Here is a 101,233-nt window from a genome sequence, read left to right as displayed (position 1 = left end):
CCAAATTATTCTTTAGGAAGTGCTCAGGCCGAGAAGTATAAGTATAACGGTAAGGGGCTTCAAGACGAGCTGGGGCTTAATAAATATGCTTATGGATGGATAGATTATGATGCATCACTTGGCAGGTGGCAAAATATTGATGCTTTATCTGAAAAATATTACTCAACTTCCCCTTATACTTTCGTAAAAAATAACGCTATTTTAAATATAGAGATTGATGGTCGTTGGTTTGACGAAAAAAACGAAAAGAGAGCACAGAAATATGAAAAAAAGTTAGATGCAAAAATTAATCAATTAAATAAACAAATTCAGAAATTTCAAAGAAGTGAAAAAAGTATTGGAGATTTAGCCGATAGAGTTACTGAATTGACTAAATCTAAAAGTGATATAATGGATATGAGAAATGCTACTCAAGCTTCAGGAGGTAACGAGTATCGATTTGAAAAAGCAACTTCTAGGAATGGACATGGAGATGGTACAAATAGTACTGTTAGTAAAGATGGAGTTGTTACTATGTATGTTAACAAAGATACAGCTCTAGGGAGTCACGAAATTAGACATGGTGGACAAGATGCAAGAAAAGAATATTCGATGACCACTGGTCAAAATTATGGAGTGTCTGATGAACAGAGTGCATATAAAGCTCAATATTCGTATTCGGGCATATTAAAGTTACAATTCACATAATTTTGATCAAAATCTCTCTAATACAGTAAATAGAACACTTTTAAATAATAATATTGTTTCTCAATCGGCTAGGGTAAATGTAACCAATATTACAGGCATTACTCCTGCAATGGTAAATGATATTGGTACTTTATAGAAAAGTGGTAGTGGTAATGTGGTTGTTCCTTTATATCCTCCGGATAATATTACACCAACAGATTTTAATAATAATTAATTTATGAAAAAAACAGTATGTATAATGATTTTCTATGCTCTTTTTTCCTGTAACTCTACAATAAAGTTAGAAAATAAGACCTACGAATTATCGGATAATCAGCAGTTAATCAGAATTAGTTTTATTACTAATCAAATGTGTGAAATTAAACAAAATTTCTTTTGTATTTATGTGCCTGATACCTTAAAAAGTACTGTCATAAAGGCCAAATATAAAGTTGTGAAAAGCTTATTGCCATATAAAGAAAATAATAAAAATAAAACTCTAAAGGTTAATTTTTTAAAAATAATGAATATAGATACCTTGTCTAAAAAATTACCCAAATATACATATATACCAAATTACCCGAAATTATGTGAAAGTTTTTCAACAGAAAATTCAAAGGAAATGAAAAAAAGAAATAAATTAATTTCAGGAGTAATTTTAAATTTAGTTAATGACTCGTTACTTTTGAAAAGGGATACTATTTTTTTCGGATATAAAAAAGTCCCTTTCAAAAAATAATAATTATTTGGGTAATGTAACCCTTTTAGATGGACCCTCTACGAAAAGTTCTTTATGAAAAACTCCGCGAATGTCTCAATCTTTTCGAAATTTTGCGTTATGATAATCTGAGGAGACCTAGTAACATATAAGGAACGAAAGAAGTTTCTGGTTTCAAAACAAAAAATATAAGAAATGAGAATAAATATTTTTATGATACTGTTTTTGTTATTTTATTCATGTAAGAAGCAGCCAAAAGAGGTACATTTCAAAAATGAAATTTCCTTATCAGGTTATGAAAAGTACTATAATAATAAAATAAAAGCTAAAAAATTAGCAGATAGTGCTCTGATGTATGGGAATAAAGCTTTATACACAGAAGCTTTTAAACAATATGTTTCAATAAATTGTTATGAAGATTTTCTATATTATTCAGTGAAAATGGCTGAAAAGCACGACCTTGGAGAGGCTTATTTTGATACATTTTATTTATTGACTCTTCATGAAGAAGATAGTGTAACTCAATTAGATAATTTGGCGAAATACTATTTGTTGAAGGCATATGAAAAAGGAAATGTTAATGCAAAATATGAAATTAGTAAATTGTATCCCAGTTTAAAATCAATACCTAAGTCATCTGATTTGTTTAAAAACACGGGGACAAAAAAATAAGCATAAGATTCATTTCATTAAAGAAGTGCTTTATGATTTTGGGGAATAAAAATAAGCCAGATGCGTTTTTTATGCTTCTGGCTTTCTTTTTCTCACGCACTTTTTCTCAGCTTTTCATGCGTATTGGTAATGGCTTTTTCATTCTTGTAGTCAATCCATTTCTGGCCCTTAAACTTTCGCATCAGGATATCAAAATAGCGCATTACAAAAACGTTGTATGCGGCTTTTGATAAATTACCAATGTTTTTAGGAAAGGAGCGGAGACTCATCGAAAATCCCGGTGTCAAATATTTCATATAATGCCAGTATCCTTCAGGCATGTATAACATTTCACCGTGTTTCAGATTGGTGATATAACCTTCTGCATTTTTAAGTGCCGGAAATTTATCATAATCCGGGTTATCAAAATCAATATCTTCCCTGGAAATTAAAGCATGCGGAACTTTATACATGTATTTGGACTGGTCAGGAGCAAACAGCATACATTGTTTTTCGCCATGAAAATGAAAATGCAGGATGTTGGAATAATCAATATCATAGTGCATAAAAACTCTGGCATTCTCGCCGCCAAAAAATAACATAGGTAATTGTTTTACTAATTTCAAACCAATGTCCGGCCATAAGAAGTCGTTTTTCAGCGTTGGAACTTCTTTCATTAAATTATAAAGAAAAATGCGGTAATTGGTAGGTTTCGATTCTAAAAGATTAATATAATCACTCATTTTCATTTTAGTATGAGCCTGATTAAAACCTTCTTCATGATTAACAGGCCTGTCGTCATATAAGGGTACCACTACATCTCCTGCGATTTTATTAATATAGGATAATTTCCATTTTTGATACGCTGGCCAGTCTTCGGTCAGTTCTTCGACAACAACGGGAATTTGTTTTTTTACATATTGGGCAACAAAATCAGTTTTAGAGATTTTTTGAACCCTCGCGATTTGTTTTAATTTCATTTTTATAAATAAAAAAATTGCTTATAACTCTGTTTATAAGCAATTTAAAAATATTTATTCAGATTTATGAACTCTTTCGATTAAATTTTTGCTTTGATCGAAGCTTCGAGATTTCTTTCTATAGTATGTCCCGGTCGTGACCATTTGGGTTTTTCTCCTAAGGATGTAAATTGTGAATCAGCTGCTTCGACAGTTTCGGGCTGTGAAATTTTAATAAAAGGTTTTTGCGGAATCAATCCTAACATTTCAAACATTTTCATGTCTTCGTTAACATCTGGATTTGGAGTCGTAAGCAGTTTGTCTCCGGCAAATATGGAATTTGCTCCTGCAAAAAAACACATGGCCTGTCCTTCTCTTGACATGGTAGTCCTTCCGGCAGACAAACGTACCTGAGTTTCCGGCATTACAATTCGGGTGGCGGCTACCATACGAATCATCTCCCAGATTTCAATCGGTTTTTCTTCTTCCATAGGCGTTCCTTCAACGGCAACCAGGGCATTAATGGGAACCGATTCCGGCTGCGGATTTAAAGTAGACAGTGCTACCAGCATTCCGGCCCGGTCTTCTATACTTTCTCCCATTCCGATAATTCCTCCGCTGCAGACCGTAACATTTGTTTTGCGAACATTTTCGATAGTCTGCAGACGGTCTTCAAAACCACGGGTTGAAATGACATCTTTGTAATATTCTTCAGAAGTGTCTAAATTGTGATTGTAAGCATATAAACCCGCTTCGGCCAGGCGCTGTGCCTGATTTTCGGTAAGCATTCCTAAAGTACAGCAGACTTCCATATCGAGTTTGTTAATGGTACGTACCATTTCCAGCACCTGATCAAATTCTTCGCCATCTTTTACATTTCTCCAGGCAGCTCCCATACATACACGGGATGATCCGTTTGATTTAGCTCTTAAAGCCTGTGCTTTTACCTGGCTGACACTCATTAAATCATTGCCTTCAACTCCTGTATTGTATCGGGCAGCTTGAGGGCAGTAACCGCAGTCTTCAGGACATCCGCCGGTTTTTATAGAAAGAAGTGTGGAAACCTGAACCACATTGGGGTCGTGTTTTTGTCTGTGAATAGTAGCTGCTTCATACAGCAGATCCATTAAAGGTTTGTTATAGATGGCTATTATTTCATCTTTGGTCCAGTCGTGTTTTGTAATGCTCATGGTTCAATTTGTTTTTTTGGAGCATTAAAAGTAAGTAAAATATTATAACCTGAAAGCGGCTGTAATAAAATTCCACATTTGCAGTGTTTTTTCAAAAAAGAAATATCCTAAAATCATTTAATTAAGAAAATTTATGATTTTAGGATATTGAAATGTTGATTTTATTCTGATAAGTTAATCGGCTGCATATTTATTGTTCCAATATAACATCATCATTAAAGTTACAATTACCGATGAAGCCAGTCCTTCAAAAAGAAGGCAGATACAATAAGTAGGTACTGAAGGGTTGCCTCCAAACATAAAAGCTTCAGAAAGGGTTCCTACATACGCATCACCGCCGCGGGCATAACTATAAACCAATAAGCCAAAAACACTTAATGATACACCCACAACAGAAGTTGTCATGGCAGAAACGGCATTGGATACAAAACCGGTTTCACCTTCATGAAGATTCATCTGCATAGTCCTGTTTACCCCATAAAAAATAAAAAATACATTAAGGGTGCGCAGGTAAAACAAATCTGCTAAACCTAATACATTCATCAATAAAAAATAAATGCCTATTCCGAGGAATATTAAAAAACCGTTTGTAATTTCTTTAGGTAATTTCATAGTGGTTATTTTTAAAGAAGTTAATAGTATGTGTTTGATAAACAGTGTTCTATCAAAATTACTAAAAAAACAACTACGATGATTTAAAAACGGCTAAAAGTATGTATAGAGGTTTATAGCAGCGTATTTACAAACGTCATTGCGTTTTGTTTGTCCTGATTTAGCTGGGCTTTCAGAAGATCAACTGAACCAAATTTTTGTTCTTCACGAAGGTACTGCAATAACGAAACGACGATTTTTTTACCATAAATATCGGTATTAAAATCAAAAAGGTTTACTTCTATGGTTTGCTTTTGTCCGTTTACAGTCGGGTTGAATCCGATATTCATCATTCCAAAAACCTCCAGACCGTCAATTAGCGCTTTAACAGCATAAACACCATTCTTCGGAATTAGTTTGTAGTCTTCTTCAATTTGAATGTTGGCCGTTGGAAACCCTATTGTTCTTCCCAGCTGTCTGCCTTTCACAACTTCACCGCTTAAAAAATAACGGTAGCCCAGATATTCATTGGCAAGACTCATATTTCCCTCATTGAGTGCTTTTCTGATTTTAGTGGAACTTACAGAAACATCCTGAATTTCTTCGGCAGAAATCTGTTCCACTTCAAAACCGTATTCAATTCCAAATGCAATTAAATGATCAATATTGGCCGTTCTGTTTCTTCCAAAACGATGATCATGACCAATAATTATTTTATGAATATGAAACTGATCGACTAAAATGGTACGGACAAATTCTTCGGCAGTAAGTCTTGAAAAGCTTTCATTAAAAGGGTGAATAACCAAATTTTCAATTCCGGTCGCTTCTAAAAGTTTTGTCTTTTCAGCGATAGTATTTAACAGTTTTATCTCTGATTTTTCCTGAAGGACCATTCTGGGATGCGGAAAAAATGTAAGTACTAAACTTTCATATTGTCCGTTTTCAGTGTTTTGAGTAATTCTTTCCAGAATTTTTTTATGACCAATATGCACGCCATCAAAAGTACCAAGAGTCAGAATTGTTTTCTTGGTGGAATGGAAATCGTTTATAGAATGAAAGAGCTTCAAAACAAATTATTTAAGATGCTGCAAATTTATACTATCTATTTGAAATTTTACGCTAAGCGTAATTGATTTTTTTTAAGGGATAAAGTTTCTTTTGTCGAATAAAAGATTGACTGGTCGACTAAAAAACGTTAAATGTCGTTTAAATGTAAGAATTCAATTTAATTCCCTTAAATTTGGTTCATTCTAAACAATCCCCCAGTATGAAGAAATCATTACTTTTTTTTATAATCCTGTTTTCCTATATACAAATTTACGCCCAGAAGGATGCCATGTGGCAAAAGGTCAATTCAGTTTCGGCCACGGCAAAAAGTGCTGGTGTATCAGATTCTGATAAATTGTATTACAAACTCAATACAGAATCTTTAACAGCTAAGCTTTCCGGTGCAGCAGCAAAATCTGCAGTAAGCGGAACCATAGAAATAACAATTCCAAATACAGCAGGAGTGCTGGAAAGATATCAGGTTTGGGAATCTTCGAATTTTGACCCGGAGTTACAAGCCAAATATCCCGAAATCAGAGCTTATGAAGGGAGCGGTTTAGATGATAAAACGGCAAAAATTCACTTTAGCCTTTCTCCAAGAGGAATTCAGACAATGGTTTTCAGAGCTGATAAAGCAACAGAATTTATTGAGGAAAATCCCGAAAATAAAGAAGAATATATTTTGTTTTCCTCCAAAGATGCTGCTTCAAAGTTAAAACTGGAGTGTAAAACACTGGATAAAATTGTAGACAGTCAATTGTCAAAAACAGCCAAAGCAGCTTCAAACAATAAAGTTTTCAAAACCCTGCGCCTGGCATTGTCGTGTACGGGAGAATATACAGCCTATTTTGGCGGAACAAAGGCATTGGCACTGGCAGGAATGAATGCCACCATGACAAGAGTCAATGGTGTTTTAAATAAAGACCTGGCCGTAAAGCTGGTTTTGATTGCCAATAACGATGCTGTCATTTATACCAATGCTTCCACCGATCCTTATTCTAATGCTTCAACAGGTGCTGATGGTGCCTGGAATCAGGAAGTACAGACTACACTGACAAGTGTGATAGGAAATAGTAATTATGACATCGGACATTTATTTGGTGCTTCGGGAGGAGGCGGAAACGCGGGTTGTATAGGCTGTGTCTGTACAAATCCAACCACTAATGATCCTCTGGCAAAAGGAAGTGCATATACCTCTCCGTCCAATGGAAAACCCGAAGGAGATACTTTTGATATTGATTTTGTGATTCATGAATTTGGACATCAGTTAGGAGCTAATCATACTTTTTCTTTTGATGCGGGGGAACGAACAAATGTAAATGTTGAACCGGGAAGCGGAAGTACGATAATGGGATATGCTGGTGTGACAGGCGATTACGATATTCAGGATAATTCAGATGATTATTTTGCCTATGCCAGTATTTTACAAATTCAGAATAATCTTGGCACCAAATCCTGTCCCGTTAGTACCAGTCTGGTCAATAACCCGCCAGTAATTAATGCTGGGATTGATTATACAATTCCTGTTAGTACTCCTTTCGTATTAAAAGGAAGCGGCTCCGATGCCGATGGAGATACGATAACATATAGCTGGGAAGAATATGATAATGCTGTAACCACTTCGGCAGGAAACAGTGTGGCATATCCAACAAAACCAGACGGACCTTTATTCAGGTCTGTGGCTCCCGGCAGCTCGGCAGTTCGTTATATGCCGGCATTGAGTTCTGTCCTTCAAAATCAGCTCACGACTACGTGGGAATCGGTTTCCTCAAGAACCAGAACCTTAAATTTTACCTTAACAGGAAGAGATAATGCGGCTCTGGGAACAGCACAAACCAATACCGATGCGATGATTGTTAATGTAACAGAAGCAGCAGGTCCTTTTGCCGTGACGTCGCACAATACGTCTGATTTAAGCTGGAGGCAGGGACAAAGTCAAACTGTTACCTGGAGTGTAAATAATACAAGTACTCTGCAGGGATCCTCTGCCGTAAATATTAAATTATCTACAGACGGAGGTCTGACCTTTCCTATAACCTTAGCAGGCAGTACTCCTAATGATGGTTCAGAAACCGTTACACTTCCGGCGAGTGTACCTTCATCAACCAACTGCAGAATTCTGATCGAACCAACAGCCAATATTTATTATGCAGTAAACAGTAAGGCTTTTGCTATTGGATATACTTCAGCTACAAATTGTAATTCGTATAGTTTCGGAAGCTCTTTCAGTATTCCATATTCCGCCAGTTACACAGCCAGAACGGTTAGTGTTCCCGCTTCAACCGGAACGATTTCAGATATAAATGTTTCGGTAAATGTAACTCATGCCCGAATGTCAGATCTTGAAATTCAGATTGCAAATCCGCAGGGAACCATAGTGCGTTTGTTTACTAAATCCTGTTCGGGAACTAATTCAACTCTGGCTATGCAGTTTGATGATTCAGGAAGCAGTCTGGATTGTACCCAAACTACAGAACAGATTGTAATTCCGGCTGAAGCTTTAAATGTTTTCAATGGTCAGGATCCACAGGGAACCTGGACTTTTAGAATTCGTGATGCCGTTTCGGGAATGTTCGGAACCTTAAATTCAGCTTCGGTTACGGTATGCAGCCAGACGTTTACTTTGGGTACCGGGGATTTTGATACACTTGACTTTGCGCTGTATCCAAATCCAAACAAAGGCAGTTTTACCATTCAGTTTAAAAGCGAATCCACAACAGGAGTGAAAGTATTTGTACACGATGTTTTAGGAAAAAATGTATATACTGAGACGTTTGCTGCCAGCGGCGATTTTAATCAAAATATTCAGCTTCCAAAGGTGGCTGCCGGAATATATCTGGTTACGGTAATTGACGGAAACAGAAGAACCGTTAAAAAAATAATAGTGAATTAAATTCCAGGATAAAAAAACTCGAATTCCAAATCTCAAATTCCAAATCCCAAAATCGATTCATTGGAATTTGGAATTTGGGATTTTTTTTAATTGAGAGATTACTTTGATTTATGAGTTTGCCATTGCCAGGCAGATGATGCTGATTCTGACTCCCGGAATTTTTAACAGGGCCCGGCAACAGGCTTCTAGTGTTGCGCCGGTTGTGATAACATCGTCAACAATTACAAAATGTTTGTTTTGGTTCTCTGTCGTTGAGGTAACATCAAAAATGTTTTCAATGTTTTCAGATCTTCCTAAAAGATTTTTTTTAGATTGTGTTTTGGAATATTTTTTTCGGTACAAAACAGAATCATTATAAGGTATTTTTAAACCTTCTGAGAGTGCTTTTCCAAAAGTGGCGACCTGATTATATCCGCGTTCCTTAAATTTTCGGGGATGCAGCGGAACAGGAATTATCATGTCAAACGGGATTTCCGGTTTTAATTCTTTTAAATCTTCGGCATACCAGTTTCCTAAAACAGTTCCAATTTCTTCATGGCCTTTGTATTTCAGGTTATGAATAAGTTCCTGTACAATTCCCTTTTTATTAAAATACAAAAAAGCAGAAACATGTTCGACCTGAACTTTGCCATAGAACTTTTTTACGGCCTGATTATCGGAATCCAGATGATACTGAGTAAGAGGCATTTCATGACGGCAGTGTGTACAGATCACTATTTCATTGGTCATTAAAACCGAATGACATCCGGAGCATACTTTTGGGAAAAACAGGTCAATAAGAAAATTAAACACAAATAGAAAGAATTTAGTTACAAAAATAGCAAAAAACAGCCTTCAATCTTTTTTATTTTTCTTTTTTTTATAAGTACTTTTTATATTTTTGCATTACTATGGCAAAACAAGAAGATATATTTAAGAATGTGGTTTCGCACGCAAAAGAGTACGGATTTATTTTTCCGTCAAGCGAAGTTTACGATGGTTTAAGTGCAGTATATGATTATGCACAGAACGGTGTCGAATTGAAAAAGAATATCCGTGAATATTGGTGGAAATCAATGGTCCAGATGAATGAAAATATTGTCGGCCTTGATGCAGCAATATTGATGCATCCAACGACCTGGAAAGCTTCCGGCCACGTTGATGCCTTCAACGATCCGTTAATTGATAATAAAGATTCTAAAAAAAGATACAGAGCTGACGTTTTAGTTGAAGATTACGCTGAAAAAATTCACCAAAAAGCGCAAAAAGAAATTGAAAAAGCAAAAGCCCGTTTTGGAGATGCTTTTAACGAACAGGAATTTATAACTACTAATACAAGAGTAGTTGAATATCTGGCAAAAGAAAAAGAAATCAGAGAACGTTTAGGACGTTCTTTAGGCAATGGTGATTTAGACGATGTAAAAGCTTTGATTGAAGAGCTTGAAATCGCTGATCCTGAAACCGGTTCTAAAAACTGGACCGATGTTAAACAGTTCAACCTGATGTTCGGAACAAAATTAGGAGCTTCTGCAGAAAATGCAATGGACCTGTATTTACGTCCGGAAACGGCTCAGGGGATTTTTGTGAACTTTTTAAATGTTCAGAAATCAGGTCGTATGAAAGTTCCTTTTGGAATTGCTCAAACGGGTAAGGCATTCAGAAATGAAATTGTGGCAAGACAGTTTATTTTCCGTATGCGTGAATTTGAACAAATGGAAATGCAGTTTTTTGTACGTCCGGGAGAAGAAATGAAATGGTACGAGCACTGGAAAGAAACTCGTTTGAAATGGCATTTGTCTTTAGGATTAGGAAAAGAAAATTACCGTTTTCACGATCACGAGAAATTAGCGCACTATGCAAACGCAGCAGCTGATATCGAATTTAATTTCCCATTTGGATTTAAAGAACTGGAAGGAATTCATTCCCGTACCGATTTTGACTTAAAAGCACATGAAGAATATTCAGGAAGAAAACTGCAGTATTTTGATCCTGAACTAAACGAAAACTATGTGCCATACGTAGTAGAAACATCTGTTGGTTTAGATCGTATGTTCCTGGCTGTTTTTGCTACTTCTCTGCAGGAAGAAACTCTGGAGGATGGTTCTGAAAGAACAGTATTAAAACTTCCGGCTGTATTAGCACCAACCAAAGCAGCGGTTCTGCCATTAATTAAGAGAGATGGATTACCGGAAGTTTCAAGAAAAATCATTGAAGACCTGAAATGGGATTTCAATGTTTCTTATGATGAAAAAGATGCGGTAGGACGTCGCTACAGAAGACAGGATGCATTAGGAACACCGTTTTGTATAACAGTAGATCATCAGACACTTGAAGACGAAACTGTAACTATTCGTCACAGAGACAGTATGAAACAGGATCGTGTTAAAATAACCGAATTAAGAGGTATTATTGAAAACGAGGTTTCGATGAAAAACTGGCTGATGAAAATGTAAGCATCTGCAATAAAAATAACAGAAATCCCAAATTCCAATCAGGAGTTTGGGATTTTTGGCTTTATAAAAGAGTCTCTTATTTTTATGTGTGAATATTTTGTGTAATGTATTGATAACGAAACGACTGAGAAACAATATTTTGTAATTTTAATTATGAATAGAGTATTGCTGTCAGATTTTTCAAAAATATTGATGAAATTGTTGTATACTTCGTAAGAATTAATACCTGATTTATATAAAGCAACATTAGACCCGTTTTGAAAAAGTATTCGTATATTATTATTGATGACGACACCGAAAGTATTTCTAAGACCAAAAGGATAGCGGAAGGTTTTACGGAATTGTCTTTTCTTGCTTCGGCAACGAATTATCAGGATGGTTTAGACCTTGTTTTAGAAAACCGGCCCTCGGTTATTTTTCTGGAAATTGCGCCAAAAGACCATTCAAGTAATTTGTCACTGGCATTTGTTGACGAACTGCACCGGTACCTCATTACAGTTCCTCGTATAATTATTACTACTTCAAAAAAAGACTGGGCATTTGATGCCATTAAACACGGCGTATTTGATTATGTACTGAAACCTCTGGTAACGGTTGAATTATTAAAAACGGTATTAAAACTGAATAAATTTTCGGAAGAAGTTCATCCGGTCAGTCTTAAAAAAGAAACAGCTGCTATTGGTGTTCAGGAAACAAAAGTATATCAGGTTCCCGAAAGCCCTCTTGTTATTTGTATAAAATCGTATGGAGATTACCGTTACCTGAACGCGGCGGATATTTGTTATTTTCAGGCCGATAACAATTCAACCGATATCTATTTAAACTCGGGTGAAATGATCACCGCTTTTAAAACCTTAAAACATTTTGAGCTGGTTTTAAACTTGCCGTTTGTGAGAATTCACAATAGTTATATTATCAACCGGAATTACATTGCAAGGATTCATAACGGAAACTCAGTTTGTTACATTAAGAACTCTCTTAAAAAGATTCCTTTTTCCAAAACCTATAAATCAAACATTGATTCAATTATTACTGATTTTTCTGAAGGAAATTACTTAGAGGTCTAGTAATTAGGTGGTTACATTTGATTTGGTACTCATTGACTATCAATTGGGTATGATCTACCATAAACTGATTTTTTCATATAGATTTTTTTTGATTACAGCTGTAGTTTTACACCCTGATTCGCAGATAACTGCAGTCAAAAGCCCCAAATAAAAATCAAATTAAAACATTCAAGTTATGAAAAAAACAGCTTTAACATTCGGATTATTTTCTTTAGTAGTAGTAGCAACTTCATTTGCTAATCCAGTAACCCCATCATCTAATTCAGGAAATACTATTGATATTATGGGTATAGGTGCAGATGGTAATCAAACAGGAGGTCCAACAAAAAAGAGAGATTCTTTTCACTCATCAGCTGTCAACAATCAGTCCAATTCTGCCAGAGTTAATCAATCTTTAGGAGGTAACAAGAAGTTAGACTAAAATTAAGATATAAAAGAAATATGGAAGCTGTCATTTTTTGGCAGCTTTTTTTGTATGTAAAGTTTTAGTATTTTTGGTGAAACTGAGGCAGCAATTGAAAACAAAATATCCAATACTACTACTTTTATTCTTTGTTTTAAATGCTTGTACAAAGAAAAATACTTTACAGGAAAGTATCACTTCACCCGAAGACAGTCTGCCAAGTTATCTCTCTCTGGCAAATGATGATAACCTGCCGTTAAGTTTCAAACAAAAATACAATCAGAAAGCTTTAGATATTATTTTAAATCAAAAAGACGATTCTCTTAATAAGGTCAATCTTTTTAAAGTCGCCAATCGGTATTATAATATGAGCGACTGGAAAGCTTATCGAAAAACAGCAGAATTAATTCTGGATCGTTCCAGGAAATCAAATGATTCTGTTAATACAGCCAAAGCATACTCTTATATGGGGGATTATTACATTGTAAAATCAATTTCCGACAGTGCTTTCATGAATTATTATAAAGCCGAAAAACTATACCTGAGGTTGAAAGATCAGTATAATATTGCCAGAACACTTTTAAATAAAGCCAGCCTGCAGTACAATGAGGGGGATTTGTTCGAAACAGAGATTTCTGTTTTTAAAGCTTTAAGCAGTTTAAAGAAACAAAAAAATGTGAATGATCTTTTTTATGAAAGTTATAACCTCCTGGGGATATTGTATAATGAAAGAGAAGAGTATCCTAAAGCACTTGAATTTCATGATAAGGCCCTAAAAGTTTTAGATGATAAATCGATACCTGCTGAATTTCAGTATAAAGCCACTTCACTAAATAATATTGGATATGTATATTCCAATATGCATGATTACAAACAAGCCAAGACTTTTTTTACAAGGGCCCTTTCACAAAAAAATCTGTTTTCAGATAAGGCCATTTTATATGCCATATTACTCGATAACCTGGGGTATAGTAAATTCAAATTAAATGAATCAGACCAGCTGCCGGAACTGTTTTATGAATCTTTAAAAATCAGGGACAGTCTGGGACTCAAAGCGGCTGCAGTTTCAAATAAAATTCACCTGTCTGAATATTATGCGTCAAAAAAAGACAGTTTAAGAGCCATTCAGTATGCCAAACAGGCTTTAAATTCATCCCGAAGCACTACTAAACTGGTAAGTACGCTGGAAGCTCTTCAGCAGCTGGCGGTTGTTGATCCGGTAAACGCGTCGGATTATTCAAAAGAATATATTAAACTGAATGACAAAATGCTCAAGGCTGAGCGAAAGATGGGAGAAAAATTCTCCCGTATTGAATATGAAACAAACGAGATAAAAAGTCAAAATTCCAATCTGCAGGAAAAAAACAAAACGCTGGTGTATGTTTTTAGTATCTGTACCCTGATAGGACTGTTTTTTTATGTTTATAAAACTCAGCAGGCCAGGAACAGGGAGCTGCTTTTTAAACAACAGCAGCAGATTGCCAATGAAGACATTTACAATTTAATGATCTCACAACAAAACGAAATTGAACTGACCCGTATCAAAGAAAAGAAAAAAGTAGCTCAGGAACTGCATGACGGAGTTCTGGGCCGAATGTTTGGCGTAAGGATCAGTCTGGACAGTCTTGATAAAATGGATGACGAACAGGCAGCTGTTAAACGCAAAAAATATTTGACCGAGCTAAAGAATATTGAAGAAGACATCCGCGAAATTTCTCACGACTTAAACAGAGAAAAATCGGAACTAATTAATAATTTTGTTGTAATTTTAAACAAATTGTTTGAAAACCAACGAAACACCTATTCGGCTGAATTAATAACATCCTTTGATTCTCACATAAAATGGGAACTGGTCAATAATACGGTTAAAATTAATTTATACCGGATTGTTCAGGAAGCTCTTCAGAATTGTAACAAATATGCGAACGCAGAGACAATCAGGGTTGATTTTAAAAGCGAAATAGATCACTTGATTTTATCGGTTCTGGATGATGGAAAAGGATTTAATACCCAAAAAACAAAAAACGGAATAGGACTGCATAATATTCAGTACAGAGCGGCAGAATGTAAAGGCGGCGTTATTATAAAATCAGCCAAAGGAGAAGGAACACTTCTGGTGGTAAAAGTTCCCATAGATCAAAAAATTAACCTGCAAAAAAATGACACTTAATTTCAAAGCCCCAATTTCGGAATTAATAAGACCCAACATCTTAATTGTCGATGATCATCCTTTTATTATCGAAGGATACAAAAATGCCATAACACGATATAATCCCAAAGAGTATGAATTTGTAATTGCACAGGCTCATGACTGTAAATCGGCTTATGATTTACTGCAGGATGAAAATACCCCGCCCTTTGAAATTGCTTTTTTAGACATCAGTATGCCGGCTTATGAAGAAAAAGAACTTTTTTCTGGTGAAGACGTGGCGAAATTAATACTGAAAAAAATGCCGTGCTGCAAGATTATCCTGCTCACGATGTATACAGAGCTCTTAAAAATTAAGACGATTATCCGGACTATTAATCCTAATGGTCTTATCATTAAAAATGACCTTACTTTTGACGAACTGCTTTTTGCGTTTGGGAAAGTAATGAAAAACGAAAAGTATTACAGTCAGTCTGTGGTGAAAATGCTGAACCAGTCGCCGCATAATTCAATAGAAATTGATGAGTTTGACAAGCAGATTTTATTTCACCTTTCAAAAGGGACACAAATAAACGAAATGCCGCAATATATACCTATTTCCATAAACGAGATCGAAAAGCGCAGAATAAGTCTTAAAGAGCTTTTAAAAGTGCGTTCAGGACTGGATGACGATCTGGTCAAAGAAGCCAAAAGCAAAGGGCTGTTTTAAAGATAAAATTCCAATAAAAAAAAATCCAAATTCCAAAGACAGTGTTCTTGTTGGAATTTGGATTTTTTTTTATTGGAATTTTCAAAAGTTATTCACTAAGGGCATCCCAGCCTCTTGCTTTCAAAGCTATTTTGGTATTGGCACGGGTCACCAGGTGGATACCTTCATTTTCTTCGGTCATATGGCCGATGATCGAAAAGTTTGGATTTCCTTTTATTTTATCAAAATCATTAATATCAATCGTAAACAGCAGTTCATAATCTTCGCCGCCGTTAATAGCCACCGTGGTACTGTCAATATTAAATTCTTCACAGGTCGAAATAAACTGCGGATCGAGTGGAAGCTTGTCTTCATATAAATTACAGCCCACTTTCGACTGTTTGCATAAATGAATAATCTCTGAAGAAAGACCATCCGAAATATCAATCATCGAAGTAGGTTTAATTTCGAGAGCATGCAAAAGAGTACGAACATCGGTTCTGGCTTCCGGTTTTAGTTGTCTTTCTACTAAATACGTGTACGGATCCAGATCCGGCTGGCTGTTTGGATTGACCTGAAATACCTGTTTTTCGCGTTCCAGAACCTGCAGGCCCATATAAGCGGCACCAATATCGCCGGTTACCACTAATAAATCAGTTTGTTTCGCGCCATTGCGATACGTAATTTCATTTTCATCTGCCTCGCCAATTGCCGTGATGCTGATAATCAACCCTTTTTGAGAGGAAGTAGTATCCCCGCCAATAACATCTACTTTATATTCTTTGGCAGCCAGAGCAATTCCTTCAAATAATTCTTCCAGAGCTTCTAAAGGAAAACGATTAGAAACAGCAACCGATACGGTTATCTGTGTTGGTTTGGCATTCATGGCGCAAATATCAGATACATTTACCACAACTGCTTTATAACCTAAATGTTTCAATGGCATATAGGCCAGATCAAAATGAACGCCTTCAATTAATAAATCAGTAGAAACAACGGCTTTTTTATCTTTAAAATCAAGAACAGCCGCATCATCGCCAATGCTTTTTAAAGTAGATTCCTGTTTAACGTCAAAGTTTCGGGTTAAATGGTCAATCAGGCCAAATTCGCCTAATTGTGCTATACTGGTACGCTGCGGATTTTTATCTTCGATCATTTTTTTTTGAGTTCCAAAGTTTATAAGGGGCAAAGGTACAAAGGTTTTTTTTAAAGATGCTAAGATTCTATCCCGAAGCCTCGGGACTAAGGTTCTAAGTTTTTTTTCTATCGTATTTATGTTTTTTGAGATGTATTGCAATGCTTTTTTATTGTAGGGAAAAAAATAATTCAGTTTATTTTTTTCCTGCTGACAAACTGTTGTCACCGGGCCATTTTACTTTTGAAGTGTTAAAAATATTAAACTTTAAAAATTATGAAAACACTAGCTGCACAAGTAATTACTTCAGAAGATTTATTAAAACACTGGCAGGGGCATCGTGCTCTGACACGCCGTTTAATCGAGATTTTTCCGGAAAAAGATTTCTTTGAATTTTCGATCGGCGGGATGCGCCCATTTGCTAAATTGGTAGACGAGCTTCTGGCTATCGCTGCACCGGCATTAAAGGGAATCGTAAACCGAAAAAGTGAACCTTATAATGAAGAAGGCGCAGAAAAACTAATATTTAAAGCGCAGTATCTTGAAAAATGGGATGAAGCAACAGCAGAAATCAATGCCTACTGGGAACAATTGTCAATTGAGGATTTTAGCGAAACTTTTAATCTTTTCGGACAGTATGAATTTCCTATCATTCAGAATGTTTTATATTTTATTGATAATGAAGTGCATCATCGCGGACAGGCTTATGTGTATTTAAGAGCATTAAATATCGAGCCGCCGTTTTTCTGGGAAAGATAATTCAGAAATTTCCTGTAATTTTAACTTTGTAAATCTAAAATCTACAGCTATGAGTTTAAAAAAGATAATGACTAATTATGCAGATTATAATTTATGGGTAAATCAGCAATTCGTAAACTGGCTTTCGCCAAAATCCGATGAGCTGCTTTATGCAGAAGTGCCTTCAAGTTTTTCGACGATATTAAAAACGCTGGATCATATCTGGTCTACAGAAGAATATTGGTTTTCTGTAATTTCTGAAACGCCATTATCAGAAAAGAAACCTGAAAACGAATTGTCGAAAGAAGAAATCTTTGCAGGCTTATTAAATTCATCTGCAAAATTGAAACACTTTATCAATTCATTGCCTGAAGAAGATTTGGTTAAAGAAATTAAAATTGTAAATCCGTGGTTTGAGTGTGAACTGGCCGTTTCGGATTATTTGCTTCAGGTTATCAATCACGGTACTTATCACAGAGGACAGATTGTAACCATGGGAAGAAATATCGGAATCACAGATGCTTCTAATACCGATTACAATTTTTACAATGTTATTAAACAGAAATAAAACGAAAAAACTCCTGAAGATAATCTCTCAGGAGTTTTTTTATAAAAGACGTTGTTTGTTGACTTCTAATAATTCTAAAGCTCTTGTTTTGAGTCTTTCGGGTTCCAGAATGGTGGCATAATCGCCAAACATTAAAAACCAGCGTGGAAAAGCACTTTCGATGTCACGGGACATAAAAGTCATTTCAATTTTTCCGTCGACTTCTTTTTCCGAAATAAAACCATGATATTTTCTCTCAGTAGCTAAATACCGGGCAATTTTCCTGTCGATTAAAATACGGACTTTAGTAGTAGGGCAGGTTTCCGTTTTCGTTAAATAGGTCTCCAGGGCATCATGTTCAATTGTAAAATCAAAATCAGTCTTTTTAATTCCCTGAATCCGGTCGGTTCTAAACTGACGGTAGTCTTTCCGAAGATGACAGTATCCCAGAAAATACCAGTTATTGTTATCATGAAAAACGCCTACAGGTTCAAGGTTACGCTGAGTAGTTTCGTCTTTGTCAAAAGTTTTATAAGTTAAAAGAATCTGCTTTTTTTCGGCAATTCCTTCAAAAAGTACAGCCAGTGTATTGGGCGAATTGTCATTGAACATCGGTTCAGCAGTCTGCATCACGACTCTGGATTCGATATTTGAAAGGTAATCTTTATCCGTGCTTCGTAACACCGATTTTAACTTGTACATGGCCGATGCATAGTGGGTGCCCAAAGAAGGATCGGTAAATTTCTGCATTAGTTTTTCGGCAGCAATAAAACTGCTGACTTCTTCGCGGGTAAACATAACCGGCGGAAGTCTGTACCCTTCCATCAAAGCATAACCAACTCCGGCTTCACTATAAATAGGAACTCCAGAAGCTTCCAGTGTCCTAATATCTCTGTAAATAGTTCTTAAGCTGCAGTCAAAACGATCGGCCAGTTCCTGTGCTTTTACAATTTTTTTAGATTGTAACTGAATCAGGATGGCGACAATACGGTCAAATCGTTTTGGGGTTTCGTCAAGCATATTTTTCTTTTGTGGTTCAAAGATTCAAAGATACAAAGGTTTGTTTTGGATTGTAAGAAATATTTTTCCCGTTTTTAAAATGCTTTATGCAGATGCTCTGTCGTATAAGCTGGAAAAAAACAAAACCCCGAAAACGCAAGTTATCGGGGTTTATCTATTCTCTATATTCTTTTTTCTATTCTCTAAAATAAAAATAAAAAAATTAATCGTTAAGCTTCAATACCGCCATAAACGCTTCTTGCGGAATTTCAACGTTTCCTACCTGACGCATACGTTTTTTACCTTTTTTCTGTTTTTCAAGAAGTTTACGTTTACGCGAGATATCCCCTCCGTAACATTTTGCGGTAACGTCTTTACGAAGTGCTTTAATCGTTTCACGGGCAATAATTTTTGCTCCGATTGCAGCCTGGATCGGAATGTCGAATTGCTGTCTTGGGATTAATTCACGCAGTTTTTCGGTCATTTTTTTACCAATGTTGTAAGCGTTGTCTTCGTGAATCAATGCAGAAAGTGCATCAACTGTCTGTGCATTTAAAAGTACATCCAGTTTTACTAATTTAGAAGTACGCATTCCAATTGGTGAATAATCGAAAGAAGCATACCCTTTAGAAACGGTTTTCAGGCGATCGTAAAAATCGAATACAATTTCTGCCAATGGCATATCAAAATTCAATTCAACTCTTTCTGTTGTTAAGTAGGTCTGGTTGGTAATTAAACCACGTTTTTCGATACATAAACTCATTACGTTTCCAACGAAATCGGCTTTTGTAATAATCGTAGCTTTAATAAAAGGCTCTTCAACTCTGTCTAGTTTTGAAGGCTCCGGTAAATCTGAAGGGTTATTTACCACAATGGCTTTTTCCGGCTCTTTTTTAGTGTAAGCCAGATACGAAACGTTAGGAACGGTTGTAATTACGGTCATATCGAACTCGCGCTCTAAACGTTCCTGAATAATTTCCATGTGAAGCATTCCTAAGAATCCGCAGCGGAAACCAAATCCTAATGCTGCAGAACTTTCAGGAGTAAACACTAATGAAGCATCATTCAATTGTAATTTCTCCATAGAAGAACGTAAATCTTCGTAGTCTTCCGTGTCCACAGGATAAATACCGGCAAATACCATTGGTTTTACATCCTCAAAACCCGCAACCATATTGGTTGTAGGAACTTTTGCATCTGTAATCGTATCACCCACTTTTACTTCGCGGGCTTCTTTGATTCCCGAAATCAAATAACCAACATCTCCTGCCGAAACTACATTTTTAGGAACCTGATTTAGTTTTAAAGTTCCAATTTCATCGGCAAAATATTCATTATCAGTTGCCATGAATTTAATTTTCTGGCCTTTTTTGATTTCACCATTTACGACTCTGAAGATTACTTCAATACCGCGGAATGGGTTGTAAACCGAGTCAAAAATCAAAGCCTGTAAGGGTTCTTCAGGATTTCCTTTCGGAGCCGGAATTTTTTCGATAATGGCGGACAAAATGTTCTCTACACCAAAACCAGTTTTTCCGGAAGCGTGAATAATATCTTCTAATTTACATCCTAATAAATCGATAATATCGTCGCTTACTTCTTCCGGGTTGGCACTTGGTAAATCGACTTTATTTAAAACCGGAATAATTTCCAGATCATTTTCTAAAGCTAAATATAAGTTAGAAATGGTCTGCGCCTGAATACTTTGTGCGGCATCTACAATCAAAAGCGCACCTTCACAGGCGGCAATAGATCTTGAAACTTCGTATGAAAAGTCAACGTGTCCCGGAGTATCAATCAGGTTTAAGATATATTCTTCGCCTTTGTATTTGTATTCCATTTGAATGGCGTGACTTTTTATGGTAATACCACGCTCGCGCTCCAGGTCCATGTTATCCAGCAATTGCGCTTTTTCTTCACGTGCTGTAACGGTTTGGGTGGCGCTCAGTAATCGGTCTGCCAGTGTACTTTTACCGTGGTCAATGTGTGCAATAATGCAAAAGTTACGAATCTTCTTCATTTTAGTATATCAGTTCTCTATCCAGTTTTAAGTATTTTTTTGATGTAAAATACGCTGTAGCAATTGCTTCAACGCATCTTATTAGGGGGCAAAGATAGCGCAAAGTTTTGGATTCTGGAATTTAGTTGCACGATTTTGAGTTTTAAGGTCAAAATGCTGTTTTTCAGTGTGTAACGTATTTGTTCTTTTTTGATTACTGTTTCGTATTCAATCCAAAATCTGAATAATGTTTGTGTTTACAGATTTATTTCAATTGTTCTTTACAAAAAAAATAATGAAAATGCGTTTTTATCGGGTTATTGGTAAATTTTGTGCGAATAATTGTCGGTTTGGCTAAATATGATTATACTTGTAGTCAATTTAACCATAAGATTGATCAATTTTGGTTTTTATTATTTTCTCAGGATTCATCTGTGCACAAGGTAAATCTTAGGAATAATAAAGTGAGTTTTTACTATTTACTAAATTAAATCCAGACAAATTATGGAAAAACAAACCCTTAAACTTGCTGATAAATTTGGCAGGCTTACCAAAACAGAAATGAAAAATATTACGGGAGGGGCATTAGGAACGGTCTGCGGACCCAGAAATGGTGTACCAACTTCAATTTGTCCCAGTGGAAAAGGAGTTGCCGCTAATTCAGGAACCGAGGACCCTGCTAAATTTCCGGGAATTGTAGGAGGTTATTGTAATGTCATAATCGTGTGCATTCCTTAAAGAATACTAAAAATGCCTAAAGATTTTCTTTAGGCATTTTTTAAAATTCAAAATTGAATCCTTTTTTAGTCAGTTTTTTATAGATATCAGGATCAAATTTATAAAGTTTTGCGGCCCTGTGTGATACATCCTGTTGTTTTTCGTCGAGAGCCACTAATAATTTCATGTGCAGAATTTTTCTGCGGAAGTTGGATTTATCCAGTTCAATTCCCAAAATTTCTTCATACAAATGCATCAATTGCAGCAGTGTGAATTTTTCCGGCAGCAGATTAAATCCAATAGGTGCCTGTCGCACCCGGTTTCGGAGCTGCATTAAACTGAAATTTAAAATTTCATTGTGGTCAAATATTAAATTTGGAATTTCATTAATCCTGCACCATTTTGCTTCGCGTACATCTAAACTGGCTTTTACATCATAATCTTCCTGATTCACAAGGGTGTAATAACCAATAGTTACAATACGCCGGTCCAGAACACGACCCGGATTTGTAAATGCTTTTAACTGTTCGAGATAAATATTATCAAGACTGGTAAGTTCATATAGAATTCGGTGTGCGGCCTCATCGGCACTTTCTTCCCTTTTCATCCAGCCTCCCAGCAATCCCCAGCTGCCTTCACTTTCTCCTCCGGCATGCTGTACCAGCAGTACTTCAAGACTTTCTTTTTTAAAACCAAAAATAACACAGTCAACCGAAATGCCATCAATTTCCGGAGTTATAGTATTGACGGTAATGCAGTCGTTTGCTTGTGATTTTTTCTTAGATGATAATGCCATTTTATGCCTTTATAAGCGATTTTTTAAAATTCAAAATTGAAGCCTTTTTCAGTCAGTTTTTTGTAAATATCGGGATCAAATTTATATAGTTTTGCTGCCCTGTGTGAAACATCCTGCTGTTTTTCATCTAAGGCAGCTAATAATTTCATATGCAGAATCTTTCGGCGGAAATTGGATTTGTCCATTTCGATTCCGAGGATTTCCTCATAGAGATGCATTAATTGTAATAATGTAAATTTTTCAGGCAGCAGGTTAAAGCCAATAGGTGCCTGGCGAACGCGGCTGCGGAGATGTCTGAGACTGTAAGCCAGAATTTCATTATGATCATAAATCAGATCAGGAATACTGTTGATTTTATACCATTTGGCATCCGAAGCCGTAAAACCGGCCTTAATGTTATAATCTTCTCTTTTTACAAGGGCGTAATATCCTATCGTAATTACACGTCGTAACGGGAAACGATCCGGATCTCCAAAAGCTTTTAACTGCTCCAGATAAATATTATCAAGTCCCGTAAGTTCATTTAATAAACGATGTGCGGCGTCATCAGTACTTTCTCTTTTATAAATCCATCCGCCGGGAAGTCCCCATTTTCCTTTACTGATACCTTCTGCATGCTGTACTAAAAGTACTTCCAGACTTCCTTCATCAAAACCAAATACCACACAGTCGATTGTGATGGCATTCATGGCATTTTGTTCGCTTTTTACAACAGAATCGTCATCCCCTTTTTTATCCATATGCGAAATTAATTTTGACAAATTAAACAAATAAAATGCATAACTGCCTTTTTTTGATTATTTAATATTTTTTTAACAAAGCAAAAAATTGAAAATCAGTTGTTTGAAAATTTTCAAAAAAATGATTTTGAAATTTAGAATCTTTAAACAATTGATTGTCAGTTTTATAATACGTTATTTTTCTCTAAAAAAAATACTTCTGTTTTGTCTGATAACTTATGGTATTGCTAAAAAGACCTCCTTATAAATCAGAATCAAAAAAAAATAACCTTAATATTTTGCTAAAATAGAAAAAAAGTTTTACACTTGTAGTCAAATTTACCATAAGATAAGTTCAATATGACTATAAGTTTTGAAAATACTTTTTTTAAAAGTGCTTATCCGGGCAGAAAAGCAGGCAGGAACTCTTTGTTTTTTGAACCTGCTATTTAAAAGAAAACTTACACTTTAATCAATAAAAACCGTAACTAACTTAATTTAAACCAACTCTTTTACTATGAAAAGCAAAGATTGTATTCAAACAACCGTGTTTTCGTTTTGTACGACACTGTTGTTTAGCTTATTTATGATGCAGTCGGGTTTTGCTCAGGCACAATCCAAAACTGTAAATGGAACTGTAACATCGGCTGTTGACGGAATGGGAATTCCGGGAGCTACTGTTGCCGTTGAAGGGACTAAAATTGGTGCTGCCACTGATTTTGACGGGAACTATAAAATAGAAGCCAAAACAGGAGATGTTCTTGTTTTTACTTTTATCGGATTTAAAACTCAAAAAGTAACAGTAGGAACTCAAAAAACGATCAACATTACCCTGCAGGAAGAAACAGCAGAACTGAAAGAGGTAGTGGTAATTGGATATGGTTCACAAAAGAAAACTCTGGTAACCAATGCAGTTACTCAGGTTAGTGGTGAAAGCCTTGCCAAAACCAATACTACAAATGCACTTCAGGCACTTCAGGGACAGGCGGCCGGACTTCAGATTACGTCTACTTCAGGACAGCCGGGAGAAGGTTTGAATGTAGTAATCAGAGGAGTAGGTTCTACAGCAGGAAGTAACCCGCTGTATGTAGTCGACGGAATCCTGACAGGTGATATTTCGTATCTGAACAACTCAGATATTGAATCTATTTCGGTTTTAAAAGATGCCGCTTCGGCTGCGATTTACGGTTCGCAGGCCTCAAACGGGGTAGTGCTGGTAACCACTAAAAAAGGAAAACGAGGTGCAACAGGACAGATAACATTCGATCAATATTATGGTGTACAGTCAGTGGCCAGAAAAGTGGATATGCTGGATGCCAGAGAATATGCGACTATATTAAATGAAGCGAGAGTGAACTCTGGTAATACTCCTTATTTTACCAATGACCAGATTGCTGCTATGGGATCCGGAACGAACTGGATGGACAAAATGCTGACTGAAAATGCGGCAACAAAAAATTTCTCTTTTGGAGCATCCGGAGGTTCTGAGACTTCCGTTTATTCTACTTCTTTGTCTTATTTAGGACAGGAAGGTGTAGTTGGGGGAAAAGATTTATCAAATTATGAGCGTTATAATTTCAGATTCAACTCAGAGCATAAACTATATAAAGATGTAGTGACTTTAGGAGAAAATTTAAGTTTTGCCTATGTTGATAAAAACGGAATTGGTGTTGGTAATCAGTACAACAACTCTTTAAGAAGTGCCTTTCAGGTCACTCCTTTACTGCCAATGTACGATGCAGACGGAAACTATTTTGATACTTCAGCCAGTACCGAGCCATGGTTAACAGGTATGGCAAATCCGTATGCTTTAATGGTTTACAATAACCAGAATGAAAGCAACAGTCAAAAGTTATTAGGAAATGTTTACCTGCAGATTCAGCCGGTAAAAAACCTGACTTTCAGAACCAGCTTAGGTCTTGATTATAATGTAAGTGAAGGGCATTCGTACTCTCCTGTTTACAGATTATCGATTTATGCCAACAGCGCTTTTGACAGAGTAAATCAAAACATGAATAAAAACAGAAGTATCAACTGGGATAATTTATTGACGTATAAATTTAATGTAGCTGATAACCATCATTTTGAAGCTATGGCCGGAACTTCTTACATTAATTACAACAGCACTGCGATAGAGGCTGCCAATGCAGACTCCGTTTTTAATGATTTAGAACATGCCTGGCTGGACAATACCACGAATAAAGACGGTGCGAGAATGTCGATGAAAGGAAATAAATTCGAAAATATCTTAATGTCGTATTTTGGAAGATTAAACTATAATTATAAAGAAACCTACTTATTAAACGCGACTTTAAGAGCAGATGGTTCTTCTAAATTTGCTCCGGGCAACCAATGGGGGTATTTTCCTTCTGTTTCCGGAGGATGGGTAGTGTCCAATGAAGAATTCCTGAAAGATTCAAAAGTGATAGATTTCTTCAAATTAAGAGCGAGCTGGGGTCAGGTAGGTAACCAGAGTATCCGTTCTTTTCAATATTTAGCATTGGTAAAATCAAATAATACCAACTATACTTTTGGAGATAAAGAAGGGGTTCTTACTCCGGGAAGCTACCTTCAGAATATAGCCAACCCAAGTTTAAAATGGGAAACTTCAGAGCAGATTGACCTTGGTTTTGATGCCCGATTCCTGAACAATGCCTTAAGTGTCAATTTTGATGTGTATAAAAAAACAAACAAAGACTGGCTGATTCTGGCGCCTATTTTGGCTACAGCAGGTGCTGATGCTCCTTTTATTAATGGTGGTGATGTAGTGAACAAAGGGGTAGAGTTAAGTTTAAATTACCAGAACAAAATTGGAGATTTTAATTATAGTGTAAGTGCAAATGGGGCCTATAATAAAAATACAGTAGGGAAAATACCAACATCAGACGGAATTATTCATGGTTTAAATGCAGAACTTTATGATAATTCAGGTGAGTTTTACAGAGCCGAAAACGGTCATCCGTTAGGTTATTTCTGGGGTTATAAAACCGGAGGGGTTTTCCAGAACCAGGCTCAGATCGACAACTACAAATCGGCAAACGGAGTAGTACTGCAGCCTAATGCAGCTCCCGGAGATCTTATTTATGTAAATACAAACGGAGATGATAAAATTGATGCTTCTGACAAAACAAGTATAGGAAATCCAAATCCTGATTTTACTTACGGTTTTTCTGTATCAGCCAGTTATAAAGCTTTTGACTTTTCACTTAATGCAAATGGTGTTGCCGGAAATCAAATTGTACAATCTTACAGAAATCAGTCCAATGCTTACGGAAATTACACTTCGGCCATCCTAGACCGCTGGCATGGTGAAGGTTCTTCAAACACAATGCCGAGGGTAACAATGGATAACCGAAACTTTACACAGTTTTCAGACCTGTATGTTCAGGATGGCGATTTCTTAAGAATCAATACCGTGACTTTAGGATTTGATTTAGCCAAAATGAAACAATCAAAACCATTTTTTGCAAGTCAGTTCAGAGTATATTTCTCCGTATTAAATCTTTACACTTTTACGAAATATGACGGAATGGATCCTGAAATAGGATTTGGTTCTTCAAATGATGATCAGAAATTTTCATCAGGTGTTGATGTGGGGTACTATCCAAGACCGAGAACATTCATGTTAGGTCTAAATGTTAAACTTTAATACATAAAAAAATGAAAAATACCTATTTATATATTTTCTGTTTGAGTTTATTGACTCTGGGATCCTGCAGTTTAGAAACGGAACCTTTGACACAGCAGACAGATACAAACTTTTATAAAACTACAGACGATGCTTATGCTGCCTTAGTAGGATGTTATGACGGACTGCAGGTAGCAACCGGAGCTTCAGGAATGGGAGTTCCTGTGATTAGTGAAGTAATGTCTGATGATTGTTTTGGAGGAACAGGAAATTCAGACGGTTACAATTATGCAGCTGTAGACGAATTTGATATTACCCGTTCTCCGGCTGATGTGGACATGCTTAACAACAACTGGATTGCGTATTACAAAGCATTGTACCGTTGTAATGTTTTGTTGTCTAAAATGGATCAGATTGACTGGAAAGACGATACCACTTTAAGAAAAACATACGAGTCTGAAACAAAATTTATCAGAGCCTATCTGTATTTTGAAATGGTACGTTTATGGGGAAATATTCCTTTACTGACGGCGCCTTCGACTGAAAATATACCTCAGGCGGCTCCGGAAGAAGTATATAAAGTGATTGCTCAGGATTTGGTTTTTGCAGCAGATAATTTACCTTCTACAGCTTATAATACTACCATTAGCGGACGTGTAACAAAATGGGCTGCCAAATCTTTGCTGGGACGTGTTTATTTGTATTACACAGGATACTATGGAAAAACAGATTTAGCCGGAGTAGTGACTAAAGCACAGGCTTTAGGGCATCTGGAAGATGTTATTGCATCCAGTGGACACGGATTACTAGATGATTTTTCGACACTTTGGCCGGCAGCTTCTGTAGATAACTACGCAGGAGAAAGCAACAAAGAAATCGTGTATTCTATTAAATATACTTATACCAGTGACTATAACGGAAATACAGATGGCAACCATTGGTTAGTAATGTTTGGAATGAGAGAATTCTCATCATACCCTTACGGACGCGGCTGGGGAGTAACTGTAAATGCAAAGTTATGGAATGCTTATGCTGCTAACGATACAAGACGTGTGGCGACTGTAATAGGAATTGCAGAAGAAGATATTCCATTTGATAAGTTAAGTAACCAAAGAGAATATACTGGTTACTACAACAAAAAATATTCTCCAATGGTAGACAAAGACGGAAAAGACCTTCCGCTTACTATGGGAAGCCAGTTTTGGGATATCAGTCAGTTTCAGGATTATGTGGTTTTACGATATGCTGATGTATTGTTGATGGCTGCTGAATTAGGAAGTGGCAATGCGCAGGCCTATTTTGACCAGGTAAGACAAAGAGCTTACAAAACAGGCTATACGGCTCTTCCGGTAACGCAGGAAAATATTATGACCGAAAGACATTTAGAGTTTGCTCTGGAAGGAATCAGATATTGGGATTTATTACGTCAGGGAATTGGTAAAGCTTCTTCGACTATTGCGGAGACCACTACTTTGTTAAACGGGGGTGCTGCGGCTACTAAAACAATTTCTGCAGGTAACATTGAAAAAACTAAAGGATTACAGCAAATTCCAAACACCCAGATTACCTTATCAAGCGGAGTGCTGAAACAAAATGCCGGCTGGTAATTTTAACTAAAAAACAAAAGAAATGAAAAATATAAAAATAATAATCACGTCATTTTTGATGCTGGCCATGCTGGTATCCTCTTGTTCGCCTGACAGTTATTCTCTGGACAGCGCCCTGGATAAATCGGATATACATTTTGAAATTACTCAGGACTTAGCAACTGATCCGGGAGGAAATACCGTTATCATGAAAAATACAACCCCGGGAGTAGTACTAAACTGGGATTATGGCACCGGAAAATCAGATAAAGCTGTTGAAACTGTGCGATATGCCTTTAAAGGAAGTTATACCATTAAAATCTCAGCTGTTACCGGAGGAGGAATTGTAGAACTGGACCCGGTTACTATTACGGTGAGCGAAGACAACCTCAATTATGTTAATGATCCGCTTTGGACCGCTTTGTCAGGAGGAGTTGGAAAACAAAAAGTATGGATAGCCGATAACGGTAAATACGGTATGGCTCCGGGAGCAATGTCATATGCAGATCCAAGTACAACAGTAGAATGGAATAATTTTACACCAAACTGGGAACCGGAAGGAAATGCTAATTCAAGTACAGATGCAGACATGCACTGGGGCAGAACAATGACATTTAATCTTGAAGGCGGGCCGTTCATGAAAATTAACGAAGCCGATGGTACCCTGGTAGAAAGCGGAACTTATTTCTTAGATATTAATACACATACTTTAACCACAACGGGAGCCACAATTTTAAGACCGGACAATTATATTGCAAATGCGACGAACTGGAATAGTAATATTAAGGTATTAAAACTTACTGAAAACCAGCTGAGAATTGCCATTATGAGAACGAACAGCGAAGGGCCATGGTGGTATATCTGGAATTTCGTTTCAAAAGAATATGCAGACAGCTATGTACCGCCTGTAACGGGACCAACGTATGATGAAGGTTTCAATCCGAAATTTACTTCAGGAGAATTATTAAAAATGCTTACCGGAGGCGCTGGTACAGGAAGAGTCTGGGCTTTAGACGGTGATGGAAATCCGGTGGACTGGATTGGAAAAGGAAAAGGATGGACAACCGGGGCTTCAAGTTCTTACAACTGGGGCTGGAATGATGACTGGGCAGCAGCAGCAGGTAATTCATGGATTCGTTTTGATCAGTTTGGAGGAAAACTTAATTATACCAGAAGTCAGAATGGTGTAGTTACCGCCGGATTGTTTACAATTGATGAAGAAAAGAATGAGATCAATTTAGGAACGAATACATTAATACAAAATTCAGGCAGCTGGATGAACCCGACAACCAGTGTTATTAAAGTGGTAAAAGCATTTAATAATGATTATCTTGTAAAAGGTATTTGGTTTGGAACTTCCTACGATGCCGGTAAGGACGAATGGTTTGTATTCCATTACATAATTCCTTAAAATTGAATAGATTTTTAATTACTAATAACTTGGAAGCAGTATCCAGACTGCTTCCGGGTTATTAAAATTTACAGACTATGTTTCACCTTATTTCATTCAAAAAAACAGGATTACTTTTGGCAGGTCTGCTGTTTTTAGCAGCATGTAAAACACCGACTGATCAAAAATTCAGCAGCCGTAAAGTTTCTTTTAATGCAGACTGGAGCTTTCATTTAAATGACAGTATTGCAGACAAAGATACCATTGGAACTTCTACTAAATGGAGAACACTCGATATACCGCACGACTGGAGCATTGAAGGCAAGTTTGATGAAAAAAGCCCCGCAGGATATGGGGGTGGAGCGCTTAACGGAGGCCTGGGATGGTATAAGAAAACATTTTCAATAGACTCTTCAGATATAAATAAAAGAATAGCAATTACCTTTGACGGCGTTTACAGGAACAGCGAAACCTGGGTAAACGGCCACTATTTAGGAAAACGTCCAAACGGATATATAGGTTTTCAATATGAGATTTCACCTTACTTAAATTATGGTGAAAAAACCAACGAAATTATTGTTAAGGTCGACAATTCAAAACAACCTAATTCACGCTGGTATTCAGGTTCAGGAATTTTTAGAAATGTCTGGATCGAAACTACAGATAAACTTCATGTAGAGCAATGGGGAACTTATATTACGACCCCAAAAGTTACTGCTGAAAAAGCTTCAGTACACTTAGAAACGACAATTAAAAATCAATATGCTGAAGAAAAAAAGGCAGTCGTTACAACCACTATTTTTAAAGAAGAAACTAAAGTAACCTCGGTTACCCAAAATATAACAATTGGCGCTCATACCAGTCAGATCTTAAAACAATCGGCCGAGGTTGAAAGTCCTGCTTTATGGTCAGTTGAAAACCCGGAATTATACACAGCAGTTACAGAAATTTTGGTAGATGATACAATTATTGATCAGTATAAAACCAATTTTGGAATCAGAGATTTTAAATTTGATTTGAACAAAGGATTTATTTTAAATGGAAAACAGGTTAAAATAAAAGGCGTTTGTCTGCATCATGATTTAGGTCCGCTTGGTTCAGCCATAAACACCCGTGCCATCGAACGCCAGTTAGAGATTATGAAAGAAATGGGCGTAAACGGAATTAGAACTTCCCATAATCCGCCGGCTCCGGAACTTTTGGACCTTTGCGATAAAATGGGTTTCATTGTCATGGATGAAGCTTTCGATATGTGGAAACAAACCAAAACCAAATACGATTACGGAAATGACTGGGATAAATGGCACAAACAGGATTTAATAGATCAATTGCTTCGTGACCGAAATCATCCCAGTATTTTTGTTTGGAGTATCGGAAACGAAATTCTGGAACAATGGAATGAGAAAGGAGCTGCAATCGCCAAAGAATTAGCTGCTATCACACGCCAGTACGATAAAACCCGTCCGTTAACTGCAGCGATGAATCCGCCGGTAAACATGAATATTGATGCTGTAACTTTACAGTTTGAGAAAAAAAACATTCAGTTTAATGCCATTGCCGCTTCGGGTGTTTTAGACCTAATCGGATACAATTATGCACATCAAACGTACGAACATCATCAAAAAAACTTTCCCAATACTCCTTTCATTGCAACCGAAACTACTTCAGGTCTGCAGACAAGGGGCTATTATGATGCCGTTTCAGATACCATTAAAAAATGGCCGGTAAGATGGGATGTTAAATTTACAGAAGGAAATCCGGACAATACCGTTTCCGCTTACGATCAGGTACAGACACCGTGGGGATCCACACACGAAGCCACCTGGAAAATCATTAAAAAACATGATTTTCTTTCCGGTATGTATATCTGGACAGGTTTTGATTATATCGGAGAACCAACACCTTACGAATGGCCGTCAATCAGTTCGTATTTCGGAATTGTAGATTTAGCCGGTTTCCCGAAAGACGTATATTATATGTACCAAAGCGAATGGACAGACAAAACCGTTCTTCATATTTTCCCGCATTGGAACTGGAAAGCCGGACAAATCATTGATGTTTGGGCGTATTACAATAAAGCCGATGAGGTGGAACTTTTCGTAAACGGAAAATCAGTAGGAAAAAGAAGCAAAAAAGGAGACGATTTGCATGTTATGTGGAGAATTCCTTTTGAAGCTGGAACCCTAAAAGCCGTCTCCCGTAAAGCCGGAAAAGTGGTTTTAGAAAAAGAAATCAAAACGGCTGGGAATCCTTCACAATTAAAAATGACTGCAGATAGAAGTACTATCAAAGCTGATAAAAATGATTTGTCTTTTGTAACAGTTGATATTTTGGATGCCAATGGAACTTTAGCACCAAATGCCAATAACGAAATTAATTTCTCTCTAAAAGGAAACGGAAAAATAGTAGGCGTTTGCAGTGGAGATCCTGTGAGTCACGAATCGTACAAAGGAAATAAACATACGGCTATGGCTGGAAAATGTCTGGTTGTGATACAATCCGGAGATACATCAGGAAGATTAGAATTAACAGCAAAAGCAAATGGATTAAAACAATCCACAATAGTGATTACAACAGAATAATTTTTGAAATTTTAAATATAGCTTACAGATTAAAGGATTAAAAAGATTTAAACCTGCTCAATCTGCGAGAGAAAAGAAAAATAAAAAAATCCTTTCGAATTCTTTTAATCTGTGGCAAAAAAATAAAAACTAACCCATGAAAAACTCACAATTAACCGCATTAGTTTCTGCTTTTGTTTTGGGATTTCTAGCTGTGCCAAAAGTGACAGCACAAATTCAGAATGCAGATGTGCTGAACGCCCCAATCGATATCAGTAAAGATTTTCAGAACTATCTGAATACGTTTTATTTTGCAGACGAATTGGCTTCTTTTGATCCGGCAACAGCAAAAGGAACTATCAAATACTTGAGATATAATTACAAAACGCGTCAGGCTTTCAACAACATGATGATGAAACCGGATGTAGAAAAAGCGAACGAATTCCCAACAACAGAATACGCAGAATCTCCTGTTCTGCCATTCGAAATTCAGTTTGTTTCAGACAGAACCGTTCGTATCAAAACGACTTCTGGTCCACAATTTCATCCGCAAAAAGAATCATTGATGCTGGTTGACGGTGTGGCTCCAAATCATCCTGAATTATGGAAATACGCTAAAATCGAAGGCGGCCACAGTTACACCAGTAAACATGGAAAAGTGGAAATTTTGACCAAACCCTGGCACGTAAAAATCTATGATGAAAAAGGAAAACTGCTGACCAGTACACTTCACGATACAGATTTTAAAAATACATACACGCCAACACTTCCGTTTTCTTATGTTCGCAGAAACAGTGATTATTCAAGAAGTATGGGCGCGGCGTTCAGCTTAGAGCCAGATGAAAAAATATTTGGTTGTGGTGAGTCATTTACACAATTCAACAAACGTGGTTCAAAAGTAGTTTTATGGACGGATGATGCGAACGGAATCCAAAATGAAACCATGTATAAACCAATTCCGTTTTACATGAGCAGTCGTGGTTACGGAGTTTTCATGCATCACTCAACTCCAATTACAGTGGACTTTGGAAAATATTTCTCAAGTGCCAACGAAATGTACATTGGAGATGACGAAGCTGATTTGTTTTTCTTTATCGGAGAACCAAAAGACATTTTAGATCAATATACGAATCTGACTGGAAAAGCGGCAATGCCACCACTTTGGTCTTTCGGATTCTGGATGAGCCGTATTACGTATTTCTCTGAAAAAGAAGGAAGAGACGTGGCAAGAGATTTACGTAAATACAAAATCCCAACCGATGTGATTCACTTTGACACAGGCTGGTTTGATGTAGATTGGAGAAACAACTACGAGTTTGCAAAATCTCGTTTCCCGGACGCTACAAAAATGATGGCTGATTTGAAGAAAGACGGATTCCAGGTTTGTCTTTGGCAATTGCCTTATTTTACACCAAAGAATACTTTGTTTCCTGAAATTATGGATAAAAACTTAGCCGTAAGAGACAGAAAAGGAAATCTTCCGTACGAAGATGCTGTTCTGGATTTCTCAAATCCTGAAACCATTTCCTGGTATCAGGGAAAACTGAAAAAACTATTTGATGAAGGAGTAGCGGTTTTCAAAGTAGATTTTGGAGAAGCAGCACCACCGGATGGAATTTACCATTCTGGAAGAACTGGTTTCTACGAGCATAATTTATATCCGTTACGCTACAATAAAGCAGTTGCAGAAATTACTCAGAAAGAAAAAGGATATACTTTAATCTGGGCCAGAAGTACCTGGGCAGGATCACAGCGTTATCCATTACATTGGGGAGGAGATTCTGAAACTACAAACGGCGCGATGTCGGCAGAATTACGCGGCGGACTTTCATTAGGTCTTAGCGGATTCAGTTTCTGGAGTCATGACGTTGGAGGTTTTGCAACCAAATCTCCTGAGAACATTTACAGAAGATGGACACCGTTCGGGATGTTTACTTCACACGTAAGAAGCCACGGTGAACCGCCTCGCGAACCTTGGTTGTACAGCAAAGAATTTTTGGAAGGATTTAGAAAAGCTGATAATATGCGTTACGAATTGATGCCGTATATCTACGCTCAGGCAAAAGAAAGTTCTCAAAAAGGACTGCCAATGATGCGAGCACTTTTTGTAGAATATCCAAACGATCCGGGAGCCTGGTTAGTGGATAACGAATATTTATTTGGATCCAGTATGCTGGTGGCACCACTTTTTGAAGAAGTTGAGGAAAGAGATGTTTACCTTCCGGAAGGAACCTGGATTGATTATCAAACTAAAAAAGTGTACCAATCTGGCTGGCATAAAATCAAAGCTGGCGAAGTACCAATCGTAGTTTTAGTAAAAGACGGAACTGCAATTCCACACATCGGTTTAGCGCAGTCAACAAAAGATATGGATTGGAGCAAGCTAACCTTAAAAGTATTTGCAAGCGATAAAACCACTTCGGCAGCAGCCAAAGTATTTTTACCAGAAGGTGATGTAGTTCAGGAAATAAAAGTGAACAAAAATGGAAACAATTTCGATATAACAGCAAATCCATTAAACGGAAAAACCACTTTTAAAACAGAGTGGGCTAAATAAAAAAGTTAGCCGCTAATTGCACGAATTTCCGCGAATTGAATGGATGTTAATTTGTACAATTGTTTCGCCTGTTCGCTATCGCTCGGGTTGCGGCAAAATATATAGCCACAGATTACACAGATTAAAAGGATTAAAAATCTGCTTAAATCTGTTGAATCTGCGTGAAAAAAAAATATTTAAACACATAGAAACATAGGATTTTGTTTGCGAATAAAGAAAGCAAAAAGAAACTAGTTTCTAACACATAGAAAGCTATGAGAATTTATGCAAGTGAAACGCCTTTTTTAGATTCCAATCAGCTATGATTCTATGTGTTTAAAAAATATAGCCACAGATTAAAGGATTAAAAAGATTAAAATAAATCTGCAAAATCTGCGAGAAAAAAACAGCCAAAGAATTGAAAAAAAATCATTTTAATCCTTTTAATCTGTGGCAAAAAAAAAATCCCAACTTAGGATAAAAATAAGTTTTTGTTGAGTTTTTAAATCGGGTGAAAGCTTTGCGACACCCGATTTATTAAAAAATGAATTTAAGAAAATGACCATGAAAAAACACCTGATTCTTCCCGCTTTATTACTTTCTGTTTCGATAGGGTACAGCCAGAAAAATAAAAATGCTTACGAACTGGCATCGCCAAATGGCCAGAATAAAATCAAATTTGAGCTGATCAAAAATGCTCCTAAATATGCCGTTTCCCACGGAAAGACAGAAGTCATTTCTCCGTCTGATATGGGATTTTTGCTAAAAGGTAACGAAGACTTAAGTTCCAATTTTGAAATAAAAGGAGCTAAAACTTCGACTTTTGACGAAGCCTGGGAACAAGTTTGGGGAGAAAAGAAAAACATCAGAAATCACTACAATCAATTGGTAGTCGATTTACAGCAGAAAACTGGAAACAAAAGAAAATTACAGATTCAGTTTCGTGCTTTCGACGATGGAGTAGCTTTTAGATATGTGTATCCAAAACAAAATGTAAAAGACAGTATTTTCATCATGGATGAAAAAACGACTTTCAACTTAAAAGAAGATGGAAAAGCCTGGTGGATTCCGGCAAACCGACCAGATCGTGACGAATATTTATTTAAAGAAGCGCCGGTAAGTACATTAGATACGGTTTTAACGCCACTAACAATCGAAAGCAAAAGCGGATTAGCGTTAAGTTTCCACGAAGCAAACCTGATTGATTTTGCGAGTATGACTTTGGTAAACACAAAAGGAACAGAATTAAAATCGGATTTGGTGCCTTGGGCTGACGGAATTAAAGTTCGTGTTAAAGATTCGTTTACTTCTTCCTGGAGAACGATTCAAATTGGAGAAAATGCAGGTGAATTGATTACTTCTTATTTGGTTTTAAACCTAAATGAACCAAACAAATTAAAAAACACCAACAATTATTTCAAACCGTATAAATATTTAGGAATTTGGTGGGGAATGCATATTGGAAAATATACTTTCTGGGAAAGCGACAAACAAGGAGCAACAACCAAACACGCTGAAGAATATATTGATTTTACTGCAAAAGAAGGTTTTCATCATTTATTAATCGAAGGTTGGAATAAAGGTTGGACGCCAGCTTGGTATGAAAACCGTATGCACATGTTCAGCTTTACGAAAAGTGCAGATAATTTCGACTTAGAAAAAGTGGTGGAATACGGAAAGAAAAAGAATATTGAATTAATCGGATATCACGAAACAGGCTCGAACTTAATCAATTATTTAAAGGAAGTTGACGAAGGTTTTGCTTTATACAAAAAATTGGGAATCCATACTGTAAAAATCGGTCACGTTGGTTCTAAACTGAATATGAAACAAATGCACTTCGGGCAGTTTGGAGTAAATTATTTCAGATACATTTTAGAAAAAGCAGCGCAATACGATTTAGCGGTTTTATACCATGAATCAATTAAAGATACAGGAGAAAGAAGAACTTTCCCAAACATGGTTTCGAGAGAAGCAGCGCGCGGACAGGAATATAACGCTTGGAGCGAAGGAAATCCGCCAAACCATTTGACTATTATTCCGTTTACAAGATTGCTTTCCGGTCCGATGGATTTTACGCCTGGAATTTTTGATGTTGAGGTAAAACAAGGTTATCCGGGAAAAAGAATTCAGGGAACAGTAGGTCAGCAGCTGGCATTGTATGTAACGATTTATTCTCCAATTCAAATGCTGGCCGATCTTCCGGAAAATTACGAAGGAAAACCAGCTTTGCAATTCTTAAAAGATGTTCCAACGGATTGGGAAGACACTAAAATCTTAGAAGGAAAAATTGGTGAATACATTACAACAGCAAGAAAAGACAGAAACAGCGCGGATTGGTATTTAGGAACTTTGACAAATGAAAAACCAAGAAATGTAGAAGTTTCATTATCATTCTTAGATCCAAACGCGACTTACGAAGCACAGATCTATGTTGATGCTGAAGGAACAGATCAAAAACACAATCCGGAAGCGGTAGCCATTTCTAAGAAAACGGTAAAAGCTTCAGATAAATTACAATTGAAATTAGGCGGAGCTGGAGGAGGTGCTGTGAGATTTAAAAAATTGTAATCCGTAAAGATTTCTGTAGAGACGCACTGCAGTGCGTCTAACATGTAGTTAGAAAATAAAATATTTAGCCACAGATTACGAGGATTAAAAGGATTATTACTCTCGCAGATTTGGCAGATCATGCAGATTTTTTTTAAATTTTTAAATTTTTAAATTTTTAAATCAGCAAAATCAGCAAAATCTGCGAGAGAAAAAAGAGAAAAATCCTTTAGAATCCTTTTAATCTGTGGCAAAAAAAAATAAAACCATTTTCAGATGAAAAGAATTTTAATAGCACTCGTTTTAATTCATTCAATCCAAATCATTGGACAAAACAATAATGCTGAAAATCGAATCATAAAAGTTGATTTCAAAAAAGAAGCAGGAAAATTAAACACCATGTTCAAAGAATGCATTGGTGCGGGAAGAGCAAACGAAGGTCTTCGGGCAGACTGGCAGCAGCAATTGGCATTGGTAAAAAAAGAATGCGATTTTAAATACATCCGTTTTCATGGTTTATTGACAGATGATATGGCCGTTTACCGTGAAGACGAAAAAGGAAATCCGGAATATAATTATCAATATGTAGACGTTTTGTTCGATTTTATTGTAAGTCTGAAAATGAAACCATTTGTAGAATTAGGCTTTATGCCGAATGCTTTAGCAAGCGGGAAAGAAACTATTTTTTGGTGGAAAGGAAACGTAACTCCGCCAAGAGATTATAAAAAATGGGAAGATTTAATTAGAAATCTAACACAGCATTTTAAAGAGCGTTATGGAGATGAAGAAGTAAAAACATGGTACTTTGAAGTTTGGAACGAACCGAATTTATCCCCGGGTTTTTGGACAGGAACACAAGCCGACTATTTTAAATTGTATGAATATACCGTTCGGGGCGTAAAAGCAGTGAATGCGGCATATAAAGTTGGCGGACCGGCAACAGCAGGAGCAGCCTGGGTTCCGGAAACTATTGCATTTTGTGAAGAAAACAAAGTGCCAATCGATTTTATTTCAACACATACGTATGGAGTAAAACATGGCTATCTGGATGAATTTGGAACTTCAGGAACAATTTTAAGTCAGGATGAATTCAGTGTAAGCGGAGATGTTTTGAATTCAAGAAAACAGATTGAAGCTTCGGCTAAGCCAAATCTTGAATTGCATTACACAGAATGGAGTACCTCTTATACACCGGCAGATCCTATTCACGACAGCTACCATTCCGCAGCGTATATTCTGCAGAAATTAAAGCAGGTTGGAAACGCTGCAAATTCCATGTCGTATTGGGTTTTTACGGATATCTTTGAAGAAGCCGGGCCAAGATTTACACCTTTCCATGGCGGTTTCGGATTACTGAATACACAGGGAATTAAAAAACCGGCTTATTTCTCCTATTATCTAATGAATAAATTAGGAGAAACCGAACTGCAGAACACAGATAAAAATTCGTGGATAACCAAAAATGAAAAAGGCGATGTACAGCTTTTGCTCTGGGATTTTACCAATACACATCCGGGAGATAAAGAACTGAATCAGACGTACTATATTAAGGACCTGCCATCAAAACCCAAAGGTGTTGTAAAAATTGAAATAGACCATCTGGACAAAGGAAATTACAATCTGGAGATTTATAAAGTAGGGTATAAAACACACGATGTTTATGCCGATTATCTGGCCATGAACAGACCAGCTCAGTTAAGTAAAGAACAGGCAAAACTTCTTAAAGAAAAAAACAGCGATTGTCTGACGGCATCCGAAAAAATAAAAATCGATTCAAAGGGCACCTTCAGCAGAGAAATTACCATCAGCGAAAATGATGTTTATATGTTTAGATTTGTGAAACAGTAAACTAACTATATATAAAAACTAAAAACCACAACCAATGAAAAACAAATTCATATACTTTTCGGCCGCACTGGCGCTTATGTTTTTCGTTTCATGCAAAAATGAAGCACAGAATCCGGCGGCAGAATCTGCTCAGAAAGAATATACAGGAAAAGAAATTAGTACAGATCATGACGCCGAAATCGACAAACTGATTTCGCAGATGACCCTGGAAGAAAAAGTAGGAATGCTGCACGGAAACAGTATGTTTGCCAACACAGGTGTAAAACGTTTAGGAATTCCGGAATTAAAAATGGCCGATGGTCCGTTAGGAGTTCGTGAAGAAATTTCAAGAGACAACTGGGCCCCGGCTGGCTGGACAAATGATTTTGCAACTTATTATCCGGCAGGAGGTGCTTTGGCTGCTACCTGGAATGCCGAAATGGCGCATACTTTCGGAACCAGTTTAGGAGAAGAATTACGAGCCAGAGACAAAGACATGTTACTTTCGCCGGCCATCAATATGGTAAGAACACCGCTGGGAGGAAGAACTTATGAATACATGTCTGAAGACCCGTTTTTGAACAAAAAAATCGCAGTGCCTCTGATTGTGGGTTTACAGGAAAAAGATGTAATGGCATGTGTGAAACATTACGCTGCCAACAATCAGGAAACCAATCGTGATTTTGTCGATGTACAAATTGATGAACGTACCCTTCGCGAAATTTATCTTCCGGCTTTTGAAGCTTCGGTAAAAGAAGCAAAAGCCTACAGTATCATGGGCGCTTACAATAAATTCAGAGGTGAATATTTATGTGAGAACGATTATATGCTGAATAAAATCCTTCGTGACGAATGGGGATTCAGAGGAGTTGTGGTTTCAGACTGGGCTGCGGTACATTCTACAGCAAAATCTTTAAAAAGCGGTTTAGATATTGAAATGGGAACACCAAAACCTTTCAATGAATTTTTCTTAGCCGATAAATTAATCGCAGCAGTAAAATCCGGTGAAGTTTCAGAAAAAGAAATTGATCTGCATGTAAAACGTATTTTAAGAGTTTTATTTCAGGTGAAAGCAATGGGAGGCGGAGAACGTGCCAAAGGAAGTATCGCAACCGAAGCACATTATCAGGATGCCTACAAAATTGCCGCTGAAGCCATTGTATTGTTGAAAAACGAAAATAATGCCTTGCCATTAAAACTGGACGGAGTAAAATCTATTGCCGTAATTGGTAATAACGCAACAAAGAAAAATGCTTTGGGCGGATTTGGTGCCGGAGTAAAAACCAAAAGAGAAGTTACACCTTTAGAAGGGCTTAAAAACAGACTTCCCTCATCAGTTAAAATCAATTATGCTGAGGGATATTTGGAACGTTATGACGAGAAAAATAAAGGAAACTTAGGAAATATTACTTCTACGGGACCCGTTACAATTGACAAATTAGATGATGCAAAAGTTAAAGAAGCAGTAGAAGCCGCTAAAAACTCAGATGTGGCTATCGTATTTGCAGGATCTAATCGTGATTATGAAACAGAAGCTTCAGACCGCAGGGATTTACACCTGCCTTTTGGGCAAGAAGAATTAATTAAAAAAGTCATCGAAGCGAATCCAAAAACGATTATAGTGATGGTGGCGGGTGCTCCGTTTGATATTAATGAAGTAAGTAAAAAATCGTCTGCTTTAATCTGGAGCTGGTTCAACGGTTCGGAAGGAGGAAATGCTTTAGCCGATGTGATTTTAGGAAAAGTAAATCCGTCAGGAAAATTACCATGGACCATGCCAGCTGCTTTAAAAGATTCTCCTGCCCATGCTACAAACAGTTTCCCCGGAGACAAAACCGTAAATTATGCTGAAGGACTTTTGATTGGATACCGTTGGTTTGATACTAAAAACATTGCACCGTTATATCCTTTTGGTTATGGACTTTCCTATACCACTTTTGCTTTTGGAAATGCCAAAACAGATAAAACTTCTTATACAGAAAACGAAACAATTGTAGTTTCTGTTGAAGTAAAAAACACAGGAAAAGCTGACGGAAAAGAAGTTGTACAATTATATTCTTCTAAATCAGATTCAAAAGTAAGCCGTGCAGCGCAGGAATTAAAAGGATTTGCCAAAGTACAGGTGAAAGCCGGAGGATCTGAAACCGTTACTATTAAAGTTCCGGTAAAAGAATTAGCTTATTATGATGTTACTGCCAAAAAATGGACAGTAGAACCAGGAAAATACACTTTGAACGTGGGGAATTCTTCAAGAGACTTAAAATTCAAACTTGACGTAACAATTAAATAAGATGAAAAATACAATTAAAACTTATTTTTTAAGTACCATTTTATGTTTCTCTTTTTTAAGCATCTGGGCCTGTAGTTCAGACAAAGAAGAAGAAAAAACAGCAGCAGCCAAAACACTGACCGTAGATACAAATAAAATAGATTTTACGGGAAAAGGAAATGAAGTAAATCTAAAAGTTACGACTAATGTTCAGGCCTGGACGATCAGCAGTGCCAATACAAGCTGGCTGCAGTTAAGCCAGACATCAGGTGTTTCCGGAACTGTTCTGGTAAAAATTACCGCTTTGGAAAATACTACTACTCAGGCAAGAACTGCCGTTGTAACCATAACTTCCGGTGAAGCTTCAACGGTGCAGATCGCCGTTACTCAGGCTGCCGGAACCCCCGTGCAGACAGGATTATATCCAAGTTATAACACCAATCCTATTGCGGCCGATGCCTCAGGAATGGGAAGCACAGCTGTACAGCTGGCAGCAAAAATAAAGCTGGGCTGGAATATTGGGAATACAATGGAAGCAACCGGAGGCGAAACGGCCTGGGGAAATCCTAAAGTAACCAAAGCTCTGATCGATGCCGTAAAAGCCAATGGATTTAACGCGATAAGAATTCCGTGTTCCTGGAACCAGAATATGTCAAACGCATCAACAGCGCAAATTAGCACTGTATGGCTGAACAGAGTAAAAGAAGTTGTTCAGTACTGCATTGACAATGATATGTATGTATTGGTAAATATTCATTGGGACGGCGGCTGGCTCGAAAACAATATTACCGAAGCCAAAAAAGCAGAGAACAATGCCAAACAAAAAGCCTTCTGGGAACAAATTGCAACCCATTTACGTGGTTTTGATGAACACCTGCTTTTTGCCAGCGCTAATGAACCTGCAGTAGATGAAGCCGCTCAGATGTCGGTCTTAAATTCCTATCACCAGACTTTTATTGATGCCGTACGTTCAACGGGAGGAAAAAATGCCTATCGTACTTTAGTCGTTCAGGGACCTACTACTGATATTGAAAAAACAAACAAATGGATGACTACTTTACCAACAGATACTGCCGCAAATCGTATGATGGTTGAGGTGCACTATTATTCACCATGGAATTTCGCAGGAATGACCAAAGATGAAACCTGGGGTAAAATGTTCTATTACTGGGGAGCCGGTTTCCATTCGACAACCGATACAGAAAGAAATCCAACCTGGGGTGAAGAAGCCGATTTAGAGAAATATTTCAAATTAATGAAAACCCAGTTTGTCGACAAAGGAATTCCGGTTTTATTGGGAGAGTTTGGAGCTATCCGAAGAACAACCTTAACCGGAGACGCTTTGACCTTACATTTAAATTCGAGAGCCTATTATTTAAAAACGGTGGTAAAAACAGCAAAAGCAAACGGATTATTACCTTTTTACTGGGATGAAGGAAGCACAGGAAATAATGGTTTTGGAATCTTCAACAGAAACGATAATTCTGTTTTTGATACGCAGGCTTTAACAGCTTTAAAAGAAGGATTACAGTAAAAAAACTTTCGAAACCATATAAGTGATATAAGATAATTTAAGATTAGATTTCATTCTGAATTTAGATTTGGTTATATCACTTGTGTGGTTTTAACTATTTTAAATCACGCATTATGAAAAAAAGTTTGATAGTTATCTTGTTGGTATTTAGCATGTTTTCTAATGCTAATGTCAAAATGCCTCTATTGTTTTCTGACGGAATGGTGCTGCAGCGGGACAAAAAAATCCCAATTTGGGGTTTTGCCGATGCCAATGAGAAAATAGAAGTCCATTTTAACAAACAAATTCAAAAAACAACAGCAGATAAAAACGGAAAATGGACTCTCAATTTAAATTCAGAAAAAGCCGGCGGACCATTTGAATTGATCATTATTGGAAAAAATAAAATTACGATCAAAAATGTTCTGGTAGGAGAAGTCTGGATTTGCAGCGGACAATCGAATATGGAATTTCAGGTTTTCAAAACGATGAATTCCGAAAAAGAAATTGCGGATGCTAATTATCCAATGATTCATCATTTTGGAATAGCACAGGATTTAAGCGGCACTCCAAAAGATGATTTAAAACAAGGAAAATGGGAAGAAGCCAATAAAGAAACTGTTGGTAATTTTACGGCAGTGGGATATTATTTTGCCAGAAAACTGTATGCAGAATTAAAAATTCCAATCGGGCTCATTAATACTTCCTGGGGCGGAACCAATGTGGAAACCTGGACAAGCCGTGAAGCTTTCGAAAATAGTCCGGATTTTAAGGCTATGATCGCCGATGTTCCTACCGTAGATATCAATGCCATTTTTGAAAGCTATAAAAAATCAGTTTTAGACAATCTGAAAAAAGTACAGGGTTTTAATGTTTCGATGGAAAATGAAGATCAATTTAAAAAAACTGATTTTCAGGATAAAAACTGGCCGGAAATCAAAGTCCCTTCACTTTGGGAAAACCAGCAGATTGGTAATATCGACGGAATTGTCTGGATGCGAAAAACGATTGTTTTAACCGCAGAACAAGCAAAAAAAGAAGCCGTTTTACATTTAGCAAAAGTTGATGACGAAGATCAGACCTTTGTAAACGGTGTCCCAATTGGAACAAACAATCTTTGGGATGCCAAAAGAGTTTATAAAATCCCGGCAAATGTCTTAAAAGAAGGAACAAACGTAATCGCCGTAAGAATTACAGACTACAGCGGCGGCGGCGGTATCTATGGCGATCCGGCCGATTTAAAAATAGATTTTAAAGATTCCAATCTTCCATTAGAAGGACTCTGGAAATTCAACGTTGTAAAGGTTAGAATCGAAGTTTCGCCAAACAGTTATCCGTCCTTATTGTACAATGCGATGGTAAATCCTTTAGTACCTTACGCCTTTCAGGGAGTTTTATGGTACCAGGGCGAAGCCAATGTCTGGAGAGCCAAAGAATACAAAAAATCATTTCCGCTAATGATTACCGATTGGAGAACAAAATTCAAACAAGGAAATTTTCCTTTTTACTTCGTTCAATTGTCCACTTTTGATGAATTTGGCGGCAATAGCCAAAAAGGAAGCCGCTGGGCAGAACTTCGGGAAGCACAGTCTGAAACCTTAAAACTGCCAAACACAGGAATGGCCGTTACAACTGATATCGGAAATGCCAAAGACATTCACCCAACCAACAAACAAGATATTGGATTACGCCTGGCAGCGATTGCAATGAACAATCTTTATGGTAAGAAACAAGTGCACAGCGGACCAGTGTACAAATCACAGGAGATAAAAGGGAATCAGATTATTTTAACGTTCGACCATATTGGCAGCGGACTGTCAACACTAAATAATGATGACTTAAAAGGATTTGAAATAGCAGGAGCTGATAAAGTTTTTCATCCGGCAAAAGCAGTTATAAAAGACAATAAGATAATTGTTTCAGGTGATAAAGTTCAAAATCCCGTGGCAGTTCATTACGGCTGGGCAGATGACAATACCGAAATCAATCTTTTTAACAAAGAAAAATTCCCGGCTTCACCATTCAGAACAGATAATTGGGAAATGATTACGGCTGGTGAAAAATATAAAGTGAGTAAGTAATAATTTCAGAGAACAACGATGAAAAAGATACTCTTTCTTCTATTCTGCCTGCCATTTGCCATCAATGCTCAGCAGCAGAGAGCCAAAACGATTGAAGGATTTTATCAAAACCCGGTATTCGCAGGAGATTATGCTGATCCTTCTATTATTAGGGATGGTGAAGATTATTACATTGTACATTCGTCATTTAATTATTATCCCGGTTTACTAATCTGGACTTCCAAAGATTTGGTGAACTGGAAACCCGTTACCCACGCCCTTAAAAAAAGTGTGGGTTCTGTCTGGGCACCCGATTTAGTGAAGTATAACAATAAGTTTTACATCTATTTTCCGGCAAACGAAACCAATTATGTCGTTTGGGCAGATTCCATAAACGGACCCTGGAGTGATCCCGTCGATTTAAAAATAGGGAATATCGATCCCGGACATTTTACAGATGAAAAAGGAAATCGATTCCTGTATTTCAGTAACGGAGATTATGTACCGTTGTCTAAAGACGGTCTGTCTGTTACCGGTGAAGGGAAACATGTTTATGACGGATGGAAAATCCCGTCTGAATGGTCAATCGAATGTTTTTGTATGGAAGGCCCAAAAGTGCTGAAACGGGGAAGCTATTATTACCTTACCGTTGCAGAAGGCGGAACGGCCGGCCCGGCAACCAGTCATATGGTAATTTCTGCAAGATCTAAGTCACCTTTAGGTCCATGGGAAAATTCGCCTTATAATCCCATTATAAGAACGGCATCTTCATCTGAAAAATGGTGGTCAAAAGGCCATGCAACTTTAATTGATGATAAAAACGGAAAATGGTGGATGGTTTTTCACGGTTACGAAAACGGCTATCATAACATGGGAAGGCAGACTCTTTTGGAACCTGTAGAATGGACAAAGGACGGCTGGTTTAAAAGCCCGGAGAATATCAAAACCGAAAAGCCGATAAAAAAACCGTCAGGAAAAGAAATACAAAGCGGTTTTACACTTTCAGATGATTTTTCAACAATACAGCTCAGACCGCAATGGCAGTTTTTTAATGAGTTTGATCCACAAAGAGTTCAATTGTCAGATAAAGGTTTACTACTTAAAGCAAAAGGAAAAAATATAGGAGAAAGTTCCCCTCTTTTATGCACGCCTCCCGATCATTCCTATACTGCCCAAGTTGAAGTTGAGATAGAAGGAAATACAACAGCAGGACTTATTTTGTTTTACGACAGTAAGCTTTATACCGGAATTGCAGCCGATAAAGAAAATATTTTGGCAATACTGAGATCCTGGCAGTTTCCGACTCAAAAAGGAATTAACAAAACACATTTGTTTCTTCGCTTGCAAAAGAAAGAACAGCTTGTCAATATGTTTTATAGTATTGATGGCAGGGAGTGGACAAAAATTGAAAACTCAGCCGAGGTTTCGGCATTCCATCACAATGTACTGAGTGGTTTTATGAGCCTGCGTCTGGGACTTTCCGCTGTTGGAGAAGGACAGGCCGTATTTAAGAATTTTGTTTATAAAGCTGATTGATAAGTTAGCGGGCAGTAAATTTAATTAAGTTGTTTTAAAACCTTTAGGCAGATTTGAAAAAGGATTAGGAATGAAATTTAAATATACTTTTTAAACAAAGCAGAGAATCAGACTGAAAATACCTAACAGGTTTTTTAAAACCTGTTAGGATAATATAGATAGAAATTCCAAAGGAATGATTAATATTGTAAAAACAACACTTATAAAAAATTAAAATGCAATATATGAATCCAATTTTTATCAAAAAACTATTTCCGGTTTTCGTATTTTCCTTTTTCTTTTTAAATGCATCAGCACAATCCAAACATGTTTTATGGTATGACAAACCCGCTGAATTTTTTGAAGAGACTTTGGTTTTAGGAAACGGTAAAATGGGCGCCACTGTTTTTGGAGGTGCCAATTCAGATAAAATTTATCTGAATGATATTACGCTTTGGTCGGGCGAACCCGTAAATGCCAATATGAGCCCGGAAGCCTTTAAGAACATTCCGGCAATTCGTGAAGCTTTGCAAAACGAAAACTACAAACTGGCCGAAGAACTCAATAAAAAAGTTCAGGGTAAAAACTCTGAAAAGTATGCACCACTGGGGACTTTGGAAATCAATAATTCCGAAAAAGGAAAAGCGGTGAATTACCATCGTGAACTGGATATTTCGAATGCCGTTTCAAAAGTGAGTTATGAAGTAGCTGGTATAAAATATACCCGTGAATATTTCGTATCGGCTCCGGATAAAATAATGATCATTAAATTGACAGCCGATCAGAAAGGTGCTCTAAATTTTGATATTAATCTCAAAAGCCTTTTAAAATCGAATGTAGAAGTACGAAACAATATTTTGGTCTTAACGGGATCAGCACCCATTAATGAAAACGCAGGATATAATGTGGTACCAAAATACCTCAATTTAAAAGAAAGAGGAACAAGATTTACGAGCTTAGTCCAAATTAAAAAAACTGATGGTAAGATTACGAGTTCAAGAGAAACCCTAAGTTTAAAAGATGCTACAGAAGCTGTAATTTTTGTTTCGGTGGCGACCAGTTTTAATGGTTTTGATAAAAATCCTGCAAGCGAAGGTTTAGATGACGTATCTATTGCCCTTCAAAACCTGAACAAGGCTTTTGAAAAACCATTTGCTAAACTCAAAGAATCCCATATTGCCGATTATCAGAAGTTTTTCAATCGTGTCAGTCTGGATTTAGGAAAAACAACTGCGCCGGATTTACCAACAGACGAACGTTTATTACGTTATGCTGACGGTAAGGAGGATAAAAATCTCGAAATTCTGTATTTCAATTACGGACGTTATCTGTTAATTAGTTCTTCCAGAACGTTGGGTGTTCCGGCCAATTTACAGGGACTTTGGAATCCATATGTAAACCCGCCCTGGAGTAGTAATTATACGATGAACATCAATGTAGAGGAAAATTACTGGCTGGCAGAAAACACCAATTTGTCAGAGATGCACTCGTCACTTTTGAGTTTTATAAAAAACCTTTCCGTAACCGGAAAAGTAACTGCTAAAACTTTTTACGGCGTAAACAAAGGCTGGGCGGCAGGTCATAACTCAGATATCTGGGCCATGACCAATCCGGTTGGACAGTTTGGAAAAGAAGAACCTATGTGGGCCTGCTGGCCAATGGCTGGTGCCTGGTTAAGTACCCATATCTGGGAGCATTACATCTTCACACAAGATCCTGCTTATTTAAAAAAAGAAGGTTACCCTTTAATGAAAGGCGCAGCTGAATTTTGTCTGGGCTGGTTAGTTCCTGATAAAAACGGAAACTTAATTACTTCACCGTCAACATCACCAGAAAACCAATATAAACTGGCAGACGGCTTTGTTGGGGCTACCTTATACGGAGGAACTGCTGATTTGGCTATGATCCGCGAATGTTTTGACAAAACGATAAAAGCTTCAAAAGTACTGAATACAGATGCCGATTTCAGAAAAAAACTGGAAACAGCACTTTCAAAACTGCATCCGTATCAGATTGGTAAAAAAGGAAACCTGCAGGAATGGTATTTTGACTGGGATGATAACGACCCGAAACACCGTCATCAATCCCACTTATTCGGACTTTTCCCGGGCGATCATATTACGCCTTTAAAAACACCGGATTTAGCAGAAGCATCAAGGAAAACCTTAGAAATAAAAGGTGATGAAACCACTGGCTGGTCAAAAGGCTGGAGAATCAATCTTTGGGCAAGACTCTGGGACGGGAACCGTGCTTATAAAATGTTTAGAGAACTACTTCGTTATGTAGACCCGGATGGAAAGAAAACAGAAAAACCAAGAAGAGGAGGAGGAACGTACCCGAATTTATTCGATGCGCATCCGCCCTTTCAAATTGATGGTAATTTTGGAGGCGCAGCAGCAGTTGCTGAAATGTTAGTACAGTCAGACGAAAACGAAATCCGATTATTGCCTGCTTTGCCGGATGCCTGGGAAGAAGGCTCTGTAAACGGTATCTGTGCCAGAGGCGGATTTGAAATCGAAATGAGCTGGAAGGATAAAAAAACGGAAAAAGTGATTGTTTCTTCTAAAAATGGAGGAAAAGCGACTTTGATTTTTGGTGATAAAAAACAAGAGATTGTTTTGAAAAAAGGAGAAAATAAAGAAATCAATTTTTAAAACGATATTCAATTTTATAATTAAACCGGACAGGTTTTATCCCGAGGCTTCGGGACTGTCCGGTTTGTTTTTTTAATATGCTTCGGAGAAGCAGCATATTTATAGAATTGAATTGACATCTACAATACAAAGCTCCAGCGGAGCGAAATATAATATTCGTAATCAATATGTCGCTCCGCTGGAGCTTTTTCTCTTTGTGTAATTGGATTTCTATAAATATTTAGCCTCTCTGAGGCTCTCTAACTGTCGGGTTTGTTTTTAGGAATAGTTTTAAACACATAGAAACATAGTTTGGCTTTGCGTAGAAAGGCGTTTCACTTGCATCAATTCACATAGCTATGTGTAAAAGCTAGCTTTTTATATTATCCTTCCATTAATTTGAAAAAAAAATCTATGTTTCTATGTGTTTAAAAAAAAATCAATCCAATTTATAATTATACCCCAATTGTACATAAAAGGGAATCAACGGCGTAGTTTTAAAATCCTGCGTCATCACTTTTCCAGCTCTTAAAGTAATATCACTTCGGCTGAAAGAATAACCGCCCTGAACTCCAAAATTAAAATTTCTACCTGTTGAAGGTTCGTACCAGCCATTTTTTACTTCTGGATAAACTGCTTTGTAAATATCAGAATGTTTAAAATGTGTTACAATTGCTTTATCAAAACCAAATTCGCCAGAAGCAAACCATTTTGGTTTATAATAACCGATAACAATTCCGGCATCGGCACCAAAATTCTGTAATGTTACCAGTGGATTTCCATAACGTCTGTAAATTCCGTGAAACGAGGCATTGAAATGGAAATGGTTTATTTGATAAACATTGATTTGTGCGCCAATTTTAGTTTTAAAATCATCAAAAATAACCTCGCCAGAAGCTAAAGTAAAAGAACTTTCAAGAATAATCGGCAGTTCGGTTTTTAAATGATAACCGTAACTCAATCCGTAAACAAAGCTATAATCCCAGCCGGCATTGACGTTTAAAATATGTTTTTGATCTTCCTGAAGACTTTTCCAGTTAATGGCTTGCGCTTGTGAAATGTGAGAAGTTAGAAGTGAAAGGAGAGATATGATGAGTATTACTATTGCTTTCATAGTCGAATTATTTTAGATTATTTAAATAATTCAACACCAAAGGTTCTACGTTTTCCCACTTAAAATAAATCATTTCATGTCCAGTTCCTTTTACTTCTGCGATTTCAGAAACCGGAAAATAAGCAGCTTCTTTTTGGGCAAAACTCAGTCCGTATGATTTGTTCAGTTCACCGTATAAAAACAAAACTTTCGGTTGATACTGATCCAGATTGGTAGTAAAATCAAATCCTTCATTTTCTGAAATATCCACAAAACTTTCCAGAACGGTGGTGCCAATTCTCCAAAACGGAGACGGGCCGGGAATTCCTTCATCATTTCCTTTGGCATAAGTAAAACTCGAAGAGATTCCGTATTTATAATCTAAAATAGCATGCTGATTTTCTTTTCCCGTCAAAAACTGATCGACATACAAAAGGTTACTGGTGACTTCAGAAAAAATATTGATTTTACGGCTCATTTCGCCATATTCATCAAGGAGTTGTTTATTGAGTCCGCCCGGTTCTGCAAGAATTACGCCGTTGATAGCATTGGGATACTGATTGACATAAGCGGAAGCCAGCATGGCACCCCAGGAATGCCCGAAAAGAAAAACTTTTTGATTAGCAGAAGTTCTGTAGAATTTGATGACTTCGGTTAAATCATCCAGAACCAGCTGAATGGAATAACTCTTTTTGTCATGTCTTTTCGATAATCCCGAACCACGCTGATCATAAAAAACGACATAAAAACCGTCATCTGCGAGTTGTTGTACATTTAATCCGTTTCGGTAATCAGAGCCAGGACCGCCGTGTAAAAAGAGCAACATTGGATCATTGGGGTTTCCAAAGGTTTCAGAATGAAGTTGTGTTCCATTCACAAAAATGGAAGGAAGCGACGGATCTTCATCGACCGTTTTCGGAACCAGATTTCCGGATTCGTCAATATTATTTTCATTTTCACATCCAATAAAAAAGAAAATAGAAACAGTCATTACGGCTGAGTAAAGTAAGTTGGTTTTCATGGCAGGAATTGATTAAAATTTCTGCAAAGATGCGTTCCGTCAGCATGCTGGTCGCCCCAACTTGTAAGGTGGTTCCAGTTTTATATGCTTTGAGGTTAAAATTTTAAACACATAGAAACATAGTTTTTTGTTTGAGTAGAAAAGAAAACTAAAAGAAACTAGTTTCTCACACATAGCTATGTTTTTTATTGCAAATGAAATGCCTTTCAACACAAAGAATAACTATGTTTCTATGTGTTTAAAAAAATCATTTCAAAAATTCTGAAGGAGAAAGTCCGGTTGCTTTTTTGAAGTTTCTATTAAACGCGGTTTTTGAATTGAAACCGCATTCAAAGGCAACAGAAAGTAAAGTGAATTTTTCGTTTTCGGGTAAAAGAATCCGTTTTTTAAATTCCTCTACACGCTGTAAATTGATGTAATCATAGAAGTTTTTCCCTTCGGCCGAGTTAATAACCTGAGATAAAATGTTAGGATGAACATCTAGTTTTTGAGATAATTCCGCTAAAGTCAAATCAGGACTTTTATAGAGTTTTTCAGTCTGCATGATCTCACTTAGTTTTTGATGAATAGACTGAAGTTCTTCTGAACTCAGACTGGATTTTTCGTATTTGATTTTTTCCGGACTGTTTTCAATTTCAACATTTTCATAGAAAGGAATATTTAAGATAACATTTTCGGCAGCAATCTGATTCGTGAAAATTCCAACCTGTTTGATTCCGAAATAGCCAATAAACATTAAATAAAAAACGACAACAGAAAAGATGTGTTTGTCTTCATAAAAAATAACAACGAGCCAGATGATACCTGATCCCAGAATTAAATACTGCAGCCAGCGCAGGTTAATCTTTTCAGTAAAGGAGAATTGATCTGAAATGTTTTTTCGGTGTTTCGAAAGTTTTTGAAGTGAAAGTAACGAATACGCAATTCCGGAAATTAAAATAGTGCTGTATAAAATGAGAATCAGGTTTTCGTATCCTTTTCCGTCATTCTGAAAAACGGTTAATTTTTCCTCAAAAGAAAGCGAATAAAAAGGCATCAGAATTAAAACCGCAATCAGAAAAGGCAGAAAGTGTACTACATTATATTTCTTTTTCTGATTTTGACTGGTCAGTGCAGTAGTGTACAAATACAAAAAAGGTCCTTGCAGTAAAGGCATTGGAAGCTCTAAACCCAAAAGAAAAGGAAAAGAGGAAAAATCATTTTGGTAATGCAGGTAATAGAGAAACAAATGAAAACCTGTAAAAAACAGCCAGAGCGCCAGAATTTTATCGGCATCGCTTTTGTTCTTTTTGCTTGCCAGAATAACAACCAGAAAAAAGGTGATTATAATGCCCGTTAGATACAACATGGTTTGGATTTTTGATTAAAATCGGTTGTTGGAAATTTCGGGCAAGATAAAATATTTCCTGCAAATATTTGAATTTGTGGTGTTTTGTATAGGTTATTAAAAAACAAGCTTCATAGAAGCGAAATATTTATAGAATAAAATAGACATTTACAGCATAAAGCTCCAGCGGAGCGGCATATAAATTATTTACAATTCAAATATGTCGCTCCGCTGGAGCTCTTTACATTCGTACGGTTTAATTTCTATAGATATGTAGCCTCGCTGAGGCTTTTTAATTACGATATAAATATTATTTTTCTGTCTGCTCTTTTTCTTCTTCCGGTTTTTGCGAATGTTCTTTTTTAAACGTTTCGTACCATTTTTCAATAGATGGATAAACAAAAGAAGCCACTTTTTTTACCGGATTATAAAAAATGTAATTGTCGAGCGTTTCCTTTTTTGCGAAAGTATTATTGAAATTGATTTTCTCAAACAAAGCAATAAAAATACTCAGGATTAAGATGGTTTTTAAAACCCTGAAAAATCCACCGCCTAATTTGTTCATCCATCCCAACATGGCAAAATCGGCAATTCCGGTTAAAATTTTGGCTAAGAAATAAACGCCGATGACGACCAGAATAAAAGTTAAGATAAAAGCGGTAATCTGAATGTTAGTTGGATTCCAGGAAACATGTTTTGAAATCATTCCAGTCATTAAAGACGAAAATTTAATCGCCAGATAAATTCCTAATAACAACGAAATAAAAGAAGCGACTTCTACAAAAAGTCCGTTTTTAATGCCTTTATACAAACTATAGCCTAAAAGAGCGGCCACAATAATATCAAAAAAACTCATGTTTTGCGGGTGTTTAATAAAGGCGCAAAGATAGGTTTTTTTTGAGGTTCAGAGGTTCAGAGTGGCAAAGGTTCAGAGGTTTTATAAAATGAGATAAATTTCAATACATAGAAACATAGTTTCAAAACTGTATAAAGGCGTTTCACTTGTTTTAATAAACATAGCTATGTGTTAGAAACTAGTTTCTTTTGGTTTACTTTTTTTGCAGAAATAAAAAACTATGTTTCTATGTGTTTAAAATTTTTAGGTGCAATGTATTGAACTATGTATCTTTGCAAATCAAAATTAGAAATTGGACTGCGATTCTGCCCCCTTCAGAATCAGTTTTTCAGCAATCTAACATCTAAAATCAACAATCTAAAATCACATAATGTCCAGAGATATACAATTAAAAGAGCGTTGGGAAAAGCTCGTCGATATACTTTCCAATCAGTTTTCGCAAGGCGAAGATTTAGATTTGGATGCCATAATTTACCTGATTGGTGTTCAGGAATTCGGAAAAGTGCACCGTCAGTTTAAAAAAGACGAAAAATTAAATCTAATGCATATTGCCATCTGCCGATTATTAGAGCCTTATGGCTATTACGAATTTGAATATTTTGATGCCGAAGGATGGCCCCATTATAAAATAAAAGAACAATTACCATCGTTAAAAGCAGGAGAGCAATCGGTTTTAATGAAAGAAGCGATTGTGAATTATTTTTTAGAACGACAGCTTATTGATTAGATTTTTTTTAGTGTTCAGTATTCAGCTACTTAGTGTACAGTATTTTAAACTGTGATTAAGTACGTCACTGACCACTAAAAACCCTGAACCGTGACTACTAAAAGAATGTGTAGATACGCCATGACTTCCCATAAACCTCATTACGCCTGTTTTAATTGTCGGAAGACTTTTAAAAGAAGGCTTTTTAAGGATATAAAAACAGGTGAGTCCGGTTTTGAAGCCAAATGTCCGCAATGCAGCGAATTAATGGCGAATATGGGACTGGACTTTGAATCGCCTAAAAAAGACGATCTTAAAAAATGGGAACATATTAAAAGTTTATATTCCGTTGGGATTACATTTCATTCCTGTGGCTGTAGTGGTCCCGGCTATATTCCCAATTCAAAAGAAAAACTAATCGAATATTTTGAAGGACTAAAAGAAACCTATCTTAAAAATATGGATTTTTGGCGCACAAGAATCGAACCGCAGACGAAAAGTGAAAGAGACAGGGATGCCAATAAAAACTGGTATGAACTAGGTCGGATTTCCTCTAACTACAAGAAAGAAATGGTTAAAAATCAGGAAGGCATTGATTACTGGCTGAAAAAAGTCAGGGAAATTGAAAATAAAATGGAACTGATCAGGTAATTGAAAAATTTCTCCTGAATTTTTTAATCCAGTTGTAAAATTCTTAAAACTGCGACTGTGACCACACATTTTAAACTAAAAACACTAAATTTGTATTTCAATTATTGAAGGAAAATGATAGATAAGATTAAAGAATATATTGGCGAAGCAGAAGCTTTTTCAACTGAAAATGCAGAAGAACTAGAAGTATTTCGTATAAAATTCTTAGGAAAAAAAGGAATTTTAAATGATTTTTTCGCCGAATTTAGAAATGTTCCAAACGATCAGAAAAAAGAATTTGGTCAGGTAGTAAACGCTTTAAAAGATACAGCCGAAGGTAAAGTTAAAACTATTGCCGAAGCTTTAGAAAGCAAAGAAGAATCAAAAGGAGTTTTTGGCGATTTAACTCGTGCTGCTGAACCGGTAATTATTGGTTCTCGTCATCCGATTTCTATCGTAAAAAATCAGATTATCGATATTTTTGCTAACATCGGGTTCAACGTTTCTGAAGGTCCGGAAATCGAAGATGACTGGCATAACTTTACCGCATTGAACTTACCGGAATATCATCCGGCAAGAGATATGCAGGATACTTTTTTCATTCAGACCAATCCTGATGTGCTGCTGCGTACGCACACATCATCAGTTCAGGTACGTTATATGGAAAATCATAAACCGCCAATCCGTACGATTTCTCCGGGGCGTGTTTTCCGTAACGAAGCGATTTCATCTCGTTCACACTGTATTTTCCATCAAGTGGAAGGATTGTACATTGATAAAGATGTGTCTTTCGCCGATTTGAAACAGACATTATTATATTTTACAAAAGAAATGTTCGGAAAATCTAAGATTCGTCTTCGTCCGTCTTATTTCCCATTTACAGAACCAAGTGCTGAAATTGATATTTATTGGGGACTAAAAACAGAAACCGATTACCGTATTACAAAAGGAACAGGCTGGCTGGAAATTGGAGGCTGCGGAATGGTAGATCCAAACGTTTTGAAAAACTGTGATATCAATCCAGACGAATACAACGGATTTGCTTTCGGAATGGGAGTAGAACGTATCGCAATGCTTTTATACCAAATTGGCGATATCCGAATGTTCTACGAAAATGATGTTCGTTTCTTAGAGCAGTTTAAAGCTAATATTTAGGAGCTGTTTCCTGCTGTCCGCTGTATCTTTTGTCTCGTTGAAAAAACGAGACAAAAGGATGCCGCTTCCATCAGGGCTAAGGCTTTACGTTATAAATTACCTTTACAATAAACAAACCTTTGTTGAAGTTTCAGACTTTGACAAAGGTTTTTAAAATTTAATACATGAAAAAAGATATAATAATTCCGGAAGTCGAAAACGTATTTCTTGCCGCAGTGCAGGAATGGAGCGACGATTTTATGGAGAAAGTTTGGTACGCTTATTTGGTTAATGACAGTGACTTCAATTTAGACAGCGTAATGGTAGTTTCAAAAGCATTTGGAACTATTGACGGCGAAATGAAAAAAACTTCGATTCTGCGTCATGCTTTTGTTGAGGTGCCATCGGTTTCTGTTGTAAAGATAGAGTTGGTAGAGAAAAGTCTTTTAGCCTTAAATAACGAATTCATGGTCACTTTCTTCATCGGAAATACTTTGTACGATAAGAAATTTATATTCAAAGCCAATTCGCTTGACGAAAACAAAACAGAAGAAGTGCCGATTTTGTTTGTGGAAGGGATTATGGTGAAATAGAGAATATAGAAAATAGAGTATAGAAAATAGATTGCTCTGCTTTGAGAATAAAAGAGAATCAAGAAAGTATTATAAAAACTGCTTTTTGATTCTCTTTTTTTGTCTATCCTCAATTCTCTATGCTCAATTCTCTATATTCTATTTTCTTTAAAAAAAAACTACTGCGGTAAAACAGGCTGTTTCATTCTATATCCTGTGCTTGATAAACTCATAATAAAATCTTCCAAAGCATCTAATTCTGATTTGTTTAGGTCTAATTTTTTTATCAGTTTAGAAGTCGTTGGAAACAAAGTGTCATTAAGCTGATTTTCTTTTCGTTTGGGCTGCGGCATTCCGGCGTTGTAAATATTTAAAACACCTCTTAAATTCGGAAATAAACCGTTGTGCATGTAAGGCGCATTTTGAGCCGCCCCGCGTAAAGACTGCGTTTTAAATTCACCTACATTTTCAGCTTTGCCAGTCACATTGTATCTTCCCAAATCTTCGTATTGTCTGCCGTAATAGGTTAGACCGACATTATGAAATTTATTATCGGCAAAATTGGCTGTGTTGTGGCAGTTGATGCATCTTGCTTTGGTTCGGAATAAATGTAAACCTAGAACTTGTTTGTTGGTTAATTGAGTAGAATCTCCTTCAATGAATCTGTCAAATTTACTTTTTGGACTGATTAAGGTTCTTTCAAAAGTGGCAATAGCTTTTAGAATTTCTTCCTGAGTTAGTTTTTCTTTTCCGAAAGCTTTTTTAAAATACGGTTTGTAGCCTTTTATTTTGTTTAATCGTTTGGTAGCTAAATCAATATGAAAATTCATTTCTTTAGCATCTTGTATTGGGAAACTCGCCTGATCTTCCAGAGATTTGGCTCTTCCATCCCAAAAGAAAACTTTAGAATAGGCAATGTTGAGTAAACTTGGTGCATTTCGGGTTCCCTGCTGTCTGTCTTCTCCGTAAGAAACTCTTCTGGCATCGCCCCAGTTTAGTTCAGGATCGTGGCAGTTGGCGCATGAAATCTGACCGGATTTGGATAATCTGGGATCAAAGAAGAGTACTTTGCCTAATTCGGCTTTTTCTTCGGTATACGGATTGTTTTCCGGGAATTCAGGTTTGCCCAAAATGCCGATGTCTTCAAATCCTTGAGTGTAAACTATAGAGTCTACTTCAGGCTTTGGCCATTTTTGAAAATCGCCGCTGCTGTATAGTCTTTTTAATTCGGCAATAGATAAGTTGTTTGGTTCAATCTTAGCATAAGAAAGCATGATGAGTGAAACGATCATTGCTCCTATACTAATTAATTTTGTTTTCATTCTTTAATAATTTAATTGTACACCCATTTGAACCCAATAGGTGGTATTCGTATTAAAACTGACCGGATAATCAGTTTGTTTTTTAAGTGCGATTTTCTCTTTGAAGTTGGTAAAGAAAACCACTGTTTTGTTGTTTTTTGTCGGGTAACTGTATTCTAAACGTAACGCCGGCGCAAAATAATTTGTCGTATTGACGGCATAATCATAAATAATGACTTCATTAAGAAAAGCGGCATTTGTACCGCCTGAAGTATCATAATATTCTAATTTTGAAGACAGAGGGAAATACATATTAAAGCTTACAGTTGAATTCAGTTTGCTTTTTCCCAAAGAAAAATCCTTACTTGCAAAAATTCCGGTATTCAGCGAATTTATTTCAAGATCATTGCTGGCCATGATATCGCTGTATTGATTTTGCTGATAAAGAATATCTACTCCAAGGAGGTAATCAATATGCGAACCTGTTTTTTGAGATAGAGAAGTCAGCCAGTTAGCAGCATTTAAACTGTTTTTGTAATTATACCCGTTGTTTTTTACATCATAATTCCGGCCTTCACTTTTGTCAAATTTTAAGGTTGATTTGATTTCTTTTTTATTCCATTTATGAAAAGCAAACATTTCAGCATGATGGGTAGTAGTTTCAAATGTCAGCCGCTCACGGTCTTCAGTTGGAAAAATACTCGTGTAAAAAACATTCTCTGATTTCAGATGGTAATATAAAATAGTTAAGCCGGTATTTTTGCTGTTAAAGTTGTAACCCAGTCCTGTTTTATTTTGTACGTCTTTATAGAGAAATCGTGAACCTCCGTAATAATCAGATTTGAAATAATTTAAGATTCTGCCATAACCTGAATTGAATCTTAGATACGTATCCGGATTTGCTTCGACATTAGCATGGTCATTTTTGTACAGGTATGAAAAATCTTTATCTGCCCGGGAATACTCCGTCAGGGCAAAAACTTTGTGATTTTCTTTTAACTGATATCCAAGCTGTAGTTCCCCGCCAATGTTTCTTGAAATAATTTCAGGTCTTGGATCCAGATTTCGGCTGTATTTCGCTGCATTGTAATGGAGCTTTGCAGCTACGGCCATATTTCTAGTAATATCTTTTGAAATTCCACCGCTTATTTTATATTCCTGATTGGTCCAGTTGGCTTTTCTTGGAACAAAAAAATAATGAGGCGCAATAACTTCCTGTTCTTCAGAACGATCATCAGAAAGTACCCATCCTAAATTTTTTTCATCTATTTTTTTTAATGATAAATCACCAAACAATTTCCATTTCGATTTTGTGGTATAATAACCCTGAGCCAAAAATTGATAAGTGTTTATTTCAGCTGCTGTCTGTTTTCTGGAAAACCCGTTTTTTTGATATCCATAAGATACTTCTGTAAACGTAAAATCCCTGATAAAGCGATTGGTATAATTAACAGGATATTTAAACAGCTGGTTTTTAATCTGCGAATCAATGCTGTGATTTGATACCGAAATACTGTCTTGTGCTATCGAAGAAAAAGAAAAGAAAAGAAACAAAAGTAGCAATGCCCGGTATCTCCAGGCATTACTTCTTGTGTGTAAAAATGTATTTGTTTTGATTTTCATTACTGAAAATTTAGTTGAATCCTCTTGGATTTGCTGTTATTTCTACAAAGTCATTAGTAGAATTATTGGTGTCCTGAAGAACGATTCTTCCGCCAATTGTGGTTTTGGTTTTTCTGATAACCGATTTTGAAGAATAAGATCCGCTTGTTAAATAAGTATTTCCCCCGTCGATTTCTGCCGGCAGTTTTTTAGGTACAAAACCTGAACCTAAATCTTTTGTAAGTTCTACACCATCTGTAAGTACTGAATGTGGAATTTGTAAATATAAGTTCTTGTCACCTTTAGGATTTTTATAGCTTTTCAGACTGGCAAGGTCAGCAGCATTCATGTTGAAAATTGCAATGGCCTGTCTTCCGTTTGGATCCAGGATCATATCATTGTTTCCGTTCCCCCAGTAAGCAATTTCTAAATCAGGCACTGCCGGATTTTGCATGTCAAATTGATAAAGATCGCCAAGATATGTTCCTAAAAAAGATTCAAAATCAGCCCCGCTTAAATCTACTGTTAAATCAGGTTCCACTATACTTACTGTTTTTCCTGAATTATCGGTATAGTTTGTTTTGTGGTTAATAGCATTTTGAGCGATTACAATACTTTTTCCTGGCTGTACCGGATATTCAGTACCATTTCCGGGAATTCTAAAAACATTAGAAGCATAGACATAATTGGTATTGGCATCGTCGCCTAAAGTCATATCTGCAGATTTACTCCAGTCGAATTGTCCTGTAGAAAGCGTGTAAGCATAAACAGTTGAAACATTGGAACCATATAACTGTGCAATTAGTAATCCATCGGCATACTGAACTTCATTTGAATTGTTATAAATCTCAATAAACTGGTCTCTGAAAACAGCTCCTTTTTTTGTGTCAGAACCTCCGTAGTAAATCTGTTTTATTACAAAATCCCCCACTCTTGCTGTTTTCATTGTGATTTCTTTTGAACCGGTTTCTGCATTTACAAGCAAACTGGTTTCAGCACCATTAAAATTAATTTCGGCTTCAGCTGGTGTATAACCAAATGTTTCGGTGAACTCTGCAGATAACATCACTTTAGTGGCAGAAACCGAGTAAACTCCTGGTAAAATCTGACTGAAAAGCGCATTACCTGTGGCATCTGCTTCTACAGTATACTTATTTCCGGTTTCATTATTTACAAGAACAACAGTGGCGTTTTTTACGGCCAGATTATTGAATGTTTCATCGTATTTAAGTGAGATCGTTAAATTTACAGGCGTTAAGGCTTCATCATCGCTGCTGCTGCAGGATTGTATCAGTAATCCCAGAAGGAATGTTATAGAAATAAGGAATGTTTTTTTCATAGTAATATATATTTAGTTTAAAATTTGTAGTCAAGTCGTGTTCCAAATGAAAAAGTGGCAATGTTTGATAATATTTTATTGCCGGAATCATCAATATAAAATGGTTTTAGATTTAGGAAATTAGTAGCATACAGAGACACACTAAAACCATTTAAAAAATCTTTGGAAACCCTTAGATGAAAATTGTGCAGCATGTTTTTCAGCTTATTTTCAGTTTCAGCTGATTGTTTGATAAGATGTCCGTATTTTAAGGTATTCGTCTGGTCTTCAACCGGAATTTCATGATAAACAAGATCAGCATCTAAATAACCATTTGGATAATTACTTGTAGGGTTCCTTGAATTTCGAAGTAAAATATGCTCGCTTCTCATCGATACCAGTAAACCAACAGCCGGAATATGATAATTGAAATTGAAACTTGTTGTAAAATTGTCGGTCAGACTATTACGGGGATTGAATACACCATACCTTTCTGCTGATAATAGATTGGTTGAAGCGTAGTATTCTCTGACATCCGAAAAATCTTTGGTATAGGTATAAGAAGCATTCATACTAATGTCAAGATTCAGTGATTCTATTTTTTTAAAACTGATAATTGCTTCTACACCTTTATCTTCTGAACTGTTGCTGTTGGTAAGACTGTTATTAAAATAGTAATATTTTTCAGTTCCTACGATTTGATAATAGGGCAGATCTGTTCCTGTAACAATAATTTCAGCTTTCGGAATTTCTCTGTAAACTGGGATTTTTTGACCGGAAAAACCATTGTATAATTTGTTGTAGTACCCCGTGAAATTCACGGAGGCAAAAGGTAATTTTACATCCAGTCCAATTTCAGTCCGATATGATTTACTTGGTTTTAAATTCAAATTGTCCCCGGGAGCGATGATAGTCTGAATCCAGGCTTTTTGATAAAGGCCCGGATACGTATAAATACCGCTGCCTACTATTTTATCAAAATACCGTTCACCGGTATAAATCTGGTTTAAAGAAGGTGCTTTTGACGACATTCCTAATCCGCTTCTTACCCTGAATGTTTCATTAAATGTAAAGGATGAATTGATACGGGGCTGTAATGAAATATCTCCTAACTGATTGTCAAACCGCACTCCCAGGTCGATATTTAAAACCTGATTGCGGGCAAATTTTTTAAATATTTTATCCTCAATATAAGCTGATAACTGATATTCTGTTTTGGCATTATTAAAGTTGTAATCTCTGTAGCCTATAACGCTGTTTCCTTCATTGGTAAGGGTATAAAAATTTAATAAACCTTCAGTGGCATTTTTTCGGCCTTCACCTTTATTGGTACTGGTTCGGTTTGAAACCCCAAAAACCAGACTATGAACCCAGCCCGATGTACCACTCAGTGTTTTGGTACCTTCCAGTGTCAGGAAGGTTGAAACAGGAATACCTTCTACCGTACTGACGCTTGTATATTGCGACGGAACAATAACAGCTTCATGGATTCCTTCTTCAAAACTGTCTGTTGCTGCAGAAGCAGAAGAATTTCTCCATTTTTCCCTGCGGGAGAATTGCCTGTCATAACTGAAACTGGCATTTACATTAATACCATCTACCCATAAATTTTTAGGTTTCCACATGAAATTGTCTGAAATAGAAAAACCCGTTTTTTCATTTTTTACTACCTGAACGCCAATGTCGTCAGGATCACTTTTTGAATCATCCAGATTCGTCCTGAATGAAGAAGTTACCGTGTTTTTTATAGTAGCATCATTGTTTTTATACTGCCAGGACAGGTTTCCGTTTATTCTTTCATAATTTAAAATATTATCTCTCGGATCAGCTTTGGAGTCCAGATAATTGACGGCGAAATTCATAGAATGGTTAGCGTTGAATTTAACACCTTTAGTAAGGTTCAGTTCAGACGTTGCATCTCTTATGGAAGCAGAAACACGATAAGGACTGCTGCCGACTTTGGTGGTTATTAAAACAAGCCCTGAGGTAAGATCGCCATATTTAGCAGAAGGAATTCCCTGAATAACCTTTATTTCTTCTATATTATTAGTTGAGATCTCTCTTAAATCTACTCCCGAATCGGTATTGGTAAAAATATTTTGTCCTATGCCGAACGAATCTCCAAGACCTGAATTTGGGTTAAAAGCCTGCATGTTTTCATTATTGGAAATAGGTATGTCATTCATTACGAAAGACGTACCAAATGCTTTTGCCGAATAGTTAATAGAAGTAACGCTGGCAGTCCGGAATACAATATTTTTAAACTGATTAAGATTAAAACTTGTTGTTGTCTGACCTGGAAGCTGTTTAAGAACATCATCTAATGAAAAAGCCTGAACGTTGTTAATAGCATTTTTTCCTAAAGTGAGTTCAGAATATTGTCTTTGTTTTTCTGCTGTAACAATAACTTCTTTCAAACGCAGGGTATTATCTTCCAGATAAACCGTAATTGAATTCTGGTCACTTTTTAAAGTTTCATTGATGTCTTTTTTTCCCAGTACAGAAAAATTAAGTTCAATGTTTTGATCGTAGGCAAAAGAAATTTTAAAGTTTCCGTCTTTGTCTGAAATAGTCCAGTTATCCGTTTTTGTGTCCCGAATTAGTACTCCCGATAAGGGAGAAGAAATTTCTTTGTCTATTACCTTACCCGTAATAACGCGCTGAGAAAAAACGGTACAGGAAATGAAGAGGAAAAGTAAAACAGAACGCATTGTGTTTAATTAGAATCAATAAAAATAATAATGCAAATTTATTGAGATTTCTTTGTGAAGCAATGAAAAATAAGGGATTCTATTATTTGGGATATTTTGTTTTGTGAGAAAAAAGCATTTAGTATCTATAAAAAATGAAGTTGTATCTAATTGGTAAACAGGTAAATGCTGCAGTAATTGTTTTGTAAGAGTAAACAGTCAGATTTTTTTAAGTGCGATGTAGGTATGATGTACTTATAAACAAAATATTTCTGGTTAATTGTTTTGATTTTTTTGTTTTTGATGTCAAAAAAACGAGATTTTACTAATGGTTTTTTAAGTTTTTGTTCTTAAAAAGCAGACTATAATTTGTACACATTTCAGTCTTTAAAAAAAATAGTTGTCAATTTTTCGGTTGTGTGTACAAGTATATCCGGGATATTTTTGCATGGATCAACACGATAAATTATGACAAATTTTGAAGAATTTAGGAGGCTGCATTATGGTAATGAGCCCTTATTGCTGGCGAATGTATGGAGTGTACAAAGTGCGCTTCAATATCAAAAACTCGGATTTAAAGCAATAGGTACATCAAGTGCCGCCGCCGCCGCTGAACTGGGATATGAAGACGGCGAAAAAATGCCGTTTGAGGATTATTTCTTTATGATAAAAAGAATTCTGTCAGCTATTCAAATCCCGTTAACGGTAGATTTGGAAGGAGGTTATGGAAAGAATCCCGAAGAAATCATTTCGAATATTATACAATTACATAAAATGGGTGCCGCAGGAATTAATATCGAAGATTCAATAGTACTAAAGTCCGGACGTGAAATAGTAAATGCCATTGATTTTACAGCAAAACTAAAAACAATTTCACAAGGTTTAAAATCAGCCCATATTTCTGTTTTTGTCAATATACGCTGTGATGCTTTTCTTTTAAATCTTCCGAATGCTTTGGAAGAATCAAAAGAAAGAGCGGCACTTTATCAAACGGCCGGTATAGACGGAATTTTTCTGCCCGGTATTACCCGCGAAAAAGATATAAATGAAATTACCAGATTTACAAAACTGCCCGTAAATGTAATGTGTATGCCGGATCTTCTTAATTTTGATAAATTAAAAGAATGCGGTGTTAAGCGTATCAGCATGGGGAATTTTGTACATGCTTATCTTGACCGCTGTCTGGAAAACATCACTAAAGAGATAGTCGAACAGCATAGTTTTGCTCCTGTTTTTAAATCCTGATTATGAAACTGACAGAGGATATAATGTATGAAGCGGCAGTAAAAAAAGATTCTTCTTTTGAAGGTGTTTTTTTTACGGCGGTGAAAACCACCGGAATTTTCTGCCGGCCGACCTGCACGGCCCGAAAGCCGAAACGGGAAAATGTAGAGTTTTTTACCCGATCAAAAGACGCGATATTGAAAGGGTACAGACCCTGCAAGGTTTGCTGTCCGCTTGAAAAACTCAATGAAACACCCGGTTTTATAAAAGAAATTTTAAAGGAATTATCTCAAGATCCGTCTTTAAAATTTAAAGATGATGATTTGGTAAAGCGCGGTATTGAACCCAGTAAAATGCGGCGTTGGTTTTTAAAAAATCACGGGATGACATTTCAGGCATACCAAAGAATGTTTCGTATTAACAATGCTTTTAAAAAAATTAAAGAAGGCGAAAGTATAACAGCTGCCGCTTTTGATTCGGGTTATGAATCCCTGAGCGGATTTAATGATTCTTTCAAATCCGTATTTGGAGTTTCGCCAAAAAACAGCAGGACCCATACTATAATCGATCTTAAAAGAATACAAACACCGTTGGGAACTATGTATGCCTGCGCTGTTAAAGAAGGAATCTGCCTTCTTGAATTTACGGACAGGAAAATGCTGGAAACGGAGTTTAAAACTTTGGCGAAAATACTCAATGCTTCTATCGTTCAGGGAGAAAATGAACATTTTTCAGTTTTAGAATCCCAGCTCAGTGAGTATTTCAGCGGAAAAAGAAAAGAATTCAGCATTCCCCTTTTTTCACCCGGAACCGATTTTCAAAAGCTCGTATGGAACGCTTTAACCAAAATACCGTACGGAGAAGCAAGATCCTATAAAGAACAGTCGGCTGTTATTAATAAAAACGAAGCTGTAAGAGCGGTGGCCAATGCCAATGGCATGAACAGGATTTCCATACTCATTCCGTGTCACAGAGTCATAGGATCAAATGGCGAACTCACCGGATATGGAGGCGGACTATGGCGGAAAAAGTGGCTGCTCGAACTGGAACAAACCCATAAGTAAAAACCTGTTTTTAAAAGTAATTCAGAAAACAGCTGTTACAGCACGCCTGTTTAGAATATTTTCTAAATAAAAAGGAGCCGAAAATTAATTTCTCCGGCTCTTTCCTCTATTTTCTAAAGTCTATTTTCTAAAGTCTATTTTCTAAAGTCTATTTTCTATCGTCTTTCTTCTATTTTCTATCTTCTATTCTCTAAAAAAAAACTAATCCAGTGATTCCGTAAGTTTTCTAAAAATAGATTTAGCGTCTTTTCCTTCATATAAAACGGCATAAACTGCATCGATAATTGGTGTTTTGGCTCCGTAACCCTGATTTAGTTTATAAGCACTTTTTGTGGCATAATACCCTTCGGCCACCATACTCATTTCCATCATGGCACTTTTTACGGTATATCCTTTTCCAATCATATTTCCGAACATTCTGTTTCGGGAGAAAATGGAGTAACCCGTAACTAATAAATCGCCCAGATAAGCTGAATCATTAATATTACGTTTCATTTTGTGTACTTTACGAATGAATTTTTTCATTTCGCGGATAGCATTACTCATCAAAACGGACTGGAAGTTATCGCCATATCCTAAACCATGGGCGATTCCGGCAGCAATAGAGTAAATGTTTTTCAGCATGGCTGCGTATTCTGTACCAATAATGTCATCTGAGATTTTGGCTTTGATGTAATTTCCGGAAAGTGATTTCGCTACGGTTTTAGCTTTATCCGGATCACCACAGGCAATGGTCAGATAAGAAAGTCTTTCCAGAGCGACTTCTTCAGCATGGCACGGACCGGTAATTACTCCTATGTTGTAGTAAGGAATATCATATTGTATATGAAAATGTTCGCCTACAATTAAACTCGTTTCGGGAACAATACCTTTAATAGCCGAGAAAATAATTTTATCCGATAAGGAAACCGTCATGTTCTTTAATTCGGAATCCAAAAAAGCAGACGGAATGGCAAAAATAATGTAATCAGCATATTCGATTGCTTCGTTAATATTGCTGGTTAGTTTAAGTTTATTGGTATCAAATTCAACAGAACTTAAATAATTAGGATTGTGTTTGTATTTCTGAAGATGTTCAATGGCAGATTCATTACGCATATACCATGCAATTTCTGAAAGGTTCACACACAACATTTTGGCAATTGCCGTTGCCCAGCTTCCTCCTCCAATTACTGCAAATTTTAACTTTTCGCTCATTATTTTATTAATTTGAAACAAAAGTACTTAATAAAGTAATAATAACATAAAATCTGATTTAAGAAATTTGCCAAAGCCCTTCACACCGGTTTCTTTTGAATAAAAAGCAGCTGAATTGTAATAAGATATTCAGTTTTAGAATCTGAATTTGCCCTAAAAACAGTATTTTTGAGAAATTTCGTTCCGTTATGACTTCTAAATTTTTAACTCTTGTTATTTTATTTACAACGGTATTTTCTTACTCCCAAAATATGGAACCACTTTATTTCGACGCCGATTGGAAAAATACCACTAAAGAAAACGCTTCTTTTTATAGAATGCAACCTTTAAAAAAAACAGGAAATCTGGTTTTAGTTGAAGACTTCTACATCAATAAAACGCCACAATTTCAGGGATATGCTTTTCAGGATAATGAAGACAACTATGTTGGAGATGTTGTTTGGTTTGATGAAAATGGTTTTGATGCTTCTTTTTATCAATTTTATAATTTTTCTGGAGTTTCCAGTCTAACGTATTATTATCCAAATGGTAAAAAGTTTAAAACCATTCAGTACAAAAACGGACGAAAAGATGGTGAAACCATTATTTACCATGAAGACGGTTCTGTATTAATGAAAGGAAAATATGAAGGAGGAAAACCTGTAAACGGTGATTTTGAAGACGTTTTAAATTGGGATGATTACCGATTGAACAAAGCCGATAACGAAGCACAAAGAGAAGAACCAATCCGAATGACGGAAGCAATGATCATTCGTGATGAAACAGGAAAAACCAAAAGCAGACAGATTATCAGAAAAAAGATATTCTGGGCAAATTCAAAACAGTTGGCTCAGGAAATATGGTATGATATTGCAAATGGTAATACAGAACCTTTTAAGCAGATTAATTATGAAAAATCCGGAAAAATTTTACAGACTATAAATGAAAGTGATTTTGAGAAATACGGCCGCAGCATTTCAAATGGAGATGTTTATGACTATTATTTTCAAAACAAATTGGCAGTAGAGGTAAAATCTAAGACGACTTATAAAAACGGACAAAAAAATGATATTGCCCTGGAATATTATCCGGACGGAAAAGTTTTTAAAGCAGCAAAGTATAAAGATGGAGAAATGGAAGGCAGTCAAACTGAATACAACGCCGACGGAACTTTAAAAGAAAACCATACCTATAAAAACGGAAAGCCTTACGATGGTAATTTTGACGAGAATTTTTCCGGGAGTCTGTACGTTAATCTTAATTATGTAAAGGGAATAAAAGAAGGAGAAGCCATTGCGAGAGCATCCAAAAATGATAGTATTGTTGCTAAAGGGATTTATAAAAACGATAAACCTTTTAATGGAAGTTTTATTATAGAAACAGGTGAAGACCGCCATGAATTAATTCAGGTTACAGATTTTAAGAAAAACGGACTGCAGAAAGTATTTAGTTACAGCCTTGAGAATATTCATAAAACCTATAACTGCCTGGATGATGTGCTTAATGGAGAAACTATTTTTTATAATGCCGGTGAAACAGCCGGAAAAATGGAATACAAAAATGGAGAACCCTATGAAGGAAAACTGGTTGAAGCCCGGAAAAATACAATCTATAAAAATGGTTTCATAACAGAAGAAATTTATTTTGGAAACGGATGTAATGCGAAAGAGGAGGATAATATTCTGAAAACGGTTTATTTTGAAAATGGTAAAAGAACCAAAATCGTCGACACATCTTTTTTAATTGCTTCAGAAAAGAAAGAAGCTTATATTGGAATTTATGAGGATGATAAACCTTTTTCAGGATATTTTGCCACAGATTTTAACGAACTTAATCATGTTGATTATTTTGAGAATGGAATTATCAAATATCAGTATTCCAATGATTTTCTTAAGAATGCAGATCATTACTGCCAGATTTCGGATTACAATATAAAATCGGTTTATAAAGACGGAAAAATAGTTGACGGGCCGGAATATACCAGATTTGACCGTCATTTTGTTTCCAGATACTGGAAGAACGGTGTTTTGCAGCGTATCGATCTGGATTTTTTTGCCGTGAATTATTTTAATCGTTTTCATTTTGAACTGAAGAATAAGGAGATTGAATTTTCGGATCTTCAGGGGAAAAATCGGGGAAAGATTGTTTTAGAGAAATCAGGTACTAAAAAAATGGCCAGACTGATTCTTAGAAGTAAAACCGTTTCTGTTAGTTCTTCGCTGGACATAGACATGACTATACCTGCCGAAACGGGCCGCATTTTGTATTTTGAAAACAAAAACGATATCGGAGCTAAAGTTTTTGACTGGGGAAAAGAGGATACAGATTATGGATCAGAATTCAGAATCTTTAAAGCCTTATTTGTTCTGTGTATTGATCCGGATAAAACGACAGAAGAAAATTTTAATTTACTTGCTGAGAAAATAGTTTCAGAAAAAGATCCGGAAGTTCTGTTTGGAAGCCGCGATAAAAGTACTATCATAGCCGGATTAACCTTCGACAAAAATAGAAAACCCGAAATAGGCACTCTAATTTTAAAAACAGATAAAAACAGTTACGATTTAAAATTGTATGCAGACGGAAAAATACTGGAAGAAAAGAAAAATATTGAACCCGGCAGTGTCAGAGAAGAAGCAGAATTATTAGACGCCGTCCTGACTAAAAAACTAAATGAAAGTTTTAAATAAAAGATGGTGAAGGAACTAAATAAATCAATAAAAAAAATAATTAAAAAATATTTTTAAGTCTGTACAATAAAATGCAGCAGGCCACGTTGTAAGTCTTTAGAAATTAGAATTTTAATGAATTTATCAAGATTTGAGTTAGTTAGTTTTGTTTTAGTATTTTAAAAAGGCGTTCCTATTTTTCATAAGAACGCCTTTTTTTATCAAATTCCAATTAAAAAATTCCAAATTCCAAAGAGCTTAAGATTGGAATTTGGAATTTTTTAATTTGGAATTTATCCATTAATAACTAAGTTCCACAATAGATTTCACTTTATCTAAAGTCACTAATTGATTTTCACCAAGACCTTTCCAGCCTCTTTCATCAAAACGATTTACGATAAAATCAGCTGTATTGCTGTAGTCTTCGGTGTATTGCGAAAGTTTAGTGTCCATTCCCATGGTATGGAAAAATTCAACTGTTTTATTGATGGCTTCTTTGGCCACTTCTTCATCAGAACCCGAAAGATTAAAAATACGTCTTCCGTATTGTGCCAGTTTTCCTTTTTTACTTTCGAACATTACCGTATACAAACTTGGGCCGATAATAGCCAGAGTTCTGGCGTGATCGATTTCATATAAAGCCGTTAATTCATGACCAATCATGTGGGTTGCCCAATCCTGAGGAACTCCTTTCTGAATTAATCCGTTTAAAGCCATTGTACAGCTCCACATAAAATTAGAAGCCAGTGTATAATCCGTTGGATTTTTAACTACTCCGGGACCTATTTCGATCAAAGTCTGTAAAACCCCTTCGGCAATTCGATCCTGAAGAAAAGCATCATGCGGATAGGTCAAATATTGCTCCATTACGTGCGTGTAAGCATCTACCACACCGTTTTCGATTTGTCTTTTTGGTAAAGAAGCAATTACAGTAGGATCGCAGATAGAGAATTTAGGAAACAAAGCGCTTCCGCCCGAAGATAATTTTTCCTGAGTGGCTTCAATGGTTACCACATAACCTGAATTCATTTCGCTTCCTGTTGCTGGAAGCGTTAAAACAGTTCCAAAAGGCATTGCATTTTCTTTAATCAGAATGCGTTTCTGCAGAATATCGATCGGGTTTCCTTCAAAATAAACGGCAGCCGAAATAAATTTCACACCATCAATAACAGATCCACCGCCAACAGCCAGAATAAAGTCAATTTTTTCAGCTTTAATAACAGCAACCGCTTTCATCAAAGTTTCAAATCTGGGGTTGGGTTCGATGCCGCCAAATTCCACAATTTCAAAACCTTTTAAGTTTGTGATTACCTGATCGTAAATTCCGTTTTTAAAAATACTTCCGCCGCCGTAAGCCAAAAGAATTTTAGCATTTTTTGGAACTAAAGTCGAAAGTTTTTCAATTTGTCCTTTCCCGAAAACTAAGTTTGTCGGATTGTATAATTCAAAGTTGAGCATGATTTTTTTAGGTTCTAAGATGCTAAGGGACTAAGATTCTAAGTTTTTTAGCATCGGGTTAATTTCATTATTTTAATTTTTTACAAAAGTCTAAGCTGCTAAGAAAAACCTTAGTCCCTTAGCAGCTCAGAACCTGAGTCCCTCTTAGTTCAATTTCTGTAATAATTTGCCGGCTACCAGTTTAGACGATGCCGGGTTTTGACCGGTAATTAAAAGTCCGTCTTCAACTGCGTAAGGAGCCCAGTTTGGTCCTTTAGAAAAAATACCTCCGTTTGAAGCTAATGCATCTTCCAGTAAAAACGGAACCACTTTAGTCAAACCAACCGCTTCTTCTTCGGCATTGGTAAATCCGGTTACTTTTTTACCTTTTACTAAATATTCCCCTTTTACTTTTACGTTTTTTAAAACGGCAGGAGCGTGGCAGACAAAAGCTACAGGTTTATTATGCGTATAAAAAGATTCAATTAAAGCGATGGAATTCCTGTCCTGTACCAAATCCCAAAGCGGACCGTGGCCTCCCGGGTAAAAAACAGCATCATAATCTTTTTGATTAACAGTTGATAGCTTCAGGGTGTGCTTTAATTTTTCCTGTAAAACTTTATCAGCATCAAAACGTTTGGTGTCTTCAGTTGCCGAAGCCGGATCAGCACTTTTTGGGTCAATTGGCGGCTGTCCTCCCAGCGGTGATGCAATTGAAATTTCGACACCCTGATCTAATAATTCGTAGTAAGGAGCAGCAAATTCTTCAGACCAGAATCCTGTTTTTTCTCCCGTATTGCCCAGCTTATCGTTGCTGGTAACAACAAATAATACTTTTTTCATTCCTTTTTTATTTGATTTTTGAGCTATGGCCGATGTGCCGACAGCGGTAAATGCAATTATTGCGAGTAATGCGATTTTCTTCATAAGATTAAATTTTTAACAAATTTACGTCGAATGTGATATCAGTAAAAATAAAATAAACTATGTTTGTTATAAACAAATTTATATCATGGTGAATCTAGAATGGTACCGAACCTTTAAGGCGGTGTACAAAAACGGCAATTTTTCAGTAGCCGCAAAAGAATTGTTTATGAGCCAGCCTGCAGTAAGTCAGCAGATTTCTATGCTCGAAGCCCATGTGGGAAATAAACTTTTTAACCGGAAATCGAAAGGAGTAGAACCCACCGAATATGCTAAGTTACTGAATAATTTGATTATAGATGCACTAGACAGACTGGAAAGTGTTGAAACCGGTTTCAGGGCCAAAGCCGAAGATGCTAACCGCTTAATTTCGGTTGGAATTTCGAAGCATCTTTTTGACTGCGTAGGAAATCTTCTAATCGCTAAATTTGATTTAATCGATTTTACCTTTGCCGAAAATGATGAACTTTTTGCACTTGTTGATGCTAAAAAGCTGGATTTCGCTATTACCACTAAGCGATTTGATACATTTGATACCACCTATGAAATTGTCGGGAAAATAAAACTCATTTTAGTCGCTCCGACCAGTCTGGATATAACAGAATTCCGTCAGAGATTAAAGGCAGATAATTTTACCGAAATAGAACAATGGCTCAATGCCCAGAAATGGTACAGCCATGATGCGAGAATTCCGCATATCAAATTATTCTGGCTGCATGCTTTCAATAAAAAAAGACCTTCGATGGTGCCTAATTATATTATTCCTTCAGAATCTGAAATGCTTCGCCTTTTAGCCAAAAACGAAGGAGTAGCCGCAACCTGGAATTGTAATGCCAGAAACTATATCAAAGAAAATAAGCTGCAGTTATTATGGAACAGTTTTCACGTACCGGAAGAATTTGTCTATTTATTGGCACCAAAAAACAATAATGTTAAATCGATTTTTGATGTAATTGAGAAGGAATTGAAACTGTTTTTTGGTAACAGACTGTAAATTTTTGGAATTATATAGGTGTTGAAAATCAGTTGTTTGTTTTCTTTTGTTTTCTAAAAAGTGTAATTTTAGTAAACTAATTCCTAAAACTTATACATTATGAAAAAGGCGATAACTGTTTTAAGTCTTATGACAGCATTTTTTTTGAGTAGTTCCTGTAGCAAGAGTGATGATGAAGCTGTATTGGATTGTTTTGGCGATTCAGTTTTGACAGAATTGAAGCATTCAGCAGACGGGACTAATTCTAAAATAATTAATTATTCTGTTCAATACAGCGGAAGCAATACAGTAACTTCTGTAAAGTGGACTTTTGGAGACGGAAAAACAGAGACCATCAATAGTGCAACTGGAGCTGTATCACATACTTATAGTGCTTCCGGTACTTTTGAGGTAAAGGCAGATGTAACCCTTTCCAAATCGGGAGGCACTTGTACAGTAAGTCCGAAGAAAAACGTGACAGTGAATTAAAACTAAAAGATTTTATAAAAAGAGAGCCAATTTTATAATGTATTGCCAAAGCATTAGATTATAAAATTGGCTCTCATTCGTTATATTTGTTTGATACGATTTTTGATTATGGAAAATTTACAAAATATTAGAATTGCAGTTGATGCGATTGTTTTTGGATATCAAAACAGTCAGCTGTATGTGCTTTTAATCCAGCAGAAGTTTGGTTCTGCCAATTCTTATTGGGCTTTACCCGGAGGATTAGTAAAAAATGAAGAATCTTTAAAAGACGCTGTAAAGAGAGAATTGAAAGAAGAAACCAATGTAGATGTCGATTATTTTGAACAGTTGTTTACGTTTGGAGATGACGTGACAAGGGATCCGAGAAATCGTGTTGTTTCTGTAGCTTATTTTGCTTTGGTAGATCCTTCAAAATTAGAGATTAAAGCTGATACTGATGCCGAGAGAGTGCAATGGTTTAAAATTGATGAAATACCGTCTTTGGCATTCGATCATAATATAATTCTTCAAAAAGCGATATCCAGACTTAAAGCCAAACTTACTTACGAACCAATTGGTTTTGATTTACTGCCGGAAGAATTCCTTTTTTCAGATTTGGAAAATCTGTATTGCACCATTTTGGAAAAAGAAATCGACCGCAGAAACTTCAGAAAAAAAATACTCAGTTACGGAATTTTAGAGGAGACCGAAAAATTTTCACCCGTAAAAACTGGTCGTCCGGCAAAACTTTTTAGGTTTAATAAATTGAAATACAATGAATTGATCGAAAAAGGTTTTCACTTCGAAATAAAGTTTGCGTAATTTTTACACAAAATAAATTGTTTATTTAAAAATTAATTCTACATTTGCGTATAATTAACGCAAACTGCAACACTATGATACTAAATCTCGACCCAAAATTCGCTCCGATTCAAAATCAGGAAGAAATCAAATTTCAAAGTTTTACATTTTCTGGCGGAGAACCGCACATTAAAATCAATCCCGATTTTGATGTTAATCAGAAAGTAACGATTACACACCGATTGAATTCATTCAACGATTTAGGCTTGTTGTGTATCACAGTAGATGCGTTACGCAGAATGGACGTTAAGATTATCGATCTTTTTATTCCGTACTTCCCGGCTGCGAGACAGGACCGTGTTATGATTCCGGGCGAACCGTTATCTGTAAAAGTGTATGCAGACATTATCAATGCCATGCAGTTGAATAAAGTGTTTGTTTTTGATGCACACTCAGAAGTAACTCCGGCTTTGTTGAATAATAGTACTGTAATTCCGAACTATACTTTTATCAAAGAGGTTTTAAATAAAATCGGTCAAAACGTAAAATTGATTTCTCCGGACGGAGGTGCTTTGAAGAAAATCTATAAAGTTTCTGAATATTTAGGTGGTGTTGAGGTAGTAGAATGCAGTAAAAGCCGCGATGTAAAAACAGGAAAACTGTCTGGATTTAAAGTGTACGAAGAGGATTTACAGGGAATGGATTGCTTAATTGTAGATGATATCTGCGACGGCGGCGGAACCTTTGTTGGTTTGGCCGAAGAATTGAAAAAGAAAAATGGAGGGAAACTGTACTTAGCCGTAAGCCACGGAATTTTCAATAAAGGTTTCGAAGTTTTAAATTGCTTTGACGGCATTTTTACAACGAACTCTTTTAAAGACTTTGACGGTGAAACGGTTGAGGTTGTAAAATTAAAATTATGAATAAAAATTATAGAGTAGTAATAGCCAATAAAACCTTAGAAATCATAAAAAATGGTTTCTATGAATACAAAGGAAAAAAGATTGACATAAAAAACGAACTCGAAGAGTCAATAAAAAATACGTTCACCATTGCACCAAACGATTGGGATGCAATTTTAAAGTTGCCAGTTGAAAATAAGTTTGAAACTGAAATTGTTACCAAAATCTGTTCGACAATTGAGGCCATTGTGGAAGAGAAAAACGGCAGAATCGGTGTTTTGAATTTTGCTTCTGCAAAGAATCCTGGTGGTGGATTTTTAGGCGGTGCTTCGGCTCAGGAAGAGAGTCTGGCGAGATCTTCCAGTCTTTATGAAACACAGATCAAAGACAAAACGATGTATGATTTTAACAGAAATCAGTCTTCGTTTTTATATTCAGATTACATGATTTACAGTCCGAATGTTCTGTTTTGGAATGATGATAATGGAGATTATTTTGAAAAACCATTCGCTGTAGATGTCATTACCGCACCAGCACCAAATAAAGGAGCGATGATACAGCACAATAGAAAAGAAGAAATGGCAGCGACAGAAGAGGTTTTCAAAAAAAGAATGAATAAAGTATTAGCCATCGCTGCAAAGCAAAAATGTGACACCCTAATTTTAGGAGCTTGGGGATGCGGTGTTTTCAGAAATGAAGCCAAAGACGTAGCGCATTTGTTCAAAGAAATTATGGATGAAAAATATTCAGGCGCTTTTAAAAAGATCGTTTTTGCCATTTACTCCGACAAAAATGCAAATTTCGAGCAGTTTGAAGCTGTTTTTAATTAGTTAGAAAGTTTCAGGTTTTAGGTTTCAAGTTGCTTTTTAGGAATGTGAAACTTTAAACATGGAACATGAAACAAAAAAATACTATTAACCGTTTCCGGTTTAAAACCCAAATTTTAAGTTCAGTGCACAACTTGAAACTTGAAACAAAAAAAAACTGAAACAAAAACTACCAAAGTTATTATGAGTGATGATTTAAAACCAAGATTCATTGAGTCTTTAAAAAGAAACAATGATCAGATTAGAGAAGACAGAGCCAAAGTAATTGGTGAGGATTCAGAATTAATATACAGACGAAGAGTCGAAGACATCGAATTAAAAATAAAAAGACTCGAAAGAGAACAAGAGGGATTAATCGATATTAGTCCGCTGGATAAAAACAGTTTAACCTTTGCCGATTTTCAGCCAGAAGCTTTTGTACAAAAAGATATGGAGCTTTCGCTGACCATCAGAAATTTGAATATCCAGTTTGAAGTAACAAAAAAGAGATTTGAGTATTTATTTGGTAAAACATTTTAGTCATGGGAGGTACAAGATATGATTTCGGAGCTCGTGAAGACAGAGCAAAAAAAGTAGGTTATGCAAGCAAATCTGCTAGTGAGATTTTTACACAGAATGTATTAAGAATGGCGCATGAATCTATGAATCCAAATGGAGTGATTTTTAGAGAAGCAAGAGATTCTGAGGTTCATCCAAACACAGTTCCAATTATTTTAGGACTGGACGTAACAGGAAGTATGGGACATATTCCGCACGAACTGATTAAAGAAGGACTTCCAAAATTAATGGGAGGAATTATTCAGGGAGGCGTTCCAGATCCGGCACTTTTATTCTTAGGAATCGGAGATCACGAATGCGATAGATATCCTTTGCAAGTAGGACAATTTGAATCTGGAGATGAGGAATTGGATATGTGGTTAACGAGAACTTATATTGAAGGTGGAGGCGGAGGAAATGCAGGAGAAAGCTATCTTTTAGCGTGGTATTTCGCAGCCTTTCATACCAAAACTGATGCTTTCGAAAAAAGAGGACAAAAAGGATTGTTGTTTACAGTTGGTGATGAACCAGGATTAAAAACGCTTCCGGCATCGGCAATCAAAGAAATTATGGGTCAGGGACAACAGACTTATACGCATCTTGAATTATTAGCAGAAGCGCAGAAAAGATATGATGTATATCACATTAGTGTACTGCATTCAGGACAAGCGATTAACGCCGATGTGGAATGGAAAGAATTGTTGGGACAAAATTGTTTGTCTATCGAAGATCACAGGGAAATTCCAAATGTTATCAAGAAAATCATCTGTGGTAAACATAAAAATTCAGGTTCAGATTTAGGAACAACACCAGTTTCTGGTTCAAGTGATAGCAGTTTAGATAATATAGAAATGCTTTAGAATTTTTAAAACACATAGAAACATAGATTTCTTTTTGAATTCGAAAGATTAAAGAAAGAAACTAGTTTCTAAAACATAGCTGCTATGTGAATTGATGCAAGTGAAACGCCTTTTTTAAGTTTCGAAAGCCTATGATTCTATGTGTTTAAAACAATAAAGACACTAATCTTTAGAAACTTTGTGATTTAGCGGCTTTGCGAGATTAGAATATTAAGATTTTTGATCTCAGCAAAGAGAAATTTGCTCGCAAAGGTGCAGAGTCGCAAAGATTTTTTACGCAGCTTTAAAACGATTTAAGCAGATAAACGTAGCTTTTTTATTTCTAAAATCTTAGAAGAAATCTTTTTGCATCTGCATAAAAAAAATCTTTTTAATCCTAGTAATCTGTGGCTTCAAAAAGAAAATCCTTTGCGACTTCGCGATTTTGCGAGATTAAAATAAAGAACAACAAAATGAAAACAGCACAAATAGTTATAGGTTTAGGATTTGGTGATGAAGGAAAGGGAATAACAACAGATTTTCTGGCAAAACAAAATCCTGAATCTATAGTTATTCGGTTTTCGGGAGGACAGCAGGCAGCGCACACCGTTATGATTGGCGATCAAAAACACGTTCATTCCAGCTTTGCGAGCGGCGCTTTACGCGGACTTCCGTCTTATTACAGTGAACACTGTACAATTCATCCGGTTTTTTTGTACAACGAAAGAGAAGAATTAAAAGAAAAAGGAGCTAATCTGGATTTATATATTCATCCTTTAGCAAAAGTTACTACTCCGTTTGATGTTTGGCACAACAGAGGAAACACGAGAAACATTGACCACGGAACCTGTGGAAAAGGGATTGGTGCAACCATGAAAAGAAACGAAGGGCCGTATAAATTGTTTGCCATCGATTTGATTGCGCCTCGTGAAATGCTTTTAGAGAAGCTAAATCAGATTGCTTATTATTATGGTTTTTTGAATGAAAGTGAAATCGATGAAGAAGTTCAGGCGTATCTCGATGCAATTGATAACCTAAAATGGAATATTGTCGATTATACTTTCCTTTCAAAATATGATAATCTGATTTTTGAAGGCAGTCAGGGGATTCTTTTGGATATGGATCACGGTGTTTTCCCGAATGTTACCTATGCCAATACGACTTCAAAAAATGCAGTTGAAATCTGTAATAAACTGAAGATTGAAGATATCGAAGTATATTACGCAACCAGAAGTTACACCACAAGACACGGTAACGGCTGGATGCCGAATGAAAGAGAAATACAATTAAAAAACAACGAAGAAGAAACCTGTGTTTTCAACGAATATCAAAAACAGCTCCGGTTTGGGGATCTGGATTACGATTTGTTGAATTACGCTTTAAAACTAGATGCTGCTTACAGTCCAATGGCAAAACGAAATTTGGTGGTGACGTGCATGGATCAGTTAGAAAAGGAATACGAATTTGAAAAGTTAACGACAGATTTTAATACTATTTACGGATCATTTTCACCTGATTCAAAGGATTTTAAAAACATAATACCGATTGTATATTCAATATAGACCAATTGCATTGTTCTATTTTCATATTACATCGGCATTATGCTAGAAGATTTTAATAAAAACAAATTAGGTTATCATAACTTCTTTATATCAATAAACAGAAAAAATGAAATACACTATAGAAAACACAGCTCCGGAAAGTAAGTTTTTATTTTTCTGGGGACACCAGCCAAGTAAAGACGGAACGATTACCAAAACCTGTTTCAGCCAATGGTGGTTAAGTTCGTTTAAAGTGAATGATGTTGTTTATAAAACAGCTGAACACTGGATGATGGCCAAAAAAGCTGAATTATTTAACGATCAGGAAATTTTAGAAAAAATCATAAAATGCAGTTCTCCGGCAGAAGCCAAGAAACTAGGTCGTAAAGTGAGAAATTACGATGACAAAACCTGGTTAGAAAACCGATTTGAAATTGTTAAAGAAGGAAACTACCATAAATTCAGTCAGAATCCTGATTTGAAAACCTTTTTGTTAAACACTAATGACAGGGTTATTGTAGAAGCAAGTCCTGTTGATCCCATCTGGGGAATTGGAATGGCCGGTGATCATAAAGATGCTCTAAATCCTGAAAAATGGAAAGGATTGAATTTGTTAGGTTTTGCTTTGATGGAAGTTAGGGATGAATTGAAATAAAGGATTATGGAAACAACAAGATTGTACCGTCCGGTTGGATTGAAAGAAATGGAGCTGATTGCTGAATCGGGTTATAAAATGTTTCCTCCAAGACTGGACTGGCAGCCAATTTTTTATCCTGTAACGAATCAGCAGTATGCAGAGCAGATTGCACTGGAATGGAATACAGTTGATGAATTCTCCGGTTTTATTGGAATTATTACCGCTTTTGAAGTGCAAAAATCTTTTTTAGAGAAGTATGAAATTCAAAACGTAGGCGATAAAACGCATAATGAACTCTGGATTCCGTCAGAAGAATTGATCAGTTTTAATTCTAATATTGTGGGAGAAATTGAACTGGTAAACGTTTATTTTACAAATCGTTCTATTGAAAGCGCCAATACAGAATTGATGATTCGGTTAAACAAATTCAGAAAATGATACTTGAACTTCTAAAAACAGATATAACAGAAATTAAGGCTGATGCGATTGTAAATGCGGCGAATACCTCTTTATTGGGGGGAGGCGGAGTTGATGGAGCTATTCACAGAAAAGGAGGAAAAGCAATTTTGGAGGAATGTGTCCAAATTCGGAATAAACAGGGTGGATGCAAAACGGGAGAAGCCGTTATAACAACAGCCGGAAATTTACCATCAAAATATGTTATTCATACCGTAGGCCCGGTCTGGAATGGTGATAAAGAAGAAAAGATGAAATTGTTAGCGGACTGCTACAAAAACAGTCTGAATCTTGCCGTTCAAAATGGAATTAAAACGATTGCTTTTCCAAATATCAGCACCGGAATCTATCATTTTCCAAAAGATAAAGCGGCAGAAATCGCCGTACAAACAGTAAAGGAATTTGATAAATCAGCCGAAATAGAAAAGGTAATCTTTGTCTGTTTTGATGATGAAAATTACCAAATTTATAATGACATCTTGTAATTGTTCCGTAGGAACATTTCGTTGGTAGTAGTAGTAGTAGAAAAAAATATCGATTGGTTGTTACGTTCCGTAGGGACGTTTGAATAAAAATGATTTTAAAAAAAATGAAAGACATTCAATATACAAAAGGAGATGCAACATCGCCTCAGGTATCAGGAAACAAAATAATCGTCCATGTTTGCAATGACATTGGTGGATGGGGAAAAGGATTTGTGATGGCCATTTCAAAAAGATGGAAAGAGCCTGAAAAACAATATCGCGAATGGTTTAAAACGAAAAATAATTTTGAATTAGGCCAAGTGCAGTTTGTTCAGGTTGAAGAAGATTTATGGGTAGTGAATTTAATCGGTCAGCATAAGATCAATAAAGACGAAAACGGCGGAGCTCCAATTCGATATAACGCTATTGAAGAGGGATTAAAAACGGTTTCTGATTTTGCAAAAACAAATAATTCATCTATTCATATGCCCAAAATTGGATGCGGATTAGCAGGCGGAAAATGGGAAATGATCGAACCTGTTATTCTTAAAACGCTGTCTGAGAAAGATATTGAGGTGGTGGTTTATGATTTTTAAACCATCATGAATTAATTAAAAAACAAACACAATCAGGGTATTGTGTATTTATAAAATGAAAATAGAATTAAAAAAATATAACGAGCAATTACAAGAATGGCCTAAATCAGGACATCATATAATGGCTCAGTACGATGATGAAAAAATAATAGTATATCAGTCGTACCGAAAAGAAATAGGGGAGTTTGCCGCAAAGAATCAGTTTTTTGGCGGAGCGTTCAGCCTTGACAGAATGACCTGGATTAAACCTAATTTCCTCTGGATGATGTACAGAAACGGCTGGGGAACCAAAGAAGATCAGGAAGTAGTGCTGGCCATTCATTTAAAAAGAAAAGCATTTGAGAAGTATCTGCAAAATGCCGTGTATTCTTCTTATAACGAAGATTTGAAAATAAGTTACGAAGAATGGCAGCTGCAGGTTAAATCCTCTTCCGTACGACTGCAATGGGACCCGGATCATGATCCTTATGGAAATAAACTGGAACGAAGAGCCATACAAATTGGTTTGCGAAATGAATTTACAAGATCTTTTGCCAAAGATGACATTTTGTTAATCGAAGATATTTCGGGCTTTGTAAAAGAACAATATGAATTTGTTCAGAAAAGAGAATTAGAAAATTTATTGATTCCGGCTGAGAGACCTTTTGTTTTTCAGGATGAAGAACTGAATAAAAAACTTAAAATTTCTGGAAATCATGAATGAAAAAACAGCAAAAAGCGTCAGCAAATTTTTGAGCCTGGTGCTTAGACATTCGCCTGATATTATCGGATTGCAATTAGACGAAAACGGCTGGGCAGATGTTGAAGAATTAATTATAAAATGCAATAAAAAAGGAAGCTACAATAAGATGACAGCTGAACTTTTAGATTATGTGGTAGAAAATAACGATAAAAAACGTTTTGCTTATAACGAAGATAAAACCAAAATCAGGGCAAGTCAGGGACATTCCATTTCAGTTGAATTAGATTTAGCCGAAACAGAGCCTTCAGAATATTTGTACCACGGAACGGTTGGAAAGTTTATGGAAAGCATCAGAAATGAAGGTTTGAAAAAAATGAGCCGTCAGCATGTACATCTTTCCAAAGACAAAGAAACCGCGACAAAAGTAGGAAGCAGAAGAGGAGTTCCGCAAATCCTCACAGTCAGAAGCGGTGAAATGCACAGAGATGGATTTAAATTTTATTTATCCGAAAACAATGTCTGGCTGACAGATGAAGTTCCGGCAAAATATATAGAATTTAAATGAGTACAAGAAATTTTGTGAGAGATGTTCTGCTGGGTGTTGCTGTTGGCGATGCGGTGGGAGTACCTTATGAATTTCTTTCAAGAGCCCAGCTAAAAAACGCTCCGGCTGCAGATATGACCGGATACGGCACACACAGTCAGCCGGCCGGTACCTGGTCTGATGACAGTTCCTTAACTTTTTGTCTTGCAGAAACTTTAGCTGAAGGATATGATCTGCAAAAACTGGCCGATCGTTTTGTAAATTGGAAAGAACAAAGTTACTGGACACCTCACGGTGAAGTTTTTGATATTGGAATTGCAACCTCGATCGCCATTCATGAACTGCATTGCGGAAAAGATCCTTTATTAGCAGGAGGCCACACGGAAGAAAGCAACGGAAATGGTTCGTTAATGCGCATTCTGCCCTTGCTTTTTTATACTAAGGATCTGCCAATAAAGCAGCGATTTCAATATGTAAAAGAAGTTTCATCACTTACGCATCGTCATATTCGTTCGGTAATGGCCTGCTTTATCTATCTGGAGTATGCATTGGAGTTGTACAATGGAAAAAGTAAAGAAGAAGCTTTAAAAGAAATGCAGGACAGGGTGAAACCGTTTTTTGAAAATGAGGATATCCCGCAGGAAGAGATCGATCGTTTTCACCGGATACTTTCTATTAAAGTTGGAGATTATGATATTCAGCCTCTACAGTCTCTTTCAGAGTCCGAAATATTTTCGTCGGGTTATGTATTAAATACACTGGAAGCCGCAATTTGGTGTATTCTTCGGACGAACAATTATAAAGAGGCTGTATTGAAAGCAGTTAACCTCGGAAGTGATACCGATACTACTGCGGCAGTGGCAGGCGGACTTGCCGGACTCATATACGGGGCGGAAACAATTCCGAAAGAATGGCTTGTTAAACTCGCAAAACGACACGAGATTGAAGACTTAGCCGAACGGCTTTTTAGTAAGTTATAAATTCTAAAAAAAAGAATAATGATTTTAGAAGCAGCAATAGGAGACGCATACGGTGCCGGTTTTGAATTCAGGGATCTGGATTTTATTTCGCAGCACAATGACCTCACTCAATATCATAAACACGGAATGTACACCGAGATTTATAAAAGATATACTGATGATACACAGATGGCAATTGCAATTTCAGAATTGCTTTTGGAAGAGGATAACTGGAATGAAGTTAAAGCAGCCGACAAGTTTGTTGAGGTATTTCACAGAGATAAAAGAAGAGGTTATTCAGACAGGGTTTACAATGCCTTGGATGCCAGTAAAAATGGTTCCGATTTTCTCAGAATAATTGATAACGGAAGCAGCGGAAATGGTTCTGCTATGCGGGCTTATTCAATCGGGTATTTAAGAGATATTAGACAAATTTTAGAGTTTTGCGAGATTCAGGCCAGGACTTCTCATGATACAGCAGAAGGAATAAGTTGTGCCAAACGTATTGCATTAGCGGTTCATTATTTTAAATATAATCTGGGAGACGGATCGACTCTGATTTCTTTTTTGAATGAAACTTTAAAAGAGAATGAAAACTACAGGATTACATCTCCAATCGATATGCACGGATATCCGACTACACAAGCTGTAATTAAAATGGTTTCGGAAGCCGTTTCTATGAAAGATTGTTTAAAAACCGGAATAGGCTATGGCGGCGATACCGATACCGTTGCTGCATTGTGCATGGCTATTTTAAGTCAGAAACAAAATTGTGAGAAGACATTACCGTCGTTTCTGTATGAAGAGCTGGAGAACGATACATTCGGAAAAGATTTTCTAATTCAGCTTGATACGGCACTCAACAACAAGTTTCGTTAATCATACAAAGAATTTTTTAGTAATCATAAATGTAGTTGTTATGCTGAATATTATTAATGAAGGATTGGAAATTTATACGATTGATAATTTTCTCACCGTAGAGGAATGTAATCAACTTATAAAACAAAGTGAACAAACAGGCTTTGAAGAAGCAGAAGTAAATGTTGACGGCGCACAAAAAATGATGAAAATGGTACGGAATAACGAACGTATCATGTATGAGGATCCTGAATATGCTTCTTTACTGTGGCAGAAATTAGAACCTTTTATCAAACCTGAAATAGAAAACAGTATCGCTTCAGGATTAAACGAAATGTTTCGGTTTTACAAGTACAATCCTGGCCAGCGCTTTAAAATGCATAAGGACGGAAGTTTTAAACGCAATGAATCAGAAGCTAGTTATTATACCTTTCTCATTTATCTGAATGAAGGATATGAAGGAGGTGAAACCAAATTTGCTTCGGGCGAAATTATAAATCCCAAAACAGGAACCGCCCTTATTTTTGAACATAGCCAGCGTCATGAAGGAGCCGCTTTGATTTCGGGAATCAAGTATGTTTTAAGAAGTGATGTGATGTATAAGTTTAAAGAAAGTATATAATTGATGAAACGAACCTTAGTTTTTGGAGATATTCACGGCGGATTAAAAGCGCTGATTCAGTTACTGGAAAGAATCGATTATACAGAAAAGGATCGGTTTGTTTTCCTGGGAGATTATGTAGACGGCTGGAGTGAATCCAAACAAGTAATTGATTTTCTTATTGAATTATCTCAAAAACAGGAATGTATTTTTATAAAAGGAAATCATGATGCCTGGTGTGAGGAATGGCTGGAAGAAAATATAGTAAATGATATTTGGTTTTTGCATGGAGGAAAGTCAACCATAGAAAGTTATATCGATATTGATTCTTCTAAAAAACAAACACATCGTGATTTTTTCAATTCGATGAAAGATTACTTTGTAGATGAAAATAATAATCTGTTCATTCACGCTGGTTTTTCATCGATGCACGGACCGGAAAAAGAACATTACAAAACCAACTATTCCTGGGACAGAACGTTGTGGGAAATGGCCCTGACAATGGATAAAAGAATTCAGAAGGATTCACTTTCATACCCAAAACGATTACTGCTTTTTAATGAAATTTATATCGGTCATACGCCAACATTACATTATGATGTCGGAATCCCGATGCAGGGCTGTAATGTCTGGAACATTGATACCGGAGCCGGTTTTTATGGAAAATTAAGCTGTTTAGATGTTGAAACGAAGCAATTTTGGCAAAGTGATGCTGTGCAAATGTTTTATCCAAATGAAAAAGGAAGAAATAAGTAAATTATACGTTGAGTTACTCAACGAAATTTTTGCCACAGATTACACGAATTAACACCGATTAAAACTAATAGAAGCAGATTAAAAAAATCCTTATAATCTTTTTAATCTGTGGCTCTAAAAAAATAGTCCACTAAACGGGCAGTCAGATGAAGTATTATGAAAAGAATTTTTAGATCACCCGAAGAAATACCTTTGCAGACTGATGCTAAAACCATTTTTTTAGCCGGTTCTATAGAAATGGATAAAGCGGTTAACTGGCAGTTATATTGTGAAGAACTGCTGCAGAACCAGTACATTCTTTTCAATCCCAGAAGAAAGGAATGGGATAGCAGCTGGTCGCAAACCATAGAAAATCCTAATTTTAAAGAGCAGGTCAGCTGGGAACTCAATGCATTAGAAAAATCAGATATCATTATTATGTACTTTGCTGCTAATACAATGTCGCCCATTTCTTTGCTTGAGTTCGGCCTTTATGCGCAATCTAAAAAGATGAAAGTGGTTGTTGAAGAAGATTTTTGGCGTAAAGGAAATATTGATATTGTCTGTGAAAGATATGGCGTTGAACAGTTTAAAACTTTAGAGGATTTAATAGAAGATCTGCTAGGCTAAAAGAAAAAGAAGAAACAATGAAAAATACGATAAGAGCTGGTTTACTGGGTTTAGCGGTTGGGGATGCGTTAGGCGTTCCGGTTGAATTTGAATCGAGAGCTTATTTAAAACGGAATCCGGTTGTTGATATGCTTGGTTTCGGAACCCATCATCAGCCGGCCGGAACCTGGAGTGATGATAGTTCACTTGCTTTTTGTCTCGCCGAGAGTTTATGTACCGACTACGACTTAGAGGATATAGCCAGAAATTTTGTGAAATGGTACAGTGGTAATTTATGGACACCATACGGAAAAGTTTTCGACATTGGAATTGCCACCCGGCATGCCATTTTCAATATAGCAAAAGGGTATCAGCCTGATTTGTGCGGCGGTTTTGATGAAGGAGATAATGGAAATGGTTCGTTAATGCGTATTCTGCCTTTGGTTTTTTATCTTCGTAATGAGAAAGACACTAAAACAGTTTATCAAAAAGTTAAAGAAGTTTCCTCAATTACACACGCACATTTTCGTTCAGTATTCGCCTGTTTTATTTATGTTGTGTTTTGTTTGGAGATTCTAAAAGATAAAGATAAATTCGAAGCTTATAAAAACATGCAGCAAACCGTTTCTGAGTTTGTAAAACATAAAAGTTTTAGTCCTTTCGAAATTGGTTTGTTTGACCGGATTTTGAAAAATGATATTTCAAAGTATCCGGAAGAAAATATTCATTCTTCTGGTTACGTATTAGACAGTCTTCAGGCAGCTTTATGGTGTTTTTTAAATTCAGGCTCTTTTGAAGAAACGGTTTTAAAAGCAATAAATTTAGGAGAGGATACGGATACAACCGGAGCTATTGCGGGAGGGCTCGCAGGAATTTATTACGGAATTGAGAATATCCCGGAAAAATGGATTGACAATTTAGCGAGATCCAATGATATAAAAGATTTAGCAGACCGGTTGTCAAAGAAATTAGAATAAAGTATGACTGAGAAGCGTAATAAAGAAGCTGATTGGAACCCTGTAATAAAAATACTGGGTACAATTCAAACTAAAATTACTCCGGAAACCGATTTGTTATGGACCAGTTATAACTCTGTAGAAGAATTAAGAGCAGAAATAGATAGAATTGATAATTTGCTGCACGATAAAAACAAAACGGGACTGGAGCTTTTATACTATTTATTTGCACCAACCGGAACATTACAGGAAATTGCCATGCAGAATGACTGGATTCAGGAATATTTGAATTTGTCTTCAGAATTTGATACTTTGTACGAATATTTAAAATAACACTATACCACATATGAACCCACTATTATTAACCGATGGTTACAAAGTTGACCACAGAAGACAATACCCGGACGGAACCACCTTAGTATATTCTAACTGGACACCGAGAAAATCAAGAATTGAAGAAGTTGACGAAGTGATCTTTTTTGGATTACAGTATTTCATCAAAAAATATATCATTCACGATTTTGAAGAATATTTCTTTAAAAAATCAAAAGAAGAAGTGGTGAAAAAATACGCCCGAAGAATTAATAATTATTTAGGCGAAAATCTGGTTGGTACCAAACATATCGAAGATTTACATGACTTAGGATATATTCCGATGGTTTTTAAAGCATTGCCGGAAGGAGCAAGTGTTCCGTTAAGAGTGCCAATGTTTACGATGTACAACACCATTCCGGAGTTTTTCTGGCTTACCAATTATTTTGAGACTTTGCTTTCAGCTGTAATCTGGCTGCCTTGTAACTCAGCAACCATTGCAAAAGAATACAGAAAAGTATTGGATAAATATGCTGCAGAAACTTCTTCTGTTCCGGAATTTGTAGATTGGCAGGCACACGATTTTTCTATGAGAGGAATGGGCGGAATCGAAGCTTCTTTAACTTCTGCTGCCGGACACTTATTAAGCTTTACGGGATCAGATACCATTCCGGCTATCGATTTCTTAGAAGAATATTACAAAGCCAATTCAGATCAGGAATTAGTGGCCGGTTCTGTTGCCGCTACTGAGCATTCTGTAATGTGTATGGGAACAACAGAAGGGGAGTATGAAACTTTCAAAAGATTAATTACAGAAGTGTATCCAAAAGGAATCGTTTCTATCGTTTCGGATACCTGGGATTTATGGAAAGTTTTAACCGATTATCTTCCAGGATTAAAAGATGCTATTGTGTCAAGAGAGGGAAAAGTGGTAATTCGTCCTGACAGCGGTGACCCGATTCTGATTATCTGCGGAAATCCTGATGGAAAAACAGAACAGGAGAAAAAAGGAGTTATCGAATTACTTTGGGATGTTTTTGGAGGAACTACAAACGATAAAGGATTCAAAGAACTGGTTCCGCAGATTGGTGCTATTTACGGAGACAGTATTACTGTAGCAAGAGCCACTCAAATCTGCGAAAGATTAAAAGAAAAAGGATTTGCTTCTACCAATGTGGTTTTAGGAATCGGATCTTTCACGTATCAGTATAACACCAGAGATACTTTCGGTTTTGCGATGAAAGCGACTTACGGAGAAGTAAACGGAGAGGGAAGAGCGATCTTCAAAGACCCAATTACAGACGACGGAACTAAAAAATCAGCCAAGGGATTAATGAAAATTGAATTGATTGAGGGAAAGTACCACTTAAGTGATAATGTTTCCTGGGAAGAAGAAAAACAAGGCGAATTGAAAGAAGTTTTCAGAGATGGAAAACTTTTAGTTGATCAATCGCTGAGTGAAATCAGAAACAGAGTAAAAAGTGAAGTAAGTATCGAAGCTTAATTATAAAAACGAAAGCCTGAATGTAAGTTCAGGCTTTTTTAATTGCAGTATTTTGCTTTAAATTCTTTGACTTCTTTTGATTTAAGTCCAATAAGATGGATTCCCTCATGACATTCCATTCTTTTTTCTTTAATCAATTTTCCAATGAATAATTCGAAGAGGATAAATGATCTATATTCTTTATTGATGAAATTAAGGTATTCTCTTTTATAAGGAAGTTTTTCTGTTGTGATAATATGGACTAAAGCATTTTGTAATTGATCAAGATGTCGTTCTGATATTAATTGAAAGTTTTTTTCAATTTTAGCTTCATTATAAGTAAATGAGATTAAATTCCCAACACCGTTTCCATACATTGGGCCATATCTGTAATTCTCTGTTTTTTCTCCAGAAAAGGAGTTTCCGTAAATAACCACATTTTCTAAATCTGAGTATTTGTACTCTGTACCATTTATGTATAAAGAATTTTCATCAAGTGAAATTTTTCCATCAAAATGTCCGTTAAGATTTTCAAATTCTGTTAACCTGATAAAGATTCCTGCAAGATGAGCCAGTAAAGGAATTACAATAGGGTAATAAAAATATTCAGATATTCTGTACCCGAAAAAACGTTCAATTAATAATAATATAAAACCATACAATGTAACTGCTCCAATTGATAGATACGATAATTTTTCGGAACGGGTCAGATCGAAGAATTTCGGTTTTTCAGGAATAAAAATGGAAGCGGAGAAAAGCATCTACTTCTTATAAAAATTATTATGATCAATATATTCCCAAACTTTCGGCGGCAATAAAGGCTGAATATTTTTACCTTCTTTGATGTTATTTCTAATAAAAGTTGAAGAAATCTCTACAATCGGTGCATCGATAACATGAATTTTTGGATGCGATTTTAATTTCACATTTTCAGGTTCGTCCGAGATTCTTGGGTACACGTAAATATCATGATTTTCCAAAATGACTTCATAATTTCTCCATTTATGAAGCGTTTTCAGGTTGTCTTCGCCCATAATTAAAGAAAACTCATGATTTGGATATTTCTCTTTTAAATGCTCCAGAGTAATTACAGTATAACTCGGCTGAGGTAATTTAAACTCAATATCCGATGGTTTTATCTTCGGATAATCTTCGGTTGCCAGAAAAACCATTTGAAGGCGCTGCTGATCGTCTAATAAAGTCGCCTTTTTCTTTAACGGATTATGCGGCGTAACGACCATCCAAATCTGATCCAGACCAGCATATTCTGCCATATGATTGGCAATGATCAAATGACCAACATGAATGGGGTTATATGTTCCGAAATAAAGGCCTATTTTCATTTTTTAAAGTTTCACAGAGAGTCGCTAAGATAGCACAAAGATTCGCAAAGTTTAAAATAATACTTTTGCGAATCTCTGTGTTTTTTCTTTGTTTATCTCTGCGGAATAAAAATTATTTATTTACGAAGTCCTTAACCAATTGATGTGCTTCTTCCAAAGCTACTGGCAAGTCATAGTTTTTAATAATTACATCAAATTGAGGAGCTGTGGCTAATTCCACAGAAGCTTTTGCAATACGCATATTGATTTTATCTTCACTTTCTGTAGAACGTTGTTTTAATCTGCGTTTTAGTTCGTCAACACTTGGGGGTTTAACAAAAACAGCCAGGGTTTCTTCTGGAAATTTATGTTTAATACGAAGACCGCCAACGACATCAATGTCAAAAATGACATTTTTTCCTAAAGCCCAGATTCTTTCAATTTCCGATTTTAAAGTGCCGTAGAAATTATCGCGATAAACCTCTTCCCATTCCAGGAAATCCTCTGCTTTGATGTGCTTTTTGAATTCTTCCAGTGAAATGAAATAATAATCTTTTCCGTCTACTTCTTCACCACGCGGTGCACGCGATGCTGCCGAAATTGAAAATTCAAGATTTAAATCTTCCTGACCTAATAAATGTTTTACGATAGTTGTTTTCCCTGATCCTGATGGTGCCGAAAAAACAATTAGTTTTCCTTTATTCATTATTGTTATGCTTTAGGCTTTAAGCAGTATGCTTTAAGCTTTTATATTTGTGCGGTTTTTTTTGCTGCTTATGTCCTATAGCCGAAAGCGTATAGTGCTTACAAAACATTCAAAACCTGTTCCTTGATCTTCTCCAGTTCATCCTTCATCATCACAACCAGTTTCTGCATTTGGGCATGATTCGATTTGGAACCCATTGTATTGATTTCACGCCCCATTTCCTGAGTAATAAATCCAAGTTTTCTGCCATTCGCTTCAGAACCATTCAAAGTTTCCAAAAAGTAGTCCAGATGATTGGTTAAGCGTACTTTTTCTTCCGTGATATCTAACTTCTCTAAATAATAAATTAATTCCTGCTCAAAACGGTTTTCATCTACATTAACCTGTAATTCTGAAATGGCAGTTTGCAGACGATCTTTAATGGCCTGTATGCGCTCCGGATCAAGTGCCAGCGTATCATTCATGAACTGACGGATATTTCCAATTCGTAAGTTGAATTCTTTTTCAAGAGATTCTCCTTCATCTTTACGGAAGTTTAAAATGTTCTGCAATGCCTCATCAATAATAACCTGAATCTGCTCCCAGTCGTTTTCGTCAATTTCTTCACGTTCTGTTTTTAAAGTATCCGGCATACGAACCGCCATTTTCATGAGTTCTGTTTCATCGGCATTTGCATATACTTCTCTTAACTGTGCTATGTAGCTTTTTACAACAGGTACATTTACTTTTGTGGAAGTCTGCTCGGCAGTACTTTCTACGTAGATAGCAAAATCTATTTTTCCTCTTTCAAGACGGGTTGAAATCTGAGTTCGTAAGCCTAATTCCATTTCACGGTAAACCGACGGCATTCTTACGTTCAGATCCAGACCCTTGCTGTTTAAAGATTTTACTTCAACGGTAATTTTTTTTGTAGGCAATTGCAGAGATGCTTTGCCAAACCCTGTCATAGATTGTATCATATAATTGAGTATAAAGGCGCAAAGATAATTAAAAGTTTGCTCTATTTAGTTGGAAATTAATGTTCAGTCGCAGTTTTCAGTTTAACATAAAAAATGGCTGTTTTTAACGTAAGGCTTCTGTAACTTCAGCTACATTTTTTGGGCTGTTGCCAATGTAGATTTTATCATCAATAATAAAAACCGGACGACTCAGAAAAGTATAGTGCTCCAGGATATATTTTTTGAAATCAGCTTCGGTCAGGGACTGGTCTTTTAATCCCATTGATTTGTATAATTGTGCTTTTTTGCTGAAAAGAGCTTCATAGCTTCCGGAAAGCTGGTGCATTTCTTCCAGTTCTGTTTCAGTAATTGGATTTTGTTTGATATCATGAAGAACCAGATTGTTTTCAGGAAGACTTTTCAGGATTTTGCGACAAGTGTCACAAGACGAAAGGTGATATACTTTGTTCATTATTTTGTGAATTTGTTAGAATACAAAGAAACTTCATTTAAAACTTAAAATTGTCTAATTTTAGAAAAAAATAAAACTATGAACTCTGTTTTTGACGTACAAAAAACCATTAGGGAAATCCTCCTGAAAATATTGGAAAGCCATTCATTAGAACAGCTGAATAAAATCCCGACCGGATTTAATAATAACATTATCTGGAATATAGCGCATTGTGTCGCAGCGCAGCAGACTTTGGTTTATAAATTATCGGGTCTGCCAACCATGGTTTCGGAAGAATTTATTTTAAAGTATCGAAAAGGAACAAAACCGGAAGGCGATGTTTCGCAGGCAGAAGTCGATGAAATACGGGATTTGCTCAGTGCAACACTTGTAAAAACAGAAAATGATTTTGAGAGCGGTCTTTTTACGGAGTATACAGAATATACAACAAGCATGGGATTTACTCTTAAAAACATACAGGGTGCCCTGGATTTTAATAATTATCATGAAGGCATCCATACCGGAATTATAATGAGCCTCCGAAAAATGGTCTAAAAACAGAAAATCCCGCTTAGCGGGATTTTTTTATTCTATTATTGTTTCAATAGTCACTTTCATAGCGCCGGCACCTTTGTTTTTGGTGATTTCCATAAAAGCTCTTTTGGAAAGGTCAATTTCACGGGTTTTTACAAAAGGACCGCGGTCGGTAATTTTTACAATTACAAATTTGCCGTTTGCTTCGTTGGTCACTTTAACTCTTGTGCCAAAAGGAAGCTTTTTGTGTGCTGCCGTGTATTTGCTGTTGCTGAACCGGCTTCCGTTTGCGGTTTTTCGTCCGTTAAAACGATCAGAATAATAAGAAGCGTGAGCGTTCTTTTTATAGGTCTTTAGTTTTAAGCCTTTGTCTGTGAAAACAGAGTCGGTTGGAATTGCAATAATATTGGGCCTGATATTTTTTGCAGTATCCTGAGGAAGGGGTTTGGGCTCATTTACTGGTTTGGTCTGGCTTGTAATGTAGGTAAAACAACTTAAAAAAGTCATTGTCAGGGTAGTAATAATTTTTTTACTCATGGTTTATTTTTTTTCAGACTTGGGGGAGTTTGTACAAATAATATGCCGAGATAAAAAAAGCCCTATGTTTCCAGGGCTTTAATTGGTATTTTCTAGAACCATAGGTTCCACGGAATTCTACTTAAAATAAGTATAAGGCCTAATCCGTAAAAAATGGCGAAAGTTTTAAATTTTGCTTCGCTGTTGATTAGTTTTTTATGTTTTGACCATCCAATAGTAATCAAAACGATAGCTATAAGATTGACAAGAGGGTGTTCTAATGAAGTTAGTCGTAATGCCGCATTTGACATTTGTCCTAAAGCATCTTTTCCTAACGGAGACACAAAATAAAGGACCAGTCCAATCAATAACATGGTATGTGTTCCGATTAATGCAAACAAAGAAATTTTACGGTCTCTGCCTGTGAATTCTTTTTTAGCAGTAAAACCGATGATGGCATTTATAACGGCAAAGGTTAAAAGCAGTAATGCTAAATACGCCCAGCCGGAGTGTAATTTTTGTAAAAAATAATACATAAACTGTGTTTTTTTGTTAAAAACAAATATAGCAAAAAAGGGCATAAAAAAACGGCATTGAACTTAAAAGTCAATGCCGTTAATCTTATTTATTTAGATTCTAAATTTTTTAGAAGTTGTAGCGTAAGCTAAAGTTCCATGTTCTTCCTAAACCAAAGAAACCTGTGTTTGTAACATTGATTCCTTTGTAATTTGTAGAAGTTGGTGTAGTAGCATCAGCTCTGGTTAATTCAGAAAGATAAACTTCGTCAAATACGTTGTTTACGTTAACTCTGAATCCAACAGAATCGTGTTTTCCTTTTCCGATAAACAATTTGTATGAGATACCTGCGTCAACAAGATCGTAGCTTGGTAATTCTAAATTTGTTTTTACAGCACCAACATTTGAATATAATTTATCATAGTATCTCCAGTCTGAATCTACAGATAAGTTTTTAACGATTTCATATCTGAATCCTAAACCGTAAGTTACCTGTGCAGCATCTCCAACTTTTCCACCATCAACATCTTGCTCAGTTCTGTCTAAAGTAGATAAGCTCTCGTCTCTTGTGGTTGTAACTACGTTACCTTTATATTGCCAGTTACCAATAGATAAGAATCCTGTTACGCTAAGATCTTTCATTGGTTTAGCAGCGAAATCTAACTCAACACCTGTGTGTACTTGTTCAACACCTTCATTTGTTTTGTAAATAAGGTCTCCTAATTGTAAAGATGGGTATTTTACTACGTCTGCAGCAATAGCAGTAGTAGACGTTGTTGTAACTCTGTCTTTCCAGCTGGTTCTGTAACCATTTACACTTGCAGTTATAAATTTTGAAGTAAAAGTATATCCTGCTTCTAAACCAAGGATTTTTTCGTTTTCAGTTAATGGGTTAACTGCATTAGTAAAATTCAGGTAAATATTATCATGATATGGCTGACGGTTATAGTAACCAGCGTTTACATATACATTATGGTTTTCAGCAAATTTGTAGCTAGTACCAGCTTTAACGTTGTATCCTACATTGTTAACTTTTTCTGAATCCTGATTTTGTGGTAAATAATCAAATCTGTCCACTCTTTTGTGTGATTGATTTGAAAGAGATCCTTGGAAAAAAGCTGAGAAGTTATCGTTAGAATATTCTAACTGGCTGAATACACCACCGTAAGAAATAGTTTCTCCGTAATCGTAATCAATTCTTTGGTCTTCACCTAGTGTTTTGAAAGTTGCAGGCCATGGTAAAGCTCTTCCCATTTCTGTAACATAGTTACTTGCTGAAACACCGCTTGGGTTACTGTTGCCATCTTTTAAGGTTCTAGTGTCTGTCCAGCTGGATAATCCCATAAAGTCAGAAACTTGTCTGAAATGTGTTCCTTTGTAAGTTCTTAAATCAAGACCAACATTTAAAGATAAATTATCAGTAAGCTGGTTTTTTAAGTTCGATACTAATCCATACCAGGCGTGATTGTTAACACTTGATCTGATTACGTAAGCATTGTTTGTACTTCTTCCGTCTGCATTTCCGGTACCGTTAACAATAGTTTGGTTTCTTTCATACATACCGTCGAAATCAATTTGACCGTCAACATTTGGTAGTTTAGATCCGTAATTACCGGTTCCACCACCTCTACCCCAAGATCCGTAAAGAACAGTCGAAAGTTGCGTTTTGTCGTTAATATCAAAATCCCAGTTTAAGTTAGCTACTGGTTTGTGGTAGTAGTTAGTTCTCTCAGATTTGTATTCTCCGTTCTGAGTTCCCCAGTTGTTGTTATACTTTCTTCCATACTCTAAGTATGTGCTGATAGCTTTTGTAAAGTTTTGATCGTGCCATTGAGGAGCACCAGTCAATAAGAAGTTGAAACTGTGTTTGTCGTTTGCTTTGTATCCTACAGAAATGAAGTAAGTCTGACCTTCACCTCTTGTTCCCTCGTTGTAACCGTCACCTTGCCAGTGCGATAACATTACGCTGGTTCCCCATCCGCTTTTGCTCATACCTGTGTTATAAGCAGCGGTAGTTTTGAAATAATTGTCATTGGCAACACCTAAAGATACGAAACCACCTTCTTGTTTTTCAGTAGCTTTTGTAATGAAGTTTACTGTACCTCCAACAGAAGAGATAGCTAATTTAGAAGAACCAAGACCTCTTTGAATTTGTATTGCATTTGCAATGTCAGACATACCAGACCAGTTTGACCAGTACATTTTTCCGTCTTCCATTCCATTAATTGGCTGACCATTTAATAAGAAAGCTGTATTGTCCTGAGCAAAACCACGTACAGCAATTCTTGAATCTCCGTATCCTCCGGCTTGTCCTGCAACGTATACAGATGGTGTGTTAACCATTGTTTGTGTAACGTCTGAAGTACCAATTTTAGCCTGAATATCAGCAGCTTTAATAGTAGAAACTGCAATAGGAGTTTTTCTGTCCTTAGCTAAATCGATGATTCCTTTACCCATTACTACAATTTCTTCCAGTTGGTTAGAATCTGAAGTTAGTACAATTGTACCTAAGTTTACAGTTCCTCCGTTTGTAACCGAAAATGGGACTGTTTTTGAGTCATACCCAAGATAAGAGATTACTATTTCTCCAGATGTAACTGAAGTTGTAATTGTGAAATTACCGTCAAAATCACTTGAGGAGGCATCTGATGATCCTTTTACTGCGGCATTTGCACCTGGTAAAGAATTAGTACCATCGGTAATTGTACCCGTGATTTTTCCTTGAGAAAATACGGTTGAAACTATCATAAAGAATAGTCCGGTAAGTAACCAATTTTTCATTTTCTTCATTTGTTCTTTAAGTTTATTGTTTTTGGCAAAATTATAACAATTAAATCAGATAATGTTATCAAAATGTTAAGAAAGATTAGTTTTGCCTTTAATGCTGCGCATTAAAATGAATTTTTCTTTTTTCTTTAAACAAAAAGATGATTTATTGAATTTGAATAACGAAATTTTGTTAAAATCGTAATATTTTAAACAGGTATGTAGCTTTAAACCTGCAATTTTTGTTAAAATTGCGTTCTTTTTAATCTGCTTTATACGAAAAAACGCCTTAATTTTTGTTAAATCAAGGCGTTTCAATGTTTTATAAAAGAGAACTCTCAGTTAAGTTTTATTTGTTCTTCAAAAAGTGGTTTAACAAAAATGAAGTTGAGCTGTCATGCGTTTTAACTGTTTTAGAATTTATTTCATCTAAAATAGAATTGGCTAATTGTTTTCCTAGTTCAACTCCCCATTGGTCAAAACTAAAAATATTCCAGATTACACCCTGAACAAAGATTTTGTGTTCGTATAATGCAATTAAAGAACCTAAACTTTTTGGAGTCAGTTTCTGGATTAGAATAGTATTCGTTGGTTTGTTCCCGGTAAACACTTTAAATGGTAACAGGTAAGCGGCTTTTTCTGCAGCTAGTCCCTGTTTGTCAAACTCTGCCTGTACCTGAGCCGGAGTTTTTCCGTTCATTAAAGCTTCGGTCTGAGCGAAGAAATTGGACATTAATTTGTCATGATGATCTTCATTTCCGTAAAGCGGTTTTACAAAGCCGATAAAATCTGTCGGGATTCTTTTTGTTCCCTGATGGATCAATTGGAAAAAAGCATGTTGTGAATTGGTTCCCGGTTCTCCCCAGATAATAGTTCCGGTTTGGTAGTTCACCGGTTTTCCGTCGCGTCCTACACTTTTACCGTTACTTTCCATAGTAGCCTGCTGCAGGTAAGGCGCTAATTTTGATAAATATTGTGTATAAGGAATCAAAGCTTCACTTTCGGCTCCAAAGAAATTGTTGTACCAAACGCTTAGTAAACCTAAAATCACCGGAAGGTTCTGGTCAAATTCTGCCGATTTAAAGTGATCGTCCATTTCATTTGCTCCCGTCAATAACTGATTGTAATTGTCAAAACCAATCGCCAGTGCAATACTTAAACCAACGGCACTCCATAAAGAGAATCTTCCTCCAACCCAGTCCCACATTGGAAAAATATTGTCAGGGTTGATTCCGAATTCGGTTACTTTCTGAATGTTGGTTGAAACCGCTACGAAATGTTTGGCGATATCTTCCTGAGAAGCTGATTTCAGGAACCATTCTCTAATGGTTTCGGAATTAGATAAGGTTTCCTGAGTCGTAAAAGTTTTTGAAACAATCAGGAAAAGAGTTGTCTCAGGATTTAGTTTTTTGATTATTTCGTTTACATGATCTCCATCAACGTTAGAAACAAAATGAGTGTTCAGGTGATTTTTGTAAAATTGTAAAGCTTCAACAGCCATAACAGGTCCAAGGTCTGAACCTCCAATTCCGATATTAACAATATCCGTAAATGCTTTTCCGGTAAATCCTTTTCTTTCTCCCGAAATAACTTCACTTGTAAAGTTTTTAATTTTATTTTTTACCTCATAGACTTCCGGGATTACATTTTCGCCGTCTACTTTAATTACAGCAGATTCAGGCGCACGTAAAGCGGTATGTAAAACAGCACGGTTTTCAGTCTGGTTGATTAGTTCTCCTCCAAAATATTGGGCAACCGCATCTTTTAATCCAATCGAATCGGCTAATTGTAATAACAGGGAAACAGTCTCCTGACTGATATTGTTTTTAGAATAATCAACTAAAAAATCATTCCATTGTAAATGGAATTTTTCGGCACGTGAACTGTCCTGCTGAAATAATTCCTGTATAGTAGTTTCGTGAAATGCATTATAGTGGTCCTGTAGTTTTTTCCAAGCCTCAGTCCCGGTAGGGTTTGTAGTGTTTAAAGCCATTTTGTATTTTAATATTGAAGTTGTTCTTTTTAGAAACACAAAAATACTGAAATAACTTTTAAAAGGCTCACGCTTCGTGATTATATAACAATTAGTTGCGAAAACGTTTTATGTATCTTTGTTGTATTTTTTAAGGAGCCATGGCCGCTGCTGCTTTTCTCTCTTGTGCAGTATTAGCGGCAGTACGTTTGAGTTTGTTATCCGCAGAGAGAATAACCTTTTTTGAGTTCATCGTTCCCGGTTAAGAAATTAGAAGAAAGCGACACAGAATACGTTTTATTCGATTTTAATTTTTTCCCAGTTTGCGATTATTCTGTTATTTACATCAATATCATTAATCTCATAATAGGAAAGATTGTTTTTTGATGTTTTTTTAAATAGTTTTTTAAAATCTTTCGGGATAATATATGTGTCATTTAGAACAAAAGATAATGTTGTAATCTCTTTCCATGCATTGTTTTTTAAACTATAGATTGTAATTGCTTTATATCTGCTGGCACAGGATGAGTAATATTGTGCAATTTCACAATTTCCATCTTCATCAATATCCCCGATATTAAAAATACTGTAAGGATGGCAGCAATTAGAGTCGGTTAAAATTCTTGGGATGCTATTGTCACTGAAATAATAAGAATCACCTTCTTCGCAGTAACTAAGGCTGTGTAAGACAAATACAAAATCATCTTTTTTGTCTCCGTTTAAATCTCCCAAATTATTGAATCCTTCATTGTAAAATTCTTTGATAGTACTTTTCGGAATTTTAATGGGAAAGCATTCTTTTAATTTACCTTCTGTTTCATATCTTGAAATGTCCAGTTTGAATTTTCCTTTAAGAATAGAATCATTAATATATGCAATATCGTTTGATAAAATAAAATCTCCAGGTGTGTTTTCTTTAAGCGCGGCTAATGTCAGTTCGTATTCAAAGATATTTTGAACAGGTTCTAAAAATACTTTTTTTGTTCCAACTCTTATATTGTCATTTTTGCAGGATATGATGGTGAAGGCAATTACCAGAACAATATATGTTTTCATTAGCTTTTAGAGTTACTCTTTAATTACCAAATTTTCCACCACGGTTTTTTAACCTCAGTCGCTTTTCCTGCTTTGTTGATCTCAATTCTTTTTACCGATTCGAGTTTTATTTTCGAATCATCAAAAAACAATTCGCCATTTTCATTCATTCCAACAGGAAGGCGGGTTCTTTCTTTCCAGTCTTCGGTTTGCAGTTCGGGAATTAAAGCAGTATTGATTTTTTCCTTAAAGCGTTTTTCTGCTTTTTCGATAATTTCATCTTCAATATTGGAGGTTGAATTTTTAAAAAGCGGAATGGAGTTCTCCGGAATATGAAGTAAAAAAATCTGGGTTTTGCCATTGTCCTGCTGAATGTCCAGAATTTTAAAAAAAGTATTTTCGGATAGGAGATAATGTCCTGTTTTTGAAGAGTCCGGATTAAAAACGGATAAGTCTTTGGCATCAGCGCTGGCTATGAGATACCTTAAGTTTCCGGAAAGACCTCCGCTGATCCGGGTCATATCCGTAAAGCCTTTTTCCTTAATGATCTGTCCGGTTTTGTAATTCGCAATCAGATTTTCGGGAAGGTTTGTGTCTCTGTAAAATAGTTTTAAACCAGAAAAAGTTTCATTAAATATGGATTCAATTCTCTTCATGACTTTTCTATTTTTTTAAAGTTGAAAATTTTAGAAGTTTAAAGCACTTGTATTCGAGAAAATACTAAAAATAAAAGACAGCGGGAAAATGATGATACTGATTAGGAATATTCGAAATCCGTTTTTTCTGTCTTCTGTAGTATAGGAATAGACTCTTTCTCCGTTTGGAAGTGTTTTTTTGGAACGCCAAAGCGAATACCCAATTACGATACCAATTCCACCGCCAAGAAAGGCAAACAGGTATCCCGCAATAATCCAGGGTTTTTGGTTTTCTTCGGGTTTGGCCAGAATTTTTAAACGTTCTTTCTTTAAAGAAACGAGCATGTCAGCATCGATGGTTTTTCCTCTTTCTGTTAAAAGTTTTTGAGCCAGTTTATAATCGAAGGTATTCCATTCGTCAGCATTGAGAAGAATTTCATATAACTCTTCATTTGTAAAAGTCAGCAGATAATAATCCGGATCGATAGTATCAAGAAGAGTTTCGGTTTCTTTTTCAAGAAGGGCTTCCGCCTTTTCAAAATCGGCAGCATTGATCTTTACTTCATATTGATTTTGTACTGTGTTTCCGGAAAAAGTAATGTCAACAGGAGGGATATTGTCAGCCAGAATAACGGCAATATTGTTTTTGATCAACAATGCTTCTAACTCTTTAGCCTGGTTTACTGTTGGGAAACTCCGGAAAGCAGTAAAATTTTCAATCATAATGTAAAGCAGTTTATTTTTATGCTAATGTATAATTTTCTTACAAGTTTCCGATGCTGTCTAATTCTCTTTTTAAAGGTTCAATTTGTTTAAAGAAACGGGTTTTATCATTTCCGGTCAGCGATTCTCCGGTTGGTAAGTTTAATCGGAGGGCATCTACCTGTACTCCGTTTTTCCAGAAGCGGTAGCAAACGTGCGGACCCGAAGCTAATCCGGTACTTCCCACCAGTCCAATGGTTTGTCCCTGTGTTACTCTTTGTCCTCGTTTTACTAAAATTCGGGACATATGTAAGTATTGAGTAGAATACGTTCCGTTGTGTTTTACTTTTACAAAATTCCCGTTTCCGGCGGTATATCCGGTTGCTTCTACAACTCCTGATGCCGTTGTGGATATGGGTGTTCCGGTTGGTGCTGCATAATCGGTTC

The 101,233-nt window shown here is 36.3% G+C and carries 88 protein-coding genes (1 of these 88 running past the window's edge); 54 read left to right on the top strand and 34 right to left on the bottom strand.

Translation table 11 applies throughout. The annotated features are described in order from the left end of the window. The 3 genes from ACODST_RS16200 to ACODST_RS16190 form a co-directional block, all read left to right on the top strand. Positions 1–687: RHS repeat-associated core domain-containing protein (locus tag ACODST_RS16200; RefSeq protein ID WP_488933143.1), on the top strand; the 687-nt coding region annotated here is incomplete at its 5' end. Positions 688–904: 217 nt separating this feature from the next. Then, a complete protein-coding gene (locus tag ACODST_RS16195) occupies positions 905–1,405 on the top strand; it encodes a hypothetical protein (RefSeq protein ID WP_488933142.1) in 501 nt (166 codons plus the stop codon). Between the two features lie 174 nt (positions 1,406–1,579). Further along, positions 1,580–2,056 carry a hypothetical protein gene (locus ACODST_RS16190; RefSeq protein ID WP_488933141.1) on the top strand — a complete coding sequence of 159 codons (477 nt, stop codon included), beginning with the start codon at positions 1,580–1,582 and terminating at the stop codon, positions 2,054–2,056. Between the two features lie 92 nt (positions 2,057–2,148). On the opposite strand, the gene ACODST_RS16185 is transcribed toward ACODST_RS16190, so the two are convergent. The 4 genes from ACODST_RS16185 to ACODST_RS16170 form a co-directional block, all read right to left on the bottom strand. Further along, a complete protein-coding gene (locus ACODST_RS16185) occupies positions 2,149–3,015 on the bottom strand; it encodes a cupin-like domain-containing protein (RefSeq protein ID WP_488933140.1) in 867 nt (288 codons plus the stop codon). Between the two features lie 80 nt (positions 3,016–3,095). Continuing rightward, positions 3,096–4,184, bottom strand: a complete 1,089-nt coding sequence (bioB, locus tag ACODST_RS16180) for a biotin synthase BioB (protein ID WP_488933139.1) — start codon at positions 4,182–4,184, stop codon at positions 3,096–3,098. A gap of 174 nt (positions 4,185–4,358) precedes the next feature. Further along, positions 4,359–4,796 (bottom strand): hypothetical protein, encoded by a 438-nt coding sequence (locus tag ACODST_RS16175; RefSeq protein ID WP_488933138.1) that lies wholly within the window; start codon positions 4,794–4,796, stop codon positions 4,359–4,361. Positions 4,797–4,909: 113 nt separating this feature from the next. Then, a complete protein-coding gene (locus tag ACODST_RS16170; protein WP_488933137.1) occupies positions 4,910–5,842 on the bottom strand; it encodes a bifunctional riboflavin kinase/FAD synthetase in 933 nt (310 codons plus the stop codon). Positions 5,843–6,042: 200 nt separating this feature from the next. Between ACODST_RS16170 and ACODST_RS16165 the strand changes: the two genes are divergently transcribed. Beyond that, the gene (locus ACODST_RS16165) at positions 6,043–8,715 is read left to right on the top strand and encodes a zinc-dependent metalloprotease (RefSeq protein ID WP_488933136.1); all 2,673 of its coding nucleotides are present in this window, start codon (positions 6,043–6,045) and stop codon (positions 8,713–8,715) included. Between the two features lie 108 nt (positions 8,716–8,823). Here the strand turns inward: ACODST_RS16165 and ACODST_RS16160 are convergent, their stop codons facing one another. Continuing rightward, positions 8,824–9,444: a ComF family protein gene (locus tag ACODST_RS16160; RefSeq protein ID WP_488933144.1), complete on the bottom strand. Its 621-nt coding sequence runs from the start codon at positions 9,442–9,444 to the stop codon at positions 8,824–8,826. Between the two features lie 161 nt (positions 9,445–9,605). Between ACODST_RS16160 and ACODST_RS16155 the strand changes: the two genes are divergently transcribed. The 5 genes from ACODST_RS16155 (at position 9,606) to ACODST_RS16135 (ending at position 15,475) form a co-directional block, all read left to right on the top strand. Further along, entirely contained in the window at positions 9,606–11,147 is a 1,542-nt protein-coding gene (locus ACODST_RS16155) for a glycine--tRNA ligase (RefSeq protein WP_488933135.1), read from the top strand. A gap of 257 nt (positions 11,148–11,404) precedes the next feature. Beyond that, positions 11,405–12,214, top strand: a complete 810-nt coding sequence (locus tag ACODST_RS16150; RefSeq protein WP_488933134.1) for a LytR/AlgR family response regulator transcription factor — start codon at positions 11,405–11,407, stop codon at positions 12,212–12,214. Between the two features lie 175 nt (positions 12,215–12,389). Continuing rightward, on the top strand, positions 12,390–12,635 hold the full coding sequence (locus ACODST_RS16145; RefSeq protein ID WP_488933133.1) for a hypothetical protein: 246 nt from the start codon (positions 12,390–12,392) through the stop codon (positions 12,633–12,635). A 94-nt stretch (positions 12,636–12,729) separates the two neighbouring features. After that, a complete protein-coding gene (locus tag ACODST_RS16140) occupies positions 12,730–14,787 on the top strand; it encodes an ATP-binding protein (RefSeq protein ID WP_488933132.1) in 2,058 nt (685 codons plus the stop codon). Further along, on the top strand, positions 14,777–15,475 hold the full coding sequence (locus tag ACODST_RS16135; RefSeq protein ID WP_488933131.1) for a response regulator: 699 nt from the start codon (positions 14,777–14,779) through the stop codon (positions 15,473–15,475). Before ACODST_RS16140 ends, ACODST_RS16135 begins: the two co-directional genes overlap by 11 nt. 88 nt (positions 15,476–15,563) lie before the next feature. Here the strand turns inward: ACODST_RS16135 and thiL are convergent, their stop codons facing one another. Further along, the gene (thiL, locus tag ACODST_RS16130) at positions 15,564–16,610 is read right to left on the bottom strand and encodes a thiamine-phosphate kinase (RefSeq protein ID WP_488933130.1); all 1,047 of its coding nucleotides are present in this window, start codon (positions 16,608–16,610) and stop codon (positions 15,564–15,566) included. Between the two features lie 255 nt (positions 16,611–16,865). On the opposite strand from thiL, the gene ACODST_RS16125 reads away from it, so the two are divergent. Together ACODST_RS16125 and ACODST_RS16120 are read left to right on the top strand one after the other, a co-directional pair. After that, positions 16,866–17,348 (top strand): DinB family protein, encoded by a 483-nt coding sequence (locus tag ACODST_RS16125; protein ID WP_488933129.1) that lies wholly within the window; start codon positions 16,866–16,868, stop codon positions 17,346–17,348. Positions 17,349–17,397: 49 nt separating this feature from the next. After that, positions 17,398–17,895, top strand: coding sequence for a DinB family protein (locus ACODST_RS16120; protein WP_488933128.1), 498 nt, complete (start codon positions 17,398–17,400; stop codon positions 17,893–17,895). A 39-nt stretch (positions 17,896–17,934) separates the two neighbouring features. Here the strand turns inward: ACODST_RS16120 and ACODST_RS16115 are convergent, their stop codons facing one another. Together ACODST_RS16115 and lepA are read right to left on the bottom strand one after the other, a co-directional pair. Continuing rightward, a complete protein-coding gene (locus ACODST_RS16115) occupies positions 17,935–18,894 on the bottom strand; it encodes a helix-turn-helix transcriptional regulator (protein ID WP_488933127.1) in 960 nt (319 codons plus the stop codon). A 202-nt stretch (positions 18,895–19,096) separates the two neighbouring features. Continuing rightward, a complete protein-coding gene (gene lepA, locus ACODST_RS16110) occupies positions 19,097–20,893 on the bottom strand; it encodes a translation elongation factor 4 (RefSeq protein ID WP_488933126.1) in 1,797 nt (598 codons plus the stop codon). A 483-nt stretch (positions 20,894–21,376) separates the two neighbouring features. On the opposite strand from lepA, the gene ACODST_RS16105 reads away from it, so the two are divergent. After that, positions 21,377–21,610: a hypothetical protein gene (locus tag ACODST_RS16105; protein ID WP_488933125.1), complete on the top strand. Its 234-nt coding sequence runs from the start codon at positions 21,377–21,379 to the stop codon at positions 21,608–21,610. A 40-nt stretch (positions 21,611–21,650) separates the two neighbouring features. Here the strand turns inward: ACODST_RS16105 and ACODST_RS16100 are convergent, their stop codons facing one another. Both ACODST_RS16100 and ACODST_RS16095 read right to left on the bottom strand, forming a co-directional pair. Next, positions 21,651–22,385: an NUDIX hydrolase gene (locus tag ACODST_RS16100; RefSeq protein WP_488933124.1), complete on the bottom strand. Its 735-nt coding sequence runs from the start codon at positions 22,383–22,385 to the stop codon at positions 21,651–21,653. 23 nt (positions 22,386–22,408) lie between these two features. After that, the gene (locus ACODST_RS16095) at positions 22,409–23,125 is read right to left on the bottom strand and encodes an NUDIX hydrolase (protein ID WP_488933123.1); all 717 of its coding nucleotides are present in this window, start codon (positions 23,123–23,125) and stop codon (positions 22,409–22,411) included. Between the two features lie 496 nt (positions 23,126–23,621). Here ACODST_RS16095 and ACODST_RS16090 point away from each other — a divergent pair, with 496 nt between their 5' ends. The 12 genes from ACODST_RS16090 to ACODST_RS16035 all read left to right on the top strand — a co-directional run bounded on the left by ACODST_RS16090 (position 23,622) and on the right by ACODST_RS16035 (position 49,193). Then, entirely contained in the window at positions 23,622–26,753 is a 3,132-nt protein-coding gene (locus ACODST_RS16090; protein WP_488933122.1) for a SusC/RagA family TonB-linked outer membrane protein, read from the top strand. Between the two features lie 11 nt (positions 26,754–26,764). Then, positions 26,765–28,339, top strand: coding sequence for a RagB/SusD family nutrient uptake outer membrane protein (locus ACODST_RS16085; RefSeq protein WP_488933121.1), 1,575 nt, complete (start codon positions 26,765–26,767; stop codon positions 28,337–28,339). 22 nt (positions 28,340–28,361) lie between these two features. After that, complete coding sequence (locus ACODST_RS16080) at positions 28,362–29,729, top strand: hypothetical protein (protein ID WP_488933120.1); 1,368 nt, start codon at positions 28,362–28,364, stop codon at positions 29,727–29,729. Between the two features lie 77 nt (positions 29,730–29,806). Further along, the gene (locus ACODST_RS16075) at positions 29,807–32,290 is read left to right on the top strand and encodes a glycoside hydrolase family 2 TIM barrel-domain containing protein (protein WP_488933119.1); all 2,484 of its coding nucleotides are present in this window, start codon (positions 29,807–29,809) and stop codon (positions 32,288–32,290) included. A 136-nt stretch (positions 32,291–32,426) separates the two neighbouring features. Then, the gene (locus ACODST_RS16070) at positions 32,427–34,826 is read left to right on the top strand and encodes a glycoside hydrolase family 31 protein (protein ID WP_488933118.1); all 2,400 of its coding nucleotides are present in this window, start codon (positions 32,427–32,429) and stop codon (positions 34,824–34,826) included. A 543-nt stretch (positions 34,827–35,369) separates the two neighbouring features. Further along, positions 35,370–37,376, top strand: coding sequence for a glycoside hydrolase family 97 protein (locus ACODST_RS16065; RefSeq protein WP_488933117.1), 2,007 nt, complete (start codon positions 35,370–35,372; stop codon positions 37,374–37,376). A gap of 255 nt (positions 37,377–37,631) precedes the next feature. Continuing rightward, positions 37,632–39,203 (top strand): GH39 family glycosyl hydrolase, encoded by a 1,572-nt coding sequence (locus ACODST_RS16060; protein WP_488933116.1) that lies wholly within the window; start codon positions 37,632–37,634, stop codon positions 39,201–39,203. 34 nt (positions 39,204–39,237) lie between these two features. Next, positions 39,238–41,472 carry a glycoside hydrolase family 3 C-terminal domain-containing protein gene (locus ACODST_RS16055; RefSeq protein WP_488933115.1) on the top strand — a complete coding sequence of 745 codons (2,235 nt, stop codon included), beginning with the start codon at positions 39,238–39,240 and terminating at the stop codon, positions 41,470–41,472. 1 nt (position 41,473) lies between these two features. Then, positions 41,474–42,985 carry a cellulase family glycosylhydrolase gene (locus ACODST_RS16050; protein ID WP_488933114.1) on the top strand — a complete coding sequence of 504 codons (1,512 nt, stop codon included), beginning with the start codon at positions 41,474–41,476 and terminating at the stop codon, positions 42,983–42,985. Positions 42,986–43,098: 113 nt separating this feature from the next. Beyond that, complete coding sequence (locus ACODST_RS16045) at positions 43,099–45,045, top strand: sialate O-acetylesterase (RefSeq protein WP_488933113.1); 1,947 nt, start codon at positions 43,099–43,101, stop codon at positions 45,043–45,045. 18 nt (positions 45,046–45,063) lie between these two features. After that, entirely contained in the window at positions 45,064–46,560 is a 1,497-nt protein-coding gene (locus ACODST_RS16040; protein WP_488933112.1) for a family 43 glycosylhydrolase, read from the top strand. A gap of 224 nt (positions 46,561–46,784) precedes the next feature. Then, positions 46,785–49,193: a glycoside hydrolase family 95 protein gene (locus ACODST_RS16035; RefSeq protein ID WP_488933111.1), complete on the top strand. Its 2,409-nt coding sequence runs from the start codon at positions 46,785–46,787 to the stop codon at positions 49,191–49,193. 418 nt (positions 49,194–49,611) lie between these two features. Here the strand turns inward: ACODST_RS16035 and ACODST_RS16030 are convergent, their stop codons facing one another. The 4 genes from ACODST_RS16030 to ACODST_RS16015 all read right to left on the bottom strand — a co-directional run bounded on the left by ACODST_RS16030 (position 49,612) and on the right by ACODST_RS16015 (position 53,469). Beyond that, complete coding sequence (locus ACODST_RS16030; protein ID WP_488933110.1) at positions 49,612–50,286, bottom strand: hypothetical protein; 675 nt, start codon at positions 50,284–50,286, stop codon at positions 49,612–49,614. A gap of 7 nt (positions 50,287–50,293) precedes the next feature. Further along, positions 50,294–51,286 (bottom strand): alpha/beta fold hydrolase, encoded by a 993-nt coding sequence (locus ACODST_RS16025; RefSeq protein WP_488933109.1) that lies wholly within the window; start codon positions 51,284–51,286, stop codon positions 50,294–50,296. A gap of 247 nt (positions 51,287–51,533) precedes the next feature. Beyond that, positions 51,534–52,634, bottom strand: a complete 1,101-nt coding sequence (locus ACODST_RS16020) for a helix-turn-helix domain-containing protein (RefSeq protein ID WP_488933108.1) — start codon at positions 52,632–52,634, stop codon at positions 51,534–51,536. A gap of 289 nt (positions 52,635–52,923) precedes the next feature. Then, positions 52,924–53,469, bottom strand: coding sequence for a CvpA family protein (locus tag ACODST_RS16015; RefSeq protein WP_488933107.1), 546 nt, complete (start codon positions 53,467–53,469; stop codon positions 52,924–52,926). A 370-nt stretch (positions 53,470–53,839) separates the two neighbouring features. Here ACODST_RS16015 and ACODST_RS16010 point away from each other — a divergent pair, with 370 nt between their 5' ends. The 4 genes from ACODST_RS16010 (at position 53,840) to ACODST_RS15995 (ending at position 56,532) form a co-directional block, all read left to right on the top strand. Beyond that, positions 53,840–54,196, top strand: a complete 357-nt coding sequence (locus ACODST_RS16010) for a hypothetical protein (protein ID WP_488933106.1) — start codon at positions 53,840–53,842, stop codon at positions 54,194–54,196. A 105-nt stretch (positions 54,197–54,301) separates the two neighbouring features. Continuing rightward, entirely contained in the window at positions 54,302–54,826 is a 525-nt protein-coding gene (locus tag ACODST_RS16005) for a hypothetical protein (protein WP_488933105.1), read from the top strand. Positions 54,827–54,940: 114 nt separating this feature from the next. Beyond that, a complete protein-coding gene (gene pheS, locus ACODST_RS16000) occupies positions 54,941–55,960 on the top strand; it encodes a phenylalanine--tRNA ligase subunit alpha (RefSeq protein WP_488933104.1) in 1,020 nt (339 codons plus the stop codon). 164 nt (positions 55,961–56,124) lie between these two features. Further along, positions 56,125–56,532 (top strand): hypothetical protein, encoded by a 408-nt coding sequence (locus ACODST_RS15995; RefSeq protein WP_111287353.1) that lies wholly within the window; start codon positions 56,125–56,127, stop codon positions 56,530–56,532. 158 nt (positions 56,533–56,690) lie between these two features. Here the strand turns inward: ACODST_RS15995 and ACODST_RS15990 are convergent, their stop codons facing one another. The 4 genes from ACODST_RS15990 to ACODST_RS15975 are packed head-to-tail and all read right to left on the bottom strand — an operon-like array spanning position 56,691 to position 63,443. Further along, entirely contained in the window at positions 56,691–57,833 is a 1,143-nt protein-coding gene (locus tag ACODST_RS15990; protein ID WP_488933103.1) for a cytochrome-c peroxidase, read from the bottom strand. 3 nt (positions 57,834–57,836) lie between these two features. After that, on the bottom strand, positions 57,837–59,435 hold the full coding sequence (locus tag ACODST_RS15985) for a DUF6850 family outer membrane beta-barrel protein (protein WP_488933102.1): 1,599 nt from the start codon (positions 59,433–59,435) through the stop codon (positions 57,837–57,839). Between the two features lie 10 nt (positions 59,436–59,445). Beyond that, positions 59,446–60,753 (bottom strand): DUF4876 domain-containing protein, encoded by a 1,308-nt coding sequence (locus ACODST_RS15980; RefSeq protein ID WP_488933101.1) that lies wholly within the window; start codon positions 60,751–60,753, stop codon positions 59,446–59,448. Between the two features lie 17 nt (positions 60,754–60,770). After that, positions 60,771–63,443, bottom strand: a complete 2,673-nt coding sequence (locus ACODST_RS15975) for a TonB-dependent receptor (protein ID WP_488933100.1) — start codon at positions 63,441–63,443, stop codon at positions 60,771–60,773. Between the two features lie 447 nt (positions 63,444–63,890). Between ACODST_RS15975 and ACODST_RS15970 the strand changes: the two genes are divergently transcribed. Both ACODST_RS15970 and ACODST_RS15965 read left to right on the top strand, forming a co-directional pair. After that, the gene (locus ACODST_RS15970; RefSeq protein ID WP_488933099.1) at positions 63,891–64,667 is read left to right on the top strand and encodes an isocitrate lyase/PEP mutase family protein; all 777 of its coding nucleotides are present in this window, start codon (positions 63,891–63,893) and stop codon (positions 64,665–64,667) included. Positions 64,668–64,669: 2 nt separating this feature from the next. Beyond that, positions 64,670–65,710 (top strand): bifunctional transcriptional activator/DNA repair enzyme AdaA, encoded by a 1,041-nt coding sequence (locus tag ACODST_RS15965; RefSeq protein ID WP_488933098.1) that lies wholly within the window; start codon positions 64,670–64,672, stop codon positions 65,708–65,710. Between the two features lie 201 nt (positions 65,711–65,911). Here ACODST_RS15965 and ACODST_RS15960 read toward each other — a convergent pair whose 3' ends face one another. Then, entirely contained in the window at positions 65,912–66,907 is a 996-nt protein-coding gene (locus tag ACODST_RS15960; protein WP_488933097.1) for an NAD(P)H-dependent glycerol-3-phosphate dehydrogenase, read from the bottom strand. A gap of 251 nt (positions 66,908–67,158) precedes the next feature. On the opposite strand from ACODST_RS15960, the gene ACODST_RS15955 reads away from it, so the two are divergent. Next, positions 67,159–69,573, top strand: a complete 2,415-nt coding sequence (locus ACODST_RS15955; protein ID WP_488933096.1) for a toxin-antitoxin system YwqK family antitoxin — start codon at positions 67,159–67,161, stop codon at positions 69,571–69,573. A 279-nt stretch (positions 69,574–69,852) separates the two neighbouring features. Here ACODST_RS15955 and ACODST_RS15950 read toward each other — a convergent pair whose 3' ends face one another. Then, a complete protein-coding gene (locus tag ACODST_RS15950) occupies positions 69,853–71,010 on the bottom strand; it encodes an iron-containing alcohol dehydrogenase (protein ID WP_488933095.1) in 1,158 nt (385 codons plus the stop codon). A gap of 144 nt (positions 71,011–71,154) precedes the next feature. Further along, a complete protein-coding gene (locus ACODST_RS15945) occupies positions 71,155–71,916 on the bottom strand; it encodes a type 1 glutamine amidotransferase domain-containing protein (protein WP_488933094.1) in 762 nt (253 codons plus the stop codon). 85 nt (positions 71,917–72,001) lie between these two features. Between ACODST_RS15945 and ACODST_RS15940 the strand changes: the two genes are divergently transcribed. The 22 genes from ACODST_RS15940 to ACODST_RS15835 all read left to right on the top strand — a co-directional run bounded on the left by ACODST_RS15940 (position 72,002) and on the right by ACODST_RS15835 (position 88,714). Further along, complete coding sequence (locus tag ACODST_RS15940; RefSeq protein WP_488933093.1) at positions 72,002–72,907, top strand: LysR family transcriptional regulator; 906 nt, start codon at positions 72,002–72,004, stop codon at positions 72,905–72,907. Positions 72,908–73,006: 99 nt separating this feature from the next. Beyond that, the gene (locus tag ACODST_RS15935; RefSeq protein WP_488933092.1) at positions 73,007–73,375 is read left to right on the top strand and encodes a PKD domain-containing protein; all 369 of its coding nucleotides are present in this window, start codon (positions 73,007–73,009) and stop codon (positions 73,373–73,375) included. 108 nt (positions 73,376–73,483) lie between these two features. Further along, complete coding sequence (locus tag ACODST_RS15930; RefSeq protein ID WP_488933091.1) at positions 73,484–74,176, top strand: NUDIX hydrolase; 693 nt, start codon at positions 73,484–73,486, stop codon at positions 74,174–74,176. A 74-nt stretch (positions 74,177–74,250) separates the two neighbouring features. After that, positions 74,251–75,078, top strand: coding sequence for a ribose-phosphate diphosphokinase (gene prs, locus ACODST_RS15925; RefSeq protein WP_488933090.1), 828 nt, complete (start codon positions 74,251–74,253; stop codon positions 75,076–75,078). After that, on the top strand, positions 75,075–75,887 hold the full coding sequence (locus ACODST_RS15920; protein ID WP_488933089.1) for a TIGR02452 family protein: 813 nt from the start codon (positions 75,075–75,077) through the stop codon (positions 75,885–75,887). Before prs ends, ACODST_RS15920 begins: the two co-directional genes overlap by 4 nt. A 180-nt stretch (positions 75,888–76,067) precedes the next feature. Continuing rightward, complete coding sequence (locus ACODST_RS15915; protein WP_163395432.1) at positions 76,068–76,403, top strand: hypothetical protein; 336 nt, start codon at positions 76,068–76,070, stop codon at positions 76,401–76,403. Positions 76,404–76,405: 2 nt separating this feature from the next. Beyond that, on the top strand, positions 76,406–77,281 hold the full coding sequence (locus ACODST_RS15910; RefSeq protein ID WP_488933088.1) for a hypothetical protein: 876 nt from the start codon (positions 76,406–76,408) through the stop codon (positions 77,279–77,281). Between the two features lie 452 nt (positions 77,282–77,733). Beyond that, positions 77,734–78,822 (top strand): adenylosuccinate synthetase, encoded by a 1,089-nt coding sequence (locus ACODST_RS15905; RefSeq protein WP_488933087.1) that lies wholly within the window; start codon positions 77,734–77,736, stop codon positions 78,820–78,822. A 106-nt stretch (positions 78,823–78,928) separates the two neighbouring features. Next, on the top strand, positions 78,929–79,456 hold the full coding sequence (ybiA, locus tag ACODST_RS15900) for a riboflavin biosynthesis intermediates N-glycosidase (RefSeq protein ID WP_488933086.1): 528 nt from the start codon (positions 78,929–78,931) through the stop codon (positions 79,454–79,456). 6 nt (positions 79,457–79,462) lie between these two features. After that, the gene (locus ACODST_RS15895) at positions 79,463–79,876 is read left to right on the top strand and encodes an ADP-ribosylation/crystallin J1 (RefSeq protein WP_488933085.1); all 414 of its coding nucleotides are present in this window, start codon (positions 79,463–79,465) and stop codon (positions 79,874–79,876) included. Further along, a complete protein-coding gene (locus ACODST_RS15890; RefSeq protein ID WP_488933084.1) occupies positions 79,873–80,379 on the top strand; it encodes an O-acetyl-ADP-ribose deacetylase in 507 nt (168 codons plus the stop codon). The genes ACODST_RS15895 and ACODST_RS15890 overlap by 4 nt, the downstream gene beginning before the upstream one ends. Positions 80,380–80,483: 104 nt before the next feature. Next, a complete protein-coding gene (locus tag ACODST_RS15885; protein ID WP_488933083.1) occupies positions 80,484–80,954 on the top strand; it encodes a macro domain-containing protein in 471 nt (156 codons plus the stop codon). A 55-nt stretch (positions 80,955–81,009) separates the two neighbouring features. Next, complete coding sequence (locus ACODST_RS15880) at positions 81,010–81,657, top strand: DUF4291 domain-containing protein (protein WP_488933082.1); 648 nt, start codon at positions 81,010–81,012, stop codon at positions 81,655–81,657. Continuing rightward, entirely contained in the window at positions 81,650–82,201 is a 552-nt protein-coding gene (locus ACODST_RS15875) for an RNA 2'-phosphotransferase (protein WP_488933081.1), read from the top strand. Before ACODST_RS15880 ends, ACODST_RS15875 begins: the two co-directional genes overlap by 8 nt. Then, positions 82,198–83,160 (top strand): ADP-ribosylglycohydrolase family protein, encoded by a 963-nt coding sequence (locus ACODST_RS15870; RefSeq protein ID WP_488933080.1) that lies wholly within the window; start codon positions 82,198–82,200, stop codon positions 83,158–83,160. Before ACODST_RS15875 ends, ACODST_RS15870 begins: the two co-directional genes overlap by 4 nt. An 18-nt stretch (positions 83,161–83,178) precedes the next feature. Then, positions 83,179–84,018 carry an ADP-ribosylglycohydrolase family protein gene (locus ACODST_RS15865; RefSeq protein WP_488933079.1) on the top strand — a complete coding sequence of 280 codons (840 nt, stop codon included), beginning with the start codon at positions 83,179–83,181 and terminating at the stop codon, positions 84,016–84,018. Between the two features lie 40 nt (positions 84,019–84,058). After that, positions 84,059–84,619, top strand: coding sequence for a 2OG-Fe(II) oxygenase (locus ACODST_RS15860; protein ID WP_488933078.1), 561 nt, complete (start codon positions 84,059–84,061; stop codon positions 84,617–84,619). Between the two features lie 3 nt (positions 84,620–84,622). Continuing rightward, positions 84,623–85,354 (top strand): metallophosphoesterase family protein, encoded by a 732-nt coding sequence (locus ACODST_RS15855; protein ID WP_488933077.1) that lies wholly within the window; start codon positions 84,623–84,625, stop codon positions 85,352–85,354. Between the two features lie 156 nt (positions 85,355–85,510). Continuing rightward, on the top strand, positions 85,511–85,963 hold the full coding sequence (locus tag ACODST_RS15850; protein WP_488933076.1) for a nucleoside 2-deoxyribosyltransferase domain-containing protein: 453 nt from the start codon (positions 85,511–85,513) through the stop codon (positions 85,961–85,963). Positions 85,964–85,980: 17 nt separating this feature from the next. Continuing rightward, positions 85,981–86,919 carry an ADP-ribosylglycohydrolase family protein gene (locus ACODST_RS15845; RefSeq protein WP_488933075.1) on the top strand — a complete coding sequence of 313 codons (939 nt, stop codon included), beginning with the start codon at positions 85,981–85,983 and terminating at the stop codon, positions 86,917–86,919. A 3-nt stretch (positions 86,920–86,922) separates the two neighbouring features. Beyond that, on the top strand, positions 86,923–87,231 hold the full coding sequence (locus ACODST_RS15840; RefSeq protein WP_488933074.1) for a hypothetical protein: 309 nt from the start codon (positions 86,923–86,925) through the stop codon (positions 87,229–87,231). Positions 87,232–87,244: 13 nt separating this feature from the next. Then, positions 87,245–88,714: a nicotinate phosphoribosyltransferase gene (locus tag ACODST_RS15835; RefSeq protein ID WP_488933073.1), complete on the top strand. Its 1,470-nt coding sequence runs from the start codon at positions 87,245–87,247 to the stop codon at positions 88,712–88,714. A gap of 38 nt (positions 88,715–88,752) precedes the next feature. On the opposite strand, the gene ACODST_RS15830 is transcribed toward ACODST_RS15835, so the two are convergent. From ACODST_RS15830 to ACODST_RS15810, 5 genes are all read right to left on the bottom strand, one after another. Next, positions 88,753–89,454: a hypothetical protein gene (locus ACODST_RS15830; protein ID WP_488933072.1), complete on the bottom strand. Its 702-nt coding sequence runs from the start codon at positions 89,452–89,454 to the stop codon at positions 88,753–88,755. Next, positions 89,455–90,036: a nicotinate (nicotinamide) nucleotide adenylyltransferase gene (gene nadD, locus ACODST_RS15825; protein ID WP_488933071.1), complete on the bottom strand. Its 582-nt coding sequence runs from the start codon at positions 90,034–90,036 to the stop codon at positions 89,455–89,457. Positions 90,037–90,148: 112 nt separating this feature from the next. Continuing rightward, a complete protein-coding gene (gene gmk, locus ACODST_RS15820; RefSeq protein WP_488933070.1) occupies positions 90,149–90,721 on the bottom strand; it encodes a guanylate kinase in 573 nt (190 codons plus the stop codon). Positions 90,722–90,819: 98 nt separating this feature from the next. Continuing rightward, positions 90,820–91,680 carry a YicC/YloC family endoribonuclease gene (locus ACODST_RS15815; protein WP_488933069.1) on the bottom strand — a complete coding sequence of 287 codons (861 nt, stop codon included), beginning with the start codon at positions 91,678–91,680 and terminating at the stop codon, positions 90,820–90,822. Between the two features lie 103 nt (positions 91,681–91,783). Continuing rightward, on the bottom strand, positions 91,784–92,131 hold the full coding sequence (locus tag ACODST_RS15810) for an arsenate reductase family protein (protein WP_488933068.1): 348 nt from the start codon (positions 92,129–92,131) through the stop codon (positions 91,784–91,786). A gap of 78 nt (positions 92,132–92,209) precedes the next feature. On the opposite strand from ACODST_RS15810, the gene ACODST_RS15805 reads away from it, so the two are divergent. Further along, positions 92,210–92,665 carry a DinB family protein gene (locus ACODST_RS15805; protein WP_488933067.1) on the top strand — a complete coding sequence of 152 codons (456 nt, stop codon included), beginning with the start codon at positions 92,210–92,212 and terminating at the stop codon, positions 92,663–92,665. A gap of 30 nt (positions 92,666–92,695) precedes the next feature. Here ACODST_RS15805 and ACODST_RS15800 read toward each other — a convergent pair whose 3' ends face one another. From ACODST_RS15800 to ACODST_RS15765, 8 genes are all read right to left on the bottom strand, one after another. After that, a complete protein-coding gene (locus ACODST_RS15800) occupies positions 92,696–93,181 on the bottom strand; it encodes a septal ring lytic transglycosylase RlpA family protein (RefSeq protein WP_488933066.1) in 486 nt (161 codons plus the stop codon). A 92-nt stretch (positions 93,182–93,273) separates the two neighbouring features. Beyond that, the gene (locus ACODST_RS15795; protein ID WP_488933065.1) at positions 93,274–93,696 is read right to left on the bottom strand and encodes a hypothetical protein; all 423 of its coding nucleotides are present in this window, start codon (positions 93,694–93,696) and stop codon (positions 93,274–93,276) included. Between the two features lie 109 nt (positions 93,697–93,805). Beyond that, positions 93,806–96,466 carry a TonB-dependent receptor gene (locus ACODST_RS15790; RefSeq protein ID WP_488933064.1) on the bottom strand — a complete coding sequence of 887 codons (2,661 nt, stop codon included), beginning with the start codon at positions 96,464–96,466 and terminating at the stop codon, positions 93,806–93,808. Positions 96,467–96,791: 325 nt separating this feature from the next. Continuing rightward, positions 96,792–98,435, bottom strand: a complete 1,644-nt coding sequence (pgi, locus tag ACODST_RS15785) for a glucose-6-phosphate isomerase (RefSeq protein WP_488933063.1) — start codon at positions 98,433–98,435, stop codon at positions 96,792–96,794. 276 nt (positions 98,436–98,711) lie between these two features. Then, a complete protein-coding gene (locus ACODST_RS15780; RefSeq protein ID WP_488933062.1) occupies positions 98,712–99,470 on the bottom strand; it encodes a hypothetical protein in 759 nt (252 codons plus the stop codon). Between the two features lie 23 nt (positions 99,471–99,493). Next, positions 99,494–100,105 (bottom strand): hypothetical protein, encoded by a 612-nt coding sequence (locus ACODST_RS15775; RefSeq protein WP_488933061.1) that lies wholly within the window; start codon positions 100,103–100,105, stop codon positions 99,494–99,496. Between the two features lie 30 nt (positions 100,106–100,135). Beyond that, positions 100,136–100,807 carry a hypothetical protein gene (locus ACODST_RS15770; RefSeq protein ID WP_488933060.1) on the bottom strand — a complete coding sequence of 224 codons (672 nt, stop codon included), beginning with the start codon at positions 100,805–100,807 and terminating at the stop codon, positions 100,136–100,138. A 40-nt stretch (positions 100,808–100,847) separates the two neighbouring features. Beyond that, positions 100,848–101,233, bottom strand: partial view of a M23 family metallopeptidase gene (locus ACODST_RS15765; protein ID WP_488933059.1) — the final stretch only. The gene runs 835 nt beyond the window's last position; the window shows 386 of its 1,221 coding nt (coding positions 836–1,221); the start codon falls outside the window, past its right edge; its stop codon occupies positions 100,848–100,850.

The sequence above is a fragment of the Flavobacterium sp. FG19 genome, from assembly GCF_057809475.1.
Note: the sequence above shows the minus strand (reverse complement) of the source record. Positions and strands in the feature narration are given on the sequence as shown.

Bases quoted from the DNA above. Each gene is read 5' to 3' on its own strand.
- ACODST_RS16195 (WP_488933142.1), top strand. From the start codon at position 905: ATGAAAAAAACAGTATGTATAATGATTTTCTATGCTCTTTTTTCCTGT.
- ACODST_RS16190 (WP_488933141.1), top strand. From the start codon at position 1,580: ATGAGAATAAATATTTTTATGATACTGTTTTTGTTATTTTATTCATGT.
- ACODST_RS16185 (WP_488933140.1), bottom strand. From the start codon at position 3,015: ATGAAATTAAAACAAATCGCGAGGGTTCAAAAAATCTCTAAAACTGAT.
- bioB (WP_488933139.1), bottom strand. From the start codon at position 4,184: ATGAGCATTACAAAACACGACTGGACCAAAGATGAAATAATAGCCATC.
- ACODST_RS16175 (WP_488933138.1), bottom strand. From the start codon at position 4,796: ATGAAATTACCTAAAGAAATTACAAACGGTTTTTTAATATTCCTCGGA.
- ACODST_RS16165 (WP_488933136.1), top strand. From the start codon at position 6,043: ATGAAGAAATCATTACTTTTTTTTATAATCCTGTTTTCCTATATACAA.
- ACODST_RS16160 (WP_488933144.1), bottom strand. From the start codon at position 9,444: ATGACCAATGAAATAGTGATCTGTACACACTGCCGTCATGAAATGCCT.
- ACODST_RS16155 (WP_488933135.1), top strand. From the start codon at position 9,606: ATGGCAAAACAAGAAGATATATTTAAGAATGTGGTTTCGCACGCAAAA.
- ACODST_RS16145 (WP_488933133.1), top strand. From the start codon at position 12,390: ATGAAAAAAACAGCTTTAACATTCGGATTATTTTCTTTAGTAGTAGTA.
- ACODST_RS16135 (WP_488933131.1), top strand. From the start codon at position 14,777: ATGACACTTAATTTCAAAGCCCCAATTTCGGAATTAATAAGACCCAAC.
- thiL (WP_488933130.1), bottom strand. From the start codon at position 16,610: ATGATCGAAGATAAAAATCCGCAGCGTACCAGTATAGCACAATTAGGC.
- ACODST_RS16125 (WP_488933129.1), top strand. From the start codon at position 16,866: ATGAAAACACTAGCTGCACAAGTAATTACTTCAGAAGATTTATTAAAA.
- ACODST_RS16120 (WP_488933128.1), top strand. From the start codon at position 17,398: ATGAGTTTAAAAAAGATAATGACTAATTATGCAGATTATAATTTATGG.
- ACODST_RS16115 (WP_488933127.1), bottom strand. From the start codon at position 18,894: ATGCTTGACGAAACCCCAAAACGATTTGACCGTATTGTCGCCATCCTG.
- lepA (WP_488933126.1), bottom strand. From the start codon at position 20,893: ATGAAGAAGATTCGTAACTTTTGCATTATTGCACACATTGACCACGGT.
- ACODST_RS16105 (WP_488933125.1), top strand. From the start codon at position 21,377: ATGGAAAAACAAACCCTTAAACTTGCTGATAAATTTGGCAGGCTTACC.
- ACODST_RS16100 (WP_488933124.1), bottom strand. From the start codon at position 22,385: ATGGCATTATCATCTAAGAAAAAATCACAAGCAAACGACTGCATTACC.
- ACODST_RS16095 (WP_488933123.1), bottom strand. From the start codon at position 23,125: ATGGATAAAAAAGGGGATGACGATTCTGTTGTAAAAAGCGAACAAAAT.
- ACODST_RS16090 (WP_488933122.1), top strand. From the start codon at position 23,622: ATGAAAAGCAAAGATTGTATTCAAACAACCGTGTTTTCGTTTTGTACG.
- ACODST_RS16085 (WP_488933121.1), top strand. From the start codon at position 26,765: ATGAAAAATACCTATTTATATATTTTCTGTTTGAGTTTATTGACTCTG.
- ACODST_RS16080 (WP_488933120.1), top strand. From the start codon at position 28,362: ATGAAAAATATAAAAATAATAATCACGTCATTTTTGATGCTGGCCATG.
- ACODST_RS16075 (WP_488933119.1), top strand. From the start codon at position 29,807: ATGTTTCACCTTATTTCATTCAAAAAAACAGGATTACTTTTGGCAGGT.
- ACODST_RS16070 (WP_488933118.1), top strand. From the start codon at position 32,427: ATGAAAAACTCACAATTAACCGCATTAGTTTCTGCTTTTGTTTTGGGA.
- ACODST_RS16065 (WP_488933117.1), top strand. From the start codon at position 35,370: ATGAAAAAACACCTGATTCTTCCCGCTTTATTACTTTCTGTTTCGATA.
- ACODST_RS16060 (WP_488933116.1), top strand. From the start codon at position 37,632: ATGAAAAGAATTTTAATAGCACTCGTTTTAATTCATTCAATCCAAATC.
- ACODST_RS16055 (WP_488933115.1), top strand. From the start codon at position 39,238: ATGAAAAACAAATTCATATACTTTTCGGCCGCACTGGCGCTTATGTTT.
- ACODST_RS16050 (WP_488933114.1), top strand. From the start codon at position 41,474: ATGAAAAATACAATTAAAACTTATTTTTTAAGTACCATTTTATGTTTC.
- ACODST_RS16045 (WP_488933113.1), top strand. From the start codon at position 43,099: ATGAAAAAAAGTTTGATAGTTATCTTGTTGGTATTTAGCATGTTTTCT.
- ACODST_RS16040 (WP_488933112.1), top strand. From the start codon at position 45,064: ATGAAAAAGATACTCTTTCTTCTATTCTGCCTGCCATTTGCCATCAAT.
- ACODST_RS16035 (WP_488933111.1), top strand. From the start codon at position 46,785: ATGAATCCAATTTTTATCAAAAAACTATTTCCGGTTTTCGTATTTTCC.
- ACODST_RS16030 (WP_488933110.1), bottom strand. From the start codon at position 50,286: ATGAAAGCAATAGTAATACTCATCATATCTCTCCTTTCACTTCTAACT.
- ACODST_RS16025 (WP_488933109.1), bottom strand. From the start codon at position 51,286: ATGAAAACCAACTTACTTTACTCAGCCGTAATGACTGTTTCTATTTTC.
- ACODST_RS16020 (WP_488933108.1), bottom strand. From the start codon at position 52,634: ATGTTGTATCTAACGGGCATTATAATCACCTTTTTTCTGGTTGTTATT.
- ACODST_RS16015 (WP_488933107.1), bottom strand. From the start codon at position 53,469: ATGAGTTTTTTTGATATTATTGTGGCCGCTCTTTTAGGCTATAGTTTG.
- ACODST_RS16010 (WP_488933106.1), top strand. From the start codon at position 53,840: ATGTCCAGAGATATACAATTAAAAGAGCGTTGGGAAAAGCTCGTCGAT.
- ACODST_RS16005 (WP_488933105.1), top strand. From the start codon at position 54,302: ATGTGTAGATACGCCATGACTTCCCATAAACCTCATTACGCCTGTTTT.
- pheS (WP_488933104.1), top strand. From the start codon at position 54,941: ATGATAGATAAGATTAAAGAATATATTGGCGAAGCAGAAGCTTTTTCA.
- ACODST_RS15995 (WP_111287353.1), top strand. From the start codon at position 56,125: ATGAAAAAAGATATAATAATTCCGGAAGTCGAAAACGTATTTCTTGCC.
- ACODST_RS15990 (WP_488933103.1), bottom strand. From the start codon at position 57,833: ATGAAAACAAAATTAATTAGTATAGGAGCAATGATCGTTTCACTCATC.
- ACODST_RS15985 (WP_488933102.1), bottom strand. From the start codon at position 59,435: ATGAAAATCAAAACAAATACATTTTTACACACAAGAAGTAATGCCTGG.
- ACODST_RS15980 (WP_488933101.1), bottom strand. From the start codon at position 60,753: ATGAAAAAAACATTCCTTATTTCTATAACATTCCTTCTGGGATTACTG.
- ACODST_RS15975 (WP_488933100.1), bottom strand. From the start codon at position 63,443: ATGCGTTCTGTTTTACTTTTCCTCTTCATTTCCTGTACCGTTTTTTCT.
- ACODST_RS15970 (WP_488933099.1), top strand. From the start codon at position 63,891: ATGACAAATTTTGAAGAATTTAGGAGGCTGCATTATGGTAATGAGCCC.
- ACODST_RS15965 (WP_488933098.1), top strand. From the start codon at position 64,670: ATGAAACTGACAGAGGATATAATGTATGAAGCGGCAGTAAAAAAAGAT.
- ACODST_RS15960 (WP_488933097.1), bottom strand. From the start codon at position 66,907: ATGAGCGAAAAGTTAAAATTTGCAGTAATTGGAGGAGGAAGCTGGGCA.
- ACODST_RS15955 (WP_488933096.1), top strand. From the start codon at position 67,159: ATGGAACCACTTTATTTCGACGCCGATTGGAAAAATACCACTAAAGAA.
- ACODST_RS15950 (WP_488933095.1), bottom strand. From the start codon at position 71,010: ATGCTCAACTTTGAATTATACAATCCGACAAACTTAGTTTTCGGGAAA.
- ACODST_RS15945 (WP_488933094.1), bottom strand. From the start codon at position 71,916: ATGAAGAAAATCGCATTACTCGCAATAATTGCATTTACCGCTGTCGGC.
- ACODST_RS15940 (WP_488933093.1), top strand. From the start codon at position 72,002: ATGGTGAATCTAGAATGGTACCGAACCTTTAAGGCGGTGTACAAAAAC.
- ACODST_RS15935 (WP_488933092.1), top strand. From the start codon at position 73,007: ATGAAAAAGGCGATAACTGTTTTAAGTCTTATGACAGCATTTTTTTTG.
- ACODST_RS15930 (WP_488933091.1), top strand. From the start codon at position 73,484: ATGGAAAATTTACAAAATATTAGAATTGCAGTTGATGCGATTGTTTTT.
- prs (WP_488933090.1), top strand. From the start codon at position 74,251: ATGATACTAAATCTCGACCCAAAATTCGCTCCGATTCAAAATCAGGAA.
- ACODST_RS15920 (WP_488933089.1), top strand. From the start codon at position 75,075: ATGAATAAAAATTATAGAGTAGTAATAGCCAATAAAACCTTAGAAATC.
- ACODST_RS15915 (WP_163395432.1), top strand. From the start codon at position 76,068: ATGAGTGATGATTTAAAACCAAGATTCATTGAGTCTTTAAAAAGAAAC.
- ACODST_RS15910 (WP_488933088.1), top strand. From the start codon at position 76,406: ATGGGAGGTACAAGATATGATTTCGGAGCTCGTGAAGACAGAGCAAAA.
- ACODST_RS15905 (WP_488933087.1), top strand. From the start codon at position 77,734: ATGAAAACAGCACAAATAGTTATAGGTTTAGGATTTGGTGATGAAGGA.
- ybiA (WP_488933086.1), top strand. From the start codon at position 78,929: ATGAAATACACTATAGAAAACACAGCTCCGGAAAGTAAGTTTTTATTT.
- ACODST_RS15895 (WP_488933085.1), top strand. From the start codon at position 79,463: ATGGAAACAACAAGATTGTACCGTCCGGTTGGATTGAAAGAAATGGAG.
- ACODST_RS15890 (WP_488933084.1), top strand. From the start codon at position 79,873: ATGATACTTGAACTTCTAAAAACAGATATAACAGAAATTAAGGCTGAT.
- ACODST_RS15885 (WP_488933083.1), top strand. From the start codon at position 80,484: ATGAAAGACATTCAATATACAAAAGGAGATGCAACATCGCCTCAGGTA.
- ACODST_RS15880 (WP_488933082.1), top strand. From the start codon at position 81,010: ATGAAAATAGAATTAAAAAAATATAACGAGCAATTACAAGAATGGCCT.
- ACODST_RS15875 (WP_488933081.1), top strand. From the start codon at position 81,650: ATGAATGAAAAAACAGCAAAAAGCGTCAGCAAATTTTTGAGCCTGGTG.
- ACODST_RS15870 (WP_488933080.1), top strand. From the start codon at position 82,198: ATGAGTACAAGAAATTTTGTGAGAGATGTTCTGCTGGGTGTTGCTGTT.
- ACODST_RS15865 (WP_488933079.1), top strand. From the start codon at position 83,179: ATGATTTTAGAAGCAGCAATAGGAGACGCATACGGTGCCGGTTTTGAA.
- ACODST_RS15860 (WP_488933078.1), top strand. From the start codon at position 84,059: ATGCTGAATATTATTAATGAAGGATTGGAAATTTATACGATTGATAAT.
- ACODST_RS15855 (WP_488933077.1), top strand. From the start codon at position 84,623: ATGAAACGAACCTTAGTTTTTGGAGATATTCACGGCGGATTAAAAGCG.
- ACODST_RS15850 (WP_488933076.1), top strand. From the start codon at position 85,511: ATGAAAAGAATTTTTAGATCACCCGAAGAAATACCTTTGCAGACTGAT.
- ACODST_RS15845 (WP_488933075.1), top strand. From the start codon at position 85,981: ATGAAAAATACGATAAGAGCTGGTTTACTGGGTTTAGCGGTTGGGGAT.
- ACODST_RS15840 (WP_488933074.1), top strand. From the start codon at position 86,923: ATGACTGAGAAGCGTAATAAAGAAGCTGATTGGAACCCTGTAATAAAA.
- ACODST_RS15835 (WP_488933073.1), top strand. From the start codon at position 87,245: ATGAACCCACTATTATTAACCGATGGTTACAAAGTTGACCACAGAAGA.
- ACODST_RS15830 (WP_488933072.1), bottom strand. From the start codon at position 89,454: ATGCTTTTCTCCGCTTCCATTTTTATTCCTGAAAAACCGAAATTCTTC.
- nadD (WP_488933071.1), bottom strand. From the start codon at position 90,036: ATGAAAATAGGCCTTTATTTCGGAACATATAACCCCATTCATGTTGGT.
- gmk (WP_488933070.1), bottom strand. From the start codon at position 90,721: ATGAATAAAGGAAAACTAATTGTTTTTTCGGCACCATCAGGATCAGGG.
- ACODST_RS15815 (WP_488933069.1), bottom strand. From the start codon at position 91,680: ATGATACAATCTATGACAGGGTTTGGCAAAGCATCTCTGCAATTGCCT.
- ACODST_RS15810 (WP_488933068.1), bottom strand. From the start codon at position 92,131: ATGAACAAAGTATATCACCTTTCGTCTTGTGACACTTGTCGCAAAATC.
- ACODST_RS15805 (WP_488933067.1), top strand. From the start codon at position 92,210: ATGAACTCTGTTTTTGACGTACAAAAAACCATTAGGGAAATCCTCCTG.
- ACODST_RS15800 (WP_488933066.1), bottom strand. From the start codon at position 93,181: ATGAGTAAAAAAATTATTACTACCCTGACAATGACTTTTTTAAGTTGT.
- ACODST_RS15795 (WP_488933065.1), bottom strand. From the start codon at position 93,696: ATGTATTATTTTTTACAAAAATTACACTCCGGCTGGGCGTATTTAGCA.
- ACODST_RS15790 (WP_488933064.1), bottom strand. From the start codon at position 96,466: ATGAAGAAAATGAAAAATTGGTTACTTACCGGACTATTCTTTATGATA.
- pgi (WP_488933063.1), bottom strand. From the start codon at position 98,435: ATGGCTTTAAACACTACAAACCCTACCGGGACTGAGGCTTGGAAAAAA.
- ACODST_RS15780 (WP_488933062.1), bottom strand. From the start codon at position 99,470: ATGAAAACATATATTGTTCTGGTAATTGCCTTCACCATCATATCCTGC.
- ACODST_RS15775 (WP_488933061.1), bottom strand. From the start codon at position 100,105: ATGAAGAGAATTGAATCCATATTTAATGAAACTTTTTCTGGTTTAAAA.
- ACODST_RS15770 (WP_488933060.1), bottom strand. From the start codon at position 100,807: ATGATTGAAAATTTTACTGCTTTCCGGAGTTTCCCAACAGTAAACCAG.